Raw genomic sequence first — 112147 nt, 5'->3', positions numbered from 1 at the left:
AACTGGGCGAGGAAGGATTCCAGCACCTCGCCGATTTCCAGCGCCCGGTCGGCGCGCGGATAGAGCGCGTGGTTGCCCCAGTTCTGGCCGGTGCGGAAAAAGAACACCTGCACGCAGGTCGCCCCGCCCTCCTGATGGATAGCGAATACGTCCGCCTCCTCTACTGAGCGCGGATTGATGCCCTGCGTTCCCTGCACGGCGGAAAGCGCGGCGAGGCGGTCGCGCAGGGCGGCGGCGCGCTCGAATTCCAGCTCGTGCGAGGCGGCTTCCATCTCGCGCGCCAGCTGCTCCTTCACCGCCTTGCTGCGGCCGGAAAGGAAGTCGCGGGCCTCGGTGACATAGGTGGCGTAGTCGGTGTGGTTCACCTCGCCGGTGCAGGGGCCGGCGCAGCGCTTTATCTGGAACAGCAGGCAGGGGCGGGTGCGGGCCTCGTAGAAGCTGTCCGAGCAGGAGCGCACCAGAAACGCCTTCTGCAGCGCGTTGATGGTGCGGTTCACGGCCCATACCGAGGCGAAGGGACCATAATAGTCGCCCGGCCGGTTGCGGGCGCCGCGATGCTTGGTGATCTGCGGCGAGACATGGTCGCGGGTGATGAGAATGTAGGGAAACGACTTGTCGTCGCGCAACAGCACGTTGAAGCGTGGGCGCAACTGCTTGATGAGGTTTGCTTCCAGCAGCAAGGCCTCGGTCTCGGTGCCGGTGGAGACGAATTCCATCTCGGAGGTGGCCGCCACCATCCGCATGATGCGCGCGGTCAGCCCAGTCGGGCGGGTATAGGCGACGATGCGCCGCTTGATGCTCTTGGCCTTGCCGACATAGAGCACCGCGCCGCCTTCGCCGATCATGCGGTAGACGCCGGGGCCGTTCGGCGCGTGCTTGATGGCGCGCGCAATGGCGGCGCGGCCCATGGCGACGGAGCCCGGCGCGGGCTCGGCCTCCTCGGCAAGGTCGGCAATGAGGGCTGTGTCCTGGTCGAGTTCGGCGATGTCGGCATCGTCGGCGTCGAGGTCGGGCACGTCGCGGGTCGGTCGGGCGATCATGAATCCCTAGATACGTATTTGCGGTCCCCGCGAACAGGGGGCGTAGCGTTTGCCGGCGCGTGTTCCCGCCATGGCACAGGGCGCGAAAATGCATCGGGCGTTGGCCGGCCATGCGCCGGCGCCCGGTGTCAGCGCTGGGAAAAGGGTCTAAGGGAGCGGACCATGTCCAGATCCGGCGATGCCGCTTCCCACCCGCCCGTGCCTCTGGCCGGCTACGCCTTTGGCGCCGCCGGGGCAATCCTGTTCGCCTCCAAGGGCATAATCATCAAGCTTGCCTATGCCGAGGGGATCGACCCGGAGACGCTGCTGGCGCTGCGCATGGCATTCTCGCTGCCCTTCTATCTCGCAATCGGCGCCTTTGCGCTGCTGCGGCTGCGCGGGATGGCCGAGCCGTTGCCGAGCGGCCGGCTGGTGGTGCAGTCCATGCTGGTGGGCGCGCTGGGCTACTGGCTGGCCAGCTATCTTGATTTCGCCGGGCTGCAATACACCTCCGCCTCGTTCAGCCGGCTGATCCTCTTCACCTATCCGATCTATGTCGCGCTGTTCGGCGCATTGCTGTTTAGCCAGCCGATCCGGCCGAAGGCGATGCTGGCCTTCGCCATCTGCTATGGCGGCCTGGCGCTGATCTTCCTGCAGAATGTCAGCGCCATGGGCTCCGACGTGGTGAAGGGTTCCGCGCTCGTGACGCTGGCGGCGATCAGCTTCGCGCTTTACCAGCTCTGCGCCCGTTCGTTGCTGCAACGGGTCGGCTCGGCCCTGTTCACCTGCATCGCCATGATCTCAGCCTCGATCATGGCGATCGGCCAGTTCGCGGTGATGCGGCCGGTCGAGGCGCTGATGGTGTCGCGGCATGGGCTGATGCTGGCGGTATTGGTCGCCATCGCCGCCACCGTGCTGCCGACATTCCTGATGAACGCGGCGCTCAAGCGCATTTCGGCGCAGGCTAATTCGATGATCAGCACAGTGAGCCCGGTGGCCACCATGGTGCTTGCCATGCTCTTCCTCGGCGAGACGGCCAGCGTCGCCGAACTTGCCGGTGCGGCACTGGTGATGACGAGCATCGGCTGGTTCACGCTGAGCGACGCGCGCAGGCGTTGACGGCCGGCGCGCTGACGGTCAGTCGTCCTCCACGTCCGGCGTGCGCCAGGCGAGGTGCTGGCCGCCATCGACCGCGATCATCTGCCCGGTGACGCTGGAGGCGCGGGCGAGATAGGCCACGGCGTCGGCGATTTCCTCCGGGCTCGGGCCGTGCCCGAGCAGCATTGAGGCGGACTGGCGGGCGAAGGCGTCGGCGCCCTGCCTTTCATTGGCAAGCGTCGGGCCCGGGCCGACGCCATTGACCCGCACGCGCGGGGCCAGCGCCTGCGCCAGCATCCGGGTCGCCGCCCACAGCGCCTCCTTGGTGACGCTGTAGGAGAAATAGGCCGGCGTCGGCTTCAGCACGCGCTGGTCGATGAGGTTGACGATGGCCCCCGACGCGCCTTCCGGCAACTGGGCGGCGAAGGCGCGGGCGAGTTGCACCGGCGCGCGCAGATTGACTGCCATGTGCCGTTCCCATACCGCAAGATCGAGCGCCTCGACGGTGTCGGGATGGAATTCCGAGGCGTTGTTGACCAGCAAAGAGAGCGGCCCCAGCGCCGCCACTACAGTGGGGATGACGGCGTCCACCGCCCCGGCGTCAGCGAGTTCGGCGACGATGACGGCCGCGCGCGCGCCCGTCTCCCTGATCGCTGCACGGGTCTCCTCGGCCGCCGGCCCGGCGCGGCGCACATGCAGGGCGATGTCGTAGCCCTCTTCCGCGAGGCGCAGGCTGATGGCGCGGCCGATCCGTACCGCGCCGCCGGTCACGAGTGCGACAGGACGGGCGGAGGCTGGGGAGCGGTCGGGCGCGGGCGGGGAGGCGGGAAGGGTCATCAGGTTCAGGCGCCGGGTCCGAGGGCAAGGGAGCGTGGCTTTGTGCCGCCCGGCTGACAATACGCCACGCGCCGGTGACTGGATGAGGATTGCCGCCGCTGATCGGGTATTTTCGTGCGGGCCGGCCCGGTCGCCTTTTATCGGCGCGCCGGTTGGCGGGGCACCTCTCCTTGTTGAATCACGTGAACCCGGCGGCAATGGAGAAATTGCGATCGGTATTCAAGTATACATGACGTATACTTTTCATTAAGCATAATGTATCCTTTCGGATTCTGACACTATTTCGGCCGCATCTTTATGGAATCGTCGAACTTATCCCAACAGCGGCGATGTCTGCTCGCCGGCTGGCAGGCTGAACCAAGATCCAGGAGACGATCATGAAGAACAGCATCCGCGCAGGTCTCGGGCTTTTGGCCCTGATGGCCGTTCCCGCCGCTGCGGCGGATATGTCCTATCCGGCACCGGCGGGGGTCGCCTATGAACCGACGCCGGTGTTCACCTGGACCGGCTTTTATCTCGGCGCCAATGCCGGCTATGGCTGGGGCACGGCAGATGCCTCGCCCGACATTGACGGTTTCCTCGGCGGTCTGCAGGCCGGCTACAATTGGCAGGGCAACGGCCCGCTGGTGCTCGGCGTGGAAACCGACATCCAGTATGCGGACCTATCGAGTTCGGTCTTCACGCTGGACTATTTCGGCACGGTGCGGGCGCGGGTGGGCTTCGCCTTCGACCAGTTCCTGGTCTACGGCACCGGCGGCTTCGCCTATGGTGGCGGCACGTATGAGCAACTCGGCCTTTCCAACGACCGCAACCATTTCGGCTGGACCATCGGTGCCGGCGCCGAATACGCCATCGGTGGCAATTGGAGCGTCAAGGGCGAGTATCTCTATGTCGACCTCGGCGAGGAGACCTATGCCAGCTATTTTGGCCCGCGCGATGTGGGCATGAGCACCAATGTGGTGCGCGCGGGCGTGAATTACCGATTCTGATCGGCGCGCGCCGGGTTTTTGCACCGAATCCGGCGCGCCCGTCCGTACTTCTGAAAGACTCCCTCGCCGGATTTGTGACATCAAAAACACACCCGACGACGATCTGACGGCGATCATGGCGAAAATGTTGCGCGTCCTGTGGTTTTATGGGTGTGGTATTTTGTGCGCCGATCCAGTTCTCAGAAGGCTTTGCGGGCCCTCGCGATGCGGTGGGCTTCCGGCGCCGGCGCCAAATGCGGCGGGGCTGCCCCAATCCAGCCCTTGGCATGCCCATCTGGGCTTCTAGTTCAGTCTCCGAGACGCAAGCCTTTCCTGGACGCCCTTCCCGGTTTCAGGATTCTTTCGGAGAATACCTATGAAGAAGATCATCTGCTCGGGCGTCGCCGCTGTCGCCCTTCTCGCCACGATGCCCGCCATCGCAGCCGACCTGCCGCAGCAGCAGTCCTACCCCACCAAGGCCGAGCCGATGTATGTCGAGCCGGCGTTCACCTGGACCGGCTTCTATCTCGGCGCCAATGCCGGCTATGCCTGGGGCTCGGGTGAAGGTGGCGGCGAAATCATCGGCCTCGACCCGTCGGGCTTCCTCGGCGGCGGCCAGATCGGCGTCAACTACCAGTTCGCGAACAACATCGTGCTGGGCGCCGAAGCCGACTTCCAGGGCTCGGACATCAAGGATTCCTACGCGGGCTTTGAGTCCAAGATGGACTATTTCGGCACCGTGCGCGCCCGCCTCGGCTACGCCTTCGGCAACGTGCTGCCGTATGTGACCGGCGGTCTGGCCTGGGGCCACACTGAAATCAGTGATAACTATCTCGGCCTGTCCTCGGACAAGACCCAGGTGGGCTGGACGGTCGGTGGCGGCGTGGAATACGCCCTCACTAACAACTGGACCGTCAAGGGCGAGTATCTCTACATGGATCTCGGCGAGGACTATTACGACAGCATCGGCTACAAGAGCGGCCTGACGTCCAACATTGTCCGCGCTGGCGTGAACTACAAGTTCTGACGCGCGCCTGACAGCGTCTCGACGACAAAGGCCCCGGATCGACGATCCGGGGCCTTTTTTGTTGTAGGAGCGAGGCCTGAGGGGTCAGACCTGCGGGGTCGTTGCCTCGAAAGCAGGCACACGCTCGGAAAAGGCGTCCAGCCAGGCGACCAGGGCCGGATGGCCGGCGCGCCAGGCGCCGGCAAAGCGCAGGTCGAGATAGCCGAGCGCGCAGGCCGCCGCGATCTCGCCGACATGCGCGGCGCCGCTGACCGGCAGCAGTTGCGGCGGCGCCGCCTCCAGCGCGGCAAGCCCGCGCGCCACCTTGCCCGCCTGATGGTCGAGCCAGCGGGCGCTGTGAGTTTCCGGGTCGCGGAAGCGGCTTTCATACATCTGCAGCAGAGCGGCGTCGGAAATGCCGTCACTGAGCGCCAGCATCGTCAGGGCCGTTACCCGCGCCTCGCCACTCGCGGGGATGAGCACGCCGCCGCCGGCCTGCGCATCGAGATAATCGATGATGACGCGCGAATCATAGATCGCCGGTCCGTCGTTGCGCAGCAGCACGGGGATCTTGCCGAGCGGGTTCTGCTCGCGCAGCGTATCGGCGGGATCGGAGGTGTCGGCCGGCAGGACATCGAGATGGATGTCGCACAGAATGGCGCCGATCTTGACCTTGCGCCCGAACGGGGACAGCGGGGAGGAGCGAAGCTTCATCGGGTCCGTCACCTGTTGAGGCCAGACGCCTGCGTGCCGGATGCCCGACGGCGTCTGCGCCCGGCCACGGCGGCGCCGCAGCTTCGGCCGGCAGGATTATCAGTCGGCCGGCTGGAGGTCGATGGCCTTTGGGCCCTTGCCGCGCTTGTCCGGCTCGATCTCGAAGCTCACGCGCTGCCCCTCCGCCAGCGTGCCGAGGCCCGAGCGGGTGACGGCGGAGACATGCACGAACACGTCGCGCCCGCCATCGTCCGGCCGGATGAAGCCGTAACCCTTATCCGTGTTGAAGAATTTGACGGTGCCCGTCGTCGCCATGCGCCTGCTCCCTACCTCGGATGGCCGCATCCATCCGCCGCTCGACTCTGCCCGTGCAGGGTGAAGCAAGACCGATGCCGGATAATGAGGGCGGAGAAGGTTCGGCGTTGCGGGATCAGCGTTCCGGAGTCAGCCAGCCGAGCCGTACACGCCCGGTGCCGTCGGTGGCAAGCACCGGGGCGAGGGCGCCGAGCACGGTGCGCAGTTCCTCAGCGAGGGTGAAGGGCGGGTTGACCACGATCAGGCCACAGCCGGTCATGGTGTCGGCTTGCCGGACGCTACGCAGGTCAAACTGGATGTTCAGCGTCTTGGGAATGCCGGCGCGCTCGATCTCGCGACGGAAGCCATCGACCGCCCGCACATCCTTGATCGGGTACCAGAGCAGATAGATGCCGCCGGACCAGCGGCGGTGGGCCTCCGCGAGTCCCTGCGCGAGGCGGTGGAACTCGCCCTGTACCTCGAAGGGCGGGTCGACCAGCACGACGCCCCGCCGCTCTTTGGGCGGCACATAGGCGTTGAGCGCCTGCCAGCCATCGGTCGCCAGAACCTTGGCCCGAACATCGTGGCCGATCGATTCTTCCAGTGCCGCCCGAACGCCGGGCTGGGTTTCGCACAGGAGCAGGCGGTCCTGGGCGCGGGTGAGCGCCTGGGCGATGAGCGGCGAGCCGGGATAGCGGGAGAGTTCCGTCGCCAGAGTCGCGTCGTCCGCCGCCGGCGGGTTCACCGCCCGCACGGCCTCGAGCCAGGGGGCGAGCAGTTCGGCGACCTGTGGGGTGAAGCGCGCGCGCAGTACCGCGCCGACGCCGCCCTCCCACTCGCCGGTGCGGCGGGCCTCGTCGCCCTGAAGGTCGTAGAGGCCGGCGCCGGCATGGGTGTCGATGACGCGATAGGCGGCATCCTTGCGCCCGAGATAGGCAAGGATGCGCGCCAGCACGACATGCTTGACGACATCGGCGAAATTGCCGGCATGGAAGGCGTGGCGGTAGTTCATCGGGTCCTCTACTTCGCGCCAGCGCTCTCGCGCAGCGGCGGCATCACCACCCGGCTGGCCCGGCAGGCGCGGCGGTTCACCTCCTCGCAGGGGGTGAAGTCGAGCGAGCGGTTGAGGCAGATGCGGACCTCGGTGAGGCGGCGGCTATCGCAGGCGACGGCGATCATATCCGACGCCAGCCCCGGATTGGCGGCACGAAAAGCGGCTTCGACCTCGCCGGGCGACACCATGCGGTAGTCGTCGATGCGGCGGAACGCTTCCGGGATGGTCACCCGCTCATAGGCGCGGCGGACCGTGGCGAAATAGGCGGCGGAATCGCTCCCCTCGCAGGTGCCGTGCTTGCGCCACTGGTGCAGCACCAGCCGGCGGCTCGGCATGATGTCGAGCACGGCGCGCAGCACCGGCTCGGGCACGAAGGGCGCGGGGGTGACGCAGCTTTCCGGCCAGCCGCGCCCATATTGCGGCCAGAGCCCGTGCACGACGAAGGCGAAGGGGCGCGCCCTCGCGCATTGCGCCGGCTCGGCGCGCGCGCCCATCGCCTCGCAATAGGATGGCGACCAGGAAAGGGCGAGCACGTAATGATCGAAGCGGCCCGGTTCACCCTTCTGCTGGGCGAAGGCCAGTGCCGGCCAAAGCAGCAAGGCGGCGAGGGCGAGCCCCGCTGCCCGCGCCAGTCTCACGGACGCGCCATGCGGCAGTTCGGGGCATAGGTCCAGGAGCGGTCGAAGCCTTCGACGCACCAGTCGACGCCCCATGAGGCCCCGAGGAACCCGCCATCCTCAATAATCGAGTACCACACCGTATGGTAGCGCGGGGCGCCATAGGCCTTGCCGACGACCTTGCCCACGGGCTTGCCGGTCGACGTGCCGTCATAGGGCCCGCTGCCATAGGCGCCGCTGCCATACGCGCCCTCGGTGCCGAAGCTGGGCGTGCCTTCGATGCCGGTGACGATGACCTCGGCGCGGCAATAGCGGCGCGGCATGTATTCCTCGCCCCAAGGCCGGAAGGCGATCTCGCGGACATGGTCAATGCGGTCGATGGTGAGGCTTGAATTCCAGAAGCGTGATTCGGTGGTGGAGAAATCCCGCTGGATCTTCGCGAGGGCGGAAGGCGTGTCGCAGGCGGGTACGTTGCCGCTGTAATTGGGCCCCGACATCCAGAAGTTCTTCTCGAAGAAATTGGCGGCCTGCGCGCTGGCGAGCGAGCCGGCCAGCATGCCGATGACGGCGAGGCCAGTGGCGGTCCGCGCCATGGCCCGCTTCGCCCGCCCAGTCGCACCCTTCATGTCGGCCCGCATCGCACTTCTCCTAAATCATGTGCGGCGAAGATGCGTCGCGCCCGCCGCGTGGTCAATGACGGCAAGGCCACACTTGGCCGGATTCCGGCACCGTACTCAGATGAGGCGGATGACATAGTGCTTGCGGGTGGTCTCGACGACTTCCCACACACCCTTGAAGCCCGGCCGCAGCGCGAAACTGTCGCCCGCCTTCACCGCCACCGGCGCCTCGCCATCCTCGTGCAGGATGGAGACACCGGTGAGGATGGAGCAGAACTCCCATTCCTCATAATCCACCCGCCAGGCGCCGGGGGAGGATTCCCATATGCCGGCGAACAGGGCGCCGTCGGGCAGCGTCTCGATGTTCCAGGTGAGATGACGCGGCGCGCCAGCGACGATGCGCTCGGCAAGCGGCGCGGTTTCCTCCGGTTCGCCAAGCGTGGCCGGATCGAAGGAAAGCAGGAACGACATGAACTACCTCGCAGGCGGGGCACAGGGCGGGAGCCGTCCGGCGACGGGCCGGAAACAAGAGCGGCGCGGACATCCTGAGGGATGTGCCGCGCCGTCTCAAGCTGCTTCGATACCCCCCAGCATCGAAGCAAAAACTCATTCCGCCGGTGCAGGCTGCGGCCCGTCCGCGGCCTGGAGGGCGGGTGCCTCCTCCAGCGCGGCATATTTCGCGCAGGCAAAGAGAAAGCCCGCAACGAGAAGGTAGGCGAATGCTACCGTCGGAGTCACGCCAAATCCGACGCTTTCCCCATGCATGAAGCCGAAAAAGGTGAGAACCGAGCCGGCAAGGGCAAACGCGGCGGCATTGACGAATTGCCGTTCCACTACGAACACGCCGATGGCGCCCAGCACCAGCCCGACCAGAATCGCGCCGCCGCCCATCACCTCCAGCCCGTGATAGAGCACGCCGACCTGCCCCAGCTTCTCCAGCCCGAGGACGGCGGCGGAGGTGCCGGCGACGCCGAGCGAATTGTCGATCAGCAGCTTGGCCCAGGCGGCAAGGTGCGGTGTGAGCGCCAGCACCACGGCCGGGGCGTGCTTGGACGGCGTGGTCTGGAACGCCTGCGCCCCGATCAGCATGCCGATGTACAGAAGGATCGGCGAGATGGCGACGACCGGGATCAGCGCCAGCAGCAGCGCGATGATGCCGAACCAGGACAGGATGATGACCATCAGCCCGGTGGCGGCGGAATAGCCGATGCGCCCGCCCATGGATTTCCAGCCGGGGTGGCCGATATAGACGGCGTTGATGAAGGGGTTGCCCATCAGGCAGCCGATCAGGCTAACCACGCCGTCGGCGGTAAGCACCCGGGTGGTGGGGTAGTGATCACCCGCCGCCTCGGCGCTTTCCACATTGTCCATCGCCTCGACCAGATCGTAGATGCCGAAGGGAATGGCGGTGACGAGGATGATGCCGAGATAATCGAATCCGTGGAACACATGGTCGAAGGCCGGCAGCGGCACGGAGAAGCCGAAATTGGTGAAGGCGGCGCCGACATTGTCGACGCTCATGCCGCCATAGTTCAGCCCGAACAGGTTCGAGCCCCAGGCGATGGCCATGCCGACCGCGATGGCGATGAGGCCGGCGGGGATGCCGCGCGGGTATTTCACCCCGCCGAACCAGCTCACCATGATGATGGCGAAGCAGGTGAGCCCGATCACCGGGGTGGCGAAGATCTCGAAGGCCGGCCGCATCGCGATGAAGGCGATGGAGACGCCCGCCAGCGTGCCGAGGAGGGCCGCGCGCGGGGTGATCCTGCGGATATAGGGCGCGACGAAGCCGCCGATCATCAGGATGAAGCTCTGGAAGAACACCCAGACGAGGCCTGCCTCCCAGCCCTGGATCGGATCGCCGGTGGCGGCGCCGATGGGCAGCATGATGACGAAGGTGACGACGAACATGTGCGGCACGGAAATGCCCGAGGGCAGCGCGCAGACGTCGTCCCGGCCGGTCTTCTTGGCCAATTGGTAGCCGAGCCAGGCGTAATAGACGGTGGAGAGGAACATCATCAGCCCCACCGCCGGCAGGATGCGGCCGAAGACAATTTCCGGCGGCATCTTCAGCACGAATTGCAGCAGGCCGGTCAGCACCAGCATGTTGACGAGGATGTTGGTGCCGAAGCCGAACAGGGCGTTCCAGTCGCCGGGCGTCCAAAGGGTCGGGCGCATGCCCGTGCGGGCGGGCGAGATCGGGGTCATTTCAGTCGCGGACATGCTCGGTATCCCTCAAGGACGAATGACGGGACGCGGTGAAAACGGCGACGGGCGCCGGACGCGGCAGACGGCATCAGGCGGCGCTGGCGGGCGCCGTGCTGTAGGTTCTGTCGTTGCCAAGCGCGGCCAGTAGGGCGGTGGAATCGGACACCCAGCCGAAGATTCCGCCCTGCGCCTTGATCATCTCCAGGCCGACGCGGTGGAATTCGGGGATGTAGGAGGCGCAGCAATCGGCCAGCGCCACGCAGCGATAGCCGCGATCATTGCCCTCGCGGATGGTGGTGTGGACGCAGACCTCGGTGGTGACGCCGGCGACCAGCAGCGTGTCGATGCCCCGGTTCTTCAGCATCAGTTCGAGGTCGGTCTGGTAGAAGGCGCCCTTGCCGGGCTTATCGAGCACCGGTTCGCCGGGGGCGGGGGCGAGTTCGGCGATGATGTCGTGGCCCGGCTCGCCGCGGATCAGGATGCGGCCCATCGGACCGGCGCAGCCGATGCGCGCCGTTGGCACGCCGCGCTCGACCTTGGCCGGGGGCGCGTCCATCATGTCCGGACGGTGGCCCTCGCGGGTGTGGATGACCAGCAGGCCGGCGGCGCGGGCAGCGGCGAGCACGGTCTGGCAGGGGGCGACGGCCGCCTGTAGCCGCGAGACGTCATTGCCCAGCGTCTCGCCGAAGCCGCCCGGCTCCAGGAAATCGCGCTGCATGTCGATAATGACGAGCGCGGTGCGGGCGGGATGGAAGGCCAGGGGGGCGGGTTCGGCGGCGAGCAGCGTCTCGGGCATGGGCATTCCCCGTCTGGAGCCAACCGCGAACGGCCTCGGCTCATATGCATACAATCGTGTATGCATCAGGCGTGCCAGTGATTATAAAATGTGCAAATTAGAGGTAAGTAGCTGATTTCAGGCGATGAACCGCATGAAGGCCGCTTTCGCCGCCGCTTCTCTTCTGCCTATCCGCGCGTCAGCTGATGCCCTTGCGGGCGCCGCCCGTGCGTGAGGGCCGCCCGCTGCACAAGCTGTCAGGAGGCCTTTGCGCCGACCGAATCTGACCCCATATTGCCGCCATGGCCAAAGCAGCACGTCCCGGCGGGTTTTCCGAGCGCTCCCAGCGCGCCTTCGAGCCCGCGCAATCCGCCACGCTCGATCCCGCACTCGCCGAGAAGCTCGGCGTGGCGCCGACTTCGGGCGCCTCCGCCACGGTTGCGGCGCTGTCGGCGCTGATCGAGGGCGGTCGCCCGGAGGTGGACGGCCAGCTCTGGGCGCCGCATCGCCCCGCGCGACCGGAAAAGTCCGAAGGCGGCGTGCGCTTCGAGCTGAAATCCGACTACACGCCCAATGGCGACCAGCCCGCGGCGATCAAGGAACTGGTGGCGGCGGCCAATGAGGGCGAGCGCGATCAGGTGCTGCTCGGTGTCACCGGCTCGGGCAAGACCTTCACCATGGCCAATGTCATCGAGCGCGTGCAGCGCCCGGCGCTGGTGCTGGCGCCGAACAAGACGCTGGCGGCGCAGCTCTATGGCGAGTTCAAGAGCTTCTTCCCCGACAATGCGGTGGAGTATTTCGTCTCTTATTACGACTACTACCAGCCCGAGGCCTATGTGCCGCGCACCGACACCTTCATCGAAAAGGAATCGTCGATCAACGAGCAGATCGACCGCATGCGCCATTCGGCCACCCGCTCTCTGCTGGAGCGCGACGACGTCATCATCGTCGCCTCGGTCTCCTGCATCTACGGCATCGGCTCGGTCGAGACCTATGCCTCCATGACCTTCAAGATCGAGGTGGGCGAGCGCATCGACCAGCGCGCCCTGCTCGCCGACCTGGTGGCGCTGCAGTACAAGCGCACCCAGGGCGATTTCGGCCGCGGCACTTTCCGGGTGCGCGGCGACGTGATCGAAATCTTCCCGGCGCATTACGAGGACCGGGCTTGGCGCATCTCGCTGTTCGGCGACGAGGTGGAGAGCATCCAGGAGTTCGATCCGCTGACCGGGCAGAAGTCGCAGGACCTAAAATTCGTCAAGCTCTATGCAAATTCGCACTATGTGACGCCGCGCCCGACGCTGATCCAGGCCATCCACGGCATCAAGGCCGAGCTGAAGCACCGTCTCGACGAACTGCACGCCATGGGCCGGCTGCTGGAAGCGCAGCGGCTGGAGCAGCGCTGCACCTTCGACATCGAGATGATGGAGGCGACGGGAAGCTGCGCCGGCATCGAGAACTATTCGCGCTGGCTCACCGGCCGCCAGCCGGGCGAGCCGCCGCCGACCCTGTTCGAATATGTGCCTGACAATGCGCTGATCTTCTGCGACGAGAGCCACGTCACCATTCCGCAGATCGGCGCCATGTATCGCGGCGACTTTCGCCGCAAGGCGACGCTGGCGGAATATGGCTTCCGGCTGCCGAGCTGTATGGATAACCGGCCGCTGCGCTTCGAGGAATGGGAGGCGATGCGCCCGCAAACGGTGCATGTCTCCGCCACTCCCGGCAAATGGGAGATGGAGCGCACCGGCGGCGTCTTCGTCGAGCAGGTCATCCGCCCCACCGGCCTGGTCGACCCGGAGGTCGAGGTGCGCCCGGCGCGCACGCAGGTCGATGACCTGCTTGGCGAGGTGCGGGCCACGGCGGCGCAGGGATACCGCACGCTGGTGACGGTGCTCACCAAGCGCATGGCCGAAGACCTGACGGAATATCTGCACGAGAACGGCATCCGCGTGCGCTACATGCACTCGGACATCGACACGATCGAGCGTATCGAAATCCTTCGCGACCTGCGCCTCGGCGCCTTCGACGTGCTGATCGGCATCAACCTGCTGCGCGAGGGTCTCGACATTCCCGAATGCGGGCTCGTGGCCATTCTCGACGCCGACAAGGAGGGCTTCCTGCGCTCCGAGACCTCGCTCATCCAGACCATCGGCCGTGCCGCGCGCAATGTCGACGGGCGCGTGGTGCTGTATGCCGACAACATTACCGGCTCGATGGAGCGGGCGATGGCGGAGACCGAGCGTCGCCGGGCCAAGCAGGTGGAATGGAATGTCGAGCACGGCATCACGCCAGAGAGCGTGAAGAAGGCGATCGGCGACATTCTCAACAGCGTTTATGAGCGCGACCATGTGACGGTCGATGCCGGTCTTTCCGAGGGCGCCGCCACCTATGGCAATAATCTCGCCACCGTTATCGCCGACCTCGAAAAGCGCATGCGCAAGGCGGCAGCCGATCTCGATTTCGAGCAGGCAGCGCGGCTGCGCGACGAGGTCAAGCGGCTGCAGGCCACCGAGTTGGCGATTTCCGATGATCCGCTGACCCGGCAGGACAGTGTCGACGACCGCACCGGCGGCTATCGCGGCGAGCGCAAATATGGCCGTTCCGCCAACATGCCGGAGAAAAAGGGCAAAGGCGGTGGCCGGGCGGGCAGCGGGCGCTCGTCGCCCGGGCACGTTTCCGGGGGGGCAGGGGCGCGCGCCGACGAGGCGCAGGCCGCCTATGAGCCGGGCGAGCCGCCCATGCTCGCGCCGCGCGCCGCCTCGCGCATCGTCAAGCCCTCGCTCGACGACATGGGGCCGGGGACCGACCGGACCGAGCCGTTGCGGGTGGAGGACTGGGTGCGGCCGGAGCGGCCCGACCCGATGACCAAGGGCTATCGCAAGGGCGGAAGGCGGGCACCGAAACGGTGAGGGGGCAGGCGCGCGCCTGCGGACGGTCAAAAGCGTTTCTTGAGCCAGATGCAGGCGTGGCCCGGCGGGTAATCTTCGATCTGGCCAAAGCGTGTGTAGCCGTGCTTCTCGTAGAATGCCGGCGCCTGGAAGCTGTAGGTTTCAAGATGGGCCCCCGTGCAGCCGCGCTCGCGGGCCTCCGTCTCGGCAGCGCCCAGCAGGGCGCTCCCCACGCCGCTACCGCGGGCCTCTGGCGACACCCACAGCCAGTCGATGTGCATCCAGCCGAAATAGGTGCGCGCCTTCAGCCCCGCCGTCGCCACGCCATCGTCGTCGCGGGCGATGACCCAAAGTTCCGACCCCTGCAACGGACCGGCTTTGGTCTCGTTGAAGATATCGAGGCCCCGGTCGATCCGTTCCCGCACCTCGGCACTCGGATCGGCTTCTACGGAAATTTGCATAGGCGCCTCCCTGCGATGAGCCCGCTGCCCTACCGAACGCGGGGCTGGCGTTGCGCGCCTTTCGTGCCAAGAATAGCGCGCACCGCCAATGGGGCACGGGGGAAGACATGACCTTCACGCAGTCGATTTCCAGCGTTCTCGGCAATTACGCCACCTTCACCGGACGCGCGCCGCGCTCGGAATATTGGTGGTTCATCGTGTTCTACATTCTGGTGAACATCGCTTCCGGCGTCATCGACACGGCCCTGTTCGGGGCATTCTCGCTGCTCACTTTTGGCGAGATTGGCGCCTTTACCCCTATCACCACGCTGGTCGGCCTGGCGTTGCTCATCCCCTCGATCGCCGTCGGGGTTCGGCGCTTCCACGACATGGACCGCACCGGCTGGTGGCTGCTGATCAGCCTCACCGGCATCGGCGTGTTCGTTCTCTTCTTCTGGTTCATGGTGAAAGGTACGCCGGGTCCGAACCGTTTCGGGCCGGACCCGCTGGAGTTCTGACACGCACGAAAAAGGGCGGCCCGGGGCCGCCCTTTCTAGTCGTGTGAGGAAATGAGGCGCGCTCAGCCCTGCTGGATGGCGCTCAGCTTCCAGTCGCCGCGCGCCGGGCGGGCGAAAGTCCAGAATTCCACCGCCTGCTCCACGCGGTCGGGGTCGCCCTGCACGACGCGGCCGGTAGCCTTGTCGAGCGTGACGTCCTTGAGTTCGTAGCGCATGGCGACGGTGGCGTATTCTGTGTCGCCTTCCGACCAGGCTTCCGACAGGTCGCCCTGAAGCAGCTTCACGTCGGTGATGCGGTTCTCCAGCCCGTCGCGCGCCATCTCGTCGAGTTCCTCGGCCATGTAGCCAGACATCTCGGGGGTGAGCAGGGCGGCCAAGGCGGGCTTGTCGGCGCGGCCATAGGCGGACTGAACCTCGGTAAGCGTGCGCTCGAAGATGTCGAAGTCCGAACCTTCCAGCTTGATCGGCTTGCCACGCGGGGCGGTGCCGAAGCCGGTGCGCGGTGCGGCGGTGCCGGTGGAGGCGCTACCCTGCGGAGCCGAGCCGGCGCCGTTCAGCGCGTCACGGTTCATCGCATTCCGGTTCATCGGGTCCGGACGGGCGCCGCCGGCATAGGAAGGCTGATTGCGCGAGCGCATCCAGCCCATCACCAGCCGCACGACGATGAAGATCAGCCCCACCTGAAGCAGCAGGCCGATAATGCCGGACAGGCTGCCGAGGCCGGAGAAGAAGCCCGAGCCCATCAGCAGGCCGAAAATGCCGGCGCCGAGCAGGCCGCCCATCAGCCCGCCCATGAAGCCACCGCGCATGAAGCCGCCGGACTGCACGCCCGGAGCGCGGGCGCCTTGTGCTGTTTGGGTTTGCGGGGCTGCGGAGCGCTGCAGGGGCTGGGCGGTGGGAGCGGTCGGCGTGGGGGCGGGGGTCGACCAGCTGCGCGTGCCTCGGCTGCCGAAGCTGCCGCTACGGCCGGCGCGGGCCTCGGCGAAGTCGGCGGCCACCAGAACACCGGCGGCAACGAACAGGGCGCCAATGACAAGACGCAGGGCGACGGGACGCAGACGCAGGAATCGCAAGGGCTTGGCCTCTCATGGACGGTTCGGGCGATAGTTGCCGCAACGTCATCCATATGGGAAGTAAGCGCCTTGAATCTAGTCCCCTCGCGCGTTATCCGGCGTCTTTCGGACGTGCCGACCGGGGGCGGGCCGGCACGAAACGGCGCTTTCCGCGCGGCACACAATTCCGTGAAGACGGATGCGGAGCGGCGGCAAACTCACTGCGGGAACTGCTGCATTCTCAAGCTGCAGGATACCCGCGGAGTGCAGGGTCGATCGTCCGGCGATACGCAGGCCAGCGTCAGAAGCCGAGCTGCGATTCGATGGCGGCGATGGAGCCGACCGGAGCGTTTGCCAGCTTCTTCTCCCGCCCGTCAGTGGGACGCAGCGGCGAAAGGGCGCCGGCATAGGAGGCCTTGGGCTGGGAAGCGGCGAGGGGGGCCTGAACCTCGGTACGGTTCATGACGGGGGACATCTCAAATTCCTTCCTGATACGCTTACGCTGACTTTACCAACGGCCTGACGGCCGGCTTGTTCATTCGCCCGGCCTTCCGGCCGGTCTTCCGCAGACGCGCCGCCGACAGCGACGTCCTGCATGCCCCTATTCATAAAGCCCCAACCCTGAAGCTTTCCTGAGCACGGTGTTCATGCTGGCGGTGGATTCGTTCACAATCGGGGCGGCTCTGGGGCAATTGGACGATACTTGCGGGCTGTGTCGCCGCAGCATCACCTGCTCCCGCAGGGGCGGTCGCGTCGACGGCCCCTGGCCGGACGCGGCGGTTTGGCGCCCCCGATTACCCCGCGAGCCGGGGATAAGGGCACCCGCATGGGTGTCATCGACGGCATGCTAATTGCTAAGTTGGTCTACGCCTTAAGGAGTATCGCCATGTCCGTTGCCCTCACCATCGCCCTCTCCGATGCCGAACCCGAAGTCGATGGCGAGCTCGACCTCTCCCTGCGCGAGGACATCCGCATGCTCGGCCGGGTGCTGGGCGACACGCTGCGCGACCAGGAAGGCGAGGCGATCTACGAGCTGGTGGAGCATATCCGCCGCGTTTCCACGCGCTTCCACCGCGAGGAAGACGAGGGCGCCCGGCACGAGCTCGAGGCGATCCTGAGCGACCTCGGGCCGGACCAGACGATCTCGATCGTCCGCGCCTTCTCTTATTTCTCCCACCTCGCCAACATCGCCGAGGACCAGAACGTCATCCGGCGGATGCGGGCGGCGGCGGCCAACGGCACCTGCGCCGGGCCTGCGACGGTGGCGCGGGCGCTGGAGCGTGCGCGCGAGGCGGGCATTTCCACCGCCGATCTGCGCGCCTTCTTCGACACCGCGCTGGCTAGCCCGGTGCTGACCGCGCACCCCACCGAGGTGCGCCGCCGCTCCACGCTGACGCATGAGATGAAGGTGGCGGAACTGCTCGCCGACCGCGCCCGCCGCGACCCCACGCCGGAGGAACAGGAACTGGCGAGCGCCGAGCTGCGCCGGCGGGTGCTGATGCTGTGGCAAACCAATCTGCTGCGCCGGACCAAGCTGACCGTGCTGGACGAGGTGGCGAACGGTCTTGCCTATTACGACTACACGTTCCTGCGCCAGCTGCCCTCGCTCTATGCGGCGCTGGAGGACCGGCTGGCCGACATGGAAGGGAGGGAAGGCGAGGCGCCGGAAATCGCCTCCTTCGTGCGGATGGGCAGCTGGATCGGCGGCGATCGCGACGGCAACCCCTTCGTCACCGCCGAGGTGACGCGCGAGACCATGCGGATGCAGAGCGCACAGGCGGTGCGGTTCTATCTCGAAGAACTGGACAGCCTCGGCGGCGAACTGTCCATCAGCACCATCCGGGTGAGCGTGTCGGACGACCTGCTGGCGCTGGTGGACGCTTCGCCCGACCTGTCGCCGCACCGGCGCAACGAGCCCTACCGTCTCGCCGTCACCGCCATCGCCTCGCGCCTGCGCGCCACCGCCTTCCGGCTGGAGATTGCCGACCTGCTGGGCCTCACCGTGATGCCGCAGGCCCGGCCTTATGCCTCCGCCGCCGAATTGCGCGCCGATCTCGACATCATCGATGCTTCGCTCAAGGCACATAAGTCCGGCGTCATTGCCGGTGGCAAGCTGCGCGCCCTGCGGCGGGCGGTGGACAGCTTCGGCTTCCACCTCGCGGTGCTGGATTCGCGGCAGAATTCCGATGTGCATGAGCGCTGCGTGGCCGAGCTGTTCGAGGTTGCCGCGCCCGGCACCAACTACAAGGCGCTGCCCGAGGGCACCCGCGTCGCCCTGCTGCTGCGCGAACTGACCACCGCCCGGCCGCTGACCTCGCCCTTCGCCGCCTATTGCGACGAGACGGTGGGCGAACTCGCCACGCTGCACACCTGCGCCCGCATCCACCAGAGCTTCGGCCCTGAGGCGATCCAGACCTGCATCATCTCCAAGGCCGAGAGCGTCTCGGACATGCTGGAACTGGCGCTGCTGCTGAAGGAGGTCGGGCTGGTCGATCCCGCCGGGTCTGCGGCGGTGAACATCGTGCCGCTGTTCGAGACCATTGGCGACCTGCGCAACGCCGCCAAGGTGATGGAGCAGATGTTCCGCCTGCCGGAATACCGCAAGCTGGTCGACAGCCGGGGCGGCGTGCAGGAGGTGATGCTCGGCTATTCCGACAGCAACAAGGATGGCGGTTTCCTCACCTCCGGCTGGGAGCTCTACAAGGCCGAGATCGAGCTGATCGAGGTGTTCAAGCGCCACGGCGTGCGGCTGCGTCTTTTCCACGGGCGCGGCGGCTCTGTCGGTCGCGGCGGCGGGCCGAGCTATGACGCCATCCTCGCCCAGCCGGGCGGGGCGGTGCAGGGGCAGATCCGGATTACCGAGCAGGGCGAGATCATCTCGTCGAAATACTCCAACCCGGCGGTCGGGCGCGGCAATCTCGAAATCCTCGCGGCGGCGACGCTGGAGGCCACGCTGCTCTCCGGCGACGACATGGCCCCGCGCGAGGAATATCTCACCGTGATGGAGGCGCTGTCTGACGCGGCGTTCGCCGCCTATCGGGCGCTGGTCTACGAGACCCCTCGCTTCGAGGATTATTTCTGGGAATCCACCGTCATCAACGAAATCGCCACGCTGAACATCGGCTCGCGCCCGGCCTCGCGAAAGAAGACGCGGCGGATCGAGGATCTGCGGGCCATTCCCTGGGTGTTCTCCTGGGCGCAGTGCCGGCTGATGCTGCCGGGCTGGTATGGCTTCGGTACCGCAGTGCGGGCCTGGCTGGAGGCGCATCCCGACGGCCTGAAGCTGCTGCAGGAAATGTATCGGGAGTGGCCGTTCTTCCGCACCCAGCTCTCCAATATGGACATGGTGCTTTCCAAGAGCTCCATCGCCATCGCCTCGCGCTATGCCGCGCTGGTGGAGGATGTGGAACTGCGCGAGAGCATTTTCGGCCGAATCCGAACGGAGCATCAGGCCGCCATCGACGCGCTGCTGTCGATCTCGGAGCAGCCCAAGTTGCTCGGCACCAACCCGCTGCTGGACCGCTCGATCCGCGCGCGCTTCCCCTATATCGATCCGCTCAACCATGTGCAGGTGGGCCTGCTGCGCAAGTACCGCTCCAGCGACACCGACGAGAAGGTGCTGCAGGGCATCCAGCTGACCATCAACGGCATCTCGGCCGGGCTGCGGAACTCGGGGTAAGACATCATGGCGTTCGCCTGCACGATACCGGCCGTTCCCACCTTGCTGGCCGATGACGCGCGCGTGCGGATCACGCGCTGGGATTTCGCCCCCGGTGCCAACACGGGCTGGCATGAGCACGCGATGGACTACTCCATTGTCTTCGTCACCGACGGGCTGATGGAGATCGACGTGGACGGGACGGTGACGCAGGTGGCCATGGCGGCCGGCGCCGCCTATTCGCGCCCGGCCGGCATACGCCACGATGTGCGCAACGCCGGCGACGCGCCGATGAGCTTCGTCGAGGTGGAGATGAAATAGGCCGGGTTGGCGCGCTGCAGCTGCATGCGCCATCGCCCGGTTCCTGTCGGGCGATCCCGAGGTATGCTGCGGGGAATCCTCCGTAGCCGCCTCTCCCCGGGTCCACCATGTACACGCCTCCTGCCTTCCGCGAAGACGACCCCGTGCTCCTCCGGCAGATCATGCGCGCAGCGCGGCTGGCGACGCTGGTCACCGCCACCGCCGAGGGCATGCTGGCGACGCCGCTGCCGCTGTTCCTCGACGAAAGCGAAGGCGAGCACGGTGTGCTCCACGGCCATGTCGCGAAGGCCAACCCGCAGTGGCGAGCGCCGCCGATCGGCGAGGCGCTGGTGCTGTTCGGCGGCGCGGATGCCTACATCACGCCGAGCTGGTACGCAGCCAAGCAGGAACATGGCAAAGTGGTGCCGACGTGGAATTATGAGGCGGTGCATGCCTATGGCGCGGTTGAGTTCTTCGACGACCCCGCCCGCCTGCTCGATGCCGTCACGCGCCTCACCGCGCTTTACGAAGAGCCCCGTGCCGAACCCTGGGAGGTGAGCGACGCGCCGGAGGCCTTCATCGCCGCGCAGCTCAAGGGCATTGTCGGCGTGCGGCTGCCGATTTCCCGTATCGAGGGAAAACGGAAGATGAGCCAGAACCGCCCGGAGGCCGACCGCGAGGGCGTGGCGGCCGGGCTGGCCGAAAGCGACCGCCCGAGCGACCGGCAGGTGGCCGCAATGATCCCGACGGCGGGGAAGTAAGTCCGCTCACGCCCCCGCCAGCGGCGGCACCGATTCCGGCGGCAGGTTCGGGGGCACGCGGGCGAGGCGGAAGGCGGCCTTGATGAGGGCGGCATTGTCCTGCGCCTCGGTGCCATCGGGCAGATGCTTGCCGTCCTCCAGCCCGATGCGGCCGTCGAGACCGCGCATCAGCGCGTCCTGATAGAGCGGCCAGACGCCGGCATCCAGACCGTGCTGGAGCACGGGGACATCGAGGCTGGCGCGCGCCAGCACCTTGCGGATGGCGGCGGCGACCTTGAGCCCTTCCTCGACATCTTGCTCATTGATCTCAATGAGGATGCGCAGGCACTTCTTTGCATCGGGCAGCGTCGTGAAGCGCTCGGCATCGGCCACCGACCACAGCCCCGCCTCGACGCCGATCCCGCGCGAAAGGGCGAGCGCGATCATGTCAGGCGCGTCATCCTCGATCAGGTTGACCGAGACATAGTCCGGCAGCACCTGCCACGCCTTCACCGCCTTGAGCCGCGCCGCTCCGCCCGGCGCGATGCCTGCATGGGTGGACAGGCCGATGGGGATGCCCGGCGCCTTGGCGCGGATCGCCTCGATCGCGGCGGCGACGTGTGCGGCGTCTAGCGTTTCAGTGCCCGAGGGATCGCGCGGGTGCAGGTGAAGCTCGCTCGCCCCGGCGGCGACCACGGCAACCGCATCCGCCGCGAGGCGCGCGGGAGTGAGCGGGGTGTAGGCATGGAACGCGCTCTCGCGTGATCCGTTGAGGCAGGCTTGCAGCATTGCGGTCTCCCTTTCCTTGCCCTTCTTCAACCCGCCAGAAAGCCCTTTCGTTTCAAGCGTTGTATGGAACGCTCCAGCGCCTGAAGAAATTCCGACCGGTCGCGCGGCGAAAAGGGGCGGGGCCCGCGGGTGATCTCGCCGGCTTCGCGCAGGTCCGCCATCAGGTTACGGGTGGCAAGCTGCATGCCGATGGAGGCGGCGGTGAAGGGTTTTCCCGTGGGGCCGATGGCCTCCGCGCCCTTGGCCACCACCCGGGCGGCGAGGGGGACGTCGGCGGTAATGACGAGGTCGCCTTCTTCCACCCGTTCGACGATCCAGTCATCGGCGACATCCGGCCCGGCGGAGACGACCACACGCTCGACCTCGGCCTCGCGCGGCACCGCGATCCAGGAGTTGGCGACGAGGAACACCTTGAGCCGGTGGCGAGCGGCGACGCGATACGTCTCGTCCTTCACCGGGCAGGCGTCAGCGTCGATATAGATGAGGATCGGCTTCGACAAAGTAATCCCGGAGGTAATGGGCTGTTATCAAGAAAGAAGGGCTGCCCGCGAGGACAGCCCTTCCCATGTCAGACCGCGGTTCGGTCCGTAACTGCCTAGAGGGGCAGCGCGACGTATCTCATCACGCGGAACGAACCTCATAAGAGGTAAGCGTCCAGGTCACGGATACCGACGACCGCGGATCAAGACGATCAGACACTGGATCACCTCCTTTCAGTTGTTGAAGACATCTGCAGCTTAGACCGATTCGTCGAAAGGTCACGCGCTTGTTGCAGTGCAATGGCGAAATCCGCTGTTCACTTCGCGTTACGGCGCGCAATCATGAGTGCGCGCAGAGGGAAGGGACGTGATGAAGCTTTGGCCGTGCTTGTTCGCGCTGGTGCTGGTGGCAACGCCGCTGCACGCCCAGCAAATCTCCGACAGCCACGCGCCGGAGCTGGCAAGCGCGCGTGCTGCTGGCCAGAAGACCGCCACCGGCAAGGACTGGATGGTGACGGCGGCCAACCCGCTGGCGGCGGAGGCCGGCGCGGAGATGCTGCGCGCGGGCGGCAATGCCATCGACGCCCTCATCGCGGTCCAGCTCGTGCTCGGGCTGGTGGAACCGCAATCCTCCGGCCTCGGGGGCGGTGCCTTCTTGGTCTATTGGGATGCGGGCACGAGCCGGCTCACCACCTTCGACGGGCGCGAGACGGCGCCGCGCGCGGCGACCCCGACCCTGTTCCAGAATGCGGAGGGCCAGCCGCTCGCCTTCCTGGAGGCGGTGATCGGCGGGCGCTCGGTCGGCACGCCCGGCACACCGGCGCTGCTGGAGACGGTTCACAAGCGCTATGGCCGGCTGGACTGGAAGCGGCTGTTCGACCCCGCGCTGGAACGGGCGGAAAACGGATTTGCCGTCTCTCCCCGCCTTGCCGGGCTGATTGCCGGCGACGCCGCCCTGCTGGCGCGCGACACGGCGGCGCGGGCCTATTTTCTCGACGCTGGTGGCGCGCCATTGCGGGAAGGCACCCTGCTGAAGAACCCCGCCTATGCCGGCACGCTCCGGGCGTTGCGCACCGGCGGCGCGGCCGCTTTTTATGACGGCGCGCTGGCGCAGGAAATCGTCGGCGCGGTCCGCAATGCGGCCAATCCCGGCCTGCTGGCGATGGAGGATCTCGCCAGCTATCAAGTGAAGGAGAGGGCGCCGGTTTGCGGCGGCTATCGGGGCTTCGAGGTCTGCGGCATGGGGCCGCCGAGTTCCGGGGGGATCACGCTCGGCCAGATTCTCGGCCTGCTGGAGCCTTATGACCTGGCGGCGCTTGGCCCCTCCTCACCCGAAGCGTGGCGACTGATCGCCGATGCCTCGCGCCTCGCCTTTGCCGACCGCGAGCGCTACATCGCCGATGTCGATTTCGTGCCGATGCCGACCCGGGGGCTGCTGGCGCGCGACTATCTCGACGCGCGGGCAAAGCTGTTGGCCGGCGACGATGCGCTGCCGGAGGTCGCGGCGGGCATGCCCCCATGGGATCACGCGATGGTTCCCCCGGCGCGGGCAGATGGCGCGGCGCCTGAACTGCCCTCCACCACCCAGATCACCATTGTCGATGGCGAGGGCAATGTCGTCTCGATGACCTCGACCATCGAGGCCGGCTTCGGTTCGCGGCTGATGGTGGGTGGCTTCCTGCTGAACAACGAGCTGACGGACTTCTCCTTCCGCTCGCACAGGGACGGCGTGCCGGTGGCCAACCGGGTCGAGCCGGGCAAGCGCCCGCGTTCCTCCATGGCGCCGACGGTGGTGCTGAAAGACGGGCGCCCGGTGCTGGCGCTCGGCTCGCCCGGTGGCAGCCAGATCATCGGCTATGTCGCGAAGACGCTGATTGCCCATCTCGACTGGGGCCTGGGCCTTGCCGACGCCATCGCCGCACCGAACGTGCTGGCGCGCTTCGACGCGGTGGAAATCGAGGCGGGAACGGCGGCGGAGGGGCTGGCGCCGGGGCTGAAGCAACTCGGCTTCGAGGTGAAGACGATGCCGATGACCTCAGGGGTACAGGCGGTGGCAATCACGCCGGGAGGGCTCATCGGCGCCGCCGATCCGCGCCGCGAGGGCGTTGCGATCGGGGAGTGAGGGGGGCGAGGGGCGGCGTCATCCCGGCCCGGCGCGGCGGAGAGCCGGGATCGTTCCCCACTGTTTGCGCGATCCCGGATCGCGCCTGCGGCGCGTCCGGCATGACGATTCTCACCCTGGATTCATCGCTCAGTGGCTGATCATCCACGGGCGCGCCGAGGGGAAGCTCTTGGCGCCTGACGCGGCGGTGGCGGTCTTGGATTTCTTGCTGCGGCTCTTCATGCCGCCGGAGCAGCAAGAGCAGCTCGACGGGTGCTTCTTCGCCGCATACTCGCCCGTCGTCATCGGCGCGTGGCTTGCCCGCTCATTGGTGGCGTGGGCGGTGAGGCTGTCGCGCGACATGCCGGAGAAGTGGGGCGCCGTCAGCATGACGCGCGGCGCCATCGCGCTGCACTCCGGGCAGGGCTGGGGCGCCTGATACTCGCTCATCGGCCGCATGGCGGTGAAATCGCCACAGCTCTCGCATTCATATTCGTAGACGGGCATGAGCGTGTCCCTGTGTGCGGGTCTTGAGGGCGACCCCTTGGGCGTTTCCTCTGAGGTAAGGGCGGGGCGACGCCTTTGGCATCGCCCCGCATGCACCGGACTAAGTGGGGGTCAAAGGTCCGGTGAAAGCGGCATGTCGATCGAGCCGTCGATGAACTTGGTCGGCCCATCGGCGGTCGGGTTGATGTCGAAGTCGAAGATTTCGGTCGGCAGCCACAGGGTGGCGCAGGCGTTGGGAATATCGACGACGCCCGAAATATGCCCCTGCACCGGCGCGGTGCCGAGGATCGAATAGGCCTGGGCGCCGGAATAGCCGAACTTCTTCAGGTATTCGATGGCGTTGAGGCAGGCCTGGCGATAGGCGATGTGGACGTCGAGATAGTGCTGGCCGCCATACTCGTCGACCGAGATGCCCTCGAAGATCAGGTAGTCCTTGTAGTTCGGCGTCACCGGCGAGGGCTTGAAGATGGGATTCTTGATCCCGTATTTCGCCATGCCGCCCTTGAGCACCTCGACCTTGAGGTGGACCCAGCCGGCCATCTCGATGGCGCCGCAGAAGGTGATCTCGCCGTCGCCCTGGCTGAAATGCAGGTCGCCCATGGAGAGGCCGCCGCCTTCGACATAGACGGGGAAATAGATCTTGGAGCCGCGCGACAGGTCCTTGATGTCGCAATTGCCGCCATGTTCGCGCGGGGGAACGGTGCGCGCGCCGGTGGCGGCGGCGGCGGCCTTCGCGTCGCCGGTCAGCCGGCCCATATGGGCGGTGGCGGCGAAGGGCGGGACGGCGAGCGCGGGAACGCGGGTCGGGTTGGTGTCGATCAGCGCCTGTTCGCGGGTGTTCCAGGTCTCCAGCAGCTTCGGATCGGGCAGGCAGCCGATCAGGCCGGGATGGATGAGGCCGGCGAAGTTCACGCCCGGGATGTGGCGCGAGGAGGTGTACATGCCCTTGAAGTCCCAGATCGACTTCTGAGCCTGCGGGAAATGGTCGGTCAGGAAGCCGCCGCCATTGTTCTTCGAGAAGAAGCCGTTGAAGCCCCACTGGCTGTCGGGCATGGCGCCGATGTCGAGCAGGTCGACCACCAGCAGGTCGCCCGGCTCGGCGCCCTTGACGCCGATGGGGCCGGAGAGGAAATGCACGATCGACAGGTCGATGTCGCGCACGTCGTCGGCGGAATCGTTGTTCTTGATGAAGCCGCCGGTCCAGTCATAGGTCTCGACGATGAAATCGTCGCCCGGCTTCACCCACGCCACCATCGGGATGTCCGGGTGCCAGCGGTTGTGAACCATGTCGTTGTCATAGGCCGACTGGTTGAGGTCAACTTTGATCAGTGTCTCGGTCATTCTTCTCACTCCCCTTGGGCAAGCTGGAATCTCGGGCAGGCTGGGCGAAGAGGTCTGGCAGGGGCTCAGACCGACAGGAATTTCGAGACCTTGGCCTCGTCGATGTCGGCGCGCAGATCCTCGTGGACGATCTCGCCGTTCTCGATCACCAGCACGCGGTCGGCGATGTCGAGGGCGAAGGACAGCACCTGTTCGGACACCACGATGGACAGGCCGCGCTCGTCGCGGATGCGCTTCAGCGTGCGGGCCATCTCGCGGATGATGGAGGGCTGGATGCCCTCGGTCGGCTCGTCGAGCAGCAGCACCTTGGGTGCCGTGGCGAGCGCGCGGGCGATGGCGAGCTGCTGCTGCTGGCCGCCGGAAAGATTGCCGCCGCGCCGGCCCTTCATCTCAAGCAGCACGGGGAACAGCTCGTAGATGTCGGGCGGCACCTTGCTCTCGCCGCGCGGGATGAGGCCGGTTTCGATGTTCTCCTGCACCGTCATGGTGGAGAAGATCATGCGGCCCTGCGGTACGTAGGCGACGCCGTTTTTCACGCGCTCATAGCTTTTGAAGTTGGTGATGTCGGTGGCGCCGACACTCACCATGCCGCTCTTGGTCGGCACGATGCCCATGAGCGACTTCATGAGCGTGGTCTTGCCCATGCCGTTGCGGCCCATGATGGCGATGATCTCGTTGGGCGCGACCTTGAAGTTGAGGCCGTGCAGAACCTCGCTCTCGCCATAGGAGACGTGCAGCCTGGATACGTTCAGCATGATCCGCCCCTCAATGGCCGAGATAGACTTCGATGACCTTCGGGTCCGCCTGGACCTTGGCCATCGAGCCTTCCGAGAGAATCTTGCCCTGGTGCAGCACCGTCACCTTGTGGGCGATGTCCTCGACGAACTTCATGTCGTGCTCGATCACGATCACCGAACGGTTCTTGATGATGGTGTTGAGCAGTTCGGCGGTCTTCTTGCGCTCGGAGACGCTCATGCCGGCGACCGGCTCGTCGAGCATGAGCAGTTCCGGGTCCTGGATGAGCAGCATGCCGATCTCCAGCCACTGCTTCTGGCCGTGCGAGAGATATTCGGCGCGCTGGTCGAGCTGGTCGGCGAGGAAGATGGTCTCGGCGATCTCCTGCACCCGCTCCTTCACCGCCCGGTCGCGCCGGAAGGTGAGGGCGCCCGGAACCGAGCGGCCCTTGGGGTAGGAGATTTCCAGGTTCTCGAAGACGGTCAGGTCCTCGTAGATCGACGGGTTCTGGAACTTGCGCCCCACCCCGGCCCGCACGATCTCGTGCTCCTTCATCTTGGTCAGCTCGCGCTCCTTGAAGCGGATGGAGCCGGTGGTCGCCTTGGTGCGCCCACAGATGAGGTCAAGCACCGTGGTCTTGCCGGCCCCGTTGGGGCCGATGATGACCCGGATCTCGTTCTCGTCGACATAGAAGGAGAGGTCGTTGACCGCCTTGAAGCCGTCGAAGGAGACCGTGAGGCCTTCCACCGCAAGGACGAAATCCTTGTTCATGGTGTCGGCGATGACAGCGCTGTTCATGGCGTGCGCTCCTATTCGGCGGCGGCGGGGGCGGCCGCCGAGGGGGACGGCGGGGCGGGCGGCGTCGCGGGAGGGCTGGCCCGGCGCGTGGCGGCGCCGCCGAACAGCGGGCCGAGGCGCGGGGCGATATAGGTCTGCCAGAGGCCGGCAATGCCGTTCGGGAAGATCAGCACCACGGCGATGAACAGGCCGCCAAGGCCGAACAGCCAGAGTTCGGGGAAGCTCTCGGAGAAGGAGGTTTTGGCCCAGTTCACCAGCAGCGTGCCGTAGATGGCGCCGAGGATGGACAGGCGCCCGCCGACCGCCGCGTAGATCACCATTTCGATCGAGGGCACGATGCCGACGAAGGAGGGCGACATGAAGCCGACCTGCAGCGTGAACATCGCCCCGCCAATGGCGGAGAGCGAGGCGGCAAGGCAGAACACGAACACCTTGAAATTGGCGACGTCATAGCCGGAGAAGCGCACCCGGTCCTCCTTGTCGCGCATGGCGACGAGGATGCGGCCGAGCTTCGAGGACTTCACGAAATAGGCGATCAGGATGCAGGCAAGGAGCAGGGCGACGCAGACGAAATAGAGGATCGTCTTGGCGCTGTCGGAGCGGATGTCCCAGCCGTTCAGCGTGCGCAGGTCGGTGATGCCGTTGATGCCGCCGGTATAGCCCTGCTGGCCGATGATCAGGATGGTCATGATCGCCGCCAGCGCCTGGGTGATGATGGCGAAGTACACGCCGCCCACCCGCCGCTTGAACATCGCGAAGCCGACGATGAAGGCGAACAGCGCCGGCACCAGGATCACCGCGATGATGGTGAGGGTGAGGCTGTTGAAGGGCTGCCACATATAGGGCAGCTCGGTGATCTGGTTCCAGTCCATGAAGTCCGGAATGCCCGGCGTGGTCTGGATTTTGGTGGCCTCGACGCTGGACGATTCCAGCTTGAGGAACATGGCCATGCAGTAGCCGCCAAGGCCGAAGAACACGCCCTGGCCGAGCGAGAGAATGCCGGCATAGCCCCAGCACAGCACCAGGCCGAGCGCGACGAAGGCGTAGGTGAGGTACTTGCCGACGAACTGGAGGCGGAAATTGTCCAGGCTCAGCGGCAGGATGACGATCAGGAGGAAGGCGAGGATCGCGATCCCGATCATGTCCTGCGGGCGCAGGAAGAAGGTGCGGTCGGACTTGATCATGTGCGCCTCCTCAGCGACGGACCTTGATGACGAACAGGCCCTGCGGCCGCAGCATCAGGATGATGACCACGCCGAGCAGCGTGAGGACCTTGGCCATCGAACCGGAGAGGAAGAACTCCATGGTCGACTGGGCCTGCGAGATGGTGAAGGCGGAGGCGATGGTGCCGAGCAGGCTCTGCGCGCCGCCGAAGACGACGACCAGGAAGGTGTCGACGATGTAGAGCTGGCCGGAGGTGGGGCCGGTCGAGCCGATCATGGTGAAGGCCGAACCGGCGACGCCGGCAATGCCGCAGCCGAGGCCGAAGGTGTAGCGGTCGACCTTCTCGGTATCGATGCCCACGGCGCCGGCCATGACGCGGTTCTGCACCACGGCGCGCACCTGCTTGCCCCAGCTCGACTTGTACATGAGCAGGGCTACGGCCACGGTGATGGCGATGGTGAGCGCCATGACGAACAGGCCGTTGATCTGAACTTCCACCATCTCGCTGACGGGGAGGGAGCCCATCATCCAGTTCGGCAGTTCCACGCCGACCTCGCGCGGGCCGAAAACGGTGCGGTAGAGCTGCTGGAGGATGAGGCTCAGGCCCCAGGTGGCGAGCAGCGTGTCGAGTGGCCGCTTGTAGAGCCGCCGTATCATCAGCCATTCAACCGCCATGCCGAGCGCGCCGGCGGCGAAGAAGGCAAGTATCATGGCAAGGAAGAAATAGGCGCCGAACAGGGATGGAATGTAGTTCAGGAAGAATTGCGAGGTGAAATAGGTGACATAGGCGCCGAGAATCATGAACTCGCCATGCGCCATGTTGATGACGCCCATCTGGCCGAAGATGATGGCGAGGCCGAGGGCCATGAGGACGAAAACCGAGAACAGGATGAGGCCTGCGAAGCCCTGCATCACGAAAATCGAGCCAAGCTCGGCCAGCGAATAGTCAGCGAACATTCAAGGTTCCCCCGGCGTGCGCGCAGTTGCGCGGTCTTGCGTCAACGGCAAAGAGCCCCGGAGAGGGCGCGGGGCCCTCTCCGGGTGGGAGTGTCAGACGATCACTGGTAACCCTTCGGGAACGGATCGGGCTCGATCAGGTCCGGGGTCTCGAACACCACCTGGAACTGGCCATCGGGCAGCGCGAGGCCGATGCGGGCCTTCGACCAGAGATGATGGTTGTCGTGGATCTTGACGTAGCCTTCCGGCGCCTTGTTGAACTCGATGCCGGCCGAGGCGGCGGCAATCTTGTCGATGTCGAAGGAGCCGGCCTTCTCGACGGTCATTTTCCACAGCCACGGGCCGAGATAGGCCGCCTGGGTAACGTCGCCGATCACGGTCTTCTCGCCCCACATCTTCTTGAAGGCGGCGACGAATTCCTTGTTGTTCGGGTTGTCGAGCGACTGGAAATACTTCATCGAGCTGTAGGCGCCAGCGATGTTCTCGCCGCCGATGCCGTCGATCTCGTCCTCGGTGACCGAGATGGTCAGCAGGGTCTGCTTGGACAGGTCGATACCGGCCGCCTTGAGCTGCTTGTAGAAGGCGACGTTGGAGCCACCGACGACGGCGGCGTAGATCACGTCCGGCTTGCGCAGCTTGATCTTGTTGATGACCGAGTTGAACTGGGTGTGGCCGAGCGGGAAATACTCCTCGCCGACGACGGACGAATCCTTCAGATGCCCCTCAATGTGCTTGCGGGCGATCTTCATCGAGGTGCGCGGCCAGATATAGTCCGAGCCGATGAGGTAGAAGGTCTTGCTCTTCTTCTCCTTGGCAACCCAGTCGAGGCCGGCGAGGATCTGCTGGGTGGCTTCCTGGCCGGTGTAGATGACGTTCTTGGACTGCTCCAGCCCTTCATAGAAGGTGGGGTAGTAGAGCATGCCGTTATACTGCTCGACCACCGGCAGCACCGCCTTGCGGGACGCCGAGGTCCAGCAGCCCATGATGGCCGCGACCTTGTCGTTGACCAGCAGCTTCTTCGCCTTCTCGGCGAAGGTCGGCCAGTCGGAGGCGCCGTCTTCCTGGATGAACTTGATCTTGCGGCCGAGCACGCCGCCCATGGCGTTGATCTGCTCGATCGCCAGCTTCTCGGCCTGCACCGAGCCGGTCTCCGAAATGGCCATGGTGCCGGTCACGGAGTGCAGGATGCCGACGGTCACTTCAGTGTCGGTAACGGCGAGGCCGGTGGTGTTCACCGCCGAGGTGGCGGGGGCCTGCGCCATTGCGGGCGTCGAAAAAAGGCCGGTGGACGCAAGAAGAGGCACCGCCGGGAGCGCGGCAATGCCCATCAGCAACTTGCGGCGCGTACTGGAAATCTTGTTAGAATTATCTTTATCGGAAGACATACGGTTCCCCTCCACGGGTTTGACGTGGCCTCAACAAGCTTCTCAGCTGCTTGCATTGGCTGGATCGTGGCGGCCGATGTCGCGATGCAGCAATACGTCGATTGACGTATAGGGGAACCGCCGGCGCTCCCGCACAGTGGAGCCGAACATGGGTTTGTGTGCCCCGTCGCGAAGATTTTCGCGTGCGGCGGCATCTATTTTACGCGCGCGCGCGAGAACAGAAGGCGGGTGACGGGCACAATAGTTCGACGGTCAGCCTTATTATTGGGCATGGCGGAGAAGATGTTCTCTGCATGCGGTACCGAGATGCGTCATTGGGTCGCGTAATAACCTTTCGCGACCGATCTGGTGCGAGTGGAATGATTTGTGCTTCGCCGTCCGGGGCGGTTTTTCGCAACCGGCCGGGACTGATGCGGTGCAAAAAACACGAAATGCCCTGGGGAGGGTGAGCGCGGAAGCATGTCTGGCGTTGGCACGGCGAGGCAAAACCCAATGGCGGCGGAGCAGAAGATCGTTCGCGTTCGGCGCCGCTACAATCAGTGGGTCGTCAACGAGACGCTGGAGGACTATGCGCTCCGCTTCACCGCCAAGAGCGCACGCCGCTGGTCGGCGCTGCGGGTCGCCAACACGGCGCTCGGTGCGGTGTCCTTCCTGGCGCTGGAGGCGATCGGCGGGGCGATCACACTTGCCTATGGCTTCCCCAATGCGGTGGCGGCGATCCTGGTGGTCTGCACCATCATCTTCATCGCCGGCCTGCCGATCAGCTATTACGCCGCCAAGTTCGGCGTCGACATCGACCTGCTGACCCGCGGCGCCGGCTTCGGCTATATCGGCTCGACGCTCACCTCGCTGATCTACGCCTCCTTCACCTATCTGTTCTTCGCCATCGAGGCGGCGATCATGGCGCTGGCGCTGGAGATGTGCTTCGGCGTGCCGCTCATGGTGGGCTATTTCATCAGCGCGCTGGTGGTGATTCCGCTGGTGACCCACGGCATCACCTTCATCAGCCGTTTCCAGCTCTGGACCCAGCCGGTCTGGCTGGTGCTCAACATCATTCCCTTCATCTTCATCTTCGCGCTCTACGACGAGCCACTGGCGGGGTGGACTTCCTATACCGGCCGCTTCGGCGCCCCCGACGGTTCGTTCGATCTCGTGCTGTTCGGCACCGCGACCACGGTGGTGTTCGCGCTGATTGCCCAGATCGGCGAGCAGGTCGATTTCCTGCGCTTCCTGCCGCGCCGGGCGCCCGGCCGCACCGAGACCCGGCGCAACGTGCTTTGGTGGGTGGCGCTGCTCAGCGCCGGTCCGGGCTGGATCATTCCCGGCGGGATCAAGATGCTGGCGGGCTCGTTCCTTGCCTATTTCGCGTTGACCCAGGGCATCCCCTTCCTGCACGCCGCCGAGCCGACCCAGATGTATCTGGTGGCGTTCAGGACCGTGTTCTCGCCGGAGATGGCGCTGGCCTTCACCGGGCTCTTCGTCATCCTGGCGCAGCTCAAGATCAATGTGACGAACGCCTATGCCGGCTCGATCGCCTGGTCGAACTTCTTCTCCCGCCTGACCCACAGCCATCCCGGCCGGGTGGTGTGGCTGGTGTTCAACGTCACCATCGCGCTGATGCTGATGGCGCTCGGCATCTACAAGGTGCTGGAGCAGATCCTCGGCCTGTATTCCATCGTCGCGGTAGCGTGGGTGGCGGCGCTGGTGGCCGACCTCGTGGTCAACAAGCCGATGGGCTGGAGCCCGCCGGGCATCGAGTTCAAGCGCGCGCATCTCTACGACATCAATCCGGTCGGTGTCGGGGCGCTGCTCGCCGGCACGGTGATCGGCGTCATCGCCTTTGCAGGCTTCTTCGGGCCGACCGTGAAAGTGTTCGCGCCGTTCCTGGCGCTGGTGGTCTCGTTCGTCTCGGCGGCCGGCATCGCCTACGCCACCGGGGGGCGCTACTACATCGCGCGGCGCACGGCGAAGAACTGGGATGCGCGCCACTCGCTCAAATGCTGCATCTGCGAGCACAAGTTCGAGCCGGAGGACATGGCGCACTGCCCGGTCTATGCCGGGCCGATCTGCTCGCTGTGCTGCTCGCTGGATGCACGCTGCAACGACCGCTGCAAGGACGATGCGCGCTTTCCCGACCAGATTCTGGCGGCGCTGCGGGCCACCCTGCCGGGCTGGATGGTGGCGCAGCTCAATTCCCGGCTGGGCCACTATATCGGCGTGATGTCGCTGCTGGCGATGGTCATCGGCGGCATATTGGGCGTCATCTATTTCCAGTCGACCTTCGCCCCGCCAGGCGAGACCGAGACGGTCGGCAATGTGCTGTTCACGCTCTACTTCATCCTGCTGATCATCGCCGGCGTCGCCGCCTGGCTTTTCGTGCTGGCGCAGGAAAGCCGGCGCGTGGCGCAGGAGGAGAGCAACCGCCAGACCGCGCTCCTGATGCGCGAGATCGAGGCGCACAAGCGCACCGACGCCAAGTTGCAGAAGGCCAAGGAGGCCGCCGAGGCCGCCAACCTCGCGAAGAGCCGCTATGTCGTCGGCATCAGCCACGAATTGCGCACGCCGCTGAACGCCATTCTCGGCTACGCCCAGCTGCTGGAGCGCGACACCGCGATTCCCCCGCACCGTCGCGATGCCATCCGCGTGGTGCGCCGCTCCGCCGAGCACCTGTCCGGGCTGATCGACGGGCTGCTCGACATCTCCAAGATCGAGGCCGGGCGGCTCTATCTCACCCGCGACGAGGTGCGGATCGGCGAATTCCTCGACCAGCTGGTCGACATGTTCCGGCTGCAGGCCACTGCCAAGGGGATCGATTTCGTCTATGTCCGCCCCGACCGTCTGCCGGGGACCGTGTTCACCGACGAGAAGCGGCTGCGGCAGATCCTCATCAACCTGCTCTCCAACGCCATCAAGTTCACCGAGCGGGGCCGGGTGGCGCTGCGCGTCTCCTATCGCAACCAGGTGGCGGAGTTCGAGATCGAGGATAGCGGCATCGGCATTCCCGCCGCCGACCACACGCGGATCTTCGAGCCGTTCGAGCGCGGGGAGCGCGCGGGCACCTATTCCACCGCCGGTATCGGCCTCGGGCTCACCATCACCAAGCTGCTCACCGAGATCATGGGCGGCGAAATCTCGCTCAAATCGGTGCCGGGGGAGGGCAGCGTCTTCCGCGTCAAGATGATGCTGTCGGAGGTGACCAACCCCTCGCGCCTCGGCCCGATCCAGCACCGCCACATCGCCGGCTATACCGGCCCGCGCCGCACCGTGCTGGTGGCCGACGACGATGTCGCCCATCGCGACCTCATGCACGAATTGCTGGTGCCGCTCGGCTTCACCGTGCTCGCCGCCACGGACGGCGTGCAGGCGCTCGATATGGTGCGCGAATGGGAGCCGGATATGGTGCTGCTCGACATTTCCATGCCCGGCCTCAATGGCTGGGAGGTGGTGCGCCAGCTGCGCGACGAGGGCTTCGGGCGGCTGCGCATCATCATGATCTCCGCCAATGCCGGGGAAATACTCGGCGACGGCCTCGCCCAGAACGACGACCATCTGGTCAAGCCGGTGCATCTGCGCACGCTGCTGGAAAAGATGGCGGCGCTGCTCGATCTCGAATGGGTGGGCGATGGCGAACTCGCCGCCCTTGCCGCCGGCGAGGCGAGCCGGCCCGGCGAATTGCGGGCGCCGGCGGGCGTGCATCTCGATGACCTGATGAAGCTGGGGGAGATCGGATATGTGCGCGGCATCCAGGCCAAGCTCAAGGAAATCGAAGGCGCCTCGCCCGACAACAAGGCCTTCGTCGCCCATATGCGCGACCTGATGGAAACCTTCGACCTCAAGCAATACATGTCTGTTCTGGAGGCGTTGCGCAGCAATGATGCATAGCGTGGAACGCCGCGACATCGTCCTAGTGGTGGACGATTCGCCCGAGACGCTCAGTCTCCTCACCGACGCGCTGGAGGCGGCGGGCGCCACGGTGCTGGTGGCCACCGAAGGCGCCAACGCGCTGGCGCTGGTCGAGCGCATCACTCCCGACGTGATCCTGATGGACGCGGTCATGCCGGGCATGGACGGCTTCGAGACCTGCCGCCGGCTCAAGCGCAACAAATCGGTGGCGCATGTGCCCGTCATCTTCATGACCGGGCTTTCCGAGACCGAGCAGATCGTGAAGGGGCTGGAGGCGGGCGGGGTCGACTATGTGACCAAGCCGATCTCGCCGGACGAGCTGATCGCCCGCATCCGCGTGCATCTGGCCAATGCCCGCCAGACCCACAGCGCCCGCGCCGCGCTGGACGCCGCCGGGCGTTACCTGCTCTCCGCCAACCGGGCCGGGCGGGTGCTGTGGAGCACGCCGCAGGCGACGGCGCTGCTGACCGCGATCAGTACCTCGCCGCCCGGCGAGAGCTTTACCCTGCCGGAGGCCGTGCGGCGCTGGCTGGAGGGACGCAAGGCCGAGGGCGCGGCCATCGAGCCGGAGGCGATCGAGGTGGCGATGGAGGGCTCGGCGCGCCGGCTGAAGCTCTCCTATGTCGGGCAGATCGGCCCGGAGGAGTTGCTGCTGCGCATTGTCGAGGACAGCGGCATTCCGCCGGAGCAGGTGCTGAAGGCCAAGCTGGGCCTGACGCTGCGCGAATCCGAGGTGCTGGTGTGGCTGGCGCGCGGCAAGGCAAATCGCGACATCGGCGAAATCCTCGGCCTGTCGCCGCGCACGGTGAACAAGCACCTGGAGCAGATCTACGCCAAAATCGGGGTGGAGAATCGGGCGGCGGCGACCGCGCTGGCGGTGACGGCGCTGACGCCGCGCTGAACGCTGCGCGAAGACTTAGCCGTCCGCGCCATGGCTGAGCGGGGCGAGGCGCTCCAGTTCCGCGTCGGTGAACAGCCGCGAGCGGGTGAGGAAGCGCTGGTCGCGCCCGTTCTCCAGGCTGAACATGCCGCCGCGCCCGGGGACCACGTCGATGATGAGCTGGGTGTGCTGCCAATATTCAAACTGCGACTGGCTCATATAGAAAGGCGCGCCACCGATGGCGCCCATCCGCACGTCGCGGTCGCCGACGATGTAGTCGCCGACGGCGAAGCACATGGGCGAGGACCCGTCGCAGCAGCCGCCGGACTGGTGGAACAGCAGCTTGCCATGCTCGGCGGCAAGTGTCGCGATGAGCACCAGCGCCGCCTCGGTGGCAAGCACGCGGGGGATGGTGTCGGTCGCCGGCTCGGCGGGGGTTGCCGGCTCGGCAAGGGTTGCCGGCTCGGCAAGTGTGGCTGTCGGCGTGTCCATGGAAACTCCCTTCCTTTCCCTCATCCCCGGGCTTTTACCTTCAAGAGGTGAGCAGACCGGGTGGCCGGGTCAAGCCCGGCCATGAGGGACGGTGGCGCGGGCTCTCCCGCTTCCTCATCCCCGGGCTCGACCCGGGGACCCAGCCTTCCGCCTGCGACAGGTGAAAAGCCCGGGTGGCCGGGTCACGCCCGGCCATGAGGGAAGGCGGAAGGCTCTTTTACCCTCAGAAGAAGCCGAGCTTCTTCGGGCTGTAGCTGACCAGCATGTTCTTGGTCTGCTGGTAGTGGTCGAGCATCATCTTGTGGTTTTCGCGCCCGATGCCGGACTGCTTGTAGCCGCCGAACGCCGCGTGGGCGGGGTAGGCGTGATAGCAATTGGTCCACACCCGTCCGGCCTGGATGGCGCGGCCGAAGCGGTAGGCGCGGTTGCCGTCGCGGGTCCACACGCCGGCGCCGAGGCCGTACAGCGTGTCATTGGCGATGGAGAGCGCGTCCGCGTCGTCCTTGAAGGTGGTCACGGACACGACCGGCCCGAAGATCTCCTCCTGGAAGACGCGCATCTTGTTGGTGCCCTTGAACACGGTCGGCTTGACGTAGTAGCCGCCGGCAAGATCGCCGCCGAGATTGTTGCGCTCGCCACCGATGAGAACCTCGGCGCCTTCCTGCTTGCCGATGTCGATATAGGACAGGATCTTCTCCAGCTGCTCGGAGGAGGCCTGCGCGCCGATCATGGTCGCGGGGTCGAGCGGCGAGCCCTGCACGATGGCTTCGACGCGCTTCAGCGCCTTCTCCATGAAGCGGTCATAGATGCTTTCCTGGATCAGCGCGCGGCTCGGGCAGGTGCAGACCTCGCCCTGGTTGAGCGCGAACATGACAAAGCCCTCGACCGCCTTGTCGAAGAAATCGTCATCCTCGGCCACCACGTCGGCGAAGAAGATGTTCGGCGACTTGCCGCCCAGTTCCAGCGTGACGGGGATGAGGTTCTGGCTGGCGTACTGCATGATCAGCCGGCCGGTCGTCGTCTCGCCGGTGAAGGCGATCTTGGCGATGCGGTTGGAGCTGGCGAGCGGCTTGCCGGCTTCAAGGCCGAAGCCGTTGACGATGTTCAGCACGCCCGGGGGCAGCAGATCGGCGATCAGCTCGGCCAGCACGAGGATGGAGGCCGGGGTCTGCTCCGCCGGCTTCAGCACCACGCAATTGCCCGCCGCGAGCGCCGGGGCGAGCTTCCACACCGCCATCAGGATGGGGAAGTTCCACGGGATGATCTGCCCGACGACGCCGAGCGGCTCGTGGAAATGATAGGCGATGGTGTCGTGGTCGATCTCGCTGATGCCGCCTTCCTGGGCGCGCACGGCGCCGGCGAAATAGCGGAAATGGTCGATGGCCAGCGGCATGTCGGCCGCGGTCGTCTCGCGGATCGGCTTGCCGTTGTCCCACGTCTCGGCCAGCGCGAGGAGGTCGAGATTTTCCTCCATGCGATCGGCGATCTTGTTGAGGATGAGCGCACGCTCGGCGGCCGAGGTCTTGCCCCAGGCGTCCTTGGCGGCATGGGCAGCGTCGAGCGCCTTCTCAATGTCCGCCGCGTCGGAGCGGGCGATCTCGCAGATCTTGCCGCCGGTGACGGGCGAGGTGTTGTCGAAATAGCGGCCGGCGACCGGCTCGACGAACTGGCCGCCGATGAAATTGCCGTAGCGGGCCTTGAACGGCGACTGCTTGGTGATGGCGAGTTCTGGCTTGTTCATTGGGTCCTCCCAGACTGGGACACTCAATATTGCAGCGCCCGTGCCAGCCTCTTTTCGCAATGCACAAAATCGTCATTGCAACACGGCAAAGGATTGAAATCGCTCGGATTGCCGATGTACTCGCGCAGGGGTGAGGATGATACCGATGGACGCCGGGTGAAAACTTGGTAGAAACTGTCGGAAAGAACAACAAGACCTGCGACATGTGTGGCATTTTGCAACACTCCGGGAGGATCGCATGCGCCAAGAGGCCTCGCCGCGCGCCGTGCTGGCCGCGCGCAAGCAGTTCTTCCAGCTCGGTCTGCAGGACCGGCCGCTGGCGGCGCTGGTGCCCGAGCCGATCCTGCGCTCGTGGAAGCGCTGCGCCGAGCGCGGGCTCGACAGCGCCGCCCTGCCGCGCCTCGAACCGCTCACCGCCCATGAGCTCAGCGCCATCACCGAGCGGCACGAGAGGCTGCGCCGGCTGTGCCGGCCGGAGATCGAAAGCCTCTATGCCGACGCCATGCAGACGGGCTGCGTGGTCATCCTCACCGATGCCGAGGGGTTGATCCTCGATGCGCTCGGCAATGCCGATTTCGCCGCGCGGGCCGCGCAGGTGGCGCTGCGCCCCGGCGTGCTGTGGGGCGAAAGCACCACCGGCACCAATGCGGTGGGCACGGCGCTGGTCGAGGGCCGGCCGATCGCCGTGCATGGCGGCGAGCATTATTACGACCCGCACGCCATTCTGAGTTGTTCGGCGGCGCCGATCCTCGACCCTTACGGCCACACCGTCGGCGCGCTCGACATGTCCGGCCCGGCGGCGGTGGACCACCGCCACGCGCTTGGGCTTGTCCGGCTGGCGGTCGAGCAGATCGAGCATCGCTTCTTCGACGAGGACTTTTCCGGCCGCCGGGTGCTGCGGCTGCAGGCCGACCGGGCGCTGCTCGGCACCTCGCGCGAGGGCGTGCTTGTTTTCGAGGACGAGCGGCTGGTGGCGGCAAACCGGGCCGGGCTCGGGCTGGTCGGTGCCGACTGGTCGGCGCTCGGCGAAAAGCGCGCCGGCGATCTGCTGGAGCGGCTGCCCGGCACGGATGGCGAGACGCAGGCGCTGCGCGGGCGCGGCGGCGGGCCGCTTTATGGCCGTTTCGAGGGCTCGGGCGCGCGACTCCCTTCCGGGCCGAAGCTGCGCCCGGCACGGCGCGAGGAAGGCCCGCTGCTCGGCCCGGAGGAACGGGCGGCACTGGCGCGCGCTGTGCGGATGGTGGCGGCCGACGTGCCGGTGCTGATCCGGGGGGAAACCGGCACCGGCAAGGAACTGGCGGCGCGCGAAATCCACCGGCTCAGCGCGCGCGGCGGCGGCGCCTTCGTGGCGGTGAACTGCGCCGCCATCCCCGAGACGCTGATTGAATCCGAACTGTTCGGCTATGAGGACGGGGCCTTTACCGGCGCCCGCCGGCAGGGGCGGCGCGGGCTGCTGCGCGAGGCCGATGGCGGGGTGCTGTTTCTCGATGAGATCGGCGACATGCCGCTGGCGCTGCAGTCGCGCCTGCTGCGGGTTCTGCAGGAGCGGGAGGTCGCCCCGCTTGGCGGCGGGCGGCCGGTGAAAGTCGATTTCGCCCTGCTCTGCGCCACCCATCGCGACCTGAGGCTGCTGGTGGAGGCCGGCAGCTTCCGGCAGGATTTGTATTTCCGCATCGCCCACTACACGGTGGAATTGCCGCCGCTGCGCCGCCTCGCGGACCGGGCGGAGATCGTGCGCGCGCTGTGGGCGCGGCTGGTCGAGGACAAGCGGCTGACGCTCTCGGACGCCTGCGAGGCGCGGCTCGCCGCCTATGACTGGCCGGGCAATTTTCGCCAATTGGCCGGCACGCTGCGCGCGCTTGCGGCGCTGGCCGACCCGTTCCGCCCGGTGGGCGAGGACATGCTGCCGCCCGAAGTTCTGGCGGTGCCGACGGGGACCGCCCCGGTGGGTACGCTCGACGCGCTCACGGTCGAGGCTATGCGACAGGCGGTGGAGAGCTGCGGCGGCAATGTCTCGCAGGCCGCCCGCCGGCTCGGCATCAACCGCTCGACGCTCTATCGGCGCCTTTTCCACGCCTGAGCACCGCCGCGTCAAGGGAACCCGCGACGGTTCGGCCCGTTACCTCCTGACATGCTCATGGAGGCCGCCCCGATGGTTCTTGATCCCCGCAAGCTCGACCAGAACACCGTCGTCGTCGATCCCGCCAATGTCGATGCGGTGCTCGAAGACCGGACCACGGCGGTGTCGGACCCGTTGGCCCCGCCGCTCGGCGAGGTGGACAATGACAACCACCCCACCGATGGCGAGCCGGCCGAGCGCGACGGGGGACGCTTTGCGCCCGACGCGGTGAAGACCGTCGACGGCTCGCTGGATGGGACGCCGAAGAAGCCCGGCGACCAGCGCCGCTGAACGCGGCCGGGCCGGCCTTTAGAGCACGCGCCGATCAGCCTGCATCGCAAGCTGATCGGATTGCACTCTAGAGTTCGGTCGGCGCCGGGTCCTTCTTGGGCGCGGCGTCGTTGCCTTCCACCCGGTCGCGATAGAGCGAAGCGCTGGCCAGAAGCATCAGCGTGACCGGCGTGGTGATGGTGACGAACAGGCCGATCAGCACCTCGTGCACCAGCGGCCGGCCCTGCAGCACCGAAAAACAGATCATCGATCCGATGAGGATGAAGCCGGTGCCCAGCGTGGCGCCGAGCGAAGGGGCGTGCAGCCGGGCGTAGAAATCCGGCAGCCGCCACAGTCCGATGGAGCCGAGCAGCGTCACCAGCGCGCCAGCGATGAGGAAGAACGAAACGAGGATCGCCGCCCAGAGCGGCAGGTCGGGGGCGTTCATTCGATCACCTCGCCGCGCATCAGAAACTTCGCCAGGGCCACCGTGCCGACGAAGCCCAGCAGGCCGATGACCAGCGCCGCCTCGAAATAGAGCGTCGTGCCGCTGCGGATGCCGAGGGTGACGAGCAGCAGCATGGCGTTCACATAGAAGGTGTCGAGGCCGATGATGCGGTCCTGCGCCCGGGGCCCGCGCATGAAGCGCAGCACCGCGCAGGCCATGGCGAGGGTGAGCAGCACCTGCGCCACGGTGATCGACCAGCCGAGGATGGCGACGCTCATTCGAAGATCTCCATCAACAGGCTCTCATAGCGCTCCTTGATGGTCCGCACCCAGTGCCTGTCGTCCACGAGGTCGAGCACATGCAGCATCAGCACGCGCTGCGAGGGGTCGTAGCGCACCCATTGCGTGCCGGGCGTGCAGGTGAGGATGATGGCCAGAACGGCGAGCCCATAGGGGCTGGTGAGGTCGAGCCGCAGGCTCATGAAGCCGGCATGGGTGCGCCGGTCCTCACTGCCGAGGATGATGCTGCCGACTGCGAGGTTGGAGCGGAACACGTCGATGAAGACCCGCCCGGCCAGCCGCGCAACGGCCCCCGGACGGCGCAGCCGGCCCGCCGGCGGGTCCAGCGCCACCATCGTCCAGCAGCCGCCGAAAGCCACCAGTGCGCCAAGCAGGAACTGGCCGGTCGAAAGGCTCTGCGTCATCAGCAGCCACATGCCAAGCAGCGCCACGAACAGCAGCGGATAAGGCAGAACGCGCTTCAGCCGGGTCATGGCGTGCCTCCCGAAGGGCCATGGCCGCTGGCGCGGGGATCGCTCGTGACATGGCCGGTGGGCCGGTCGCCGAGCACGTCGCGGGCATATTCGCTTGGCCAGTAAAGGATCTGCGCGGTGGCCTCCATGTAGCGCATGACAGGGCCGCCGGCGAAGGTCATCGCCGCGCACAGGAACAGCAGCGCCCCCACCGGGATCGCCTCGATGGCGCGCACGCGCGGAATCTCCGTCTCCGCCGGCACCCAGAGCGTGCGAATGCCGTTGCGGGTCATGGCGATGAGCGTGGCGAGGCCCGACAGCATGAGCAGCGCCACGAAGGCCCAATGGGCGAAGGGGATCTCTCCGGCCTCGTTCAGCAACGCCGACAGCATGGCGAATTTGGCGATGAAGCCCGAGAGCGGCGGCAGGCCGGCGAGCAGCGCTGTCGCGGCGAGGAAGGCGCCGCCCAGCACGGCGATGGTGGCGGGGATGGCAACGCCCACCTCCTCGTCCTCGTCCTCGATATCCTCCTCCGGGTCGCCGAAAATCTCCAGCGTGACGGCGAGCACATCGGCGCCCGCCGCCTGGCCGCGCTCGATCAGTTCGACCAGCAGGAAATAGGCCGAGATCGCCAGGGTGGAGGTGACGAGATAATAGAGCGCCCCCGATATCACCGCGCTGTTGCCGGTGCCGATGGCCGCGAGGAGCGTGCCGGAGGAGATGAGCACGGCATAGCCGCCCAGCCGCTGCATCGACTGCGAGGCCAGCACGCCGAGGCCGCCGAACAGGATGGTGGCCATGCCGCCATAATACAGCCAGAGCGCGCCGAACTCTTCCGACGCACCCGCCTCGTCGCCGAAGCACAGCAGGAACAGGCGCAGGATCACATAGATGCCGACCTTGGTCATGATGGCGAACATGGCGGCAACGGGGGCGCAGGCGGCAGCATAGGTGGTTGGCAGCCAGAAACTGAGCGGCCACATGCCGGCCTTCACCAGGAAGGCGATGCCGAGCACCGCCGCGCCCGCCTCCATCAGCGTGCGCGAATCCGGCGACAGGGTCGGCACGATCCGGCTGAGATCGGCCATGTTGAGCGTGCCGGTGACGCCGTAGATCACCGCCACGCCGACCAGGAACAGCGACGAGGCGACAAGGTTGATCGGGATGTAGTGCAGCCCGGCCCGCACCCGCGCCGTGCCCGAGCCGTGCAGCACCAGGCCATAGGAAGCCGCGAGCAGGATTTCGAAGAACACGAACAGGTTGAACAGGTCGCCGGTGAGGAAGGCGCCGTTGAGCCCCATCAGCAGCAGCAGGAACAGCGTGTAGAAGCGCGGCCCCGCATTGTGCCAGCGCGCCATGGCGAAGAGCAGCGTGGCGCAGCCCAGCACGGCGGTAAGCAGCAGCATCAGCGCGGCGAGACGGTCCACCACCAGCACGATGCCGAAGGGCGGCGGCCAGTTACCCAGGGGGTAGACGATCATGGTCGACCAGCGGTCGCCATTGGGCAGCCCGACCAGCACCACGAGCGTGACCGCGATCACCAGCAGGGTGAACACGGTCGCAAGGCTGAGCGTCATCTTGAGCGCCCGGCGGCGCTCGTCGAACAGCAGCATGAAGGCGCCCACCGCCAGCGGCAGCAGGATGGGCAGGATGGCGAGGTGGTTGAGGACCGGGATCATCGCTCCGGCTCCCGCCCGTCAACATGGTCGGTGCCGGTGCGCCCGCGCGCGGCCAGCAGCACGACCAGGAACAGCGCCGTCATGGCGAAGCCGATGACGATGGCGGTGAGCACCAGCGCCTGCGGGATCGGGTCGGCGATCGCCGCCGGATCGCCGATGCCGCCGGGCGGCAGGATGGGCGGCGCGTCGACGCGCAGCCCGCCGCCGGCCATGGCGAAGATGAACAGGTTGACCGCATAGGACAGCAGCGCGAGGCCGATGATGACCTGATAGGTGCGCGGGCGCAGCAGCAGCCAGACGCCCGAGGTGGTGAAGATGCCGATGCCGATGGCGAGGACGATTTCCATCAGTCGCCTCCCTCGGCGGCCTGCGAGGCGCGCGAACTGCGCAGCGACTGGTGGGCAAGGGCGATGAGGATCAGCACCGTGGCGCCGACCACCAGCGCGAACACACCGAGATCGAACAGCAGCGCCGAGGCCGCCGGCATCTTGCCGATGAAGGGCACCTCCACATACTGGAAATGCGAGGTGAGGAAGGGGTAGCCGAACCACCAGGAGCCGACGCCGGTGGCGCAGGAGGTGAGCAGGCCCAGCCCCATCCAGCGCAGCGGCAGCACCCGGAGATGGTCCTCCACCCAGCGCGCCCCGCTCGCCATGTACTGCACCACGAAGGCGATGGAGAGCGTGATGCCGGCGGCAAAGCCGCCGCCCGGCAGGTCGTGCCCGCGCATGAACAGATAGACCGCCATCACCGCGATGACCGGGAACAGCCAGTGCATGATGAGGCGGGGAATCAGCATGTAGTCGGCCACCGTGTCGCCGGGCGAGCGATCGGGCGAGGCTTCGTCATAGGCGTTCTGGATGCGCTGCTGCTCCGGCGTGCGGATGCTCTCCGGCGCCGGGCGGAACCGGCGCAGCAGTGCGAACACGGTGAGCGCGGCGAGGCACAGAACGACGATCTCGCCCATCGTGTCGAAACCGCGGAAATCGACCAGGATGACGTTGATGATGTTGGTGCCGCCGCCTTCCGAATAGGCGCGCTCGACGAAGAAGCGCGAGACGCTGGAGTTCAGCGGGCGGGTCATCAGGCAATAAGCCAGGAACGCCATTACCCCGCCGAGGCCGCAGGCGATGGTGATGTCGACATAGCGGCGCAGCAGCACCTTCAGCGGCGGGCGCGTGGGATAGACATCCTCGATGCGCTTGGGCAGCCAGCGCAGGCCGAGCAGCAGCAGCACCGTGGTCACGATTTCCACCAGCAACTGGGTGACGGCGAGGTCCGGGGCCGAAAGCCAGACGAAGGTGATGCAGGTCACGAGCCCTGCTCCGCCCACCAGCACCAGCGCGGCGAAGCGGTGGTACTTGGCCTGATAGGCGGCGCCGAGTGCGCAGGCCCCGCCGATCAGCCACAGCAACGCGAAGGCGGGCGGCAGCGCCGTGCCGGGCTTGTCCCCTGTGCCGACGGCACCGTTGGCAATGAAAGGCGCCAGCGCGGCGACCACGGCGAGCGTGATGACGATCCGCATCTGCGGCTGCAGATGCCGCGTGCCCAGCGCGAATTCGGCGGCTCGCGCCCATTGCCACGACAGGGTCGCCAGCACCTTCTCGAAGATGCGCTGGCCCTTGAAATCGCGCAGGATCGGCGGGCCCTCGATGCCGCTCTGGAGATAACGGCGCAGGGCGAGATACAGCACCACGCCACCGGCCATGGCGATGAGGCTCATCATCAGCGGCAGGTTGAAGCCGTGCCACACCGACAGGCTGTAATAGGGTGGGGTGGCGTCCAGCAGGCCGTTCACGGCGGTGGCGAGAACCGGGCCCACCGTCAGCCCGGGCACGATGCCGATCAGCAGGCAGATCAGCACCAGAAGCTCGATCGGAAAGCGCATCCAGTGCGCCGGCTCGTGCGGGCGGTGCGCCAGCCCGATGGGCGGGGGACCGAAGAACACGCCGAGGATGAAGCGCAGCGAATAGGTGACGCTGAACACGCCGGCGAGCGTCGCCCAATAGGGCAGGCTGTCGTCGAGCAGCGAGCCGGTATGGTCGGCCACCGCCTCGGCGAAGAACATCTCCTTGGAGATGAAGCCGTTGACCAGCGGGACGCCGGCCATGGCGGCGGCGGCGACCATGGCCAACGTGGCGGTGAACGGCATGTAGCGGTAGAGCCCGCTCAGCTTGCGCAGGTCGCGGGTGCCGGTCTCGTGGTCGATGATGCCGGCCGCCATGAACAGCGACGCCTTGAAGATGGCGTGGTTCAGCGTGTGGAAAATCGCCGCCACCGCCGCCAGCGGGCTGCCGAGCCCGAGCAGAAGAGTGATCAGCCCGAGATGGCTGATGGTGGAATAGGCGAGCAGCCCCTTCAGGTCCTGCTGGAAGATGGCGACGAAGGCGCCGAGGATCAGCGTCACCAGCCCGGCCGGGACCACCATGTAGAACCAGGCATCAGTGCCCGACATCACCGGCCAGAGCCGCATGAGAAGAAAGATGCCCGCCTTCACCATGGTGGCGGAGTGCAGATAGGCCGAGACCGGGGTCGGCGCCGCCATGGCGTGCGGCAGCCAGAAATGGAACGGGAACTGCGCGCTCTTGGTGAAGGCGCCGAGCAGGATCAGCACCAGCGCCGGCACGTAGAGCTCGCTCTGGACAATGAGGTCTCGCGACTCAAGCACCTGGTCGATGTCGTAGCTGCCGACGATGCGACCGATCAGCAGTACACCGACCAGCAGGCACAGCCCGCCCGTGCCGGTGACGGTGAGTGCCATGCGGGCGCCGTCGCGGGCGCTGGCGCTGTGGTGCCAGTAGCCGATGAGCAGGAACGAGAACAGGCTGGTCAGTTCCCAGAAGAACACCAGCTGGATCAAATTGCCCGACAGCACGATGCCGATCATCGAGCCCATGAAGGCAAGCAGGAACGAAAAGAAGCGCGGCACCGGATCTTCGCGCGACATGTAGTAGCGGGCATAGAGCACGACGAGCGCGCCAATGCCGAAGATCATCATCGCGAACAGCCAGGCGAGGCCGTCGAGCCGCAGGGTGAAGTCGAGCCCCAGCATGGGCAGCCAGGACAGCCAGAACTGCACCGGCGTGCCTTCCGCCACCGTGGGGTAAAGCCAGATGGTGATGGCCATCCCCGCCACCGCCACGCTTCCCGCCAGAACCGCCGCCGAATTGCGCGCATGGGTCGGCAGGAACCCCGCAGCGAGGCTGCCGAGAAACGGCAGAAGCAGCGCGGCGAGGAGAAGCGTGTCATGCGGCATAGGTAACGGGAGCCTCCGTGCGGGCGATGTCCTCAGCGTCTTGCGCGATGTCGCCCATTATGGTTGATTTGGGCGTCTTTACGCAAGGCAGAAACGATGGAACTGGCGCCCGAACAATGCCGCGCGGCACGTGGGCTTCTCGACTGGACGCAAGAGCATCTGGCCGAGCGCGCCGGGGTTTCCCGCAGCACCGTGCGCGATTTCGAGCGGCACCGCCATGTACTGCATCGAGGGACGGAATCGCTGCTCGTTCGCACCCTGCAGGACGCCGGCGTGATGCTGCTGCCCGCCGGCGAGCACGGGCCGGGGGTTCGGATACGCTGAGGGGCGCCGACGTCGCTCCGTTGAACGGGCGTTCGCTTTCCCGCATGGCCGCCCCGCACGGTTTCCCCTCGCAGTCTCGCCCTCATGGCCGGGCTTGACCCGGCCACCCAGATTTCAGCCCTCGCGCCGGCAGCTCGGCTGCGTCCCCGGGTCAAGCCCGGGGGTGAGGGGCGGACGGGGCTGGGATGAGGGAAGGGCCGGGCATAAATCCATGGCCGCGCTATTTCCACATCGCCCGCATCCGCGCCCCGATATCGACAGCCGCGCGAGGTTCACCCGGTCGGCCGGCCATTTCCGCCTGCGCGGGCGGCCAGCTTGCCATGGCGAAGCGGCCGAGGATGGTGGGCGGGATGAAGCGGGTGCGGGCGGCGTAGACGTGGCGATCGCCGCGCGCCGCCTGGCCATGGGTGAAGAAGCGCTGCGGCAGCATCAAATGCAGGCTGTCCTTCGCCCGCGTCATCGCGACATAGAGCAGGCGGCGCTCTTCCTCGATTTCCTCGCGCGTGCCGGTGCCGAGATCGCTCGGGATGCAGCCATCAACCGCGTTGAGCACGAACACCGATTTCCACTCCTGCCCCTTGGCGGAGTGGATGGTGGAGAGGATGAGATAATCCTCGTCGCGGTGCGGCGGCCCGGCCTCGGCGCTGGTGGCGTCCGGCGGGTCGAGCGTCAGCTCGGTGAGGAAGCGGGCGCGCGAGGGGTAGCTCGCGGCGATCTGGCCGAGTTGCACAAGATCGGCCTGCCGGCTGCCGGCATCCTCGTGCAGGCGCTCCAGCAGCGGCTCGTACCACGCGCGCACCAGATCAAGTTCGCCCGGCCAGCCGGCGGCGTTCGCCTTGAGTTCGCGCGCCATGGCGAGGAAGGTGGGCCATTCCTGTTCGGCGCGGGGAGGGGGCGTGACCGCTTCCAGCGCCGGCAGCAATCCACCGGCGGCGTCGACCGCATCCAGAATGCGCGCGGCGGTGGCCGGGCCGAGGCCGGAGAGCAGGCGCAGCACCCGGAAGCCGGCAACGCGGTCGCGCGGGTTCTCGACAAAGCGCAGGACGCCGAGCACGTCCTTCACATGGGCGGAATCAAGGAATTTCAGCCCGCCGAACTTCACGAAGGGAATGTTGCGCCGGGTTAGCTCAACCTCCAGCGGCCCGCTGTGATGGGCGGCACGGAACAGCACCGCCTGCTGCTTCAGGGCGATGGCGTCCTCGCGGTTCTCCAGCACGCGGGTGGCGATGAAGTTCGCCTGCTCGATCTCGTCGCGCACGCTCACCAGCACCGGCCGCTCGCCCGTTGCGCGCTCGGACCAGAGGTTCTTGGCGTAGCGCTCGCTGGCAAAATCGATCACCGCATTGGCGGCGGCGAGGATGGGCTGGGTGGAGCGATAGTTCTGCTCCAGCATGATCGTTTCGGCACGGGGCGTGAAGTGGCCGGGGAAGTCGAGAATGTTGCGCACCGTGGCGGCGCGGAAGGAATAGATCGACTGCGCATCGTCGCCGACCACGGTCAGGCCGCGCCCGTCCGGCTTCAGCCCGAGCAGGATGGAGGATTGCAGCTTGTTTGTGTCCTGATACTCGTCGATCAGCACATGGTCGAAACGGCTGGCGACCTCGCCGGCCAGCGCCGGTTCGCCCATCATCTGTGCCCAGTAGAGCAGCAGATCGTCGTAATCGAGCACGTTCTGGCGCTGCTTGGCCTCGACATAGGCGGAGAAGATCGCCTTCAGCTCACCATTCCAGCCGGCACACCACGGGAAGCTGCGGCCGATCACCTCTTCCAGCTTCTGCTCGGCATTGACCGCGCGGGAATAGATGGCGAGCAGGGTCCCCTTGGTGGGAAAGCGCTTCTCGGTTTTGGAGAAACCCAGCTCATGGCGGATGAGGTTGATGAGGTCGGCACTGTCCTCGCGGTCGTGGATGGTGAAGTTCGGGTCGAGGCCTATGGCGAGCGCATGGTCGCGCAGCAGGCGGGCGCCGATGCCGTGAAAGGTGCCGGCCCAGGTCAGCCCCTCGGTGAGCGCCCTTGCATCGGGGCCGAGTACGCGCGCGGCGATGCGCTCCACCCGCCGCGCCATTTCCGCCGCCGCGCGGCGGGAGAAGGTGAGCAGCAGGATGCGGCGCGGATCGGCACGGTTGACAATGAGATGGGCGACGCGATGGGCGAGCGTGTCGGTCTTGCCCGAGCCCGCGCCGGCGATCACCAGAAGCGGCCCGCCAATCACCTCGCCGGCGCCGGCAATGCCATGTTCGACCGCCCGCCGCTGCTGCGGGTTGAGCCTGTCGAGATAGGCGGCGGGGTGCATGGGCGGACGAATCTCCGGGAGGGGATCTCCCGCCCAGAGAGCACGTTTCGCGTTTTGTTCGCAATCGCGGCCCGCTGTTGAGGGGGCCATCCCGACATGAAAAGGGCCGCCCCGGGGAGAGGGCGGCCTTTCCAGTAGCGCGAAGGTAGAGCGATCAGCAGGGGGTCTGCGTGCTGGTGCAATCGCGATCGGAGCTGGTGTCATCGGGCCGGTCGGCATTGGCCGGGGCGGTGCCGGCGGCATCCGTGCCCGTGGTGCCTCCGCTGGTGGTGTTGCGGCCCTCGGAAGAGCCCATGCCAGAGCCTGCGGCCGCCGGGTTCATGCCGCCAGCCTTGCTGTCGGTGGTGCCGGACGAGCCGGTCGCATTGCCGCCGGTATTGCCCGAGTCTGACGCGCCTGCGCTCGACGAGGCGCCGCCCGTGCCGCTGGACTGGGCAAAAGCCGGGGCGCTGAGGGCGAGCATGGCCGCGAGAACGGCCGCAGAAGTCGTCTTGGCGTTGATCATAGGATATCCTCCGGTTTGTGTGAGGAATAATCCCGAGAATTACGTATGGTTCCCCAGTCGTATAAGTTATTGCAGCGCTAATTTGTTACCTCTCGACTGCAATATGGTAGTTATAAAGGTTATTATTGGCTGTATATTACCGTAGATACATGATTATAGCACCGGCAAGGCGTCGTGTGGGGGAGGGTTCTTTCCGTCGGGGGCATAATTCGACAAGCGGAAACAACCGTCCGGCCAGCCTGCAAAGCAAGCTGGCCGGACGGTGAGTTCGCAATCATTATGCCGGAATACGCCTCACGGCTGCACGTGGCCGGAGAGGCGCCCGCCCGCGTCAGTCGCCGAACAGTTCGTCGGTTGCCGTGATCAGGCCGATGCTCGGATTGGCGGCGCAGTAATCGCCGAGCTTGCCGGCATTATCGACGAATTTGTCGGTGTCGATCACGGGCGGGGCGTCGACGTCCTTGTAATAGGCGTCGAGCCAGGCAAGCGTCAGCATGATCTCGGTCTTGTCGCTCTCCAGGAACTGCGCGCAGGTCGTGGTGGAGAGGTCGATCTTGTCCGCGAGAGCTGCGTGGGGCAGCCATGCGACGGCGGTGCTGGCAAGGACGAGGGCGCGAACGAGCTTTCTCATGGGTCAACCTGCGGGGGTGAGCGGTGGCACGGCCGACGCTACCATGCCACCGCGCGGCGCGCCACGCGGACGCCCCCCGATCTAACCTCGCTTGCGCACGAATTCGGTGCGCAGGACGAGGCCCTTGATGCCCTCGAAACGGCAGTCGATCTCTTCCGGGTTGTCGGTGAGGCGGATGGTCCTAATGACCGTGCCCTGCTTCAGCGTCTGGCCGGCGCCCTTTACCTTGAGGTCCTTGATGAGCACGACCGAGTCGCCGTCTGCCAGCACCGTGCCGGAGGCATCGCGCGCTTCCGGCGCGGTGGTGGTCGCCGCCTTCATTTCCGAGGCCGGGCGCCACTCGCCGGTGGCTTCGTCATAGACATAGGCATCGTCTTCGTCGGCCATGGCGGCCTCCATTTTTGGTCGTCTTCAGGGACGCATGCGAAAAAGGCGGAGCCGCACGGCCCCGCCTTCTGTGTCTTTTGGCCGGCTGAAGGCGCGCGCGCCTTCAGGAAGGTGCCGCTCAGGGGATCTGCCGGACAGCACCCTTTGCGGCGCTGGTGGCGAGCGCGGCATAGGCCTTGAGCGCGGTGGTCACGTTGCGCTTGCGCGGCGCCGCCGGAATCCAGCCATGGGCTTCCTGCTCCTCGCGGCGGGCGGCGAGCACGGCATCGTCCACCGCGAGATGGATACGCCGGTTAGGGATGTCGATCTCGATCACATCGCCCTCGCGCACCAGCCCGATGGTGCCGCCTTCCGCCGCTTCCGGCGAGACATGGCCGATGGACAGGCCCGAGGAGCCGCCGGAGAAGCGGCCGTCGGTGATGAGGGCGCATTCCTTGCCCAGCCCCTTCGATTTCAGGTAGCTGGTGGGGTAGAGCATTTCCTGCATGCCCGGCCCGCCGCGCGGCCCCTCATAGCGGATGAGGACGATCTGGCCCGGCTTCACCCGGTTGCCGAGAATGCCGGAGACGGCGTCGTCCTGGCTCTCGAACACGCGGGCGGTGCCGGTGAACTTCAGGATGCTCTCGTCGACGCCGGCCGTCTTCACGATGCAGCCATCCTCGGCGAGGTTGCCATAAAGCACGGCGAGGCCGCCATCCCTGGAGAAGGCGTGCTCGAGGTTGCGGATGACGCCCTTTTCGCGGTCGAGGTCGACGTCGTCATAGAGGGCGGACTGGCTGAACGCGGTCTGCGTCGGCACGCCGCCGGGGGCGGAGCGGAAGAATTCGTGCACCGCCTCGCTGCCGTTGCGCTTGACGTCCCAGTGCTCCAGCGCCGCGCCGAGCGAGGTGGCGTGGATGGAGCCGACCGAGGTGTCGAGAAGGCCGGCGCGGTCGAGTTCGCCGAGAATACCCATGATGCCGCCGGCGTGGTGCACGTCTTCCACATGCACGTCCGCCACGGCGGGCGCCACCTTGCACAGCACCGGCACCCGGCGCGAGAGGCGGTCGATGTCGGCCATGGTGAAGGGCACTTCGCCCTCATGCGCGGCGGCCAGCAGATGCAGCACGGTGTTGGTAGAGCCGCCCATGGCGATGTCGAGCGTCATCGCGTTCTCGAAGGCGGCAAAGCTCGCCACCGAGCGCGGCAGGATGCTGGCGTCGTCCTGCTCGTAATAGCGGCGGGCGAGGTCGACAATGGTATGGCCGGCCTCGACAAAGAGCCGCTTGCGGTCGGAGTGAGTGGCCAGCGTGGTGCCGTTGCCCGGCAGAGCGAGGCCCAGCGCCTCGGTGAGGCAGTTCATCGAATTGGCGGTGAACATGCCCGAGCAGGAGCCGCAGGTCGGGCAGGCCGAGCGCTCGATGACGGCGACATCCTCGTCGGAAATGCGCTCGTCGGCGGCGGCGACCATGGCGTCGACCAGATCGAGCGCCTTGGTCTTGCCGTTCAGCACCACCTTGCCGGCCTCCATCGGTCCGCCGGAGACGAACACGGTCGGGATGTTGAGGCGCAGCGACGCCATCAGCATGCCGGGGGTGATCTTGTCGCAATTGGAGATGCAGACCATGGCATCGGCGCAGTGCGCGTTGACCATGTATTCCACGCTGTCGGCGATCAGTTCGCGCGAGGGCAGCGAATAGAGCATGCCGTCATGGCCCATGGCGATGCCGTCATCGACCGCGATGGTGTTGAATTCCTTGGCGACGCCACCCGCCGCCTCGATCTCCCGCGCCACGAGCTGGCCGAGGTCCTTCAGGTGCACATGACCGGGCACGAACTGGGTGAAGGAGTTGACCACGGCGATGATCGGCTTGCCGAAATCGCCGTCCTTCATGCCGGTGGCGCGCCAGAGGCCGCGCGCGCCGGCCATATTGCGCCCATGGGTGGTGGTGCGGGAACGATAGGCGGGCATGGAATTCCTCCAAACTCTGTGCCGCGCTTATGCCCCCCGTCGGCGTATCGCGCAACCGTTTAGGAGGCGCCGGACCCCGGCATAGGCTCAGCGCGCCCGGAAGCGCCGATCGCGGCAGAGCTGCCCGACCAGACACTGCGCCTCGTCGCGGGTCGCTATCCAGGCCGGCTTGGAGCGTTTGGATGAACAATAGCCGGCATCGGTGACGAAACGGTCATAGAGGTTCGGTCCGGTGCCGATGACCACGGCCCCCTCGCGCTGCACCAGCGCCCGCGCCTGCCCGCAGCTCATGGCGAGCGAATTGGGCATGGCCTGGGCGAGGGCGGGCAGAGGAGGAGCGAGAAAGGCGACAGAGAGCGCCGCCAGAAATACTGAGCTGAAAGAGGGGGCGTGCATATCGGGCCTCGACGGGTCGCTATCCAGCGGTGGAGCGGCACGCGCCCCCGATGACTCGGGGTCACTCGGGCTACGGCCGCAGGTCAATGACTTCCGGGGTCAAGGAAGACTGAGCCACTGCCGAACACCAACGCATTTCCGCGTGACCGGCGGGCCCTGCCTCGCCGGCAAGGCTGCAAACGACCTGGACGGCCCCCGTAATCATCACCCGGGCGTGGCGTGGCGGCGACGCCGCCACTGCCTGGGCAGCCCCGGCTATTACTTCCGGCAGGCGGCCAGATAAGCCAGCATGCCGATCGTCAGCAGCCCGGCGAGCGCCACGGCGGGATGACGGCGAACCTGCGCCGCGACTTCGTCGGCGGCATACCGGGCATGGCTGCCGGCGCCCTCAAGCAGATCGGCGCCGTTTGCCGCTGCATAGTCGAGTGCTGCGCCCGCGCGGGCTGCACCGTGACGGGCATAGCGGTTGGCATAGTGGCGCACGCCATCGCTGCTCCGGCTCGCCAGCGAGCCCGCGAGAGTGGCGACGTCGCGGCGAAGGGCGTCCAGATCCTTGGAGATCGCGTCGAGTTCGGAGGTGCTGGCCATCATACTACTCCTGAGTTGGGTAGGAGCAACGCCCTGCGTTGCGGCAGGTTCCGTCTAGGCGGCGTGTCGCACCCCTGAAGATGCGCGTGGCAGGGGGCCGGCCTCGACGTCGATCTCGACCACCAGCCGGCGAATGTCGCGGCAGCCAGACATGACCGCCCAACCGTAAACAATGGCGGCGGCTTCGTCATAGGTCGGGATCACGGGGTGCAGCGTCATCGCCAGACGGCCCTGCGGACGGTCGAAGGCGATGCTGGATGGATCGACATCAAACTTGAGGGCGAGCATGCGAAGACCTCCCCATTGCAATGATCGTTAACAATTGGTGAACAGGAAGGTTCCGCGCCCAAGGGCGAGGCCAGCCGGCGGCGGCACTGAGGCCCCGTGAAATCGGTGGCGGGCCCGGACGATTTATTATTCGATAAATAAAACAGCAGCTTAGGACGTATTGAGTGTTGGCGTACCCATGCTGGTGAGGGGGCACATAATCGCCGTCGAGACGCACAGGCGCCGACGGCTCTGGCCTTGGCGCTGCGTTGGGAAGGTCCGGTTGGCGGCCGCGTAGATCTTTGGTCGCCAGACCGGTGCCCGTGCCAATTCGCGCTCCGTCAAGCGCAGGCTGGCACTAGAGAAAGGCAACCTTTCCTGTGGCGATGTCGTAAATGGCGGCTGCCGATGTGATTGTTCCCTTCTCGTGGAACTCCGCGAGAATCGGGCCTGAAGTCGCGGCAACACTGGCATTCAGCTGTGCGTTCTTGGCGGTTGCGGCGGCAAGCAGGTTGTCCGGATTGCTTGCCATGACGTCATAGACCGCCGGACGGATCGCATTGACCAGCCTCGGCAGATGGCCTGGCGGCAGGGTGTTGTCCTTGATGGACTTGATGGTGGCATCCACCGCGCCACAGGACGTGTGCCCTAGAACGAGGATTGCCCGAATGCCAAGAACAGCGGCTGCAAATTCCAGACTCGCGAGACCGTCCTCGTTGATGAAATTACCCGCAACGCGAATGACGAAGAGATCGCCCGGCCCCTGATCGAAGATCAATTCTGGCACGACGCGGGAATCGGCACACGTCACCACAGCGGCGAAGGGTTGCTGACCCATCGAGCGGTTGATGCGCCCGACGGAGTGGTCGGCGTTGATGGGCGCATTGGCGATGTAGCGCGCATTGCCTTCCTTCAGGCGCATCAACGCCTCCTCCGCCGAGTTGGGCCGGCCGTCAGGCGCCTGCGCGAAGGCAAGGCTCGAGGAGGATGCTGCGATCGTCAAAGCGAGGCCCCCCGCGAACAACCCGCGCCGGCTAATGGTGGCCTTTGAACATTCCTGACACATGTCTTGCCCCTGCTGAGTTTCACTAGGTGAGGTGGACCGAGGCTCTTGGCAGCGCCGGCTTCCGCGCCTCCGCCTCTAACGGGGTCCGTAGATATGAACGGACACGGGTTCGTCGCTGACGCCACGTCGATCGGGGCGACAGCTTCCGGGCACGGTAAGGACGTCCGCTGGGTGCAACTATCCGATTTCCGCAATCGGGATCGCGATAGGGACCAAATCCGATGCAGAGGCAGGGCCGGTTTCAGGAGGCGAGCGTCACCGACGGCGGCTCTCCGAAAGCTCGCCGGTAATCCTGCGCAAGCCGACCGAGATGAAGAAAACCGAAGCGCATCGCAACGCGGGTCACGGTCGTTCCTCGCGGGGACGAGACGCGAAGAACCGCCCGTACCCGGTTGAGACGGAGCAGGCGCAGATAGGCCATGGGCGACATGCCGATATAGTCGCGGAAGGCATATTGCAGCGTGCGCTCGCATACGCCGACCTCGCAGCATATGTCGAAGACGGTCGGCAGTTCGTCGCCTTCGAGCCGGTGTTCGGCGAAGTCGCGCGCCAGGCGGCAGATGTGAAACGAGCGCAGGTGAGCGGTGCGCGACGGCGGGGGATGCACCCCCTGGGCCAGCGTTGCGAGGTGTTGCGTCGCCTGCACCAGAAGATGGCGCATGGCGGCGTCATCGGGCGCTTCGCCACGCGCGGACGCCGCGTGAGCGACGGCGAAGCAGAGGTCGATGACTTCCCGCAACTCGGGTTTCTGCAGGGCCGCGAGTTGTCGAATTGTAGTTGGAGGGTGCTCCCATCCCCGAGGGTTGAGGACACGAGCGGCGCGCAGGAACTCCTGCTGGTCCAGGCTGATATAGTTGGTCTCCACTCCGGCCGGAACACGGAGGTCGAATTCGGTGTTGGCCGGCATGAAGAAGACGGTCTTGTCATCGCCTGCGCCGAGTTCGGAAAAGCGAAACGCTGGATTTGGCGTGCAGTAGGAGAGCGTGCAGATATTGAACGGCGTGAGGCCAAACTTCTGTATTGCGGCTTGCTGGCGTTCCCGAACGACCTGCTGGCAGTTGAGATCGAGACTATCCAATTGTGCGAGAATGTGACCCCTGCCAAGCTGGATGCATTCCATGGGTATCCAAGGCTGCAGGGCCGCCTGATGGTCCGCATGCTCGATCAGCGTGGAGCACGCTATGGGCGGTACGCCGCTCACGGCGTCATCAATCGAGCTGGCCTCGCGCAAATTCCCAGCCCTCCCTGCCGGCGCTACTCCCAGTCGGCGAATCGCTTCGTGCAGAACTTGCATCACGGCGACCCAAGCCGCTTTCGTGAGAAGACTGCATCAGAGGGGGTTTGAAAAGGGCATTGGTTCATTGCCATCGGCGCAGGAGCGTGGCTGGCTCTGCGATGGTGATGAGGGTTTCGGCGCCGGCGGTGATCTGCTCGTCGTCACGGACGAGGGAGCGGGAAAGACGCAATGCACTTTGGGGATCGCGGGTTCGTAGCGATATCTTCAACGTGCTTGGTACTGAGAATGGATGCAGTCGCTTGGAAATCGGCAATCGAAGATAGTAGATGCTCGTTTCGAGAAGGCTGCAAAAAGGTTGGATTGCGCACCGAGATGTACCACCGCGAGGCAGTTCATCTAAGTCGTTGATTTGTATGGATTTGGTGGGCCCGCCCGGACTCGAACCGGGAACCAGACCGTTATGAGCGCGCTTCTTCTGAGGCAAACCCGCATGAAACCGTGCGAAATCAAACGGTCTCGCTGCCCTCTGTTCTCGTTCGGTTCACGGGTTTCTTTGGCGTTTTGTTGGCGCCAACGGAAAGCGCGTGCGCGGCGCGCGCCATGTAGTCCGGATGGTGGTGCCCGTAGGTGCGCTCTACCAGCGCCGGCGACATGCCGACGAAGCTTGCCGCGTCCCAGATCGTCACGCCTGACTGCATGAGCCAGGTCACGGCGGTGTGGCGGAGGGTATGCGGCGTAACGCCGGGTTCGAGTCCAGCGAGTTCCACGGCGCGCGCCATTGCGACCTTCACCGACTTGATCGGCTGCCCACGATACTCGACGGGATATTCCTTGGAGACGCCCTTCTCCTTCCAGCGGCGCAGGTGCGCCAGCAGGCGCGTTGGGATCGGTGCCGGCGGCTGGCGCTTCTTCGTCGCGCGCGCGCCTTGCGCGAGGCGGTAGAAGACCCCGCGATCGAGATCGATGTAAGACCGGCCGGACGCAGCCGCCCAACTGGCTGAAGCGATGGCGCCGGCGCGGGTGCCCGTGTAGAGGCCGATTAGGATGAACCGAGCGAGGTGGCGCATGGTGTACTTGGCCGTGGGGATTGCTTCGCCCGGCAGGCCCTTGTGCGAGCGCTTCTGCTTTTCGCGGGTGCGCCAGCAGGCCCACAGCAAGGCTGCCGCCTCGTCGCGGGTGAGCCACCGCTCCCGTGCCGCGCCTCGCTCGGGCAGGTGCCCGGATGAGGACACCCAGCGGTCGATCTATGAGGCGTTGACCGCCCTCAGGCTCACCAAGATCAAGGTGGTGGTGGCATGAGGATCGAGGTCCACCACCAGGCCAATCACTCGGACGGGTACCGTGCCGCCCGGGTGCGCTCCCTCTTCAATGTCGAAAGCGCCGACGTGGCGCTCCGGGCCGATCTGGCGATTGAGGGCACTGATTGGTCTCTAGGGCTGATCGTCGGCCCATCCGGGTCGGGAAAGACCTCCCTCGGCGCGCATGTCTTCAACCCGTCGGCCATGTACGAACCGACCGGATGGCCTCACGACGACGCCATTGTCGAGGCCATCGGCCCCGACAGGCACATCGATGAGGTGACGGGCGCTCTGGCTGCAGTCGGCCTCGGCACCGTGCCGGCGTGGCTGCGGCCCTACCGGCTGCTGTCGAACGGCGAGCGATTCCGCGCGGACCTAGCGCGCATCATCTGCGAGCGACCGGCCGAAGTTGTCATCGACGAGTTTACGTCGGTGGTCGACCGCCAGATCGCACGCATCGGCGCTCTCGCCTTCGGCAAGGCATGGCGCCGTACCGGCGGGCGGGCCGTGCTGCTGTCCTGCCACTACGACATCATCGACTGGCTCCAGCCTGACTGGATATTCGACACCGCAACGGGGCGCTTCTCCGGGAGGGGTCTTCGACGACGTCCCCCGATCGAGCTCGACATCATCGAAACCGGCTGGGAGTGGTGGCCCCGTTTTGAGCCGCATCATTATCTGAAGCTGCCGAGGATGATCGCGGCGAACTGCTATGTCGGCTTCGTCGATGGCTCTCCTGTGGGGCATGTCGCCTTCTCAACCAGGCCGGGCCTCGTCGAGGCGCGCGCCAGCCGGCTTGTCATCATGCCGGAGTGGCAGGGCGCCGGCATCGGCCTGCGCTTCTTGAACGCCGTCTGTGGGCGCTGGCGCCGCGGGCTCAACCGCTATGGCCGGCCGATGCCGACCTTGTTTCACACCACGCATCCCGGGCTAGTGGCGGCGCTGCGCCGAGATCCCCTATGGGCACAGGTCTCATCTGGGTTCTGGGGCGGCGATAAGCGCCGCTCAGCCGCCTCGATGCGGCGCGCCGGCGTCGAGAGCGGACACGGCTACGGCGGTCATTGGCGGGCCGTGCGCGGCTTTCGATATGTCGAAGGTCTAGGATAGCCCTGACAGGCTCGGATCACCTAAGGCCCCGCTCTCCACATGGAGGGCAGGGCTTTCTTGCGTTCGGGTGGTAAAATGGCGAGCAAAGGCGGCAGGGCGCTGTGAGCTGTAGTTCGCAGCGTAGCGACGAGTGACCGGTTTGGGGCCGGTGGCAGACTGTCCGCTATTGAGGACTTCGAACGAGAAGCGGACATATCGCCGATGAACGTCCGAGGCCGAAACTGACTCGAAGCGGCCATGTCGGCCGCCCCGTGCGAACGGCGGCGTTGCGCCGCCATTACGGTCGTTCGGACAAAATTTAGTTGGCGATCGGACCCCAGTGAGCGTTCAATAGTGTATTCGGCAACGCGAAACTCGTCGGAGGCTGCCCAAATTATCCCAGATTTTCAAGTCGAACTGAAGTCTAGGACGGCGATTTATCCCAGGTGGAACCGTAAGGCCTGTCCTGTTTCATAGCTTTCGATCGCCGCGACGATCTCTGGAAGATCGCGCCGCGGCATCGCGTGATCGCCAGTCCTCAAGTAATGAAACTGGTAGCGACCTCTTCGAGCGTCCGTTCCATCCATAAGTGCCCAGGATCACTGTCGTTCCGCCGGTGCCAATAGAGCCGTTCCTCGATAATTGGCATCTCGAAGGGCACGGGAAGCGCCCTCACATTGTAGCGGTCGCCCTGCATGGCAACCAGCAGCGATGGCAGGATGGTCACCATATCGGTCCTGCCGATCGTATTCAAAGTGAGATGGAAGTTCGGCAGCCAACCGCATGTGTGCGGCTGCTTAGGCTGCTGCCGCCAAAGCTGCTCAGCGACTCCCGCGATCACGCCGCCGAACCTAGTCTCGATATATCCCATCCCACATAGCTCGTCGAAGGTAATGGTCTCCGCTCTGTGCGCATTATCTTTAGACATCGCTACAACGAACTTGTCAGTGAACAGCTTCTCCGATCGCATGAATTCATCATAAGCCTGCATTTTGTCGAGCAGTCTGGCTGAGATCGTGATTACGAAGTCAATCTGACCATCCAGAATGCGATCGGGGGTATCTGCCAACAACTCCTCGAAATGCACGCTGACCAGCGGAGCGATGTCCCGCAGCCGAGATATCAAATGCGTGGCCAGAAGCTCGCAGCAGTAGGTTGTCGCAGAAATTCGAAAAACACGTCGCGCCGCCGACGCGTCGAAGCTGGTCGACCGATCACTAAGCTCGCTGACTTGCAAGAGGATAGTCTTGACTGGGTCGGCGAGAGCGTGGCCTCTTTCGGTCAACTCGAGATTGCGGCCGATTTGCTCCAGCAGCGGATCGGCGAAATGGTGACGCAACTTCCGCAGCGCAGCGCTCATCCCGGGCTGAGAGATGTGAATGCGCTCCGCGGCTCTGGTGACATTCCTTTCTGTGAGGAGCGCATCGAGCGCAACCAGAAGATTGAGATCGAGCCCACGAAGATGCATCCGCTCCCCCAAATATGCGCCAATAAGGGCGAGGGTTTCCAGTTGTTAGGTCCGTCTAGATCTAAGGCAAATAAGCCACCGGGTCAGCACCCGCCGGCCTCGTTTTGTAGCGATATAGCCGGCTTGCCTTTTCAGGTTGGCGGCGAGAGGGCGGCGATGAACCTGAATAACGCAGGCAACGCACGCGCATGAAAAGCTTTGGGCGCTTGAGAACGACGATCTCTCAATTCAGACAGTGAGTCCTGTCTGCCGACATCGTGGGAGCGTTGGCGAATGACAAATGGACTCGTCGCCGCGCGGCAAGGGCTGATGATCAAGTGACCCTGCGAGGAATATCTGAGCTGAATTGCTGGTATTCGAACAAACGATTTCCGCGCCGACGATCCGTCTCCTATCTGGCTGGCAGACAATTTTAGGAGACTAAACATGGTTACGCAGACGGTCCAACACCAACCCGCCCAGTCCGCCTCAGGCTGGCTCAAGCGCTATTATTTCACCCGGTTCGCTTTCTCGACAGCCTGGGTCCTGATCGCTATTTCAGTCGCCACGAGCAATCCCTCACTCGCCGCGGTCATGCTCGTCGCCTATCCCGCTTGGGATGCTATCGCCAACTTTATCGATGCCCAGCGCAGCGGGGGCCTCCGCCGCAACAAGTCGCAGTTGCTCAACTTCATCTTCAGCAGTCTCACCGCAATCGCCGTCGCCATCGCACTCGGCAGCAGCTTGAACAGCGTGCTGGTCGTCTTTGGCATCTGGGCCGGCTTCTCCGGTATCTTCCAGCTCGCCACCGCCATTGGCCGCTGGAAATCCTTCGGCGCCCAGTGGGCAATGATCCTGAGCGGCGCCCAGTCCGCCCTTGCAGGCGTCTTCATGATCTTCATGGCCCGCGGACCAGACCCGGTCGGCATTGCCAACATCGCCCCCTACGCAGCGTTCGGCGCGTTTTATTTCGCCATCTCGGCCATATGGCTCACCATCAGCGATGCCCGAAAAGACAGGCTTCGCACCGCGAGCTAAGTCTCGGCGCCGGCCACGCCTTCGGGCCTCAGCTCTGGCCCCGGCCCATGTGCGCTGCTTCTAAACCCGAGCGGCAGCGCACATCCCAGCACCCGAGTTGCCAACGCTTCATCCGAACACCTGAGGACATCGCCATATGCCGCGATACCGCCATATGTACCCATTGACCGCGACCACTTGGGAGTAATCTTTATGAGCATACGCGAATTCGACGCGATCATCATCGGCGCCGGTCAGGCGGGCCCGTCGCTCGCCGGCAGGCTGAACGATGCCGGCATGAGGGTGGCGATCATTGAGCGCCACCTCGTTGGCGGCACCTGTGTCAACACGGGCTGCAAGCCCACCAAGACGCTGATCGGGAGTGCCTACGCTGCGCACACCGCGCGTCGAGGCGGGGACTATGGCTTCACATTAAAGGGACAGGTCGCAATCGACATGCCCGCTGTCGCGGCACGCGCCCGGAAGGTGATCCTCGACTCACGAGCGGACAACGAGACATGGCTCGCTGGTATGGCCAATGTCGAGCTGATCCGCGGCCATGCCCGCTTCGTGAGCGCACACACCGTCATGGTGGATGGCGAAGAGTTGACGGCGCCCCGCATCTTCATCAACGTCGGCGGGCGGGCCGTCATGCCCCCCATGCCAGGGGTGAGGGACGTGCCCGTAATGACCAACACTGACGTGGTCGCGCTCGACACCCTCCCGCGCCACCTGATCGTGGTCGGCGGCAGCTATATCGGCCTCGAATTTGCGCAGATGTACCGGCGTTTCGGTGCGGAGGTCACGATCATCGAACGTATGGATCGGCTGATCGCGCGAGAGGATCCGGACATCTCCGAAGAAGTTCGGGCGATCCTCGAACGCGAAGGCATCACTGTTCGGACTGGAGCCGACTGCGTTGGCTTCAAGCGCCATGGCGGCGACATCGCCGTTTCGGTCGACTGCGAGAAAAATGATGCGCCAGCGATCGGGAGTCATGTCCTGATGGCGGTCGGCCGCAGGCCCAATACCGATGATCTTGGGCTTGAAGCGGCCGGCATTGCGACGGACGCGCGCGGCTACATCATCGTCGACGACCGCTTGCAGACCAATCTTCCGAATATCTTCGCGCTCGGCGACTGCAACGGCCGCGGGGCCTTCACCCACACCGCGTATAACGACTTCGAAATCGTCGCCGCCAATCTACTCGATGGCGAGGATCGTCGCGTCAGCCAGCGGATGACCGGCTACGCCCTCTACATCGATCCTCCGCTCGGCAGGGTCGGAATGACCGAGACCGAGGCGGCGAAGAGCGGCCGGCGGCTGTTTCACTCCAAGCGCGCCATGGTCCGCGTCGGCCGCGCGGTTGAGAAGGGCGAGACTCAGGGGTTCATGAAGGTGATAGCCGACGCCGACACCCGCCGCATCCTCGGCGCGGCGATACTGGGAACGAGCGGCGACGAGGCGATCCACGGCATTCTCGACATGATGAATGCCGACCAGCCGATCGAGCAGTTGCGCTGGGCGGTGCCGATCCACCCCACCGTGTCGGAATTGATCCCGACATTGCTGCTCGGTCTTCAGCCCTGGAAAGGAGAGGCATGATGCGCATGATCGGGCTTATCGGGGGTATGAGTTGGGAGAGCTCGGCGGAGTACTATCGCCTCCCTAACGAAGGCGTTCGCGCGCGCCTGGGTGCGACCGCTTCGGCCCGTTGCCTGCTATGGTCGTTCGACTTTGCGGAAATCGAGGCGCTGCAACATGCCGGCGACTGGAGCCGCCTCACGGAGCGGATGGTGGACGCCGCACGGCGGCTGGAGGCGGCCGGAGCGGACCTGCTTCTGATCTGCACAAATACTATGCACCGGATGGCGCCTGACGTGCAAAGCGCGGTTCGCATTCCGCTGATCCACATCGCCGATTCCACTGCGGAGCGGATCGTGGCCGCCGGTTTGCGAAAGGTCGGGCTGCTCGGCACGGCGTTCACGATGGAGCAGGACTTCTACAAGGGGCGGCTGACCGAACGCTACGGTCTTGAGGTGATCGTTCCCGACGAGGAGGACCGCGCGACCGTCCACCGGATCATTTATGACGAACTGGTCGCAGGTCGCATTGAATCCTCGTCGCGCGAGGCCTACCGGGCGGTGATCGCGCGTCTTGCCGGTGCCGGCGCCCAGGCGGTGATCCTTGGCTGCACCGAGATCATGCTGCTCGTCGGGCAGGAGGACAGCCCCGTGCCGATCTTCGACACGACGGCCATCCATGCGGCAGCGGCGCTCGATCAAGCGCTGAGCCAGCGCTGATCTTGTCGTTTCTCCGGGAACCTTGAGTCATTTCAGGGCCGCGCATCATGCGGTAGCGTTCACGAGATGGTTCGACACCGTCGAGATGAACGCGCGAAGACGCTTAAGACGCCGTAGGTCCCGGTGGTATCCCATCCAAATCTCTCGCGTTGGCGGGGGCGTCGGCAGGTCCAGTCTACGAATGCCGGGGATCTGATTGCCGACCACGTGGGGTAGGACGGCAATGCCGACGCCTTGCCTGCACATGCGCCCCTGGACGTTGCGGTTGTTTGATCGCAGGACCGGTCTCGCGTTGGGGAAACTCTCGATGAGCCACGCGATGTCAGGGAAATGGCCCGTGGATGTTTCATGGGTGATCAGCCGGAAACCGGTCCCATCGCCATATTTGGGATCAGCCGCCTCCTCGGCGATGTAGACGCCGTATTCGAGTCTGAAGAGCCGCCGCTGAACGACATCGGCAGTGTCGAACGGAACGATACGAAAAGCGACGTCGGCCTCCCGTTGGGAAAGGTTGAACAGACGCGTGCCGGTCAGGATCTCGACGTCGACATTGGGATAGGCCTTTGAGAAATCCGCCAGGATGGGGGGGAGCACATAGGCCCCAAACCAATCCGCTGACGAAATGCGGAGATTGCCTTTGAGAGTCTGCTCCTGCCCCGCAAGCCGGCGCTCCATGGCCAGCGCGCCTTCTTCCATCTGCTCCGCCAACGCGATGATCCCGTGGCCCTCTTCGGTCAGGACAAGACCGTCCGCCGTGCGCTGGAAGAGCGTGTGACCGATCGCCTGCTCAAATGCACGCAGGCGCCTGCCGACGGTCGGATGGCTTATCCGAAGTGACCGAGCGGCACCACCGAGCGTGCCGGATCGCACAACAGCGAGAAAGATCCTGACGTCGCTCCATTCCATCGCGACCACCCCCGCACAAAACTGAACGCCGAGAGTGCAGTTATATCACTTAACTAACAAATCTAAGAACCTAGATTCCCGCCATCGCCTGGGGCGCGTCCTTCTGCGGATTCCGCCGCCACGTGAGGGCGCTTCTTGGTGAAACAACTCGGAGAGGAAGTTATGAAAACCTGGCTTATCACAGGCTGTTCGAGCGGCTTCGGCAAGCGGCTCGCGCTCGCTGCGGCACAGCGCGGCGACCGGGTTATAGCGACGGCGCGCAACGTCCGGACGATCGAGAAGATGGCCGAACCTTTCGGCGATCGCATGATCACTATGCCGCTCGACGTGACCGATGCGGCGGCAGCCAAGGTAGTGGTCGCTAAGGCGGTCGAGACCTTTGGCGGGTTAGACGTGCTCGTGAACAATGCCGGCTACGCACTGTTCGGCGCGATCGAGGAAGGCACGCCTGAAGAATATCGGCCGATGTTCGATGTAAACGTCTTCGGTCTGATCGAAATCACCAGAGCCGCGCTACCCCACCTACGACGTTCGGGCGGAACGATCGTCAACATGTCGTCCGGTGCGGGTATCGAGGGCCGCGGCGGCGGAGGCTATTACCACGCCGCCAAATTCGCCGTGGAAGGAATTTCCGAAGCGCTCGCCGGTGAGCTGAAGCCGTTCGGAGTTCGCGTGCTGATCGTCGAGCCGGGACCCTTTCGCACCGATTTCCTTGGCCGATCGATCATGATGGCGGCCAACGAGATGCCCGAATATGCCGCAAGCTCACGCAAACACTATCGCGAAACCAGCAACGGCAATCAGGCAGGCGATCCCGACAAGGCGATCGCAGTGATCCTGAAGGCAGTCGATGCCGAGGACGCCCCGCTCCATCTGCCGCTCGGCCCGGCCGCGCACGCGATCGCCGAGCGGAAGCTGGCGGCCTTCCGCAGCGACATCGACGCTTGGCGTGACATCACGATCGCCACCGATTTCGACCAGCCCTGAGGCCTGCGGCGAACTCTATTTGACCGTCAACATTTGATTGGAAAGCGATCATGATCGCAGCATTGAAGGGGTTCACCCAGCAACTGGTGCAGGTGAATGGCATCAAGATCAACGCCGTCATGGGGGGCTCAGGCCCGCCGATCCTTTTGCTTCACGGCTGGCCGGAAACATGGTGGGAATGGCACCATGTGATGCCGCTGCTGGCCGAGCATTTCAGCGTGGTGGCTATCGATCTGCGCGGCGCAGGTTTTTCCGACTGCCCGCAGGGCGGCTATGACAAGGCGACGATGGCGCGCGATGCGCATGAAGTGATGCTTGCCCTTGGGCATGAACGCTACGCCGTGTGCGGGCATGACATCGGCGGAATGGTCGCCTTGCCGCAGGCCGCCCTCTATCGAGAGGCTGTTACACACCTGGCCGTCCTCGACGTTCCACTTCCTGGTTGGACGCAATGGGAGTCGACGATGGCAAGGATCTGGCACTTCAGTTTTCATATGAACCGGGACCTACCCGAGCGCCTGATCCATGGCCGTGAATATGACTATGTTTCGACCTTCATGGCTGAGCGGTTCTACGATCACAGCACTTTCAATCCGGCGGACATCGAGATCTACGCGAAAGCGATGGCACTTCCCGGCCGCACCCGTGGCGGCATGGAATGGTATCGAGCCCTCGCGGCCGACCACGCCGCCGCGCTCGAGTATAAGAAGCAACCTCTCAAGATACCCGTACTTGGCATGGGCGGCGACCAGCGGTTCGGTGCGCAGATGGTGCCGATGCTCAAGGAGTTCGCCACCAATGTGACGGGTGGCCCGATCGCGCGGTGCAGCCACTATGTCGCTGACGAGCGGCCGGATGAAGTCGCGGCCGCCCTGATCGATTTCCTCAAGATCAACTGAAACTCCGCGCCCGCGCCATCGTGGGCCAGGTGGATCGCGAGGTTGCGGGCGAATTGCGCCTGCAGCTATCGCGATAGATCGAATAGACAGCAAAGGAGAATGTCATGACCGCACCCGTCATTCGCGGCGTCAATCATATCGGCATCACGGTGCCCGACATCGAAGCGGCAAAATCGTTCCTGGTGGAAGCTTTTGGCGGCCAGGTGATCTATCAGTCCTTCGGACCGCAGGACCCTCCGCGGCAGGGACCCGAATTCGAGCGGGCCACCGGCGCTTTTCCCGGAACTGTCGTCCGCGCGCAGGCCATGGTCAAAATCGGAACCGGACCTGACATCGAGCTCTTTGAAATGCACGGCCCCGAACAAGCGCAGCCCGTTCGCGCCAGCGACTTCGGCATTACGCACTTCGGCGTTTACACCGACGACATCGACGCTTCGGTTGAGCGCTTCGAAAAGGCTGGAGGTACCGCGCTTACCGCACCGCGCGCTATTCCCTACGCAACCGAAAAAGGTGCGGGAAACAAAGTCTGCTATTGCCGCATGCCATGGGGCACGACGATGGAATTCATCACCACGCCGGACCGCATGGCCTATCATGACGAGACGGGTCTGCGCAGGTGGCAGGACGAGGACTGAACGCCCAGGAAAGCGGCAGCAACGGTGACGTTGATGCGTGTTGGGCGCGGCCTCTATCTCAACATAGGCCGTATAACGCGGGACGACCGAGAAGTGGCCGTCGAGATAGTTCAATATCGCTTCGAGGTTCCGGTCAGCCGGTCGCCGTCGATGAAAGAGCGTTCGCTCGCCACTGTCCGGCTGCGATGGCCTCGCGATGGATGAGGTGATCGACGGTCGGTCCGGCCGATAGCGACATCGGCCGGCTGGTCGCCTGCCGATTGCTTCTTGAGGAATTGACGATGAGCGGATCGGTATAGATGCCGTCATCGGCGATCGGCGCTTCCATGCAGCAACACGGCCGATATCTGCGCTGTGCTCAACCTTTACGCAGCGATGCCGCCATCGACAAGGATACCCGAGCCAGTGACGTACGCGGCCCCCGGTCCGGCGAGAAACGCGACGGCCTCGGCAACCTCCCGGGTCTTGCCGTAGCGAGCGATCGAGAGGCTCGGTAGAATAGAAGGCGCGAGAGGTCCGTCGGCGGGGTTCATGTCGGTGTCAATCGGGCCGGGTCGAACCAGATTGACGGTGATCTCGCGAGAGCCCAGCTCCCGAGCCAGACCGCGGGTGAAGCTCTCCAACGCGGATTTGGTCGCCGCATAGACGGCGATGCCCGCAAAGGGGACGGACAGGCCAGCGTTGCTGCCCACAGAGATGATCCGGCCGCCGCTGGGGATATGTTTCAGCGCAGCCTGCGTGATCACGAAAACTCCACGGACGTTGACGTTCAGCTGCAACTCTATCTCCTCCAGGGGCTGCTCTAGAAAGGAGCCCGGAAGCAGCACGCCGGCATTGTTGACCAGGATGTCGAGTCCGCCGAGCTGGAGTACGGTCTGCTCGACTGCGTTCCTAGAGGCTTCCGGGCTGGCGGCATCCGCCTGAATTGCCACGGCGTTGCGCCCTAGGGTCTGCATCTCGGCCACCAACGCCTCGGCCTTAACGGCCGACTTCTCGTAGGTGATGGCGACATCGGCGCCGTCCTCGGCCAGTTTCAGCGCGATGGCCGCGCCGATGCCGCGCGCGGCTCCAGTGACCAGCGCGCGCTTGCCAGCCAGAGGGGTAGGACTGTTCATGATGCACTCCTTCGAATGATCTATGTCGTTCGGTACGGTCGGGACGTTGCAGATGCTGACATCCCGGTGCTTATGATGGGCGGGCGGCCGCTCATGTGCTGACAGCCTCGGGTGTCCCAGCTCCCACCGGGCGCTGGGTTGTCGATGTTTACTGCGGTTGCGGAAGAGGCTCAGTCAGGCCGAAAAGCCGATGGTCCTGGATACCCTCGCGTCAGTGAAGCGGGGAACGTCCGCCATCACTGTCTCTGTTTCGCGAGAGGCGAGCGCCGCGTGTATCGCGGCTTTGTCGCGGAAATTGTAGATTCCGATGGCGACATCCGGGGCGTCGGCGTCGCGGGGAAAGAAAGCGGAGGCGCTTTTCAAGCCATACTGCCGCCAGCATTCAAGCGCCAATGGCAGATGAACGTTAATATAGTAGTCGCGATCGAAAAATAACCCGCCCGTGCAGGTCACTATCATGATTTCATTCGTCATGACGATTATGTGGACTAGGCAGCCTCGAGCGTGAACTTACAAAATTGCATTGTCTCCGTTCAAAATTGTGCTGGCCAATGGCTTAAGCCACATACGATTGCCGTCCGTTTTCGTGCGGACGGCGTTCGAGGCCGCTGAGGGCCGAGACCTAACGGCCAGCGCAAGGCTGGCGAACCAGCTTTGGTCGGATTTCGGCAGAACTTGAGCTGGAGATGATGTTGCTGGTTAGGGCACGACTTAAGTATCGCGTCGACAAATAATATATCGACGATGTATGTCTCGCGTGCCTCACAGGCTGCTGTGCCTGAGAAGGTCGACAGTACGATAATTGTATCTGAACATTTATCTAGAGCGGCCGCCGGGCGGCGTAAACAAGGCGGTCGCCGCGTTGCGCGTCGAGGACATTACTATGAAAATCCATGCCGATTTTCTTCAAGACAGCGATCGATGCATTGTTCTTTGGAGAGGCCAGAGCGAGTATGCGTGGCAGTCCCAGAACGTGAAATCCGTAATGGAGCTGTCCGCGACCGATCTCGGTAGCATATCCACGACCCCAAGCGGAGCGCCGCAAAACAAATCCTAGCTCAAAATCGGGTTTTCCAAGCGCAGCACACTGCAACAATCCCGCGAAGCCGACCACTTGCTGGGTGTCTCGTTCGACGAGGACGCCAAGTCCTCTTTTGCCGCTGCCATTATCGAAGCTGCGATCTATAAATCTAATTGACTGCGAGAAAGACATCGGCCCGCCGAAAAGGGCAGCCGCCATGACTGCTGCGTCGGAGAGAACGTGATCGTACAAGACCTGAATGTCGGCCGAAGCCAGGCTGCGTAAAATTAGCCGCGGCGTTACAATAATTTCTGCGGACCGATGCATCGCGATGTCCCAGGTCTCAGTGTGGACTGGCTGACCGAATCAATATCTAGGGTTGAAATACGCGTAGGTTGCTTACCCGCAAGTCCCTCATGACGTGTGCGCAGCATGTGCACCAACCGTTCGTCCTGCTGCCCGACTATCAGGACATGAGGATCGCTTCTGGCGAAGGTGCCAACGTGTCCCAACTCGCTGATGTCCGCTTATGGGCCGTGGCCGTTGCCAGATCAATGACCGAGATGAGGGCGCAAAGCCGCCGCTCGCAACGGCCTGCCGAGATGGTGCTCCGGGGTAACAGATGCGGCCCGCACGTCACCACTTCGAAGCACGGACGTGCTGAATCGTCATCGGCGGCATTGACTCATTCTGGTGGTGTTCTTCCTATGTTCGCATGAGCGAGCCGAGCCCTCTCGTCGGATTTCAATGTCGATGCGGTCATCGCACGGTCTATGTGCGCGCCGCCGCGATGGAGCTTCTCGCTCGTCCCGGCGAGACCATTCATGACGTCCTGCTCAGGATGCGCTGCCGGACCTGCGGAGAGCGTGTGCCGGACGGCCCGTTTCCGTTCGCATCCACAGCGGAAAGCAATTCCTGGTGCGGCACCGATCGCTCAATCAGCCGACAGTTCAAGCGTGAGACGCCGTAGCTGCTGCTGGGCAATGAGGGTTTCATTGGCGGATTCGTTGGCGCTGCGGATGGTCGGGGATTGGCCGCCAGCCGCAAACCGTTCAAAAGATTGGTGGGCCCGCCCGGACTCGAACCGGGAACCAGACCGTTATGAGCGGTCGGCTCTAACCATTGAGCTACAGGCCCGGCCGGCGGCGCTGTGGAGCGGCGCGGGCGGGGGAAACTAGCAAAGGGTTGCGTCCGCGCCAACCACGTCGCGTCGGCCGTCCACCTTGGCGTGAGGGCGGCGGGGCCGATCCGGCGGGGGAGGCCGGGTGCGCAGGGCGGGTGCGAACCGCTGCCGCTCGGTGCGGGGCGGCTGCCGCCATGCGGGTGGCCGCCTGCAGGCGCGGCCTGCGGGAGAGAAGCGACACGTCCCGGAGCGGTTGTCGGGCGGTCGCCAGAGCACTTGTCAGAGCGGTTGTCGGCGCTGCCGCCGCAATCCCGCCGCCTTCGCGCGGTGCTCTGGCGTGCCGCATCGTCAGTGCGGCAGCTCAGGGGCGTGCCGGCCGATCCACGCCTGTCCCGGCAGTTTCAAGAAAGTGCAAGAAAGTGAAAGACATGAAGCTCATCCGCGCCACCGCTTGCGCTGCATTTCTCGGTGCCGCCGGGTTGTTCGCCAGCCTGTCGCCGCTCGCCGCGCAGGACCTCGCCCCTAACGCCCGGCGGGCGACGCTCTCGGTCTCCGGCGAAGGCCTGGCCAGCGCGGTGCCCGACATGGCGACCCTCACGTCCGGCGTGGTGAGCGAAGGCAAGACAGCGCGCGAGGCGCTCGACGCCAATTCCGCCGCCGTGGCGACGATGATCGAGGCGATTCGGACGGCGGGCATCGAATCGCGCGACATTTCCACGTCCGGCTTCTCGGTGCAGCCGCAATACGCCCCGCAGAAGAAGGAGGGCGAGCCGCTGCGTATCGCCTCCTACCAGGTGAACAATGCGGTCACCGTGCGGCTGCGCGATCTCGGCAAGCTCGGCGACCTGCTGGACCAACTCGTCACCAATGGTGCCAACCAGATCAGCGGCATCGCCTTCGACATAGCCGATCCCGCCCGGCTGGAAGACACCGCCCGGGCCGAGGCGGTGAAGGACGCCCGGCATCAGGCCGACATCATCGCCCAGGCCGCCGGCGTGCGGCTGGTGCGGGTGGTGTCGATTGCCAGCGAGGCCGGTCCGCAGCCCATGCCGCGCATGATGATGGCGGCCCGGGCGGAGAAGATGGATTCGGTGCCGGTGGAGGCCGGCGAGACGCAGGTTCGTGCCGGTGTCACCGTGGTCTACGAGATCGAGCCGCTCTGAAGCGCGTTCGCATGCGTCGTCGCCGCCTCGGTGGCGACGGCCACGGCGGGGGCGCCCTCGGCGGGCGGCGGGATCAGGACCTTCAGCCCGCGCGGCACGATGTTGTAGGTGAGCGGCATCTCCTCGCGGCCGAGCTCACCATCGGTCGAAACCCATACCCGGGCGCGATTGGCGCGCCGCAGCACGATTTCCCGGCCGGTCAGGCTGATGATGCCGGGATTGTCGCGCCAATTGTCCGTCACCATGTCGGCGCCGGCCTTCAGCAGGGCAAGACCGCCGCGATCCTCCGCGACATGAAGTTCGAGCACCCCTTCGTCGAGCCGGCTGCGCCGCCAGCCCGGCCCGGTGAAGCGGTTGATCGAGACGAGCGTGGCGAAGGCCTGGAAATGGTGCGGCGTGCCATCCACTGTGACGTCAAGCTCGAATCGTCCACTGCGGCGCAGCGCAAAAAGCGCGGCGAGGGCGACGGCGAGAAAGCGCCAGAGCTTCCAGCGCCGGGCGGTTTCGCGTGCGCGCGCCATTTGGCTGAAGAAGCCCATGCCGGAAATGGTGTGGAAGCGCCGCCCGTTCAGCGTCGCCAGGTCGATCGTCGCCACCGTCGCCTCGCTGAGCGCGCGGATCGCCGCGTCGAGGTCGCGCGGCATGCCGATATCTGTGGCCAACAGGTTCAGCGTGCCGAGCGGCAGGATGCCGAGCGTCTTGTCCGAGCCTTCCAGGCTCTGTACCGCCAGGCTGACGCTGCCGTCGCCGCCACCGACAATGACGGTGCCATGTTCGCCCGTGCCCGACGCCCGGATGGCCTTTACAAGCTCCTTGCCGCGCAGCAGGCGCACCTCGACGGTTCGCCCGCCGCCGTCCAGCGCATCGGCAATGTGTCGGCGCACCTCCTCCGCGTCGCGGTCGAGCAGCGTGCCGGCATTGGCGTTCAAAAGGACGAGGAGCTGGGCCATGGGGGAACCGGGTTGGGGAAGCCACTGGATACTCCCCTGCAATCGCGGCGGTGCAAAGACGTTCCGTAGCGTCCGCCATGAAGTTTGGCGGGTGCGCTCTTTATAATGGGAGAACGCGAAAAGGCCGTCCCGGAATGCTGCCGGGACGGCCCCTTCAGAGTGTGTCGGAATTAGCCGTCGACGAGATCGCGGCAGAGCGCGACGATGCCGGAATCATACGCGCGGGGTTCGGACAGCACGCCGGCGCAGCGAGTCTTCTTCGCCGCCATGTCGGAGCCGCCGACCGCGCCGCCCGGCGCGGCCGAGGGGCCGCCGGCCGAAGGGCCACCCGGGGTGCCCGGCCCACCGGGGCCGCCGGGACCGCCCGGCCCACCAGGGCCGCCCGGACCTCCGGGCCCGCCGGGGCCACCGGGGCCGCCGATGCCGATGTCGACGCCCACCGCCGCCGTGTTCTGGCCGCCGACATCAATATCGGCATTGGCGCGCACGCCGCGCGGACCGCCCAGCGTGGTGCGGCTCTCCACATCAACCGCCTGAGCGCCGCCGATGGTTGCGCTGTTGTTGCTGTTGAGACCGCGCGGCCCCAGCGCACCCACCCGCGCATCGACGCCGACCGGACGCTGGCGCGAGGAGCCGACGGCGACATCGGCATTGATGCCGCGCCGGCCGAGGACGCTTGCGTTCACATCGGCGATGTTGCCGTTGGCTCTGCGGCCGACGCCGAGCGGGCGCTGGGCGGGCTTGAGCAATTCGATCTGCACGCCGACCACATTCGCGGCCATCGGCGCCCGTCCGGTGACGGAGGTGGTGGCGTCGCCGCGCGCGGGCCGGCCGGACGGCGCGCCGACACTGCCGACCGTCGAGCCGATGCCGCTGCCGATGCCGCTGCCGAGGCTGCTACCGAGCCCGCTCGTGGCGCCGGAGACACCGCTCCCGACACCCGACACGGCGCCGCCGACGCCGCTCACCGCGCCGCCAACCGCGCCTCCGAGCCCGCTACCGCCGGCGCTCGCGCTGGCGGCATTGCCGGCCCGGCTGACGCCGGCACCGACGCCGGAGAGCGCGCCGCCCGCGGCCCGGCCCGCGCCGGAAACGGCACCGCCGACCGAGCGACCGAGGCCGGAGGCGGCCCGTCCGACCGAGCCGCCGATCCCGCCGCTGTTGCCGCGGCTGCTCCGGCTGGCGCTCGAACCGCCGCTTTTGCTGCCGCTCGTGCCGCCGGCTGAGGAGCCGCTATCGCCGCCCCGGTTTCCGCCGCCGAGGCCGCCCAGCCGCGCTTCCGCAGGGGCTGTCGCCATCACCAGGCACGCGGCGAGAAAGCCGGTGCTGAGCAGAGCCAATCCATGTTTTGCAGTTTCGCGATGTGCAGTGCTGTAACTTGCAGTCTCGCGTCTTCCCGTATCATTCCGCCTCATAACGCTCTCCCTGTTGAGGACAGTGGCGTCATGGCGTTGTTGCCCGGCGCCTGCAAAACAAGGCGGCGCTTCGTGTGAAAGTTGCAGTCATCTGGAAAGGTTGAGTGCGCAAAGCATGGATAATACTGGAAAAGCCGCCTTGGGCGGTAATTTAGCGCCTCTGTGAGGTTGCAGAGTAAAGGTCGTAGAAAGGCTATAACTTACTTGTGATCGGACGGTGCCGTGACGAAGCGATCTCAAAAGCTCGCCTCAGGGCATTCGGCGCACCTCACGCATGGCCACCGGCCGCCGCCGCGCCGTCCGGCGACGGAGCCTGAGCCTTGCCGGTTGGGCCTGCCGCCGCGTGTGCCGCCTCCGCTTCGCGGGCGCGCTGGAAGGCGCGAGCGGCGCCCTCTGCATCCGGGGCGCCGCCGAGCCCCTCCGCCAGCGCGCCGCCGAGGGTGCGCAGATCGCCAGCTGTGCCGCTTAGTGCGGCGCGTTGCAGCGCCCGCAAGGCAAGGCGGCGCAGCGCGGGCTGCGGCGCTTCCCGCAGGGCGGCACCGACATTCCGGCAGAAGGCGGGAACGCCGTTCTCTATGCAGCGGCCGAACCACGGCATGGCGAGGTCGAGCCGGCCGGTGCGCTCCAGCAGGAGGCGGGCGTAGTCGAACTGGCCCCGGTAATCCCCGCCCGCAGCGCCCCTTTTATACCAGCGCAGCGCGGCCACCGGGCGGGCCGGGCGCTCCCAGCCCAGTTCGAGGTAGCGGCCGACGAGGGTGGCGGATTTCGCGGCGGCTTCGGCGTTTCGTCCCCGGGCCGCGCGCGCGTACCAGTGCAGCGCTTCCCGACCATCGGCGGCGATGCCCTTCCCATCCAGCAACAGCGTGGCGAGGTTGAACTGCGCCCAGCCATGGCCGCGCTCGGCCGCCTGCCGGTAATGCGCCGCCGCGCGGGCGGGGTCGGCGGGCACGCCCCAGCCGCATTCATGGCAGCGCCCGACCATGTTGGCGCCTTCCGCGCTGCCGGCGCCGGCAGCGATCTGGAACCAGCGCAGCCCCGCTTCCGGATCGCGTGCCACGCCATGGCCGTCCAGCAGCATCTGCCCCCACGCGATCTGGGCATTGACGATGCCGGCGAGTGCGGCCGCCTCGACCCAGCGGGCAGCCGCGGCCGGGTTCTCACTGATGCGCGCGCGCAACAGTTCGGGGCCAATTTGTGTCAGCTCTGTGAACGAAATCCAGCCGTCCCGCATCCCGTCCTGCCGTTCTGCACGCTGCCGCGGCACCGCATCCGTTCGCGGCCAGGGTTTAATATCCTTACGATGTCTAATCTCAAGGGCAATTATCGACAGAATTGACCGTCCTGTTTTAGTTTTTAATAATTAAAAACTGTAGTTTTGAATCAATCCATCTTGCTTACGTTGGAATACGTAAAAAACATAACGTTTGAAGACGTTTGGAATCATAGCTAATAGGCAAAAATAAGATACATAAGGGGCTGGATGTTAATGAAGACATTGAGGACGCTGCGCGATACTTCGCATAATACCGCCTGGACGGCTGGCTTGGCCGTCACTCTGTCGGCGCTGCCTCTATTCTCCGCCCAGGCGCAGCAAGCTGCCGCGCCCGCCACCGAGGAAGAGCTGCCGACGGTCACGGTCGAGGGCGAAAATTCGCCCGACAACACGCTTGAGGGCACGACCGGCATCTCGCGCCTGCCCGGCCGGATCCAGGACATTCCCCAGGTCGTGCAGGTCATCAACCAGCAGACCATGCAGGAGCAGGGCGTCACCACGCTGGAGCAGGCGCTGCGCAACGTTCCGGGCGTCACCGTCGGCATCGGCGAGGGCGGCGGCGGCATGAATGGCGACCAGTTCCGCATTCGCGGCTTCCAGTCCAAGGGCGATGTCTACATCAACGGCCTGCGCGACTTCGGCGTCTATGTCCGCGACAGCTTCGCCTATGAGAGCATCGAGGTGTTCAAGGGGCCGTCCTCGGAGAGCTTCGGTGCCGGCACCACCGGCGGCGCGATCAACTCGACGCTGAAGCAGGCGCATATCGGCGACAAGTATGATTTCGAGGGCCAGTTCGGCACCGGGCCGCTCTATCGCGGCGTGTTCGACATCAACAAGCAGCTCGACGAGACCACGGCCTTCCGTATCGTCGGCATGGTCAACGAGCAGGACGTGGCCGACCGCGACCATGTCGAATCGAACCGTTACGGCCTGATGGCCGATCTCGGCTTCGGGCTGGGCACCGACCAGACGCTGCACCTGAACTATCTCTACCAGAACGGCTCGCGCACCCCCGACTACGGCGTGCCGATCCTGACCCCGCGCTTTGGCGATGCGGTGCGCTACGGCTCGCTCGGCAAGCCGGTGACGGAGTGGGGCGTACCGCGCACCAATTTCTACGGCAAGGTGACGGACCACGACGACACCGAGGCCAATATGTTCACCGCCAACTACAAGCGCGAGGTGAATGACTGGCTCACCATCACCAATGATTCCCGCGTCGGCTATTACACGCGCGATTTCGCCACTTCGGTGCCGGGCTGCGCTAACACTCCCAGCAATGTGACCAATCCTACGCCCGAGCAGTATGAGGGAACCTGCACCGGCCAGTTCTTCGCTGGCGGCAATCCGTCGATCGCCTTCGGCGGTGGCAATCCGGGCTTCGACCAGACCAGCTGGTCGGGCCAGAACGTCACCACCGCCATCGCCAAGTTCAACACCGGCTTCCTGCGACATGAAGTGGTGGGCGGGTTCGACATGTATTTCGTCAATGACGAGCGCACGCTGATCTCGGTGAACGGGTCGAAGGGCACCTCGCCGATCTGGAACCCGGTCTATGGCAACACCACGGGCTATTTCCTCTATCCGAACCCGCTCGGCAATAACGGCCAGCGCGAATCGACGGCCACCGATTTTGGCGCCTTCGTCAGCGACCGCATCTGGCTGACCGACCAGCTCTCGGTGCTCGGCGGCATTCGCTACGACAGCTATTCGGCGGATTACAGCTTCTGGTGCGTGGGCACCACCTGCCTCAACGGAACCAACAGCTGGACCAATGCCCAGAGCACGACCCAGTTCTCCAGCCCCAAGGCCAGCGTGATCTGGGAGCCGACCTCCAACCAGACCTACTACGCCTCCTGGGCGCGCTCCTATTCGCCGCAGGGCATGTTCCCGACCAACGACATCACCGTCGTCAACCCGACGCAGAACAACCTTCAGCCGGAAGAAAACGAGACCTACGAGCTCGGCTTCAAGGTCTCGACGCCCGACGGGCGCCTCGGCTTCACCGGCGCGCTGTTCCGGGTCGACAAGAGCAACGCCTTCTACGTCGATCCCAACACCTTCGACACGGTGGAGACCGGCGAGAACCAGCGTGTGCAGGGCGTCGAGCTCGGCGTGACTGGCAACATCACCGCAGCCTGGGTGATTCAGGCCGGCTACGCTTATTACGACAGCGAGATCATGACCTCGACCACCGCCGACTATATCGGCAACGAGGTGCCCTTCGTGTCCGAGAACAACATCACCCTGTGGACCACCTATGAGCTGACCAAGGATGTGCTGAGCCAGCTTCCCGGCAAGCTGCTGGTCGGCGGTGGCATCACCTATGCCAGCGAGTACTTCACCAACAGCGCCAACACCGCGATCATCCCGGAAAGCTTCTCGCTCGATGCGCTGGTGTCCTATGAATACGAGAACTACCGCATCGCGGTGAACGCCTACAACCTGACCGACGAGCTGAACTACTCGGCCGGCTGGGGCAACCGTGCGGTTCCCTCCTCGGGCCGCACCTTTACCCTGACCGTCGGGGCGACCTTCTGATCGCCACGCCTACGACCTGACCGTCTCATCTCGGGGGAAGGCCGCTTATCCGGCTTTCCCCCTCTTTTCGTTGAACGGACCGCCCTATGCTGATCCAGATCCCCGACATCCTCACCCCGGACGAAGTCGCCCATTGCCGGCGCGTGCTGGAAGCCTCCCAATGGGTGGACGGGCGCGTGAGCGCCGGCGCGCAGGCGGCGATGAGCAAGCTCAACCTGCAGATTCCGGTGGACTCGAAGGAGGCCGCGGAACTCGGCGACATCGTGCTGAGGGCGCTCGGGCGCAACCCGATGTTCAACTCGGCGGTGATGCCGCTGCGCGTGCTGCCGCCGATGTTCAACCGCTATGATGTCGGCATGAAGTTCGGCGCCCATGTCGACGGCTCGATCCGCGCCATTCCCGGCACCGGCATGCGGATGCGGGCAGATGTCTCCACCACCATCTTCCTTACAGAGCCGGAGGAGTATGACGGCGGGGAACTGGTGATCGAGGACACTTACGGCACCCACGAGGTGAAGCTGCCGGCCGGGCATGCGGTGGTCTATCCCGCCTCCAGCCTGCACAGCGTCAACGAGATCACCCGCGGCAGCCGCTGGGGCTCGTTCTTCTGGTCTCAGTCGATGATCAAGGACCAGGAGCGCCGCACCATGCTCTATGACCTCGACCGCGCCATCATGGGCACGCGCGCCCGGCTGCCGGACGACGACCCGTCGGTGCTCTCGCTCGCCAATGTCTATCACAACCTGCTGCGCCACTGGGCCGAACTGTGAGGTGCGGCTCACGCGGGCATTGACGGGCGCCATGCGGGCGTGATGCTCGGGGTATCGCAACCGAGACTCCCCCCATGCCCGCTCTATCGTCGCTCCTGCCGCCCACGCTGACGCCGATCCTGCTGCTGTTCGCCTCGAACATCTTCATGACCTTCGCCTGGTACGGCCACCTCAAGCACAAATCGAGCCCGCTCCTGCTCGCCATTCTGGTGAGCTGGGGCATCGCGTTTTTCGAGTACTGCCTCGCCGTGCCGGCCAACCGCTACGGCTCCGCCGTCTATTCGACGGTGGAGCTGAAGACCATGCAGGAGGTCATCACCCTGGTGGTGTTCGCCGGCTTCTCGGTGCTGTGGCTGAAGGAGCCGTTCCTGTGGAATCACCTGATCGGCTTCGCCTTCATCGCGCTGGGCGCCTTCTTCATCTTCCAGAAGTGGTGAGGGCGCTCAGTCCGCCGGCGCGAGGCGCAGCAGGCGACCATCCGAGGGGTCGTCGGTAAGCAGCCACAGGGCCCCGTCCGGGCCCTGGCGCACGTCGCGTAGGCGCGCGCCGAGATCGGCGAGGAGGATCTCCTCCTGCGCCACGCCCTGGCGCGCCGCGTCCAGCTTCAGGCGCACCAGCCGCGCGCCGGCGAGGCCGCCGGTAAAGAGGTCTCCCTTCCACTGGGGCATCAGCGTGCCGGTGTAGAAGGCAAGGCCGGACGGCGCGAAGGAGGGGTCCCAGTATTTCACCGGCTGCTCCATGCCGGGCTTCGAGGTGCCCTCGCCGATCTTGGCGCCGGAATAGTCGCGGCCATAGGTGATGACGGGCCAGCCATAATTCTTGCCCGCCTCCGGGCGGTTCAACTCGTCGCCGCCTCGCGCGCCGTGCTCGATGGTCCACAGCAGCCCGGTCTCCGGATCAAGCGCCGCGCCCTGCACGTTGCGGTGGCCATAGCTCCAGATTTCCGGTCGCGCGCCATTGCGTTCGCGGAACGGGTTGTCGTCGGGCACGCCGCCATCCGGAACGATGCGGACCACCTTGCCGATATGGTTTGAGAGGTTCTGCGCCTGATCGCGCAACGAGGAGCGATCGCCCAGCGTGACGAACAGCGTGCCGTCGCGGGCGAAGACGAGGCGCGAGCCGAAATGATTGCCGCCGCCCGCCGCCGGCGACTGGCGGAAGATCACCTCGACGTCTTCCAGCCGGGCGTCGCCATTCTGTTCCACCAGCCGTCCCCGCGCGACCGAGGTGCCGGCGGCGCCTTCGCGCGGTTCGGCATAGGTGAGAAACACGAGCCGGCTATCGGCAAAATCCGGTGCCAGCGCCACATCGAGCAAGCCGCCCTGTCCGCGCGCCAGCACCGGGGGCACGCCGGCCACCGGCGCCGAAACGGTGCCGCTCCGGCTGACGATCCGCAACGCGCCCGGCCGTTCGGTCACGAGCATCCGGCCATCGGGCAGGAAGGCGAGGCCCCAGGGGCTGCGCAAGCCGCCAGCGACGGTCTCGACGCTCAGCGGGCCGATGGAGGAGGGCGCCTCGACCGGCTCGCTACCGGCCGACTGCGCGGCAGCGGGGGTGACTGCAAGACCCGCCGCGAGCAGGAGAGCCATCAGGCCGGCCGCAGGGTGAATGAGAGGGCGGGGCGGGGCGGAAGGGTGGCGGCTCACGGCGGCGCTCCGGGGTTCGGTTGCGAGCCGTATGGTTAGAACAACCGGCAGGAGACGCCAACCGCCGTCGCACGCACGATGCCGTTAGGGAAGAAAGGCCGTTGGAGAACAGCGGCGATGCCGACAGGCACGACGACGCCTGCGACGTCCGGGGCGCCCGGCCCCCACCGTCAGCCCCGGCGACGGCGGCTGCCGCGCGGCTCAAGGGCGCCCGGTGCGCCGGAGGTCTGCAAGGTGGTGCGCAGCATGAAGGTGGTGAGGCCGCACAGGCCGACAAACGTCGCCAGCAGCACGGCGCCGATGGCGAGGCGTTCGTCCGAGGCGACACCATGGACGACCTCGAAGGCGGAGGCCCGCTGCAGGCCGAAGAGGCACAGCACGGCAACGATGGCGAAGGTCAGCGACAGCACGACGCCCGCTTCCATCGCGGCGCGACGCAGCCGCCGGCCGGCGGTGTGGCGGGTGGCGAGCACCTCGCCGGCGCGGGGCGGGGCGGCAAATGTCTGGTTCGGCATGGTCTTGTCCGGCATGGCGAAACCCCTTCGGTCCGTCCGGGCTGCTGCCCCTTGGTGACGGTAACTTGGGAGGGGAAGGCGGCTCCGCTTGGACGCCACTTTGCGCAACCCGGTGCCATTTCGGGGCCATTTCGCGGCAACGGGTTAAGGGCTCTTAACCCGGGGTTAACGCGCGTTAACCCCGGGGTTGAGGCTGCTCAACCCGGAGTCAGGAGGCGCGGACTGCGGGGCGAGGCGCTGTCGGCCTGCGCTTGCGCGTCCTCGGGGCGCCAGTCCATGCCGACATGACCGGGCTGCGCGGCGACCCGATCCAGCCAGGCCCGCACCGCCGGAAAGGTGGCGAGATCGAAATCGCCTTCCTCGGCCACGTGGGTATGGGCATAGAGGGCGAGGTCGGCGATGCTCAGCGTGCCGTCGACGACGAAGGGGCGGCGCGCCAGATGGCGCTCCATCACGCCGAGCGCGGCATAGCCTTCCTCCATCCAGCGGTCGATGTCGTGGGTGCGGAGATCGCGCCCGCCGCGCACCAGTTTCAGCCAGAACCGGGCCAGCCCGATGGAGGAATCGACGCTGTGCTGCTCGAAGAACATCCAGCGCAGGGTCTCCGACCGTCCCAGCGGGTCGTTGGGCAGCAGCGGCGTGCCGTCAGCGAGGTAGAACAGGATGGCGTTGGATTCGGGGAGATAGCGCCCGCCCGGCAGTTCCAGCAGCGGCACGCGCCCTTCCGGGTTCCTCATCAGGAAATCCGGGGTACGATTCTCCCCATGCAGCAGGTCGACATCGACCAGATCGAAGGGCAGGCCGAGCCGCGCGAGCAGCAGCCGCACCTTGTAGGAATTGCCCGAGCTCTGCATGGCATAGATCTTGAGCATGCAGCAAACTCCGGCAGAACGGTCTGGATCGTGGCCGCGTCAGGAAAACGCGGCCCTCGCGCCGTTCGCAGGTAGGGAATCGCTTGCCGGGGCGCAAGGGCTCGACTAGTTGTCGCGCGCAAAACCCTCAAGGGAGAGAACCGGCCATGAGCCTGATATCCGCCGCCCTGAAGCGCATCAATCCCTCCCAGACCATCGCCATTTCAAACAAGGCGCGGGAGTTGAAAGCGGCCGGACGTGACGTGATCGCGCTTGCGGCCGGCGAGCCCGATTTCGAGACGCCGGACAACATCAAGGAAGCCGCGATCAAGGCGATTCGCGACGGCCAGACCCGCTACACCGCCGTGGACGGCATTCCCGAGCTGAAGGCGGCCATCGTCGCCAAGTTCAAGCGCGAGAACGGTCTCACCTACAAGCCGAGCCAGGTCACGGTCGGCACCGGCGGCAAGCAGGTGCTGTTCAACGCGCTGGTGGCCACGCTCGATGCCGGCGACGAGGTGATCATTCCGGCGCCGTACTGGGTCAGCTATCCCGATATCGTGCAGTTCTGCGGCGGCACGCCGGTGCCGGTGGAGACGCGGCTTGAGGACAATTTCAAGCTGAAGCCGGAGATGCTCGAAGCGGCGATCACGCCCAAGACCAAGTGGCTGATCTTCAACTCGCCGTCCAACCCGACCGGCTCGGCCTATTCGCGCGACGAGATGAAGGCGCTGACCGACGTGCTGGTGAAGCACCCGCATGTCCTGATTCTTACCGACGACATGTATGAGCACCTCGTCTATGACGACTTCGAGTTCGTCACCCCGGCGCAGATCGAGCCGGCGCTCTATGATCGCACCCTGACCATGAACGGCGTCTCCAAGGCCTATTGCATGACCGGCTGGCGCATCGGCTACGCCGCCGGCCCGGAGGCGCTGATCAAGGCCATCGGTACGCTGCAGTCGCAGTCGACCTCCAACCCCAACTCCATCGCCCAGTGGGCGGCGGTCGAGGCGCTGAACGGGCCGCAGGACTTCATCGTCGCCAACAACAAGGTGTTCAAGGAGCGCCGCGACCTCGTGGTGTCCATGCTCAACCAGGCCTCCGGCCTCACCTGCCCGAAGCCGGAAGGGGCGTTCTACGTCTACCCCTCCTGCGCCGGGCTCATCGGCAAGTCGACGGCGGCGGGCAAGGTCATCGACAATGACGAGACCTTCGCCTCCGAGCTTCTGGAGTCCGAGGGCGTCGCGGTGGTGCATGGCTCGGCTTTCGGTCTGGGCCCGGCCTTCCGCATTTCCTACGCGACTTCCACCAAGGATCTGGAAGAGGCGTGCCTGCGAATCCAGCGCTTCTGCGGCTCGCTCCGCTGAGGTAGAATGATATTGATCGGCCGGGCGGCGCGCCCCGGCCGGCAAGCGCCACAAGGCGAGGGCGCCGGTTCCCGAGAGCCGGCTGCGCGTCATCGTCAGGAGACTTGAATGTTCCGTTCCGTTCTGTCGCGCGGGCTGCTCGGCGCCGCGCTTGTTGCGGGCGCCGCCACCCTCGTCGCCGCGCCCGCCTCTGCCCAGACCAGGCGCGTCGAGGTCGGTTCGCTCGCCTGCGTGGGCTCCAAGTCGGTGAGCTTCATCATCGGCTCCAAGCGCACGCTCAACTGCACCTTCACCGCCGCACGCGGCAAGAAGTTCGCCTATGAGGGCTCGATCCGCCGCTGGGGCCTCGACCTCGGCGTGACCGGCCGCAACATCCTGCTGTGGACCGTGCTGGCGCCCTCGCGCGGCGTGCGCTCGAGCGATCTCGACGGCACCTATGTCGGCGTGTCCGGCAGCGTGGCGCTCGGCGTCGGCGTGGCTGGCAACGTGCTGGTGGGCGGTTCCAACAAGACCATCGCCCTGCAGCCGGTCAGCGTCGAAGGCCAGACGGGCGTGAATGTCGCCCTCGGCGTCGGCGATCTGCGTCTCGTTTCCAAGTGATCTGAGGCGACACGGGGACGGTGCCGGTGGCACCCTCCGCATCGGATGGCAAACCAAAGGCCCGGCGGCGCCCCGCCGGGCCTTTGTCATTTTGCACGAGAAGTTGAAACGGCGCCTGAAATAAACCGGCTGGTTCGCGCGTACTCTCCGTACCATCCAAGAGGAGCCTGCCATGCCGATACGCCGTCGCCGGTCCTGGGAACTGCCAGAGAGCGCGGTCACGCCCGAAGCCACCTATCTCTCCCGCCGGAATCTGCTCGGCGCCGGGGTGGGCCTGCTGGGTGTCGCCGGGCTTTCCGCCGCTCTCTCGCCTTTCGCCGATGCCGCTCCGGCGGTAGGCGACCCGGCCAATGACCCGACCAAGGATCTCTACCCCGCGAAGAAGAACCCTGCCTTCACGGCGGGCGACCGGCCGATCACGCCGGAGGAGATTTCCGGCAACTACAACAATTTCTACGAATTCGGCTCCGAGCGTTCGGCCTACCAGATCGCCGATGTCGCGGCGCGCATGCCGCGCCGGCCGTGGACGGTGAAGATAGACGGGCTGGTCGAACAACCGCGCGAGGTCGGCATCGACGACCTTATCCGCGCCATGTCGCTGGAAGAGCGCATCTACCGCCACCGCTGCGTGGAGGCGTGGTCGATGACGGTGCCGTGGACCGGCTTTTCGGTGAAGGACTTCGTCGCCTACGCCAAGCCGCTCTCAGGCGCAAAATATGTGCGCTTCGAGACCTTCATGAATCCGGAGGTGGCGCTCGGCCAGCGCCGCTTCATCTACCCCTGGCCCTATATTGACGGGCTCAGCATGGCCGAGGCGAATAACGACCTCGCTTTCCTCGTCACCGGCATCTACGGCAAGCCGGCGCCCAACCAGTTCGGCGCGCCGCTGCGTCTCGCCGTGCCGTGGAAATACGGCTTCAAATCGGTGAAGTCGATCGTCCGCATCTCCTTCGTGGCGGAGCGGCCCGTGGGTCTGTGGGAGCAGGTGCAGGGGCGCGAATACGGCTTCTGGGCCAATGTGAACCCGGCCGTGTCGCACCCGCGCTGGAGCCAGGCCAGCGAGCGCGACATCGGCACCGGCGAGCGGCGCCCGACGCTGATCTATAACGGGTATGGCGAGGAAGTCGCTGGCCTCTACAAGGACCTCTCGGGCGAGAAGCTGTTCATGTAGGCGGGGGCGAACCCGCCCACGGCACAGAAAAAAGGCCGGTCCCGAAAGGGGCCGGCCTTAAGTTTTCGCTGCCGAAGCAGCGAACCTTCCAGAGGGGAACAGCCGAAACGCGAGGCGTCTCGGTGTCTTCCTCACATATGGTCAAAGACCGAGCAGACTGCAATAAATTATGCCTGCATGGCAGGCATGCGTAATTGCATCGTGCGTTTCGTACCACTGTCATGCCCGTAAATTGGGCGGCCCGATACCTCCGACTCGTCCCCTGGCCTTGCCCGAGCTGACAGAAAGGCGCGTAATCGGTGCTCGATCGTCGCCGAGTGGTCCCATCGGAGGAACGCCATGCTGTCTTATCGCGCCCGTGTTGTTCACCGTGTCCCGGCGCTTTGCGCCGTGTTGCTGGCGCTGGCGCCCGCCGGCTTGGTGCGCGCGGCCGAGCCAGCGCGGGTCGCGGTAGCCGATATCGGCTTCACCGATTCGTCCGGCGAGGCGCGCGACCAGCGCAGCCAGCACGAGGCGCGGCGGCAGGCGCTCACCCGGGATGTTGGGGCCGATATCGCCCGCGCAGGGAAACTGGACAGCCTGGCTCTGCCCTGCGAGGGCGCCTGCCAGCTCGATGCGCAAGGCGTGGACGCGTTGCGCCAGCGGGCGCAGGAGGCGGGGGCGGGTTTTCTGCTGGTGGGGAGCGTGCACAAGATGAGCACGCTGGTCCTGTCGATGCGGGTGGCGGTGCTCGAGGCCGCGACGGGCCGGCTTGTGTTCGAGCGGCTGCTGAGCTTTCGCGGCGACAATGACGAGGGCTGGCGCCATGCCGGCGACTATGTCGCCCGCGAGGTGGTCGAGCAGCTGCCGATCCGGTGAGCGGTGCTCAGAAGCTCCAGCGCTGGGCCTTGGCGACGAGGAAGTCGCGGAACACCTGGATGCGTGCCACGGAGCGCATTTCCTGGGGGTAGACGAAATAGGCTTCCAGCGTCGGCGTGGTGCGCTCGGGGAAGAGCTGCACGAGCGTGGCGGAATCCTCCAGCAGATAGTCCGGCACGATGCCGATGCCGACGCCGCGCTCCACCGCCCGCTTCAGCCCGAGCACGTTGTTGACCGAGAGCGAGGGCACGCGCCCTTCCTGGTCGTCCTCCAGCCCGGCCCGCTCCAGCCAGTTCAGACCCTGGAAATAGGAAGGGATGGGGCCGCCCAGCAGGATGATGCGGTGCTTGTCCTTGTCCAGCTCATCCAGCGTGCGCGGGTGGCCGTTGCGCTTGAGATATTCGGCCGAGGCGAAGGCGTGGAAGTGCACGGTGAACAGCTTGCGCTGGATCAGATCCGGCTGCACCGGCTGGCGCAGGCGGATGGCGACATCGGCCTCGCGCATGGCCAGGTCGAGCTCGTCATCGGTAAGGATGAGCGTGATGCGGATATCGGGATAGAGTTCGAGAAACTCGCCGATGCGTGCCGTCAGCCAGTGGGTGCCGAGGCCCATGGTGGTGGTGACGCGCAATTCGCCATTGGGCTTCTCGCGGCTGTCAGTGAGCTTGGCCCGCGCCGCTTCCAGCTTCATGAACACTTCATGCGCGGTGCGGTAGAGCAGGTCGCCCTGCTCGGTCAGGATCAGGCCGCGGGCATGGCGGTGGAACAGCGGGATGTTGAGTTCCTGCTCCAGCGCCGAAACCTGCCGGCTCACCGCCGACTGCGACAGGCCGAGCGCCTCACCCGCATGGGTGAAGGAGCCGGCCTCCGCCGCGACATGGAACACTTTGAGCTTGTCCCAGTCCATGTCGCGAGCGCGATTGGCCTTGTTGTCCATCCGGCGGGGCCCCTCGCTCATTCGGCGGCTTGCGCGAGTGGCTCACGGACGGCGAGAAAACGCTCGACCTCCAGTGCTGCCATGCACCCCATGCCGGCGGCCGTGACCGCCTGACGGAAAATATCGTCGGCGACATCGCCGGCGGCGAACACGCCTTCCACCGAGGTCTGGGTGGAGTGCGGCGCCGTCCAGACATAGCCGCTCGGCTTGAGCTTGAGCTGGCCCTGCACGAGATCGGTCGCCGGGGCGTGGCCGATGGCGATGAACACGCCGTCCGCCGCACGCTCGGAAAGCGCGCCGGTGACGACATCCTTCAGCACCACGCCCGTCACCTTGGGAGGCTCGTGCTGGCCCTTCACCTCATGCAGGGCGGCGTTCCACACCACCTCGACCTTGGGATGAGCGAACAGGCGCTCCTGCAGGATTTTTTCGGCGCGGAAGCTGTCCCGCCGGTGCACGACCGTGACCCTGGAGGCGAAATTGGTGAGGAAAAGCGCTTCCTCGACAGCGGTATTGCCGCCGCCGATCACCATCACTTCCTTGCCGCGATAGAAGAAGCCGTCGCAGGTGGCGCAGGCGGAAACGCCGTGACCGCGATAGGCCTGCTCGGACTCAAGGTCCAGCCAGCGCGCCTGCGCGCCCGTGGCGAGGATCACCGTCTCGGCGATCCACACCGTGCCGGAATCGGTCTCGGCGCGGAACGGCCGGCGGGAGAGGTCGAGCGACGTCACCAGATCATTGACGATGCGGGTGCCCATCTTCTCGGCCTGCGCCTGCATCTGCTCCATCAGCCACGGGCCCTGGACCGGATCGGCAAAGCCAGGATAATTCTCGACGTCAGTCGTGATGGTGAGTTGCCCGCCGGGCTGGATTCCCTGGATCATCACCGGCTCCAGCATGGCCCGCGCGGCATAGACGGCGGCGGTATAGCCGGCCGGACCCGAGCCGATGATCAGGACCTTGACGTGGTTGGCCGAGCTGGCGGAGGGGGCCGACATGGCAGGCTCACTGTGTTGCGGCGAACGAATCGCCGGACGGACGATCAGGCCTTGGATAGGCTCATTGGACCCGCACCTGCGCGTGCTGCAAGGGCCGCCCTGGTAGCCATGCGAAAATGTAGGGGCTGACCTGGGCAACCGCAAGGCGGAGGCCTCCTATCCATTAGTTTTCCATAAGGAAGATTGCGCGAGGCGCGCGCGCAAGATAATTGCTCTCGCGGCCGCTGCACTCCTCGCGCCGCCGCAGGCGCGCCGTCCCGGCCGCCGGACACGGAGACCCCGCTTGGTTCGCCGCATCGACGCGATCGACTGGAACATTCTGCGCGAGCTTCAGGGCGATGGCCGCATCACCAATGTGGAGCTGTCGCAGCGTGTCGGCATTTCCGCCCCGCCGTGCCTGCGCCGGGTGCGTTCGCTGGAAGAAGAAGGCATCATCAAGGGCTACCGGGCGCTTCTCGACGAGAAGAAGCTCGGCTTCGACCTGATGGCCTTCGCCATGGTGCACCTGATCAGCCAGGCCGAGGGCGACCTTTCCGCATTTGCCGCGCAGGTGGAACGCTGGCCGCTGGTGCGGGCATGCTGGATGCTTTCGGGCGAGACCGATTTCATCCTGCTCTGCGTCGCCCCGGACCTGCGCACCTTCCAGAATTTCGTGCTGGAACTGACCGGCGCTCCAAATGTGCGCAATGTGAAGACCGCGCTGACGCTCCAGCAGTCTAAGGACGCCGCCGTGGTGCCGATGGAAGGGGAAACCCGGTGATCGTCGCCACCGCGACCGATACCGCCTATGTCGAGCTGACCGGAGTGATGCTCGCCTCGCTCGCCGACAAGGCGGCCGACAGCTTCGCGTCGGTCTACGTCTTCTGCGACCGGGTGTCGGAGGAAGACAAGGCGCGGCTATCCACCTCCTACGGCCGCGCCAACATCGTCTTTGTCGACATGAGCGACGACATGGGCCGGCACTTCGCCGCGCGGCCGGTCAATCACCACCTCTCGCGCACCGCTTATGCCCGCATCCTCATGCCGCTGAGCCTGTCGGAGGCCACGGGACGGCTGCTCTATATCGACTGCGACACGCTGGTGAACGCGTCGCTCGCCCCGCTCGCCACCCTGCCGATGCAGGGCTTCGCGCTGGCGGCCGTGGACGACATCGCTCGTCAGGTGCCCGAGCGCCACGCCAAGCGCAACCGCGACATCGGGCTGCCCGACACCATGCGCTATTTCAACAGCGGCGTGCTGCTGATCGACCTGGAGGCGTGGCGCGCCCAGCGGCTGACCGACCGCACGATCGACTTCATCAACGACCATCCCACCCTGCCGATGATGGACCAGGACGCGCTCAACGGCGCCCTGCGCGGGGAATGGCTGCCGCTCGACGAGAGCTGGAACCTGCATCGCCGGCTGGAGAAGGGCGCTTATACCGACGATCCGGCGATCTGGGCGGACGTCCGCATCATCCATTTCATCGGCCAGGTGAAGCCCAACTACACCGACTGCAACCACCCCGCGCGCGACCTCTTCCTCGCCTATCGCGCCCGCACGCCCTTCGCCTCCGTGCCGCTGAAGACCCGGCTCGGCCGGAAGGTGGAGAAGCGGGTGCGCCGGCTGCGGCGGTTCTTCGGCAAGCTCAAGCGGCGCATTTTCGGAGCCTAGGGATGGCACACAGCCTCGTCGACGAATATGCGAAGCTACATGCGCGCCACCGTTACGGCGCCACGGCACGCCACGCGCTGGCGGACATGCTGCCGCACATCATGGCATTGAAGCCCGCCTCGCTGATCGATTTCGGCTGCGGGCAGAGCAATCTCGCCTTCCTCATCGCCGCCAAGGCGGGGATACCGGAAATCCACCGCTACGACCCGGCAATCCCGGAGATTGCCACCCTTCCGGACGCGCGGGTGGAACTGGCGGTGAATGTCGACGTGATGGAGCATATCCCGGACGAGGAGATCGACGCGGTGCTGGCGTCCATCGCCGCAGCGGCCGCGCATGCGCTGTTCGTCATCGACATCGGCCCGGCCAAGATGCTGCTCTCCGACGGGCGCAACGCCCATGTCTCGCAGCATGATGCGGACTGGTGGCTGGCGCGGCTGAAGCCGCATTTTCCGGCCATTCGCAAAATGCCGATCCACCGCCGCGCCCGCGTCGCCTTCAAGACCTGGGACGGCGAGGTGACGGGGCTCACCGGCCTTGCCGTGCGGGCGCGCGAGCGGGTGATCTACCGCACGCAGAAGCTGGCCCGCTCGGCGCACCGCAAGCTGTTCGGCACCAAGCCGCGCGGGGCGACCCGGTGAAACTGCTGGTCCTGCGCGACAAGAAGCCGGGACATTTCAACCAGGCGGAAGGTGTCGCGCTGGCGATCGGCCGGCTGGCGCCGACCGAGGTGGCGCGGCTCAACATCCGCCCGACCTGGTTCGCCCATGACGATGTGCGCAAGATCATCATGCGCCGCTACGGCCGCGACGCCAGCAAATGGCTGCGCTCCATGTATGGCATCGACGCGCAAAGCCTTGAAAAGCCTGACGTCATCGTCGGCTCCGGGCGCCCGACCATCGCGGCGGGCATCCTGCTCAGCCGGTTTTTCGGGGGTGTGCCCTTCGTCTATTCCGGCGGAATCGGCGGCTATGACACGCGCGAGGTCAGCCTGATGATCGTCGCTTCGCCGCGCGCAGCGGGCAATCCGCGCTCGGCCTGGGCGCCCATTCCCTCGATTGTCGACCCCGACGACTACCCCGCCCCGCGCCGGCTTTCGACGCTTGCCGACCTCAAGGGGGCGGAGCTTGCGCTGCTGGTCGGGGGCACCGCCTATCGCAAGGAATGGCCGCAAAATGAATGGGATGCGCTGGTTCGGCTGGTGCGCGACGTCGCCCGCGAGCACGGCGTGCGCTGGCGGGTGACGACCTCGCGCCGCACACCGGACGAGGTCGGCGCGCGCTTCGCCGCACTGGCCGGGGAGGGCGTGCTTGCCGAGTTCATCGACTACCGCAGCGCCGGGGCGGGCTCGGCGCGGGCGTTGTTTGGCGCCGATGCCGTTGTTGTTACTGAGGATTCCATGAGCATGCTGGTCGAGGGGCTGACGGCCAGGCGCCCGGTCATCGGCCTGCGCTCGGCGAAGGTGCATGACGGCTATGCCAGCGAAGCGATTTCCGCCTGGGCGGCGAAAAGCTGGGCGGCGCCGTCCTTCGCACCGAGCCTCGCCATCCTGCCGCTCGGCACGGTGAACGCCGAACAGTTCGCCAACTCATTGATAATGCTGGAGCCGCCGACGCTGGATGTGCGCGGCGACCTCGCCCGCCTCATCGCCCCGGTGCTGGGGCTCGAAGGCCCGGCGATCTAGGCGGAGGCCCAGACGCTCTCATAGACCGCGTTGATCTTCTGCGCCTCGACCTCGATGGAATGGGTCGCGACGACGTGGTCGCGGGCGGCGCGCGCGACTGCAGCCGCTGCTGCCTCATCAAGCTGCAGGAATGCACTCACCGCTGCGGCCATCTCCCCGACATCGCCGGGCGGAATGATGGAGCCGGTCTGGCCCTCGATCACCAGTTCGTCGAACGCGCCGACCCGCGTGGCGATGACGGGCACGGCGCAGGCCATCGCCTCCAGCGGGGTGACGCCGAAGCCCTCCCAGCGCTGGGGGGCGACATAAAGATCTAGCGCGCGGTACCACAGGGCGATGTCGGAGGTCGCGACCTCGCCGGGGAAGAGGATACGGTCGGCCAGCCCGGCTTTTTCCACCTTGGCGCGCTGATCGGCGAAGAAGGCGGTGTGCGCGCCGGTAGCCCGCCCCAGCACCACGCCGCCCCAGCCGGGATGGTCCGGCAGCACGCGGATCAGCGCATCGACGAACACGTCCGTGCCCTTCTGGGCGCGGATACGGCCGAAGCAGCCGATCATCCTCAGATCGTCCGGCAAGCCCACCGCGCGCCGCGCTTCGGCCTTGTCGGGCGCGGGGGCGAAGCTGTCCATGTCGATGCCGTGATGGATGACGGCGGCGGGGCGCTGGAGATAGCCCGCGGTCTTCGCCGAGGTGGCGATCACCGCGTCCATGCGGGAGATGAGGAAGCGGCTCCAGCGTGTGTGCCAGCGCTGCGAGGCGGAGGTGAAGACAAGCGAAAGCTTCATCCGCAACAGGTCGCGCAGCACGACACCGGCCAGCATTTCGACGTTGCGGCGCGCGTGCCAGATGCGGGTCGGGCGGCGCGCGGGCCGGCGCCAGAAATGGCGCAGCTCGGCCGCGCCGATGCGCGCAATGCTGTCCGTCAGGCCCGGGCCGAAGGCGGCGATGCCGAGGGTGCGCGCCTGAAAGGGCAGCACGCGCTCAAGCGTCGAGGTGACGCCGGAGAGGCGGCGCTTGAAATTCGTCGCCACGACTTCGAGCCGTGCCGGGTCGATCGCCGCCTTCTCCGTCATGTCGGGTCTGCGTGCGGCTTCAGGCGAAGCGGACGGCGGCGATCTCGTAGGAGCGGGCGCCCTTAGGCGTCACCACTTCCACCGACGTGCCGAGCTTCTTGCCGATCAGCGCGCGCGCCATGGGCGAGGAAATGGAGATGCGCCCCGCCTTGGCGTCGGCTTCCATGTCGCCGACGATCTGCCAGACGCGCTCTTCCTCGGTGTCCTCGTCGATCAGCTTGACCGTGGCGCCGAACATGACCGTGTCGCCGGTGAGCTTGGCGACGTCGATGATCTCGGCGCGGGACAGCTTGTCCTCAAGCTCGGCGATGCGGCCCTCGTTCAGCGCCTGCTGTTCCTTGGCCGCGTGATACTCGGCGTTCTCGGACAGGTCGCCATGGGCGCGCGCTTCCGAGATAGCCTCGATGATGCGCGGACGCTCGGCCTGCTGGCGGTGCTTGAGCTCGATCTCCAGAGCGGCATGGCCGCCGGCGGTCATCGGAATCTTTTCCATTGGTCTGTTCTTGACCTCCCAAAAGCAAACGAAGCCCCCGCGGGCGGAGAAATCGGGCATATCAGCCACGATCGAACCGCCCGCGCGGGCTTAGAAGTTGTCCGGCACCTAACGCCGCGAGGCGCCGTCAGGTTCGGCCGGTCTAGAAATAGTCCTGCAGGGCCCGCACTTCCAGATCACCGCCGATATAGGCCTTGATCCCGCGCGCCGCTGCAATCGCTCCCGATAGCGTGGTGTAGTACGGCACTTTATGCAAGAGGGCGGCGCGGCGCAGCGAACGCGAGTCCGCGAGCGCCTGGGCGCCCTCGGTGGTGTTGAAGACGAGCTGGACCTCGCCGTTCTTGATCGCGTCGACAATGTGCGGGCGGCCTTCCAGCACCTTGTTGATCTTGGCGCTGGGCACGCCGTTCTCCACCAGGAAGCGCTGGGTGCCTGAGGTGGCGATCACCTTGAAGCCGAGCGAGACAAGAAGCCGCGCCGCGTCGAGGATGCGGGACTTGTCGCCGTCGCGCACCGAGATGAACACGGTTCCCGAGGTCGGCACCTTGGTGCCGCCGCCGAGCTGGCTCTTGGCGAAGGCCACGGCGAAGGACTTGTCGAGCCCCATCACCTCGCCGGTGGAGCGCATTTCCGGGCCGAGCACCGTGTCGACGCCGGGGAAGCGGGCGAAGGGGAACACCGCTTCCTTGACCGCCACATGGTCGCCGGCAAACGGCTTCAGCCCGAAGGAGGCGAGAGCCTCGCCGGCCATGACGCGCGCCGCAATCTTGGCGAAGGGCTGGCCCACCACCTTGGCGACGAAGGGCACGGTGCGCGAGGCGCGGGGATTGACCTCCAGCACGAAGATCTTGCCGTCCTTGATGGCATACTGGACGTTCATCAGCCCGCCGACGCCGAGCGCCAGCGCCATCTTGCGCGTCTGCGCCTCAAGTTCGGCGATCATCTCGGGGGAGAGCGAATAGGGCGGCAGCGAGCAGGCCGAGTCGCCCGAATGGATGCCGGCTTCCTCGATGTGCTCCATGATGCCGCAGATGAAGGTGTCGGTGCCGTCGGCGAGGCAGTCGACATCGACTTCGATGGCGTCCGAGAGATAGCGGTCGAACAGCAGCGGGTTCTTGCCCAGCAGCGTGTTGATCTGGCCGGTCTTGTCGTTGGGGTAGCGGGCCTTGATGTCGTTCGGCACCAGCCCCGGCAGCGTCTCCAGCAGGTAGTCGCCGAGCTGGCTCTCCTCGTGAATGATCTGCATCGCCCGCCCGCCCAGCACATAGGAGGGCCGCACGACGAGGGGATAGCCGAGCTCGGCCGTCACCAGCCGGGCCTGCTCGACCGAATAGGCGATGCCGTTGGCCGGCTGGCGCAGCTTCAGCTTGTCCAGCAGGGTCTTGAAGCGGTCGCGGTCCTCGGCGAGGTCAATGGCTTCCGGCGAGGTGCCGAGGATCGGGATCTCGGCCTCTTCCAGCGCGCGGGCGAGCTTCAGCGGGGTTTGCCCGCCGAACTGGACGATGACGCCGTGCAGCGTGCCGTTGGAGCGCTCGCGCTCCAGAATCTCAAGCACGTCCTCGGCGGTCAGCGGCTCGAAATACAGCCGATCCGAGGTGTCGTAGTCGGTCGACACCGTCTCCGGGTTGCAGTTGACCATGATGGTCTCGTAGCCGACCTCCTTCAGCGCGAAGGCGGCATGGCAGCAGCAATAGTCGAACTCGATGCCCTGGCCGATGCGGTTGGGGCCGCCGCCGAGAATGACCACCTTCTTGGCGTCGGTGGGGCGCGATTCGTCGGCCGGGACGCCGGCGAAGGGCATCTCGTAGGACGAGTACATATAGGCGGTGGGGGCGGCGAACTCGGCGGCGCAGGTGTCGATGCGCTTGTAGACCGGGCGCACGTCCAGCGCGCGCCGGCGGGCCGAGACCTCGGCCTCGGAAAGGCGGGCAAGGCCGGCGAGGCGCGAATCCGAGAAGCCCATGGCCTTGAGCCGTCGGAAGGCGCCGGCGGTCTTGGGCAGGCCGTGGCCGCGCACCTTGGCCTCGGTGTCGACGATCTCGCGGATCTGCTCAAGGAACCACGGGTCGATCTTGCAGCCGGCATGGATGGCTTCGTCGTCGAGGCCAAGGCGCATGGCCTGCGCCACCTTCAGCAGCCGGTCCGGCGTGGGGGTGCCGAGCGCGGCGCGCACGGCGTTCTTGTCGTCGCCAAGGCCAAGGCCCTCGATCTCGATCTCGTCGAGCCCGGTGAGGCCGGTCTCCAGCGACCGCAGCGCCTTCTGCAGCGATTCCTGGAAGGTGCGGCCGATGGCCATCGCTTCGCCGACCGACTTCATCGAGGTGGTCAGGGTCGGCTCGGCGCCGGGGAATTTCTCGAAGGCGAAGCGCGGGATCTTGGTGACGACGTAGTCGATGGTCGGCTCGAACGAGGCCGGGGTGGCGCCGCCGGTGATGTCGTTGGCGATCTCGTCCAGCGTGTAGCCGACCGCGAGGCGCGCGGCGACCTTGGCGATGGGGAAGCCCGTCGCCTTGGAGGCCAGCGCCGAGGAGCGCGAGACGCGCGGGTTCATCTCGATGACGATCATCCGGCCCGTTTCCGGGTCGATGGCGAACTGGACGTTGGAGCCGCCGGTCTCGACGCCGATCTCGCGCAGCACCGCCAGCGAGGCGTCGCGCATGACCTGGTATTCCTTGTCGGTCAGCGTCAGCGCCGGCGCGACGGTGATGGAATCGCCGGTGTGGACGCCCATCGGGTCGATGTTCTCGATGGAGCAGACGATGATGCAGTTGTCCGCCTTATCGCGGACGACCTCCATCTCGTACTCCTTCCAGCCCAGCACGCTCTCTTCCACCAGCACCTCATTGGTGGGGGAAGCGTCGATGCCGCGCTCGATGATCTCGATATATTCGGACTTGTTGTAGGCGATGCCGCCGCCGAGCCCGCCCATGGTGAAGCTCGGGCGGATGATCGCCGGCAGGCCGATTTCGTCCAGCGCTTCCAGCGCCTGCGGCAGGGTCTTGATCTGGCGCGAGCGCGGCGTGTCGAGGCCGATCTTGGTCATCGCGTCGCGAAAAAGCTCGCGGTCCTCGGCCTTGTCGATGGCCTCGGCGGTGGCGCCGATCATCTCGACGTCATACTCGTCCAGCACGCCCATCTTGCGCAGCGACAGCGCGCAGTTGAGCGCCGTCTGGCCGCCCATGGTCGGCAGCAGCGCGAAGCCGCCGGGGATCGCGTGGCGCTCCTTGGCGATGATCTTGGCGACGATTTCCGGGGTGATGGGCTCGATATAGGTGGCGTCGGCCAGATCCGGGTCGGTCATGATCGTCGCCGGATTGGAATTGACCAGCACGACCCGATAGCCCTCGGCCTTCAGCGTCTTGCACGCTTGTGTGCCGGAGTAATCGAACTCGCAGGCCTGCCCGATGACGATGGGGCCGGCGCCGATGATGAGGATGGTGGAAATATCTGTGCGTTTCGGCATCGGATCCCGTGCGGCTCGCGCATTGGTCCGGGCGCACGAAAAAGGACGCGCTGGGAACGCGTCCTTGGGCGGACCCGGATTGAACTTTCTGGGCGAGGTCACGCCCCGCAATTGGGGGCTTCCCTTAAACCAGATTCCCTCGCGGGGGAAGGGCGTGGGCACCGTTAAGCCCTGCAGGCGACGCGGGGCGCGCATGAATTCCACAGGCGCGGGGGCCCGCGCCCTGCTGTCGCAGCCTTCAGGCCGCCTGCGCCAGCGCCTTCGCCGCCGCCAGGTCGGCCACAAGCGTGGCATAGGCCTCGCGCCGGGCGGTCTCGTCGGGAAGGCGTAGCAGATAGGAGGGGTGGAAGGTTATGAGGCCGTCATGCGTCCCCAGCCGGCGGGGGCCGCGCGCGTGCGTGACCGCCAGCGTCTCGCCGCTCAGCGCCAATGCCGCCGTGCCGCCGAGCGCGACGACGAGGCGTGGCTGCACGAAGTCCAGTTCCGCCTGCAGCCACCAGCGATAATGCTTCACCTCGCCGCCGGTCGGCTTCTGGTGCAGGCGCCGCTTGCCGCGCGGCACGAACTTGAAATGCTTGACGGCATTGGTGAGGTAGACCGCCTCGCGCGCCAGCCCGGCCTCGGCCATCGCTTTCATCAGCAGTTGCCCCGCCGGGCCGACGAAGGGGCGGCCCTCCACATCCTCCTGGTCGCCCGGTTGCTCGCCCACGAGGGCAAGGCGGGCACCGAGCGGGCCTTCCCCCAGCACGGCACGGGTGCCGCCGGAAACGAAGGCGGGCGTGGCCAAGATCAGCGCGTTGAGCTCAGTGAGGCTGGCGGGGGCCTGATGCGCCATCGCCGCCACCGCGCGGACGGGATCGCGCTTGCGCGGCGCGCTCGCCTCGCGGGCCAGCATGTCCGCCACCCGCGCCGGCGCGCCCTCCAGCAGCGCCGGGATGAGCCGCGCCTCCGGCAGGTTCGGCCAGTATTTTTTCGGCATCTCCGCGCGCATCATGACCGGGTTGATGCGGGCGGGGTTGAAGGCGCTGGCGTAATAGGCGAGCCAGCCTTCCTCGAAGCCGTCGCCCTCGGGAAGATGCGGGCGGCCGGCCGGCGGGCCGAAGGCGAGATGCTCCCCGTTCCACCCCACCGTGCCGACAGGGGTAAGGATCGCCCAGTCCATGGCGGGGAATCGCTTGCGAAAAAACGGCGCCACTGCCTCGACGATGAAGTGGTCGGGCTCGAACCAGGCGACGAAACGCTCCCGGCCGTTCTCCGTGCCCAGCGCCTTGAAGCGCACGAAGGCGTGCATCTTGTGAATGTCGCGGCGCACAGCCTTCGCCATTAGCCCGAGCCGATGCACCAGCGGGTCGGCCGGGTTGTCGGCCAACTGGCGCTCACCATGGAGAACCCGCCAGATCAGCGCATAGAGCCGGGCGAAGCGCTCGGGATCTGCGTGGCACAGCACCGGATCGACCAGCCCGGCGACGGCGCGCGGCAGAGACAGGGGAGGCGGTTCTCCTGCCTCTTGCGCAGGAGGCTCGTCCAGCGGTGGCGTGTCGAACAGGTCCGTCTTGCCCTCGCGCAGGGTGGATGCCGGCCCCGGAGCCCGCATGCGCCAGATCATCCGTTCCGGCGGCAGCCGGGAGGCCACGGCGTCGCGCACCGCGCGGCGGAAGCCGGCACGGTCGGCGCCGTAGTCCAGTTCGACCAGGCGCGGCGTGCCCGCGTCTCGCGGGGCCGGCGCGCTCACGCGAACAGCTCCAGCTGCCGCGCCGGCGGGGCGAGGCGCTCGCGCAGGTCGCTGCGGTCGGTGAGCTTGAGCGGGTGATGGTCGGCGGTGATGAGAAAGGGCCGCGCGCGTTTCACCCCGGTGCTGAGGCGGGCGATGTCGTCCAGCGTCAGCCGGGTCTGCCGCCGCGCCCGCAGAAGCTTGTCGACCGCTCGCGCGCCGAGGCCGGGCACCCGCAGCAGCAACTCGCGATCGGCGCTGTTCACATCAACCGGAAAACGCTCGCGGTGCTTCAGCGCCCAGGCGAGCTTGGGGTCGATGTCGAGATCGAGCATGCCGCCCTCGCCGCCGGCGGCGATCTCCTCCACCGAGAAGCCGTAGAAGCGCAGCAGCCAGTCGGCCTGATAGAGCCGGTTCTCCCGCCGCAGCGGCGCAGGCTTCACGGGAAGGACGCGGCTCGCCTCGGGAATGGGGCTGAAAGCGGAGTAGTAGACGCGCTTGAGGCCATAGCCGCCATACAGCGTGGCGCTGGTCTCCAGCACCGCCGCGTCGGTCGTAGCATCGGCGCCGACGATCATCTGCGTGCTCTGGCCGGCGGGGGCGAAGCGGCGCTTTTCCTCGCGCGCCTCGACAATGCGCTCCTTCAACTGGCCCATGGTCGCCTTGATGCCGGGAGCGTGCTTCTCCGGCGCCAGCTCCTTCAGGCTGATGTCGGAGGCGAGTTCCACATTCACCGACAGCCGGTCCGCCCACAGCCCCGCCTGCTCCACCAGCCAGGGGCTGGCCTCTGGAATGGCCTTGAGGTGGATATAGCCGGCGAAGCCGTGATCCTGCCGCAGCGCGCGCGCCACGAGCATCATCTGCTCCATCGTGTAGTCCGGGGAACGGATGATGCCGGAGGAGAGGAACAGGCCCTCGATATAATTGCGCTTGTAGAAGCCCAGCGTGATCGCCACCACCTCATCGACCGAAAAGCGCGCCCTTTGAACGTTCGAGGAGCGCCGGTTGATGCAGTAGGCACAATCGAACAGGCAGTAATTGGTCAGCAGGATTTTCAGCAGCGACACGCAGCGCCCGTCCGGCGTGTAGGAATGGCAGATGCCCATTCCGGTCGTCGAGCCGATGCCGTCCTTCTTCGCCGCGCGCCCGCCAGCGCCGGAGGAAGCGCAGGAGGCGTCGTATTTGGCGGCGTCGGCCAAGATGCCGAGCTTGGTCTTGAGTGCATCATCCACGTCGGAAATCCTCCGACGTTCACTTTATGTTCCACTCTTTTGCGGATCAACCCGGCGGCGATACCGCCCCGGGAACTTCCCGGAGCGGTCGTTTCAGGCGATCAGGCCGCTTGCTTGTTCTTCGCGATCATCTCGACGAAGCGGTCGAACAGGTAGTGGCTGTCCTGCGGGCCGGGGCTGGCTTCCGGGTGGTACTGCACCGAGAAGACAGGCTTGTCCGAGAGCGCGATGCCGGCATTGGAGCCGTCGAACAGCGAGACATGGGTTTCGGTGGCGGTGGCCGGCAGGCTGTCGCGGTCCACCGCGAAGCCGTGATTCATCGAGGTGATCTCGACCTTGCCGGTGGTCTGGTCCTTTACCGGATGATTCGCGCCATGGTGGCCCTGGTGCATCTTCACCGTGCGCCCGCCCACTGCGAGGCCGATCATCTGGTGGCCAAGGCAGATGCCGAAGGTGGGCACGCCGCGCGCGATGATCTCGCGAATCACCGGCACCGCATATTCGCCGGTTGCCGCCGGATCGCCCGGGCCGTTGGACAGGAACACGCCATCCGGCTGCAGGGCCATGATCTCTTCCGCCGAGGTGGTGGCGGGCACCACCGTCACCTGGCAGCCGGCGCGGGCGAGCAGGCGCAGGATGTTGCGCTTGATGCCGTAATCGACGGCGACGACATGGTGGGCGGGCGCGGTCTGCTGGCCATAGCCGTTCGGCCAGCTCCAGGTGGTCTCGTCCCAGGAAAAGCGCTGGGTGGATGTGACCATCGGCACCAGGTCCATGCCCTCAAGCCCGGGCCACTGTGCCGCTTCCGCCTTCAGCGCCGGCAGGTCGAACTGGCCGTTCGCTGCGTGGGCGATGACCGCGTTCGGCATGCCGCCGTCGCGGATGAGGGCGGTGAGGGCGCGGGTGTCGATGCCGGAGATGGCGATGATGCCGCGTGCCTTCAGCCACGCATCGAAATGGCGGGTAGCGCGGTAGTTCGACGGGTCGGTGATGGCGGAATGCAGCACCACGCCGCGCACCCCGGAGGCGCCGGCCATCGAGATGGTCTCGACGTCTTCCTCATTGGTGCCGACATTGCCGATATGGGGGAAGGTGAAGGTGATGATCTGCCCGGCATAGGACGGATCGGTCAGCACTTCCTGATAGCCGGTCATGGCGGTGTTGAAACACACTTCGCCGACCGCCTGGCCGGTGGCCCCGAGGCCGAAGCCTTCCAGCACGGTGCCGTCGGCAAGAACGAGGATGGCGGTCGGGAGCGGTTCGGCCCACACGTCGTCGCCGGAGTGCTGTTCAGCGCTACCGTTCATTGATCTTGTTCCCTGTCATCGTGTGCCCTAATTAGTCCGTTGCCGCGCCGGATGCCAGCCTTGCCGCTGCGTATCTGGGCTTCGATTTGCGGATGGCTGCGCCGAAACCGGCGGCGGCGCGTCCGGGCGAGCGTGGCGACCCCCGGAAAGCGCGGGGCGACATTCATTGGAGCGCGAGCGGCGGGCGGCCCGATTTCTCGGGGTTTTGGCGCGCCGTCTCGCGGATTGCAGGAAGGCTTGAGCCGTGTTGCGCGACGAGATCAACCAATCGCTGAAAGGCGCCATGAAGGCGCAGGACAAGCTGCGCCTCGGCACGCTGCGGCTCGTCAATGCCGCGATCAAGGACCGCGATATCGAGGCGCGCGGCCACGGCAAGGACCCGCTCTCCGACGACGAACTGCTGGGCCTTCTGACCAAGATGATCAAGCAGCGCGAGGAATCGGCCAAGGTCTATGAGGAGGCCGGCCGCGCCGATCTCGCTACGCAGGAGCGCGAGGAAATCGTCGTCATCCAGTCCTTCCTGCCGACGCAGATGACGGAAGCCGAGGCGCAGGCCGCCATCGCCGCCGTGATCGCCGAGATTGACGCCCATGGGCTCAAGGACATGGGCCGCACCATGGCGGCGCTGAAGGAGCGGCACACCGGGGTGATGGATTTCGGCAAGGCCAGCGGCACGGTGAAGGCTCTGCTCACCGCATAAGCGGCCACCGCCACCCATCGGCTTCCCGTATCCGCGTATCCCACCATGCTCCCAGCCTCCGAACCACGCCCGCACGGCGCCACGCTCACCTGGGCGGGGTGCTGGCGCGGGGCGCGGGCGATGCTCGCCGTGCTTCCCCCGGTGTTTGTGTTCGGGGTCGCCTTCGGCATCGCCGCGCGCGGTATCGGGATTGAGGGCTGGCTCGCCTCGCTGATGAGCGCCCTCGTCTTTGCCGGCGCCGCGCAGTTCGCGGTGCTGGACCTGTGGAAAATCCCGGTGCCGTGGCTGCCGCTGCTGGTGGCGACCTTCGCCATCAACGCGCGGCACATCTTGCTCGGCGCCTCGCTTCGGGCGCTGTGCCGGGGGCTGCCGGCGTGGAAGGTCTATGGCGCCATGGCGCTGCTCAGCGATCTCAACTGGGCGGCGCTGATCGCCGCCGAGCGGCGCGGCGAGCGCGATCTCGGCTATCTCGTCGGCGGCGGGCTGATGATGTGGCTGACCTGGGTGTCGGCGACAGTGATCGGCGCGGTGGCCGGCGGCCTGACGCTGGACGACGTGAAGACCTATGCGCTCGACCTCGTGCTGGTGGCCTTCTTCGCCACCACGCTGGTGGGGCTGCGGCGGGGGCGGATCGACGATCTGCCCTGGCTGGTGGCCGGCCTCGCAGCCATGGGCGCCGTGTGGCTTCTGCCGCCCAACTGGCACGTCATGGTCGGCGGGCTGGCCGGTGGCCTCGCCGGGCTGGTGCGCGACGAGATGAAGCGCCGATGAACATCACCGATTCGCTGCTGGTGGTCTTCGCCATGGCACTCGTCACCTATGCGACGCGGGCGGGCGGCATTTTTCTCGTCGGCTTCGTGCCGATGTCCACGCGGGCAGAGGCTTTCCTGCGCTATCTCGCCGGCTCGGTGCTGGTGGCACTGGTGGTGCCGGCCACCGTGCGCGGCGGGCCGGAGGGGTATGTCGCGGTCGGCGTCGCGATCCTCGGTACGCTGGTGCTGCGCAAGGCATTGCCGGCGATCGCGCTCGGCATTCTCGCGGCGGCGCTGTGGCGCGCCTCTATGGGGGCGAGCTGAGGGCTGGGGATAGCGGGGACGGGGCGACCGCGGCGCGGTTAAGCGGTCCTCCTGACGCGAGCCGGCCATCGGCCGGGACATGCCCGGCCGAATCCGCTCGCTCATCTCATTCCGGCAGACGCTCTTCATATTCGTCGCGGTAGCGGGCGACGAGCGGCCAGAAGGCCGGGCGCTCATCATGTGCCAGTTCGGCCTCCAGCAAGGCGAGGTGGGAATGCCAGCCGCCGGCCACGCCGAGAAGGGTGCTGCGCTTGACGAGGCGACGATGGGTGACGGTGAGCAGCACACGCTCGCCGCGCGGGGCCAGTTCGAAGGTGACGTCCGATTCGGACGGCGAGCCGGCTTCCCAGCTGAACCGCAGCAAGCGGTTCGGCTCGCAGGCGATCACCACGCCCTGATTGTGGAACTCGCCCGAATGGCAGGCGAAACGTTCGGGCGGGGGCTCGTCGCCACCCAGCTCGCCGTTGCGGAAGACAAGATCGACCGCGCCGCCCGGCACCAGCTCCATCGGGCCGGCGGCAAGCCAGAGTCGGCGTTTTTCCGGCTCGGTGAGATAGGCCCAGACCCGCTCGACGGGGCCGGGCAGAAGACGCTCGAAGCGCAGCGTGTCGGCGGCTTCGCGGGTGGCATAGCCATTGGCGGCGCGGGTGTTCGCATGGGTGTTCACGTGTCGTCTCCCTTGGGTTCGGATGGAGGCACGGGCGGGCGTTGATTGTCGGGTTCGGGCAGGCGCAGCAGGGCGTCGAGGGCGTCGAGCCGTTCGGTCCAGAAGCGCTCGTAGAAGCTCAGCCATTCATGTGCCTCGGCGAGGCGGCCGGGCTGGAGCCGGCACAGATGCTGCCGGCCCCTGATGTCGCGCGTCACCAGCCCGGCCGCCTCCAGCGCCTTGATGTGCTTGGAGGCGCCGGCCAGCGACATGGTGAAGGGTTCGGCGAGTTCGCTCACCGTGCGTTCGCCGGAGGCAAGGCTCTGCAACATGGCCCGCCGTGTCGGATCGGCGAGGGCGTGGAAGACGTGATCGAGCCGGCTGCCGGCGATGTGCATATGTTCAACCATGTGGTTGAGTATTCGCGTGCCCGATCGGAATGTCAACCGATTGGTTGAGCGTCTGCAGATTTTTCCGCCGGTGGATAATGGGGATTGCGGGAGGGGCGCCGGACTGCCACCTCAGAGCTCTGGCGCGACCCGCCGGCCTGCCTCTTGCCTGCTAGAAGGGGCGTTGCGACCGAAGGACCGATTCCCCCATGCGCTACCCGCCCTCGTTTCTCGACGAGATACGTACCCGCCTCCCGGTGTCGGAGGTGGTGGGCAAGCGCGTGCAGCTGAAGAAGCAGGGGCGGGAATGGCGCGGCCTGTCGCCGTTCAACCCCGAGAAGACCCCGTCCTTCTATGTCAACGACCAGAAGGGCTTCTATCACTGCTTCTCCTCCGGCAAGCATGGCGACCAGTTCGACTTCCTGATGGAGGTCGAGGGCCTGCCTTTCCCGGAGGCGGTGGAGCGGCTGGCCTCCATGGCCGGCGTGCCGATGCCGGTGCAGTCGCGCGAGGAGGAAAAGCGCGAGAGCCGGCGCAAGACGCTGCACGAGGTGATGGAACTCGCCACCCAGTATTTCGAGGCGACGCTGCAGGGACGGGCCGGCGCCAAGGGGCGCGGCTATCTCGCCGATCGTGGCCTTGGCCCCTCCGTGCAGGGGCGCTTTCGCATCGGCTACGCGCCGCCCGACCGTTTCGCGCTGAAGGAGGCGCTGGGCGGGCGCGGCGTGCCGGTGGAGGACATGGTCGAGGCCGGGCTGCTGATCGCCGCCGAGGACATCGCCATCCCCTATGACCGCTTCCGCGACCGGGTGATCTTTCCGATCACCGATCTGCGGGGGCGGGTGGTGGCCTTTGGCGGGCGGGCGCTGGAAAAAGACGTGCCGGCGAAGTACCTCAACTCGCCGGAAACCCCGCTCTTCCACAAGGGCGGGCTGCTCTACAACGCCTTCAACGCCCGCGCCGCCGCCCATAACGGCGCGAGCGTCATCGCGGCGGAGGGCTATGTCGATGTCATCGCGCTGGTCGAGGCCGGCTTTGCCGGGGCGGTGGCCCCGCTGGGGACGGCGCTGACCGAGGAACAGCTCGCCCTGCTGTGGAAGATGGCGCCCGAGCCGGTGCTGCTGTTCGACGGCGACAAGGCCGGCCGGCGCGCCGCCTGGCGGGCGATGGACCTCGCTCTGCCGCATCTCAAACCCGGGGTCAGCCTTTCCTTCGGCCTGCTGCCCGAGGGGCAGGACCCCGACGATCTGGTGCGGGCCGGTGGCCGCGAGGCGGTGGACGCCGTGCTGGCGCAGGCCCGGCCGCTGGCGGATGTGCTGTGGGCGCGCGAAATCGAGACCGCCAGCGTCGACACCCCCGAGCGCCGCGCGGCGCTGGAGGCGCGGATCGGCGAGATCGTCAAGGTGATCGGCGACGAGACGGTGCGCAAGCACTACCGCGCCGAACTCATGGACCGCTTCCGCCGGCTGTTCGCCCCGTCCTCCGGGGCGGGGGAGGGGCGGCGGCGCGCGGCCAATGATTATTCCGGGAGCTTTGCGGGCAAGGGCGGGCGCCGCCCCGGCACCGGGCGCCCGCTGGCGGGGCGCGGGGCGAGCGAGACCATGCGGCGCTCGGCACTGGTGCGCGGCGCGGCGGCGGAAATGCCGCGCAACGAGGCGCTGCTGCTGTTCGCCCTGATCAATCATCCCTGGCTGATCGACCAGTGCGCCGAAGAGCTTTGCGATCTGCATTTGCAGAACCGGGAACTGGCCGAACTGCGCCGTCTGCTGCTCGACGCCCATATGGAGGGCGACACCGAGGCACCCGAGCGTCTGGCGACGCGGCTGGAGGGGCAGGGGCTGGCGCCGCTGGTCGGCCGGCTCAGCCGTCTGGCGGTGGCGCGGCACGACTGGCCGGCCTTCTCGGATGCCGGCCGGGTCGATGTCGAGCTGTGGTGGCACCAGCGGCTGGTCTTGCACCGGCGAGGGCACGCCCTATCTAAGGACCTGAAAGAGGCCGAGAAACGGCTGGCCGAAGAGCCCACCGACATGAACTGGGCGCGGTTTCTCGACGTACAAAGGCAGCTCGCGGCACTTGACGGAACCGAAGCTTTGGTAGAGGGGTTCGGCGCTGCATCGGGTCGCCCGGCGCGGTCGATGTAAGGTCCCATCGGGCTGCACGCCCGCGCGTCTCCGGTCGCGTGGTGCGCGTGGCCCTGTTTGCGTCTCGCGCCGGGCACTGTGCGGGGCGCCGGGTTGAATGATCGAAGGGTGGTTCCGCTAGGGCCGCCATCGCACGCCGCGACGCAGGTCGCTGGCGCTTGAGGAGCACACACGCATGGCGAAGCAGGCAGCGGAAGCGACGGAAGCCCCCGAGAAGGAAGGCGACACCCCGGACAGCCCGTTGCTGGACCTTTCGGATGCCGGCGTCCGGAAGATGATCAAGCTCGCCAAGAAGCGCGGCTACGTGACTTATGACGAGCTGAACGAGGTTCTTCCCTCCGAACAGAACACCTCGGACCAGATCGAAGACATTTACGCCATGCTCAACGAGATGGGCATCAATGTCGTCGAGGCCGAGGAGGCCGAGGCCGAGGCGGAGGGCGAGGAAGCCGCGCCCGAGGCCGCCGAGGAAGAGGAAGAGACCAGCGGCGAGCTTGCCGAGACCGGCTCGCGCACGGTCATCCGTTCCGAGACCAAGTCCGAGCCGGGCGAGCGCACCGACGACCCCGTCCGCATGTATCTGCGCGAGATGGGCTCGGTCGAACTGCTCTCCCGCGAGGGCGAAATCGCCATCGCCAAGCGCATCGAAGCCGGCCGCGAGGCGATGATCGCCGGCCTGTGCGAGAGCCCGCTGACCTTCCAGGCCATCATCATCTGGCGCGATGAGCTGGTCGAGGGCAAGGTGCTCCTGCGCGACATCATCGACCTTGAAGCGACCTATGCCGGCCCCGAGGCCAAGAATGGCCCGATTGTCGAGGGCGGTGGCACGCTGGCTCCCGAGGCCGAGGAAGAGCGCGAGCCGACCATCGGCGAGACCATTGCCGGCGATGACGACGACGACATGGAGAATTCCCTGTCGCTGGCGGCCATGGAAGCCGAGATCAAGCCGAAGGTGCTGGAAACCTTCGACCGCATCGCGGATGCCTACAAGAAGCTGCGCCGCCTGCAGGACCAGAATGTCGAGTCCAAGCTCAAGAACGAGAGCCTCTCGCCCTCGCAGGACCGCAAATACAAGAGCCTGAAGGACGCGCTGATCATCGACGTGAAGTCGCTGTCGCTCAATCAGGCGCGCATCGACAACCTCGTCGAGCAGCTCTACGACATCAACAAGCGCCTCGTCTCGCTCGAAGGCCGGCTGATGCGCCTTGCCGAGAGCTTCGGCGTGTCGCGCGAGGACTTCCTGCGCCAGTACCAGGGCTCCGAGCTCGACCCGAAATGGGTCGCCCGGGTGAAGAACCTGACCTCGCGCGGCTGGAAGGGCTTTGTCGGGCAGGAACTCGACGGCATCAAGGACCTGCGCTCGGAAATCCATGCGCTGGCCACCGAGACCGGACTGGAGATCCTCGAATTCCGCAAGATCGTCCAGATGGTGCAGAAGGGCGAGAAGGAAGCCCGTCAGGCGAAGAAGGAAATGGTGGAGGCGAACCTGCGCCTCGTCATCTCCATCGCCAAGAAGTACACCAATCGCGGCCTGCAGTTCCTCGACCTGATCCAGGAAGGCAATATCGGCCTGATGAAGGCGGTCGACAAATTCGAGTACCGCCGCGGCTACAAGTTCTCGACCTACGCCACCTGGTGGATCCGGCAGGCGATCACCCGCTCGATCGCCGATCAGGCCCGCACCATCCGCATCCCGGTGCACATGATCGAGACGATCAACAAGATCGTGCGCACCTCGCGCCAGATGCTGCACGAGATCGGCCGCGAGCCGACCCCGGAGGAACTGGCCGAGAAGCTCGGCATGCCGCTGGAGAAGGTGCGCAAGGTGCTGAAGATCGCCAAGGAGCCGATCTCGCTGGAGACGCCCATCGGCGACGAGGAAGACAGCCATCTCGGTGACTTCATCGAGGACAAGAACGCCATCCTGCCGATCGACGCGGCGATCCAGAGCAATCTGCGCGAGACCACCACGCGCGTGCTGGCCTCGCTCACCCCGCGCGAGGAGCGCGTGCTGCGCATGCGCTTCGGCATCGGCATGAACACCGACCACACGCTGGAAGAGGTCGGCCAGCAGTTCTCGGTGACGCGCGAGCGTATCCGCCAGATCGAGGCGAAGGCGCTGCGCAAGCTCAAGCACCCCTCGCGCTCGCGCAAGTTGCGCAGCTTCCTCGACAATTGAGGGTACGAAACGGATGCGAAAGGGCGGCCTGCGGGCCGCCTTTTTCTTTGGGCTCAAGGTCCTGACGTGCAGGCTCGTGCGTCGCGGCGTGCGGCTGCCGGCGTGCGCGCGTGCATCAAGAATTAGTGTAATCCTAAGTTGCAATTACTCGCGGAGGTAGTATCGTTCCCGGAGGTAACTAGGGGGTCGACATGTCGCATCATGGCTGGGTTGACGTCATCAACCCGAAAACGCTCGCCCCGGAGGGGCTGAAGGCGCCTTTCGGACGGCTCTTCGCGTCCGAGGATCACCAGTATAATTCGCTGGCCCTTGCCCTGTTCGCCGGGCCGCTGGGCCCGCTGCACAGGCTGACACCGCTGCCGGAAGGCGGAAAGCTGGCCAACCTCACCGGCTTCACCTTTCTCGGCCAGTTCATCGACCACGACCTGACCGAGTTCCGGGTCATCGGCCGTGATTTCGGCGTCATCCCGCAGAACCCGACCATCGGCCAGCGCCAGCATGTTCTGGAGGATGTGCGCGACCCGGCGCAGGACCTGCCCTCCACCACCAATGGGCGCTCGGGCAAGCTCGACCTCGATTCCGTGTATGGCCTGCTCGGCGCGCCTCAGCCCGAACTTTACGATAGGGACGGGTTGTTCCTGCTGTACCAGCCCGGCGCGGGCACGACGGGGCAAAACCATGTGGCCGATGCCAGCGTCGTGCCCGACATCTGGCGCGGCAGTGGTTTCCGCAACAAGCGCCTCATCGCCGACCCGCGCAATGATGAGAACAAGCTCGTCCTTCAGGTGCACCTGCTGTTCGAGCGCCTGCATAACAGGATTCACGCCGCCCGGGCGGACGTTCCCCGCGCCCCGAGCAGTGCCGCGTTCAAGGACACGCGCCGGCAGGTGGAGGATGCCTATCGCCGCATCGTGCTGTTCGACTATCTCCCGCGCATCGTTCAGGCCGAGCACATCCGCGCGGTGCTGGCGAAGTTCCAGCGGCAGGACACGCTGTTCCAGGCGATGAATGCGCGCAATGACGATATCCTGCGCGCGCTCGGCGTCGCCGAGAAGGTGGTCGCGCAGGCGGTGGCCATTCCGGTGGAGTTCTCGCACGCGGTGTTCCGGCTGGGGCACACCCAGTTGCGCGACGGCTATCTGCTGCGCCAGGGTTTCGGCGTCCCGCTGTTCGATACGTCCCGGCGCGGGCTGGATTTGCGCGGCGACCAGCCGCTGCTGTCGCATGTGGTCGACCCCGCGACCGGGACACTGGTGGAACGCAGCTTCCACCTCGACTGGGCGCTGTTCTTCAAGACCGACGCCGCCACCAGCCCTCTACCTGGCGAGCCGCTGGACGCCCATCTGTCGCCCTCCATCTTTCGCCTGCCGCCGCCTTCGATCGGCGATCCCCCGCAATCGCTGGCCGAACGCAACCTTCGGCGCGGGGTGGATTTCGGGCTGCCCTCCGGCCAGTCGGTCGCCGGCCAGCTGGCCGAACTCTATGGCTTCATCCAGCCGCTGGGGCGCGACCAACTGTTTCCCAAAGACGACTTCGGGACATTCGACGAACTGTTCGCGCTGGAGCCGTCGCTGCTGTGGAACACGCCGCTGTGGTTCTACATGCTGCAGGATGCGGCGGCCTTTTCCGGCGGCGCGCAACTGGGCGCGGTCGGTGGCTACATCGTCGCCGAGACCCTGATCGGTGCGCTGCTTGAGGCGTCGGTGGACGTCGTGGACGATCCGCGCAATCCGCCCGCCCGTGCGCCGGCCATCGCCGCATTGGCCGGCGACCTCCTCGGCGCGTTCGAGCGGCACCGGCCGACAGGCGACGATGTGGTCGACCCCGCCTCGGTGCTCTTCTGGGACAAGCCGGTGGCAAGCCCCGCCGACATCTTCACCATGAGCCATCTGGTCCGCTTCGTGACGCAGGGCCAGACGGCGCCGATGCCGCCTTCTCCGTGCCCGTGAACCCGTGCGCGCCCCCGCGCGCCCTGAGGGCGCCTGGGGGATCGTGCCGCCTGGCGCTCACTCGCCGGGGATTGGGTGGTTCTGCCGGCGCGACGCCCTGGTCGACACCTCGACATAGGCGAGGGTGGCGGCGAAGCCGCCGAAGGCGATCACGGTGACGGCTACGAAAAACAGGGTCTCGGTCGGCATGGTGTCCTCCTGCGTTTGCAGGGAGACTAGCCGTGCCCCCGGCGCGCGCCTTGCGCCAGATCAAGCGATGCGCCAGGTCGAGCGTGCGCGGGGTCGAGCGTGCGCGGGGTCAAGCCATGCGCCCGGGCGGAGGAACCATTCTCCCGCCCGGAGATTGGCGCAGGGGGGCTGGCTTCATCAGGGAGCCTGTCCATGCTGAACCGCCGCACTCTGTTCGCCGCCACCGGCACGATGCTTGCCGCCGCCACGCTCGGCCGCCCGCACATCGCCCGCGCCGCCGCGCCCTTCGCGCAGCCCGCGCTGCCCTATGCCGAGGACGCGCTGGCGCCGACCATTTCCGCCCGCACCGTGGGACTGCATTTCCACAAGCACCACAAGGGCTATTTCGACAAGCTGAACCGCCTCGCGGCCGGTACGCCCTATGCGGAGCTGTCGCTGGAGGAGGTGGTCGTCCGAGCCAAGGACGAGAGCGAGGCGGCGATCTTCAACAATGCCGGCCAGGCATGGAATCATAATTTCTACTGGGCGCAGTTCGCGGGCGGGGCCTCGGCCCCGTCAAAGGCCATGCTGGAGGCGGCCGACCGCGATTTTGGCGGCATCGAGCCGCTGAAGGCGCGCATGGTCGAGATCGGCGACGGGGTGTTCGGCACCGGCTGGGTCTGGCTGGTGGAAGATGATGGCAAGCTCGACGTGATCGGCCTCGCCGATGCCGGCAACCCGATCGCCGAGGGCGTCACCCCGGTGGTCGGCATCGATGTGTGGGAGCACGCTTACTATCTCGACTGGGAGAACCGGCGGACGGCACACATCAAGGCGCTGCTCGACGAGCGGGTGAACTGGGCGGCGGCGGGCGAAAGGCTGGGCGCCTGACGCCTTACGACACCGCCTTGTCGACAAGCACGGCGAAGCCGACCAGCAGCAGGAAGCCGAGGAAGAACAGGCCGAACAGCACCAGCGAGATTTTGCGCGCGAGCTGCGACACGCCGGTCATGCCGATGGCGCCAGCGATCATCGAGATCACCAGGAAGATCACGGCGAATTTGATCATGCGAAAGTTCCCGTGCGGGGCGGGTGGCTGGTGCGGTATCAACGCACGGGTTGGGGATCGGTTCCGGGGGCCTCAGCCCCCGTCGGGGCGCCCGTCCTATGTCGTCGGCATGTCGCCGGAACCGGAATCGTCCGGCGCGGGCGGCACGGCTTTCGGCGCTGCCGGCTTTTCCGGGGCGGGCGAGGTGGCCCGGCGCCAGCGGCGCAGGCGAGCAAGCGGCACCTCCGGACGTTCGATTTCCTGACGGGGCACGGTGCCGGTCGCCGCCGAGGCGATCGGCTCGCTCCTGGTGTCGACCTGCCGCCCCCGCTCGCGCAGCAGGATGCGCCACAGCACGAACAGCAGCAGCAGCCCATAGGCGCCGGCGGTGAAGAAGAACAGCGCGCCCGGCCCATAGAGCTGCATGCCGAACGCCGCCAGCGCCGGGCCGACCACCGAGCCGAGGCCATAGAGCAGCAGCAGCCCCGCCGCCGTCTCCACCGCCTCGGAAGGGGCGGTGCGGTCATAGGCGTGGGCGGCAGCCAGCGAATAGGCCGGCAGCGAGAGCGCGCCATAGACCATGCCGAGCAGGCTGAGGCCAAGCAGGCCGAAGGGCAACGCCCCCAGCGCCAGCCCCGCCAGCGCCGCGCCGACCAGCAGTGCGGCAAGGATGCGGCGGCGGTCCATGCGGTCGGAGAGATAGCCGATCGGCCATTGCGCGAACGCCCCCGCCACCACCACGGCGCTCATGAAGGTCGCCGCGCCGTCCGACGTCATGCCCCGGCCGATGCCGAAGATCGGCCCCAGCGACCAGAGCGAGCCATTGGTGAGGCCGATGGCGAAGCAGCCGACCATGGCCACAGGCGCGGCCCGGAACAGGCGCGGCAGCCGGATGCGCGCCGTCTCGATCGGCGCCGGCTGGGTGCTGGAACCGATCGCCACAGGCAGCACCGCCAGCGAGAAAAGGATGGCGGCGATGGCGAACAGGTCGAAGGCGCGCACCGGGTAGAGCGTGATCATCATCTGGCCGGCGGTGAGCGCGGCATAATCGACAATGACATAGGCGCTCATGACGAAGCCGCGCGTCTGGTTGGTGGCGCGGTCGTTCAGCCAGCTCTCGATCACCAGATAGAGCCCGGCGAAGCAGAAGCCGGTAATGGTGCGCAGGGCGAACCAGGTGAAGGGCTCGATGAACAGCGGATGCGCCATCATCGCCGCCACCACGCCGGAGGTCAGGGCGGCGAAGGCCCGGATATGGCCGGTGCGGCGCACCAGATGCGGCACGGCGAGGCAGCCGACGACGAAGCCGAGATAATAGCTCGACCCCAATATGCCGAGATTGATGGCGCTGAAGCCCTCGAAGGCGCCGCGCAGCGGCAGCAGGGTATTCTGCAGGCCACTCCCGGCTACCAGAAAGAACACGCCGAGCAGGAGCGCGGCGACAGGGCCGAGAGTCTGGGCCATTATGGGAACCGGACGATGAGGGTGGCGGGCGCGCGGAATCCTTGTTCCGCAAGGTCCCGTTAGACCTGATCTTTGGCGAAGTCGAGACGGGGATTGGTATGAGCGAGGGTGCGGTGCGGCTGAAATCGGAATTTCTGCAGGTCGAAATCTCGCCCCAGGGGGCGGAGATGGTGGCGCTGACCGACCGCGAGGGGCGCGACCTGCTGTGGAACGGCGATCCGGCCTTCTGGACCGGCCGCGCGCCGCTGCTCTTTCCCATTGTCGGGCGGCTGCCGAACGATCAGTTGCTGCATGAGGGCCAGGTCTATTGCATGGCGCAGCACGGCTTCGCCCGTCGCCGCGCCTTCACCCTGGAGGAGGCGACGGATAAGGTGGTCCGGCTGGCGCTTCACGACGACGAGGAGACGCGCAAGCAGTACCCTTTCCACTTCTCGCTCACCGTCACCTACACGCTCGCCGAGGCGACGCTGACCATCGAGGTCGAGGTCGCCAATACCGGCGAGGGGGTGCTGCCGGCGAGCGTCGGCTTCCACCCGGCCTTCCGCTGGCCGCTCCCCTATGGTGGCGCCCGGAAGGACCACCGGCTGGTGTTCGAGAAGGCGGAAGCGGAGGCGATCCACCGCCCGGTGGGTG

Annotated in this window: 107 protein-coding genes and 1 tRNA gene (2 of these 108 cut by a window edge); 41 read left to right on the top strand and 67 right to left on the bottom strand. The window is 66.2% G+C overall.

The window, feature by feature from the left end:
* Nucleotides 1–1040: the 5' portion of an excinuclease ABC subunit UvrC gene (uvrC, locus tag EV667_RS14465; protein WP_131836007.1), read on the bottom strand. It extends 1114 nt beyond the left edge of the window; only the first 1040 of its 2154 coding nucleotides appear in the window; it begins with the start codon at nt 1038–1040; its stop codon lies off the left edge, out of view.
* A gap of 162 nt (nt 1041–1202) precedes the next feature.
* Here uvrC and EV667_RS14460 point away from each other — a divergent pair, with 162 nt between their 5' ends.
* A complete protein-coding gene (locus tag EV667_RS14460; protein WP_131836006.1) occupies nt 1203–2138 on the top strand; it encodes a DMT family transporter in 936 nt (311 codons plus the stop codon).
* A gap of 18 nt (nt 2139–2156) precedes the next feature.
* Here the strand turns inward: EV667_RS14460 and EV667_RS14455 are convergent, their stop codons facing one another.
* Nucleotides 2157–2954 (bottom strand): SDR family oxidoreductase, encoded by a 798-nt coding sequence (locus tag EV667_RS14455; protein ID WP_131836005.1) that lies wholly within the window; start codon nt 2952–2954, stop codon nt 2157–2159.
* 377 nt (nt 2955–3331) lie between these two features.
* Between EV667_RS14455 and EV667_RS14450 the strand changes: the two genes are divergently transcribed.
* On the top strand, nt 3332–3943 hold the full coding sequence (locus EV667_RS14450; RefSeq protein WP_245516152.1) for an outer membrane protein: 612 nt from the start codon (nt 3332–3334) through the stop codon (nt 3941–3943).
* A gap of 355 nt (nt 3944–4298) precedes the next feature.
* Complete coding sequence (locus EV667_RS14445) at nt 4299–4949, top strand: outer membrane protein (RefSeq protein ID WP_131836004.1); 651 nt, start codon at nt 4299–4301, stop codon at nt 4947–4949.
* An 84-nt stretch (nt 4950–5033) separates the two neighbouring features.
* Here EV667_RS14445 and EV667_RS14440 read toward each other — a convergent pair whose 3' ends face one another.
* From EV667_RS14440 to EV667_RS14405, 8 genes are all read right to left on the bottom strand, one after another.
* Nucleotides 5034–5642, bottom strand: a complete 609-nt coding sequence (locus tag EV667_RS14440; protein WP_131836003.1) for a glutathione S-transferase family protein — start codon at nt 5640–5642, stop codon at nt 5034–5036.
* 99 nt (nt 5643–5741) lie between these two features.
* Complete coding sequence (locus EV667_RS14435; RefSeq protein ID WP_131836002.1) at nt 5742–5957, bottom strand: cold-shock protein; 216 nt, start codon at nt 5955–5957, stop codon at nt 5742–5744.
* Between the two features lie 115 nt (nt 5958–6072).
* Nucleotides 6073–6948, bottom strand: a complete 876-nt coding sequence (locus EV667_RS14430; RefSeq protein ID WP_131836001.1) for a 23S rRNA (adenine(2030)-N(6))-methyltransferase RlmJ — start codon at nt 6946–6948, stop codon at nt 6073–6075.
* Between the two features lie 8 nt (nt 6949–6956).
* Entirely contained in the window at nt 6957–7628 is a 672-nt protein-coding gene (locus EV667_RS14425) for a ribonuclease T2 family protein (RefSeq protein WP_165901614.1), read from the bottom strand.
* Complete coding sequence (locus EV667_RS14420) at nt 7625–8245, bottom strand: hypothetical protein (protein WP_131836000.1); 621 nt, start codon at nt 8243–8245, stop codon at nt 7625–7627. Before EV667_RS14420 ends, EV667_RS14425 begins: the two co-directional genes overlap by 4 nt.
* A gap of 96 nt (nt 8246–8341) precedes the next feature.
* Complete coding sequence (locus tag EV667_RS14415; protein ID WP_131835999.1) at nt 8342–8695, bottom strand: cupin domain-containing protein; 354 nt, start codon at nt 8693–8695, stop codon at nt 8342–8344.
* Between the two features lie 135 nt (nt 8696–8830).
* Nucleotides 8831–10447 carry a regulator gene (locus EV667_RS14410; RefSeq protein WP_131835998.1) on the bottom strand — a complete coding sequence of 539 codons (1617 nt, stop codon included), beginning with the start codon at nt 10445–10447 and terminating at the stop codon, nt 8831–8833.
* Between the two features lie 73 nt (nt 10448–10520).
* Entirely contained in the window at nt 10521–11234 is a 714-nt protein-coding gene (locus EV667_RS14405; RefSeq protein ID WP_131835997.1) for a cysteine hydrolase family protein, read from the bottom strand.
* Nucleotides 11235–11509: 275 nt separating this feature from the next.
* On the opposite strand from EV667_RS14405, the gene uvrB reads away from it, so the two are divergent.
* On the top strand, nt 11510–14116 hold the full coding sequence (uvrB, locus tag EV667_RS14400; protein WP_131835996.1) for an excinuclease ABC subunit UvrB: 2607 nt from the start codon (nt 11510–11512) through the stop codon (nt 14114–14116).
* Nucleotides 14117–14142: 26 nt separating this feature from the next.
* Here uvrB and EV667_RS14395 read toward each other — a convergent pair whose 3' ends face one another.
* Nucleotides 14143–14556 (bottom strand): GNAT family N-acetyltransferase, encoded by a 414-nt coding sequence (locus tag EV667_RS14395; RefSeq protein ID WP_131835995.1) that lies wholly within the window; start codon nt 14554–14556, stop codon nt 14143–14145.
* A gap of 107 nt (nt 14557–14663) precedes the next feature.
* Between EV667_RS14395 and EV667_RS14390 the strand changes: the two genes are divergently transcribed.
* Nucleotides 14664–15053 (top strand): DUF805 domain-containing protein, encoded by a 390-nt coding sequence (locus tag EV667_RS14390; RefSeq protein WP_131835994.1) that lies wholly within the window; start codon nt 14664–14666, stop codon nt 15051–15053.
* Nucleotides 15054–15115: 62 nt separating this feature from the next.
* Here EV667_RS14390 and EV667_RS14385 read toward each other — a convergent pair whose 3' ends face one another.
* Nucleotides 15116–16126 (bottom strand): Tim44 domain-containing protein, encoded by a 1011-nt coding sequence (locus EV667_RS14385; protein ID WP_131835993.1) that lies wholly within the window; start codon nt 16124–16126, stop codon nt 15116–15118.
* A 280-nt stretch (nt 16127–16406) separates the two neighbouring features.
* On the bottom strand, nt 16407–16580 hold the full coding sequence (locus EV667_RS22595; RefSeq protein ID WP_165901613.1) for a hypothetical protein: 174 nt from the start codon (nt 16578–16580) through the stop codon (nt 16407–16409).
* 411 nt (nt 16581–16991) lie between these two features.
* Between EV667_RS22595 and ppc the strand changes: the two genes are divergently transcribed.
* From ppc to EV667_RS14370, 3 genes are all read left to right on the top strand, one after another.
* Entirely contained in the window at nt 16992–19784 is a 2793-nt protein-coding gene (ppc, locus tag EV667_RS14380) for a phosphoenolpyruvate carboxylase (RefSeq protein WP_131835992.1), read from the top strand.
* A gap of 6 nt (nt 19785–19790) precedes the next feature.
* On the top strand, nt 19791–20084 hold the full coding sequence (locus EV667_RS14375) for a cupin domain-containing protein (protein WP_131835991.1): 294 nt from the start codon (nt 19791–19793) through the stop codon (nt 20082–20084).
* Nucleotides 20085–20191: 107 nt separating this feature from the next.
* Nucleotides 20192–20824, top strand: a complete 633-nt coding sequence (locus EV667_RS14370) for an FMN-binding negative transcriptional regulator (protein WP_131835990.1) — start codon at nt 20192–20194, stop codon at nt 20822–20824.
* A 6-nt stretch (nt 20825–20830) separates the two neighbouring features.
* Here EV667_RS14370 and EV667_RS14365 read toward each other — a convergent pair whose 3' ends face one another.
* Together EV667_RS14365 and EV667_RS14360 are read right to left on the bottom strand one after the other, a co-directional pair.
* Nucleotides 20831–21592 carry a 3-keto-5-aminohexanoate cleavage protein gene (locus tag EV667_RS14365; protein ID WP_131835989.1) on the bottom strand — a complete coding sequence of 254 codons (762 nt, stop codon included), beginning with the start codon at nt 21590–21592 and terminating at the stop codon, nt 20831–20833.
* Nucleotides 21593–21618: 26 nt separating this feature from the next.
* Nucleotides 21619–22092, bottom strand: coding sequence for a YaiI/YqxD family protein (locus tag EV667_RS14360; protein WP_131835988.1), 474 nt, complete (start codon nt 22090–22092; stop codon nt 21619–21621).
* A 349-nt stretch (nt 22093–22441) separates the two neighbouring features.
* Between EV667_RS14360 and ggt the strand changes: the two genes are divergently transcribed.
* Entirely contained in the window at nt 22442–24193 is a 1752-nt protein-coding gene (gene ggt / locus EV667_RS14355) for a gamma-glutamyltransferase (RefSeq protein WP_131835987.1), read from the top strand.
* 129 nt (nt 24194–24322) lie between these two features.
* Here the strand turns inward: ggt and EV667_RS14350 are convergent, their stop codons facing one another.
* The 7 genes from EV667_RS14350 to urtA all read right to left on the bottom strand — a co-directional run bounded on the left by EV667_RS14350 (nt 24323) and on the right by urtA (nt 31059).
* Nucleotides 24323–24679 (bottom strand): FmdB family zinc ribbon protein, encoded by a 357-nt coding sequence (locus EV667_RS14350; RefSeq protein ID WP_131835986.1) that lies wholly within the window; start codon nt 24677–24679, stop codon nt 24323–24325.
* Nucleotides 24680–24790: 111 nt separating this feature from the next.
* Nucleotides 24791–26020: a formamidase gene (gene fmdA, locus EV667_RS14345; RefSeq protein WP_131835985.1), complete on the bottom strand. Its 1230-nt coding sequence runs from the start codon at nt 26018–26020 to the stop codon at nt 24791–24793.
* A gap of 65 nt (nt 26021–26085) precedes the next feature.
* Nucleotides 26086–26775: an urea ABC transporter ATP-binding subunit UrtE gene (gene urtE, locus EV667_RS14340; RefSeq protein ID WP_131835984.1), complete on the bottom strand. Its 690-nt coding sequence runs from the start codon at nt 26773–26775 to the stop codon at nt 26086–26088.
* 10 nt (nt 26776–26785) lie between these two features.
* On the bottom strand, nt 26786–27553 hold the full coding sequence (gene urtD / locus EV667_RS14335; RefSeq protein ID WP_131835983.1) for an urea ABC transporter ATP-binding protein UrtD: 768 nt from the start codon (nt 27551–27553) through the stop codon (nt 26786–26788).
* Nucleotides 27554–27564: 11 nt separating this feature from the next.
* Nucleotides 27565–28737 (bottom strand): urea ABC transporter permease subunit UrtC, encoded by a 1173-nt coding sequence (gene urtC, locus EV667_RS14330; RefSeq protein ID WP_131835982.1) that lies wholly within the window; start codon nt 28735–28737, stop codon nt 27565–27567.
* 10 nt (nt 28738–28747) lie between these two features.
* Nucleotides 28748–29674 (bottom strand): urea ABC transporter permease subunit UrtB, encoded by a 927-nt coding sequence (gene urtB, locus EV667_RS14325; protein ID WP_131835981.1) that lies wholly within the window; start codon nt 29672–29674, stop codon nt 28748–28750.
* Between the two features lie 101 nt (nt 29675–29775).
* Nucleotides 29776–31059 carry an urea ABC transporter substrate-binding protein gene (urtA, locus tag EV667_RS14320; protein ID WP_131835980.1) on the bottom strand — a complete coding sequence of 428 codons (1284 nt, stop codon included), beginning with the start codon at nt 31057–31059 and terminating at the stop codon, nt 29776–29778.
* Between the two features lie 492 nt (nt 31060–31551).
* On the opposite strand from urtA, the gene EV667_RS14315 reads away from it, so the two are divergent.
* The gene (locus EV667_RS14315) at nt 31552–34941 is read left to right on the top strand and encodes a hybrid sensor histidine kinase/response regulator (protein WP_131835979.1); all 3390 of its coding nucleotides are present in this window, start codon (nt 31552–31554) and stop codon (nt 34939–34941) included.
* Nucleotides 34931–35863, top strand: coding sequence for a response regulator transcription factor (locus EV667_RS14310; protein ID WP_131835978.1), 933 nt, complete (start codon nt 34931–34933; stop codon nt 35861–35863). Before EV667_RS14315 ends, EV667_RS14310 begins: the two co-directional genes overlap by 11 nt.
* A 15-nt stretch (nt 35864–35878) precedes the next feature.
* Here the strand turns inward: EV667_RS14310 and EV667_RS14305 are convergent, their stop codons facing one another.
* Nucleotides 35879–36334, bottom strand: a complete 456-nt coding sequence (locus EV667_RS14305; RefSeq protein WP_245516151.1) for a DUF779 domain-containing protein — start codon at nt 36332–36334, stop codon at nt 35879–35881.
* Between the two features lie 223 nt (nt 36335–36557).
* Nucleotides 36558–38075, bottom strand: a complete 1518-nt coding sequence (gene adh / locus EV667_RS14300; protein ID WP_131835977.1) for an aldehyde dehydrogenase — start codon at nt 38073–38075, stop codon at nt 36558–36560.
* A 238-nt stretch (nt 38076–38313) separates the two neighbouring features.
* Here adh and EV667_RS14295 point away from each other — a divergent pair, with 238 nt between their 5' ends.
* Nucleotides 38314–40155: a sigma-54-dependent Fis family transcriptional regulator gene (locus EV667_RS14295; RefSeq protein WP_131835976.1), complete on the top strand. Its 1842-nt coding sequence runs from the start codon at nt 38314–38316 to the stop codon at nt 40153–40155.
* A 72-nt stretch (nt 40156–40227) separates the two neighbouring features.
* The gene (locus EV667_RS14290) at nt 40228–40485 is read left to right on the top strand and encodes a hypothetical protein (protein ID WP_131835975.1); all 258 of its coding nucleotides are present in this window, start codon (nt 40228–40230) and stop codon (nt 40483–40485) included.
* Nucleotides 40486–40552: 67 nt separating this feature from the next.
* Here EV667_RS14290 and mnhG read toward each other — a convergent pair whose 3' ends face one another.
* From mnhG to EV667_RS14260, 6 genes are read right to left on the bottom strand one after another with little or no spacing between them, the layout of a single operon-like run.
* Complete coding sequence (gene mnhG, locus EV667_RS14285) at nt 40553–40912, bottom strand: monovalent cation/H(+) antiporter subunit G (RefSeq protein ID WP_131835974.1); 360 nt, start codon at nt 40910–40912, stop codon at nt 40553–40555.
* Entirely contained in the window at nt 40909–41190 is a 282-nt protein-coding gene (locus EV667_RS14280) for a K+/H+ antiporter subunit F (protein WP_131835973.1), read from the bottom strand. Before EV667_RS14280 ends, mnhG begins: the two co-directional genes overlap by 4 nt.
* The gene (locus tag EV667_RS14275; protein ID WP_131835972.1) at nt 41187–41684 is read right to left on the bottom strand and encodes a Na+/H+ antiporter subunit E; all 498 of its coding nucleotides are present in this window, start codon (nt 41682–41684) and stop codon (nt 41187–41189) included. The genes EV667_RS14280 and EV667_RS14275 overlap by 4 nt, the downstream gene beginning before the upstream one ends.
* Entirely contained in the window at nt 41681–43342 is a 1662-nt protein-coding gene (locus EV667_RS14270) for a monovalent cation/H+ antiporter subunit D (protein ID WP_131835971.1), read from the bottom strand. Before EV667_RS14270 ends, EV667_RS14275 begins: the two co-directional genes overlap by 4 nt.
* The gene (locus tag EV667_RS14265) at nt 43339–43689 is read right to left on the bottom strand and encodes a Na+/H+ antiporter subunit C (RefSeq protein WP_131835970.1); all 351 of its coding nucleotides are present in this window, start codon (nt 43687–43689) and stop codon (nt 43339–43341) included. The genes EV667_RS14270 and EV667_RS14265 overlap by 4 nt, the downstream gene beginning before the upstream one ends.
* Nucleotides 43689–46598 carry a monovalent cation/H+ antiporter subunit A gene (locus tag EV667_RS14260; RefSeq protein ID WP_131835969.1) on the bottom strand — a complete coding sequence of 970 codons (2910 nt, stop codon included), beginning with the start codon at nt 46596–46598 and terminating at the stop codon, nt 43689–43691. Before EV667_RS14260 ends, EV667_RS14265 begins: the two co-directional genes overlap by 1 nt.
* A gap of 96 nt (nt 46599–46694) precedes the next feature.
* On the opposite strand from EV667_RS14260, the gene EV667_RS14255 reads away from it, so the two are divergent.
* Nucleotides 46695–46922, top strand: a complete 228-nt coding sequence (locus EV667_RS14255) for a helix-turn-helix domain-containing protein (RefSeq protein WP_131835968.1) — start codon at nt 46695–46697, stop codon at nt 46920–46922.
* Between the two features lie 220 nt (nt 46923–47142).
* Here EV667_RS14255 and EV667_RS14250 read toward each other — a convergent pair whose 3' ends face one another.
* The 11 genes from EV667_RS14250 to EV667_RS14200 form a co-directional block, all read right to left on the bottom strand.
* Nucleotides 47143–49215, bottom strand: a complete 2073-nt coding sequence (locus tag EV667_RS14250) for an ATP-dependent helicase (protein WP_131835967.1) — start codon at nt 49213–49215, stop codon at nt 47143–47145.
* A 154-nt stretch (nt 49216–49369) separates the two neighbouring features.
* Nucleotides 49370–49720 (bottom strand): hypothetical protein, encoded by a 351-nt coding sequence (locus tag EV667_RS14245; RefSeq protein ID WP_131835966.1) that lies wholly within the window; start codon nt 49718–49720, stop codon nt 49370–49372.
* A gap of 331 nt (nt 49721–50051) precedes the next feature.
* A complete protein-coding gene (locus EV667_RS14240; protein WP_131835965.1) occupies nt 50052–50351 on the bottom strand; it encodes an HdeA/HdeB family chaperone in 300 nt (99 codons plus the stop codon).
* A gap of 81 nt (nt 50352–50432) precedes the next feature.
* Complete coding sequence (locus EV667_RS14235) at nt 50433–50738, bottom strand: alkylphosphonate utilization protein (protein ID WP_207907750.1); 306 nt, start codon at nt 50736–50738, stop codon at nt 50433–50435.
* A gap of 118 nt (nt 50739–50856) precedes the next feature.
* On the bottom strand, nt 50857–52689 hold the full coding sequence (gene ilvD, locus EV667_RS14230) for a dihydroxy-acid dehydratase (RefSeq protein WP_131835963.1): 1833 nt from the start codon (nt 52687–52689) through the stop codon (nt 50857–50859).
* A gap of 87 nt (nt 52690–52776) precedes the next feature.
* Entirely contained in the window at nt 52777–53085 is a 309-nt protein-coding gene (locus tag EV667_RS14225; protein ID WP_131835962.1) for a hypothetical protein, read from the bottom strand.
* A 258-nt stretch (nt 53086–53343) separates the two neighbouring features.
* Nucleotides 53344–53673: a hypothetical protein gene (locus tag EV667_RS14220; protein ID WP_131835961.1), complete on the bottom strand. Its 330-nt coding sequence runs from the start codon at nt 53671–53673 to the stop codon at nt 53344–53346.
* A 54-nt stretch (nt 53674–53727) separates the two neighbouring features.
* Nucleotides 53728–53961: a hypothetical protein gene (locus tag EV667_RS14215; RefSeq protein ID WP_131835960.1), complete on the bottom strand. Its 234-nt coding sequence runs from the start codon at nt 53959–53961 to the stop codon at nt 53728–53730.
* A gap of 337 nt (nt 53962–54298) precedes the next feature.
* On the bottom strand, nt 54299–54862 hold the full coding sequence (locus EV667_RS14210; RefSeq protein ID WP_245516150.1) for a carbonic anhydrase: 564 nt from the start codon (nt 54860–54862) through the stop codon (nt 54299–54301).
* 385 nt (nt 54863–55247) lie between these two features.
* Nucleotides 55248–56237, bottom strand: coding sequence for a helix-turn-helix domain-containing protein (locus tag EV667_RS14205; protein WP_165901612.1), 990 nt, complete (start codon nt 56235–56237; stop codon nt 55248–55250).
* Nucleotides 56238–56749: 512 nt separating this feature from the next.
* Entirely contained in the window at nt 56750–57475 is a 726-nt protein-coding gene (locus EV667_RS14200; protein WP_245516149.1) for a tyrosine-type recombinase/integrase, read from the bottom strand.
* A 63-nt stretch (nt 57476–57538) separates the two neighbouring features.
* On the opposite strand from EV667_RS14200, the gene EV667_RS14195 reads away from it, so the two are divergent.
* Nucleotides 57539–58648, top strand: coding sequence for an ABC transporter ATP-binding protein (locus EV667_RS14195; RefSeq protein ID WP_131835956.1), 1110 nt, complete (start codon nt 57539–57541; stop codon nt 58646–58648).
* Nucleotides 58649–59165: 517 nt separating this feature from the next.
* Here EV667_RS14195 and EV667_RS14190 read toward each other — a convergent pair.
* Nucleotides 59166–60095 carry a LysR substrate-binding domain-containing protein gene (locus EV667_RS14190; protein ID WP_131835955.1) on the bottom strand — a complete coding sequence of 310 codons (930 nt, stop codon included), beginning with the start codon at nt 60093–60095 and terminating at the stop codon, nt 59166–59168.
* A gap of 426 nt (nt 60096–60521) precedes the next feature.
* On the opposite strand from EV667_RS14190, the gene EV667_RS14185 reads away from it, so the two are divergent.
* The 3 genes from EV667_RS14185 to EV667_RS14175 all read left to right on the top strand — a co-directional run bounded on the left by EV667_RS14185 (nt 60522) and on the right by EV667_RS14175 (nt 63394).
* Nucleotides 60522–61112: a DUF308 domain-containing protein gene (locus tag EV667_RS14185; protein ID WP_131835954.1), complete on the top strand. Its 591-nt coding sequence runs from the start codon at nt 60522–60524 to the stop codon at nt 61110–61112.
* A 192-nt stretch (nt 61113–61304) separates the two neighbouring features.
* A complete protein-coding gene (locus EV667_RS14180; RefSeq protein ID WP_131835953.1) occupies nt 61305–62696 on the top strand; it encodes an FAD-containing oxidoreductase in 1392 nt (463 codons plus the stop codon).
* Nucleotides 62696–63394 (top strand): aspartate/glutamate racemase family protein, encoded by a 699-nt coding sequence (locus EV667_RS14175; protein WP_131836355.1) that lies wholly within the window; start codon nt 62696–62698, stop codon nt 63392–63394. Before EV667_RS14180 ends, EV667_RS14175 begins: the two co-directional genes overlap by 1 nt.
* Nucleotides 63395–63439: 45 nt before the next feature.
* On the opposite strand, the gene EV667_RS14170 is transcribed toward EV667_RS14175, so the two are convergent.
* Entirely contained in the window at nt 63440–64300 is an 861-nt protein-coding gene (locus EV667_RS14170) for a LysR family transcriptional regulator (RefSeq protein ID WP_131835952.1), read from the bottom strand.
* Between the two features lie 162 nt (nt 64301–64462).
* Between EV667_RS14170 and EV667_RS14165 the strand changes: the two genes are divergently transcribed.
* From EV667_RS14165 to EV667_RS14155, 3 genes are all read left to right on the top strand, one after another.
* The gene (locus EV667_RS14165; protein WP_131835951.1) at nt 64463–65287 is read left to right on the top strand and encodes an oxidoreductase; all 825 of its coding nucleotides are present in this window, start codon (nt 64463–64465) and stop codon (nt 65285–65287) included.
* 50 nt (nt 65288–65337) lie between these two features.
* Nucleotides 65338–66186, top strand: coding sequence for an alpha/beta fold hydrolase (locus tag EV667_RS14160; RefSeq protein ID WP_131835950.1), 849 nt, complete (start codon nt 65338–65340; stop codon nt 66184–66186).
* 104 nt (nt 66187–66290) lie between these two features.
* Nucleotides 66291–66821, top strand: coding sequence for a VOC family protein (locus tag EV667_RS14155; protein ID WP_131835949.1), 531 nt, complete (start codon nt 66291–66293; stop codon nt 66819–66821).
* A gap of 133 nt (nt 66822–66954) precedes the next feature.
* Here the strand turns inward: EV667_RS14155 and EV667_RS14150 are convergent, their stop codons facing one another.
* From EV667_RS14150 to EV667_RS14130, 5 genes are all read right to left on the bottom strand, one after another.
* Nucleotides 66955–67149, bottom strand: coding sequence for a hypothetical protein (locus tag EV667_RS14150; protein ID WP_131835948.1), 195 nt, complete (start codon nt 67147–67149; stop codon nt 66955–66957).
* 37 nt (nt 67150–67186) lie between these two features.
* The gene (locus tag EV667_RS14145) at nt 67187–67936 is read right to left on the bottom strand and encodes an SDR family oxidoreductase (RefSeq protein WP_131835947.1); all 750 of its coding nucleotides are present in this window, start codon (nt 67934–67936) and stop codon (nt 67187–67189) included.
* 174 nt (nt 67937–68110) lie between these two features.
* Nucleotides 68111–68410 (bottom strand): EthD family reductase, encoded by a 300-nt coding sequence (locus tag EV667_RS14140; RefSeq protein ID WP_245516148.1) that lies wholly within the window; start codon nt 68408–68410, stop codon nt 68111–68113.
* A 346-nt stretch (nt 68411–68756) separates the two neighbouring features.
* A complete protein-coding gene (locus EV667_RS14135) occupies nt 68757–69284 on the bottom strand; it encodes a GNAT family N-acetyltransferase (RefSeq protein ID WP_131835946.1) in 528 nt (175 codons plus the stop codon).
* 734 nt (nt 69285–70018) lie between these two features.
* Nucleotides 70019–70094 (bottom strand) — tRNA-Ile (locus EV667_RS14130).
* 414 nt (nt 70095–70508) lie between these two features.
* Between EV667_RS14130 and EV667_RS14125 the strand changes: the two genes are divergently transcribed.
* Complete coding sequence (locus EV667_RS14125; RefSeq protein WP_131835945.1) at nt 70509–71243, top strand: SIMPL domain-containing protein; 735 nt, start codon at nt 70509–70511, stop codon at nt 71241–71243.
* Here EV667_RS14125 and EV667_RS14120 read toward each other — a convergent pair.
* From EV667_RS14120 to EV667_RS14105, 3 genes are all read right to left on the bottom strand, one after another.
* Entirely contained in the window at nt 71222–72193 is a 972-nt protein-coding gene (locus EV667_RS14120; RefSeq protein WP_245516147.1) for a diacylglycerol/lipid kinase family protein, read from the bottom strand. The genes EV667_RS14125 and EV667_RS14120 overlap by 22 nt on opposite strands.
* Nucleotides 72194–72363: 170 nt before the next feature.
* Nucleotides 72364–73533 carry a hypothetical protein gene (locus EV667_RS22915; RefSeq protein ID WP_245516146.1) on the bottom strand — a complete coding sequence of 390 codons (1170 nt, stop codon included), beginning with the start codon at nt 73531–73533 and terminating at the stop codon, nt 72364–72366.
* A gap of 343 nt (nt 73534–73876) precedes the next feature.
* Nucleotides 73877–74785, bottom strand: a complete 909-nt coding sequence (locus tag EV667_RS14105) for a tetratricopeptide repeat protein (RefSeq protein ID WP_245516145.1) — start codon at nt 74783–74785, stop codon at nt 73877–73879.
* 366 nt (nt 74786–75151) lie between these two features.
* Here EV667_RS14105 and EV667_RS14100 point away from each other — a divergent pair, with 366 nt between their 5' ends.
* From EV667_RS14100 to EV667_RS14090, 3 genes are all read left to right on the top strand, one after another.
* The gene (locus tag EV667_RS14100) at nt 75152–77422 is read left to right on the top strand and encodes a TonB-dependent receptor (RefSeq protein WP_245516144.1); all 2271 of its coding nucleotides are present in this window, start codon (nt 75152–75154) and stop codon (nt 77420–77422) included.
* An 86-nt stretch (nt 77423–77508) separates the two neighbouring features.
* Nucleotides 77509–78192: a Fe2+-dependent dioxygenase gene (locus EV667_RS14095; protein WP_131835942.1), complete on the top strand. Its 684-nt coding sequence runs from the start codon at nt 77509–77511 to the stop codon at nt 78190–78192.
* Nucleotides 78193–78266: 74 nt separating this feature from the next.
* Complete coding sequence (locus EV667_RS14090) at nt 78267–78629, top strand: DMT family protein (RefSeq protein ID WP_131835941.1); 363 nt, start codon at nt 78267–78269, stop codon at nt 78627–78629.
* Nucleotides 78630–78635: 6 nt separating this feature from the next.
* Here the strand turns inward: EV667_RS14090 and EV667_RS14085 are convergent, their stop codons facing one another.
* The 3 genes from EV667_RS14085 to EV667_RS14075 form a co-directional block, all read right to left on the bottom strand.
* On the bottom strand, nt 78636–79781 hold the full coding sequence (locus EV667_RS14085) for a PQQ-dependent sugar dehydrogenase (RefSeq protein ID WP_131835940.1): 1146 nt from the start codon (nt 79779–79781) through the stop codon (nt 78636–78638).
* 227 nt (nt 79782–80008) lie between these two features.
* Complete coding sequence (locus EV667_RS14080) at nt 80009–80368, bottom strand: hypothetical protein (protein ID WP_131835939.1); 360 nt, start codon at nt 80366–80368, stop codon at nt 80009–80011.
* Between the two features lie 182 nt (nt 80369–80550).
* The gene (locus EV667_RS14075; protein ID WP_131835938.1) at nt 80551–81225 is read right to left on the bottom strand and encodes a glutathione S-transferase family protein; all 675 of its coding nucleotides are present in this window, start codon (nt 81223–81225) and stop codon (nt 80551–80553) included.
* 146 nt (nt 81226–81371) lie between these two features.
* Here EV667_RS14075 and EV667_RS14070 point away from each other — a divergent pair, with 146 nt between their 5' ends.
* From EV667_RS14070 to EV667_RS14055, 4 genes are all read left to right on the top strand, one after another.
* A complete protein-coding gene (locus tag EV667_RS14070) occupies nt 81372–82574 on the top strand; it encodes a pyridoxal phosphate-dependent aminotransferase (RefSeq protein ID WP_131835937.1) in 1203 nt (400 codons plus the stop codon).
* Between the two features lie 108 nt (nt 82575–82682).
* The gene (locus tag EV667_RS14065) at nt 82683–83174 is read left to right on the top strand and encodes a DUF992 domain-containing protein (RefSeq protein WP_131835936.1); all 492 of its coding nucleotides are present in this window, start codon (nt 82683–82685) and stop codon (nt 83172–83174) included.
* Nucleotides 83175–83346: 172 nt separating this feature from the next.
* Nucleotides 83347–84345 carry a protein-methionine-sulfoxide reductase catalytic subunit MsrP gene (msrP, locus tag EV667_RS14060; RefSeq protein WP_131835935.1) on the top strand — a complete coding sequence of 333 codons (999 nt, stop codon included), beginning with the start codon at nt 83347–83349 and terminating at the stop codon, nt 84343–84345.
* Between the two features lie 339 nt (nt 84346–84684).
* The gene (locus EV667_RS14055; RefSeq protein WP_245516143.1) at nt 84685–85203 is read left to right on the top strand and encodes a DUF2380 domain-containing protein; all 519 of its coding nucleotides are present in this window, start codon (nt 84685–84687) and stop codon (nt 85201–85203) included.
* A 7-nt stretch (nt 85204–85210) separates the two neighbouring features.
* Here EV667_RS14055 and EV667_RS14050 read toward each other — a convergent pair whose 3' ends face one another.
* Both EV667_RS14050 and trxB read right to left on the bottom strand, forming a co-directional pair.
* A complete protein-coding gene (locus EV667_RS14050; protein ID WP_164714572.1) occupies nt 85211–86110 on the bottom strand; it encodes a LysR family transcriptional regulator in 900 nt (299 codons plus the stop codon).
* A gap of 47 nt (nt 86111–86157) precedes the next feature.
* Nucleotides 86158–87138: a thioredoxin-disulfide reductase gene (gene trxB / locus EV667_RS14045; protein ID WP_131835934.1), complete on the bottom strand. Its 981-nt coding sequence runs from the start codon at nt 87136–87138 to the stop codon at nt 86158–86160.
* Between the two features lie 283 nt (nt 87139–87421).
* Between trxB and EV667_RS14040 the strand changes: the two genes are divergently transcribed.
* The 4 genes from EV667_RS14040 to EV667_RS14025 are packed head-to-tail and all read left to right on the top strand — an operon-like array spanning nt 87422 to nt 90475.
* Nucleotides 87422–87898: an Lrp/AsnC family transcriptional regulator gene (locus EV667_RS14040; RefSeq protein WP_018387052.1), complete on the top strand. Its 477-nt coding sequence runs from the start codon at nt 87422–87424 to the stop codon at nt 87896–87898.
* Nucleotides 87895–88791, top strand: a complete 897-nt coding sequence (locus EV667_RS14035; RefSeq protein ID WP_131835933.1) for a glycosyltransferase family 8 protein — start codon at nt 87895–87897, stop codon at nt 88789–88791. Before EV667_RS14040 ends, EV667_RS14035 begins: the two co-directional genes overlap by 4 nt.
* A gap of 2 nt (nt 88792–88793) precedes the next feature.
* The gene (locus EV667_RS14030) at nt 88794–89432 is read left to right on the top strand and encodes a methyltransferase domain-containing protein (protein WP_131835932.1); all 639 of its coding nucleotides are present in this window, start codon (nt 88794–88796) and stop codon (nt 89430–89432) included.
* Nucleotides 89429–90475 carry an ELM1/GtrOC1 family putative glycosyltransferase gene (locus EV667_RS14025; protein WP_131835931.1) on the top strand — a complete coding sequence of 349 codons (1047 nt, stop codon included), beginning with the start codon at nt 89429–89431 and terminating at the stop codon, nt 90473–90475. Before EV667_RS14030 ends, EV667_RS14025 begins: the two co-directional genes overlap by 4 nt.
* On the opposite strand, the gene EV667_RS14020 is transcribed toward EV667_RS14025, so the two are convergent.
* The 6 genes from EV667_RS14020 to carA form a co-directional block, all read right to left on the bottom strand.
* The gene (locus tag EV667_RS14020) at nt 90472–91548 is read right to left on the bottom strand and encodes a glycosyltransferase family 4 protein (protein ID WP_131835930.1); all 1077 of its coding nucleotides are present in this window, start codon (nt 91546–91548) and stop codon (nt 90472–90474) included. The genes EV667_RS14025 and EV667_RS14020 overlap by 4 nt on opposite strands.
* 19 nt (nt 91549–91567) lie before the next feature.
* Nucleotides 91568–92041, bottom strand: coding sequence for a transcription elongation factor GreA (gene greA / locus EV667_RS14015; RefSeq protein WP_126280686.1), 474 nt, complete (start codon nt 92039–92041; stop codon nt 91568–91570).
* A 142-nt stretch (nt 92042–92183) separates the two neighbouring features.
* On the bottom strand, nt 92184–95504 hold the full coding sequence (carB, locus tag EV667_RS14010; RefSeq protein WP_131835929.1) for a carbamoyl-phosphate synthase large subunit: 3321 nt from the start codon (nt 95502–95504) through the stop codon (nt 92184–92186).
* A gap of 238 nt (nt 95505–95742) precedes the next feature.
* Nucleotides 95743–97236, bottom strand: a complete 1494-nt coding sequence (locus tag EV667_RS14005; RefSeq protein WP_131835928.1) for a UdgX family uracil-DNA binding protein — start codon at nt 97234–97236, stop codon at nt 95743–95745.
* Nucleotides 97233–98447, bottom strand: coding sequence for a putative DNA modification/repair radical SAM protein (locus tag EV667_RS14000; RefSeq protein WP_131835927.1), 1215 nt, complete (start codon nt 98445–98447; stop codon nt 97233–97235). Before EV667_RS14000 ends, EV667_RS14005 begins: the two co-directional genes overlap by 4 nt.
* Before the next feature lie 101 nt (nt 98448–98548).
* Nucleotides 98549–99754 (bottom strand): glutamine-hydrolyzing carbamoyl-phosphate synthase small subunit, encoded by a 1206-nt coding sequence (gene carA / locus EV667_RS13995; RefSeq protein ID WP_131835926.1) that lies wholly within the window; start codon nt 99752–99754, stop codon nt 98549–98551.
* A 244-nt stretch (nt 99755–99998) separates the two neighbouring features.
* Here carA and EV667_RS13990 point away from each other — a divergent pair, with 244 nt between their 5' ends.
* Genes EV667_RS13990 through EV667_RS13980 form a run of 3 tightly spaced genes read left to right on the top strand, consistent with a single transcriptional unit; the run spans nt 99999 to nt 101530 of the window.
* Nucleotides 99999–100454, top strand: a complete 456-nt coding sequence (locus EV667_RS13990; protein WP_131835925.1) for a GatB/YqeY domain-containing protein — start codon at nt 99999–100001, stop codon at nt 100452–100454.
* Between the two features lie 45 nt (nt 100455–100499).
* Entirely contained in the window at nt 100500–101225 is a 726-nt protein-coding gene (locus EV667_RS13985) for an AzlC family ABC transporter permease (RefSeq protein WP_131835924.1), read from the top strand.
* Nucleotides 101222–101530 (top strand): AzlD family protein, encoded by a 309-nt coding sequence (locus EV667_RS13980; protein ID WP_131835923.1) that lies wholly within the window; start codon nt 101222–101224, stop codon nt 101528–101530. The genes EV667_RS13985 and EV667_RS13980 overlap by 4 nt, the downstream gene beginning before the upstream one ends.
* Nucleotides 101531–101636: 106 nt before the next feature.
* On the opposite strand, the gene EV667_RS13975 is transcribed toward EV667_RS13980, so the two are convergent.
* Both EV667_RS13975 and EV667_RS13970 read right to left on the bottom strand, forming a co-directional pair.
* Nucleotides 101637–102197: an SRPBCC family protein gene (locus EV667_RS13975; protein ID WP_131835922.1), complete on the bottom strand. Its 561-nt coding sequence runs from the start codon at nt 102195–102197 to the stop codon at nt 101637–101639.
* A complete protein-coding gene (locus EV667_RS13970) occupies nt 102194–102586 on the bottom strand; it encodes an ArsR/SmtB family transcription factor (protein WP_131835921.1) in 393 nt (130 codons plus the stop codon). Before EV667_RS13970 ends, EV667_RS13975 begins: the two co-directional genes overlap by 4 nt.
* A 188-nt stretch (nt 102587–102774) precedes the next feature.
* On the opposite strand from EV667_RS13970, the gene dnaG reads away from it, so the two are divergent.
* The 3 genes from dnaG (at nt 102775) to EV667_RS13955 (ending at nt 108834) form a co-directional block, all read left to right on the top strand.
* Nucleotides 102775–104706: a DNA primase gene (gene dnaG, locus EV667_RS13965; RefSeq protein ID WP_131835920.1), complete on the top strand. Its 1932-nt coding sequence runs from the start codon at nt 102775–102777 to the stop codon at nt 104704–104706.
* A gap of 175 nt (nt 104707–104881) precedes the next feature.
* The gene (gene rpoD / locus EV667_RS13960; RefSeq protein WP_131835919.1) at nt 104882–106885 is read left to right on the top strand and encodes an RNA polymerase sigma factor RpoD; all 2004 of its coding nucleotides are present in this window, start codon (nt 104882–104884) and stop codon (nt 106883–106885) included.
* A 191-nt stretch (nt 106886–107076) separates the two neighbouring features.
* Nucleotides 107077–108834: a peroxidase family protein gene (locus EV667_RS13955; RefSeq protein WP_131835918.1), complete on the top strand. Its 1758-nt coding sequence runs from the start codon at nt 107077–107079 to the stop codon at nt 108832–108834.
* Nucleotides 108835–108891: 57 nt separating this feature from the next.
* Here EV667_RS13955 and EV667_RS23075 read toward each other — a convergent pair whose 3' ends face one another.
* The gene (locus tag EV667_RS23075; RefSeq protein WP_280960226.1) at nt 108892–109023 is read right to left on the bottom strand and encodes a hypothetical protein; all 132 of its coding nucleotides are present in this window, start codon (nt 109021–109023) and stop codon (nt 108892–108894) included.
* A 192-nt stretch (nt 109024–109215) separates the two neighbouring features.
* Between EV667_RS23075 and EV667_RS13950 the strand changes: the two genes are divergently transcribed.
* Entirely contained in the window at nt 109216–109893 is a 678-nt protein-coding gene (locus EV667_RS13950; protein ID WP_131835917.1) for a superoxide dismutase, read from the top strand.
* A gap of 4 nt (nt 109894–109897) precedes the next feature.
* Here EV667_RS13950 and EV667_RS13945 read toward each other — a convergent pair whose 3' ends face one another.
* A complete protein-coding gene (locus tag EV667_RS13945) occupies nt 109898–110071 on the bottom strand; it encodes a DUF1328 family protein (protein ID WP_131835916.1) in 174 nt (57 codons plus the stop codon).
* 96 nt (nt 110072–110167) lie between these two features.
* Complete coding sequence (locus EV667_RS13940; RefSeq protein ID WP_245516142.1) at nt 110168–111514, bottom strand: MFS transporter; 1347 nt, start codon at nt 111512–111514, stop codon at nt 110168–110170.
* 98 nt (nt 111515–111612) lie between these two features.
* Here EV667_RS13940 and EV667_RS13935 point away from each other — a divergent pair, with 98 nt between their 5' ends.
* Nucleotides 111613–112147, top strand: the 5' portion of a protein-coding gene (locus EV667_RS13935) for an aldose 1-epimerase family protein (protein WP_131835915.1). It continues 380 nt past the right edge of the window; the window shows 535 of its 915 coding nt (coding positions 1–535); its start codon is at nt 111613–111615; its stop codon lies off the right edge, out of view.

The organism is Ancylobacter aquaticus, assembly GCF_004339465.1.
Classification (GTDB): domain Bacteria; phylum Pseudomonadota; class Alphaproteobacteria; order Rhizobiales; family Xanthobacteraceae; genus Ancylobacter; species Ancylobacter aquaticus.
The sequence above is the reverse complement of the archived record's forward strand: the minus strand, read 5'-3'. Positions and strand labels throughout refer to the sequence as shown.

What these genes read in the sequence shown, in the direction of transcription:
- EV667_RS14435 (WP_131836002.1), bottom strand. Translation starts at nt 5,957, where the DNA reads ATGGCGACGACGGGCACCGTCAAATTCTTCAACACGGATAAGGGTTAC.
- EV667_RS14410 (WP_131835998.1), bottom strand. Translation starts at nt 10,447, where the DNA reads ATGTCCGCGACTGAAATGACCCCGATCTCGCCCGCCCGCACGGGCATG.
- EV667_RS14175 (WP_131836355.1), top strand. Translation starts at nt 62,696, where the DNA reads ATGCGCATGATCGGGCTTATCGGGGGTATGAGTTGGGAGAGCTCGGCG.
- EV667_RS14240 (WP_131835965.1), bottom strand. Translation starts at nt 50,351, where the DNA reads ATGAGAAAGCTCGTTCGCGCCCTCGTCCTTGCCAGCACCGCCGTCGCA.
- trxB (WP_131835934.1), bottom strand. Translation starts at nt 87,138, where the DNA reads ATGTCGGCCCCCTCCGCCAGCTCGGCCAACCACGTCAAGGTCCTGATC.
- carB (WP_131835929.1), bottom strand. Translation starts at nt 95,504, where the DNA reads ATGCCGAAACGCACAGATATTTCCACCATCCTCATCATCGGCGCCGGC.
- EV667_RS14440 (WP_131836003.1), bottom strand. Translation starts at nt 5,642, where the DNA reads ATGAAGCTTCGCTCCTCCCCGCTGTCCCCGTTCGGGCGCAAGGTCAAG.
- EV667_RS14370 (WP_131835990.1), top strand. Translation starts at nt 20,192, where the DNA reads ATGTACACGCCTCCTGCCTTCCGCGAAGACGACCCCGTGCTCCTCCGG.
- EV667_RS13985 (WP_131835924.1), top strand. Translation starts at nt 100,500, where the DNA reads ATGCTCCCAGCCTCCGAACCACGCCCGCACGGCGCCACGCTCACCTGG.
- ppc (WP_131835992.1), top strand. Translation starts at nt 16,992, where the DNA reads ATGTCCGTTGCCCTCACCATCGCCCTCTCCGATGCCGAACCCGAAGTC.
- urtC (WP_131835982.1), bottom strand. Translation starts at nt 28,737, where the DNA reads ATGATCAAGTCCGACCGCACCTTCTTCCTGCGCCCGCAGGACATGATC.
- EV667_RS14090 (WP_131835941.1), top strand. Translation starts at nt 78,267, where the DNA reads ATGCCCGCTCTATCGTCGCTCCTGCCGCCCACGCTGACGCCGATCCTG.
- EV667_RS14255 (WP_131835968.1), top strand. Translation starts at nt 46,695, where the DNA reads ATGGAACTGGCGCCCGAACAATGCCGCGCGGCACGTGGGCTTCTCGAC.
- EV667_RS14350 (WP_131835986.1), bottom strand. Translation starts at nt 24,679, where the DNA reads ATGCCCGTCTACGAATATGAATGCGAGAGCTGTGGCGATTTCACCGCC.
- EV667_RS14405 (WP_131835997.1), bottom strand. Translation starts at nt 11,234, where the DNA reads ATGCCCATGCCCGAGACGCTGCTCGCCGCCGAACCCGCCCCCCTGGCC.
- greA (WP_126280686.1), bottom strand. Translation starts at nt 92,041, where the DNA reads ATGGAAAAGATTCCGATGACCGCCGGCGGCCATGCCGCTCTGGAGATC.
- EV667_RS14365 (WP_131835989.1), bottom strand. Translation starts at nt 21,592, where the DNA reads ATGCTGCAAGCCTGCCTCAACGGATCACGCGAGAGCGCGTTCCATGCC.
- EV667_RS14095 (WP_131835942.1), top strand. Translation starts at nt 77,509, where the DNA reads ATGCTGATCCAGATCCCCGACATCCTCACCCCGGACGAAGTCGCCCAT.
- EV667_RS14020 (WP_131835930.1), bottom strand. Translation starts at nt 91,548, where the DNA reads ATGACGGAGAAGGCGGCGATCGACCCGGCACGGCTCGAAGTCGTGGCG.
- EV667_RS14145 (WP_131835947.1), bottom strand. Translation starts at nt 67,936, where the DNA reads ATGAACAGTCCTACCCCTCTGGCTGGCAAGCGCGCGCTGGTCACTGGA.
- EV667_RS14125 (WP_131835945.1), top strand. Translation starts at nt 70,509, where the DNA reads ATGAAGCTCATCCGCGCCACCGCTTGCGCTGCATTTCTCGGTGCCGCC.
- EV667_RS14280 (WP_131835973.1), bottom strand. Translation starts at nt 41,190, where the DNA reads ATGAGCGTCGCCATCCTCGGCTGGTCGATCACCGTGGCGCAGGTGCTG.
- EV667_RS14070 (WP_131835937.1), top strand. Translation starts at nt 81,372, where the DNA reads ATGAGCCTGATATCCGCCGCCCTGAAGCGCATCAATCCCTCCCAGACC.
- EV667_RS14455 (WP_131836005.1), bottom strand. Translation starts at nt 2,954, where the DNA reads ATGACCCTTCCCGCCTCCCCGCCCGCGCCCGACCGCTCCCCAGCCTCC.
- EV667_RS14085 (WP_131835940.1), bottom strand. Translation starts at nt 79,781, where the DNA reads ATGGCTCTCCTGCTCGCGGCGGGTCTTGCAGTCACCCCCGCTGCCGCG.
- EV667_RS14065 (WP_131835936.1), top strand. Translation starts at nt 82,683, where the DNA reads ATGTTCCGTTCCGTTCTGTCGCGCGGGCTGCTCGGCGCCGCGCTTGTT.
- EV667_RS14050 (WP_164714572.1), bottom strand. Translation starts at nt 86,110, where the DNA reads ATGGACTGGGACAAGCTCAAAGTGTTCCATGTCGCGGCGGAGGCCGGC.
- mnhG (WP_131835974.1), bottom strand. Translation starts at nt 40,912, where the DNA reads ATGAACGCCCCCGACCTGCCGCTCTGGGCGGCGATCCTCGTTTCGTTC.
- EV667_RS14375 (WP_131835991.1), top strand. Translation starts at nt 19,791, where the DNA reads ATGGCGTTCGCCTGCACGATACCGGCCGTTCCCACCTTGCTGGCCGAT.
- EV667_RS14190 (WP_131835955.1), bottom strand. Translation starts at nt 60,095, where the DNA reads ATGCATCTTCGTGGGCTCGATCTCAATCTTCTGGTTGCGCTCGATGCG.
- adh (WP_131835977.1), bottom strand. Translation starts at nt 38,075, where the DNA reads ATGAACAAGCCAGAACTCGCCATCACCAAGCAGTCGCCGTTCAAGGCC.
- EV667_RS14305 (WP_245516151.1), bottom strand. Translation starts at nt 36,334, where the DNA reads ATGGACACGCCGACAGCCACACTTGCCGAGCCGGCAACCCTTGCCGAG.
- EV667_RS14080 (WP_131835939.1), bottom strand. Translation starts at nt 80,368, where the DNA reads ATGCCGGACAAGACCATGCCGAACCAGACATTTGCCGCCCCGCCCCGC.
- EV667_RS14195 (WP_131835956.1), top strand. Translation starts at nt 57,539, where the DNA reads ATGAGGATCGAGGTCCACCACCAGGCCAATCACTCGGACGGGTACCGT.
- EV667_RS14245 (WP_131835966.1), bottom strand. Translation starts at nt 49,720, where the DNA reads ATGATCAACGCCAAGACGACTTCTGCGGCCGTTCTCGCGGCCATGCTC.
- EV667_RS14120 (WP_245516147.1), bottom strand. Translation starts at nt 72,193, where the DNA reads ATGGCCCAGCTCCTCGTCCTTTTGAACGCCAATGCCGGCACGCTGCTC.
- EV667_RS14420 (WP_131836000.1), bottom strand. Translation starts at nt 8,245, where the DNA reads ATGCGGGCCGACATGAAGGGTGCGACTGGGCGGGCGAAGCGGGCCATG.
- EV667_RS14180 (WP_131835953.1), top strand. Translation starts at nt 61,305, where the DNA reads ATGAGCATACGCGAATTCGACGCGATCATCATCGGCGCCGGTCAGGCG.
- urtA (WP_131835980.1), bottom strand. Translation starts at nt 31,059, where the DNA reads ATGTCTTCCGATAAAGATAATTCTAACAAGATTTCCAGTACGCGCCGC.
- urtE (WP_131835984.1), bottom strand. Translation starts at nt 26,775, where the DNA reads ATGCTGAACGTATCCAGGCTGCACGTCTCCTATGGCGAGAGCGAGGTT.
- EV667_RS14295 (WP_131835976.1), top strand. Translation starts at nt 38,314, where the DNA reads ATGCGCCAAGAGGCCTCGCCGCGCGCCGTGCTGGCCGCGCGCAAGCAG.
- dnaG (WP_131835920.1), top strand. Translation starts at nt 102,775, where the DNA reads ATGCGCTACCCGCCCTCGTTTCTCGACGAGATACGTACCCGCCTCCCG.
- EV667_RS14030 (WP_131835932.1), top strand. Translation starts at nt 88,794, where the DNA reads ATGGCACACAGCCTCGTCGACGAATATGCGAAGCTACATGCGCGCCAC.
- EV667_RS14220 (WP_131835961.1), bottom strand. Translation starts at nt 53,673, where the DNA reads ATGGCCAGCACCTCCGAACTCGACGCGATCTCCAAGGATCTGGACGCC.
- urtB (WP_131835981.1), bottom strand. Translation starts at nt 29,674, where the DNA reads ATGTTCGCTGACTATTCGCTGGCCGAGCTTGGCTCGATTTTCGTGATG.
- EV667_RS14160 (WP_131835950.1), top strand. Translation starts at nt 65,338, where the DNA reads ATGATCGCAGCATTGAAGGGGTTCACCCAGCAACTGGTGCAGGTGAAT.
- EV667_RS14165 (WP_131835951.1), top strand. Translation starts at nt 64,463, where the DNA reads ATGAAAACCTGGCTTATCACAGGCTGTTCGAGCGGCTTCGGCAAGCGG.
- EV667_RS13970 (WP_131835921.1), bottom strand. Translation starts at nt 102,586, where the DNA reads ATGGTTGAACATATGCACATCGCCGGCAGCCGGCTCGATCACGTCTTC.
- EV667_RS14210 (WP_245516150.1), bottom strand. Translation starts at nt 54,862, where the DNA reads ATGCGCCTGAAGGAAGGCAATGCGCGCTACATCGCCAATGCGCCCATC.
- EV667_RS14310 (WP_131835978.1), top strand. Translation starts at nt 34,931, where the DNA reads ATGATGCATAGCGTGGAACGCCGCGACATCGTCCTAGTGGTGGACGAT.
- EV667_RS14140 (WP_245516148.1), bottom strand. Translation starts at nt 68,410, where the DNA reads ATGACGAATGAAATCATGATAGTGACCTGCACGGGCGGGTTATTTTTC.
- EV667_RS13980 (WP_131835923.1), top strand. Translation starts at nt 101,222, where the DNA reads ATGAACATCACCGATTCGCTGCTGGTGGTCTTCGCCATGGCACTCGTC.
- EV667_RS14185 (WP_131835954.1), top strand. Translation starts at nt 60,522, where the DNA reads ATGGTTACGCAGACGGTCCAACACCAACCCGCCCAGTCCGCCTCAGGC.
- EV667_RS22595 (WP_165901613.1), bottom strand. Translation starts at nt 16,580, where the DNA reads ATGTCCCCCGTCATGAACCGTACCGAGGTTCAGGCCCCCCTCGCCGCT.
- EV667_RS14055 (WP_245516143.1), top strand. Translation starts at nt 84,685, where the DNA reads ATGCTGTCTTATCGCGCCCGTGTTGTTCACCGTGTCCCGGCGCTTTGC.
- ilvD (WP_131835963.1), bottom strand. Translation starts at nt 52,689, where the DNA reads ATGCCCGCCTATCGTTCCCGCACCACCACCCATGGGCGCAATATGGCC.
- EV667_RS14390 (WP_131835994.1), top strand. Translation starts at nt 14,664, where the DNA reads ATGACCTTCACGCAGTCGATTTCCAGCGTTCTCGGCAATTACGCCACC.
- EV667_RS14225 (WP_131835962.1), bottom strand. Translation starts at nt 53,085, where the DNA reads ATGCACGCCCCCTCTTTCAGCTCAGTATTTCTGGCGGCGCTCTCTGTC.
- msrP (WP_131835935.1), top strand. Translation starts at nt 83,347, where the DNA reads ATGCCGATACGCCGTCGCCGGTCCTGGGAACTGCCAGAGAGCGCGGTC.
- EV667_RS14235 (WP_207907750.1), bottom strand. Translation starts at nt 50,738, where the DNA reads ATGGCCGACGAAGACGATGCCTATGTCTATGACGAAGCCACCGGCGAG.
- EV667_RS14445 (WP_131836004.1), top strand. Translation starts at nt 4,299, where the DNA reads ATGAAGAAGATCATCTGCTCGGGCGTCGCCGCTGTCGCCCTTCTCGCC.
- EV667_RS14450 (WP_245516152.1), top strand. Translation starts at nt 3,332, where the DNA reads ATGAAGAACAGCATCCGCGCAGGTCTCGGGCTTTTGGCCCTGATGGCC.
- rpoD (WP_131835919.1), top strand. Translation starts at nt 104,882, where the DNA reads ATGGCGAAGCAGGCAGCGGAAGCGACGGAAGCCCCCGAGAAGGAAGGC.
- EV667_RS13940 (WP_245516142.1), bottom strand. Translation starts at nt 111,514, where the DNA reads ATGGCCCAGACTCTCGGCCCTGTCGCCGCGCTCCTGCTCGGCGTGTTC.
- EV667_RS14135 (WP_131835946.1), bottom strand. Translation starts at nt 69,284, where the DNA reads ATGCATCGGTCCGCAGAAATTATTGTAACGCCGCGGCTAATTTTACGC.
- EV667_RS23075 (WP_280960226.1), bottom strand. Translation starts at nt 109,023, where the DNA reads ATGCCGACCGAGACCCTGTTTTTCGTAGCCGTCACCGTGATCGCCTTC.
- EV667_RS14315 (WP_131835979.1), top strand. Translation starts at nt 31,552, where the DNA reads ATGGCGGCGGAGCAGAAGATCGTTCGCGTTCGGCGCCGCTACAATCAG.
- EV667_RS13955 (WP_131835918.1), top strand. Translation starts at nt 107,077, where the DNA reads ATGTCGCATCATGGCTGGGTTGACGTCATCAACCCGAAAACGCTCGCC.
- EV667_RS14430 (WP_131836001.1), bottom strand. Translation starts at nt 6,948, where the DNA reads ATGAACTACCGCCACGCCTTCCATGCCGGCAATTTCGCCGATGTCGTC.
- EV667_RS14215 (WP_131835960.1), bottom strand. Translation starts at nt 53,961, where the DNA reads ATGCTCGCCCTCAAGTTTGATGTCGATCCATCCAGCATCGCCTTCGAC.
- EV667_RS14150 (WP_131835948.1), bottom strand. Translation starts at nt 67,149, where the DNA reads ATGGAAGCGCCGATCGCCGATGACGGCATCTATACCGATCCGCTCATC.
- EV667_RS14250 (WP_131835967.1), bottom strand. Translation starts at nt 49,215, where the DNA reads ATGCACCCCGCCGCCTATCTCGACAGGCTCAACCCGCAGCAGCGGCGG.
- EV667_RS14275 (WP_131835972.1), bottom strand. Translation starts at nt 41,684, where the DNA reads ATGACCCGGCTGAAGCGCGTTCTGCCTTATCCGCTGCTGTTCGTGGCG.
- EV667_RS14170 (WP_131835952.1), bottom strand. Translation starts at nt 64,300, where the DNA reads ATGGAATGGAGCGACGTCAGGATCTTTCTCGCTGTTGTGCGATCCGGC.
- urtD (WP_131835983.1), bottom strand. Translation starts at nt 27,553, where the DNA reads ATGAACAGCGCTGTCATCGCCGACACCATGAACAAGGATTTCGTCCTT.
- EV667_RS14460 (WP_131836006.1), top strand. Translation starts at nt 1,203, where the DNA reads ATGTCCAGATCCGGCGATGCCGCTTCCCACCCGCCCGTGCCTCTGGCC.
- EV667_RS14395 (WP_131835995.1), bottom strand. Translation starts at nt 14,556, where the DNA reads ATGCAAATTTCCGTAGAAGCCGATCCGAGTGCCGAGGTGCGGGAACGG.
- fmdA (WP_131835985.1), bottom strand. Translation starts at nt 26,020, where the DNA reads ATGACCGAGACACTGATCAAAGTTGACCTCAACCAGTCGGCCTATGAC.
- EV667_RS14075 (WP_131835938.1), bottom strand. Translation starts at nt 81,225, where the DNA reads ATGCTCAAGATCTATGCCATGCAGAGCTCGGGCAATTCCTACAAGGTG.
- EV667_RS14155 (WP_131835949.1), top strand. Translation starts at nt 66,291, where the DNA reads ATGACCGCACCCGTCATTCGCGGCGTCAATCATATCGGCATCACGGTG.
- EV667_RS14260 (WP_131835969.1), bottom strand. Translation starts at nt 46,598, where the DNA reads ATGCCGCATGACACGCTTCTCCTCGCCGCGCTGCTTCTGCCGTTTCTC.
- EV667_RS14290 (WP_131835975.1), top strand. Translation starts at nt 40,228, where the DNA reads ATGGTTCTTGATCCCCGCAAGCTCGACCAGAACACCGTCGTCGTCGAT.
- uvrB (WP_131835996.1), top strand. Translation starts at nt 11,510, where the DNA reads ATGGCCAAAGCAGCACGTCCCGGCGGGTTTTCCGAGCGCTCCCAGCGC.
- EV667_RS13945 (WP_131835916.1), bottom strand. Translation starts at nt 110,071, where the DNA reads ATGATCAAATTCGCCGTGATCTTCCTGGTGATCTCGATGATCGCTGGC.
- ggt (WP_131835987.1), top strand. Translation starts at nt 22,442, where the DNA reads ATGAAGCTTTGGCCGTGCTTGTTCGCGCTGGTGCTGGTGGCAACGCCG.
- EV667_RS14415 (WP_131835999.1), bottom strand. Translation starts at nt 8,695, where the DNA reads ATGTCGTTCCTGCTTTCCTTCGATCCGGCCACGCTTGGCGAACCGGAG.
- EV667_RS13950 (WP_131835917.1), top strand. Translation starts at nt 109,216, where the DNA reads ATGCTGAACCGCCGCACTCTGTTCGCCGCCACCGGCACGATGCTTGCC.
- EV667_RS14265 (WP_131835970.1), bottom strand. Translation starts at nt 43,689, where the DNA reads ATGGAAATCGTCCTCGCCATCGGCATCGGCATCTTCACCACCTCGGGC.
- carA (WP_131835926.1), bottom strand. Translation starts at nt 99,754, where the DNA reads ATGAACGGTAGCGCTGAACAGCACTCCGGCGACGACGTGTGGGCCGAA.
- EV667_RS14270 (WP_131835971.1), bottom strand. Translation starts at nt 43,342, where the DNA reads ATGATCCCGGTCCTCAACCACCTCGCCATCCTGCCCATCCTGCTGCCG.